112 protein-coding genes and 3 tRNA genes (2 of these 115 only partly in view) are annotated in these 112414 nt (G+C 65.0%); 62 read left to right on the plus strand and 53 right to left on the minus strand.

Going from position 1 to position 112414, the window contains the following annotated elements:
• A protein-coding gene (locus CI41S_RS28925) for a winged helix-turn-helix domain-containing protein (RefSeq protein ID WP_139862656.1) crosses the window boundary here: on the minus strand, positions 1-347 show its 5' end (the start). The gene continues 1393 nt to the left of window position 1, outside the view; the window shows 347 of its 1740 coding nt (coding positions 1-347); its start codon is at positions 345-347; the stop codon falls past the left edge of the window.
• Between the two features lie 107 nt (positions 348-454).
• Here CI41S_RS28925 and CI41S_RS28930 point away from each other — a divergent pair, with 107 nt between their 5' ends.
• The gene (locus tag CI41S_RS28930) at positions 455-925 is read left to right on the plus strand and encodes a YybH family protein (protein ID WP_139862657.1); all 471 of its coding nucleotides are present in this window, start codon (positions 455-457) and stop codon (positions 923-925) included.
• Between the two features lie 50 nt (positions 926-975).
• Here the strand turns inward: CI41S_RS28930 and cax are convergent, their stop codons facing one another.
• The 5 genes from cax to CI41S_RS28955 all read right to left on the minus strand — a co-directional run bounded on the left by cax (position 976) and on the right by CI41S_RS28955 (position 4971).
• On the minus strand, positions 976-2076 hold the full coding sequence (gene cax, locus CI41S_RS28935; RefSeq protein ID WP_139862658.1) for a calcium/proton exchanger: 1101 nt from the start codon (positions 2074-2076) through the stop codon (positions 976-978).
• 81 nt (positions 2077-2157) lie between these two features.
• The gene (locus tag CI41S_RS28940; protein ID WP_139862659.1) at positions 2158-2502 is read right to left on the minus strand and encodes a hypothetical protein; all 345 of its coding nucleotides are present in this window, start codon (positions 2500-2502) and stop codon (positions 2158-2160) included.
• Positions 2503-2623: 121 nt separating this feature from the next.
• Complete coding sequence (locus CI41S_RS28945) at positions 2624-2815, minus strand: hypothetical protein (RefSeq protein ID WP_175607166.1); 192 nt, start codon at positions 2813-2815, stop codon at positions 2624-2626.
• Positions 2816-3034: 219 nt separating this feature from the next.
• On the minus strand, positions 3035-4474 hold the full coding sequence (locus CI41S_RS28950; RefSeq protein WP_139862660.1) for a DUF1254 domain-containing protein: 1440 nt from the start codon (positions 4472-4474) through the stop codon (positions 3035-3037).
• 200 nt (positions 4475-4674) lie between these two features.
• The gene (locus tag CI41S_RS28955) at positions 4675-4971 is read right to left on the minus strand and encodes a hypothetical protein (protein WP_244622293.1); all 297 of its coding nucleotides are present in this window, start codon (positions 4969-4971) and stop codon (positions 4675-4677) included.
• 457 nt (positions 4972-5428) lie between these two features.
• Here CI41S_RS28955 and CI41S_RS28960 point away from each other — a divergent pair, with 457 nt between their 5' ends.
• The gene (locus CI41S_RS28960) at positions 5429-6631 is read left to right on the plus strand and encodes a DUF418 domain-containing protein (protein ID WP_139862661.1); all 1203 of its coding nucleotides are present in this window, start codon (positions 5429-5431) and stop codon (positions 6629-6631) included.
• A 10-nt stretch (positions 6632-6641) separates the two neighbouring features.
• Here the strand turns inward: CI41S_RS28960 and CI41S_RS28965 are convergent, their stop codons facing one another.
• From CI41S_RS28965 to CI41S_RS45205, 6 genes are all read right to left on the minus strand, one after another.
• The gene (locus tag CI41S_RS28965; protein WP_139862662.1) at positions 6642-6995 is read right to left on the minus strand and encodes a DUF2200 domain-containing protein; all 354 of its coding nucleotides are present in this window, start codon (positions 6993-6995) and stop codon (positions 6642-6644) included.
• Between the two features lie 16 nt (positions 6996-7011).
• Positions 7012-7461 carry a GNAT family N-acetyltransferase gene (locus tag CI41S_RS28970; RefSeq protein ID WP_139862663.1) on the minus strand — a complete coding sequence of 150 codons (450 nt, stop codon included), beginning with the start codon at positions 7459-7461 and terminating at the stop codon, positions 7012-7014.
• 69 nt (positions 7462-7530) lie between these two features.
• Positions 7531-9816 carry a TonB-dependent siderophore receptor gene (locus CI41S_RS28975; protein ID WP_139862664.1) on the minus strand — a complete coding sequence of 762 codons (2286 nt, stop codon included), beginning with the start codon at positions 9814-9816 and terminating at the stop codon, positions 7531-7533.
• 231 nt (positions 9817-10047) lie between these two features.
• On the minus strand, positions 10048-10650 hold the full coding sequence (locus tag CI41S_RS28980; protein ID WP_139862665.1) for a tetratricopeptide repeat protein: 603 nt from the start codon (positions 10648-10650) through the stop codon (positions 10048-10050).
• Positions 10647-11354 (minus strand): hypothetical protein, encoded by a 708-nt coding sequence (locus CI41S_RS28985; protein ID WP_139862666.1) that lies wholly within the window; start codon positions 11352-11354, stop codon positions 10647-10649. The genes CI41S_RS28980 and CI41S_RS28985 overlap by 4 nt, the downstream gene beginning before the upstream one ends.
• A gap of 28 nt (positions 11355-11382) precedes the next feature.
• Positions 11383-11928 carry a winged helix-turn-helix domain-containing protein gene (locus tag CI41S_RS45205; RefSeq protein WP_347339274.1) on the minus strand — a complete coding sequence of 182 codons (546 nt, stop codon included), beginning with the start codon at positions 11926-11928 and terminating at the stop codon, positions 11383-11385.
• Here CI41S_RS45205 and CI41S_RS28995 point away from each other — a divergent pair.
• The 10 genes from CI41S_RS28995 to CI41S_RS29040 all read left to right on the plus strand — a co-directional run bounded on the left by CI41S_RS28995 (position 11914) and on the right by CI41S_RS29040 (position 22671).
• Positions 11914-12306 (plus strand): hypothetical protein, encoded by a 393-nt coding sequence (locus CI41S_RS28995; protein WP_139862667.1) that lies wholly within the window; start codon positions 11914-11916, stop codon positions 12304-12306. The two genes, CI41S_RS45205 and CI41S_RS28995, sit on opposite strands and share 15 nt — an antisense overlap.
• A gap of 296 nt (positions 12307-12602) precedes the next feature.
• The gene (gene glyA / locus CI41S_RS29000; RefSeq protein WP_139862668.1) at positions 12603-13904 is read left to right on the plus strand and encodes a serine hydroxymethyltransferase; all 1302 of its coding nucleotides are present in this window, start codon (positions 12603-12605) and stop codon (positions 13902-13904) included.
• A gap of 69 nt (positions 13905-13973) precedes the next feature.
• Positions 13974-14456 (plus strand): transcriptional regulator NrdR, encoded by a 483-nt coding sequence (gene nrdR / locus CI41S_RS29005; protein WP_139483155.1) that lies wholly within the window; start codon positions 13974-13976, stop codon positions 14454-14456.
• Positions 14453-15604, plus strand: a complete 1152-nt coding sequence (gene ribD / locus CI41S_RS29010) for a bifunctional diaminohydroxyphosphoribosylaminopyrimidine deaminase/5-amino-6-(5-phosphoribosylamino)uracil reductase RibD (protein ID WP_139862669.1) — start codon at positions 14453-14455, stop codon at positions 15602-15604. Before nrdR ends, ribD begins: the two co-directional genes overlap by 4 nt.
• Positions 15604-16212 carry a riboflavin synthase gene (locus CI41S_RS29015; protein ID WP_139862670.1) on the plus strand — a complete coding sequence of 203 codons (609 nt, stop codon included), beginning with the start codon at positions 15604-15606 and terminating at the stop codon, positions 16210-16212. Before ribD ends, CI41S_RS29015 begins: the two co-directional genes overlap by 1 nt.
• 244 nt (positions 16213-16456) lie before the next feature.
• The gene (gene ribH / locus CI41S_RS29020) at positions 16457-16948 is read left to right on the plus strand and encodes a 6,7-dimethyl-8-ribityllumazine synthase (RefSeq protein ID WP_139862671.1); all 492 of its coding nucleotides are present in this window, start codon (positions 16457-16459) and stop codon (positions 16946-16948) included.
• A gap of 2 nt (positions 16949-16950) precedes the next feature.
• A complete protein-coding gene (gene nusB / locus CI41S_RS29025) occupies positions 16951-17445 on the plus strand; it encodes a transcription antitermination factor NusB (RefSeq protein ID WP_139483159.1) in 495 nt (164 codons plus the stop codon).
• 144 nt (positions 17446-17589) lie between these two features.
• Positions 17590-18591 carry a thiamine-phosphate kinase gene (thiL, locus tag CI41S_RS29030; RefSeq protein WP_139862672.1) on the plus strand — a complete coding sequence of 334 codons (1002 nt, stop codon included), beginning with the start codon at positions 17590-17592 and terminating at the stop codon, positions 18589-18591.
• Between the two features lie 217 nt (positions 18592-18808).
• Positions 18809-20929: a sodium-translocating pyrophosphatase gene (locus CI41S_RS29035; protein ID WP_139483161.1), complete on the plus strand. Its 2121-nt coding sequence runs from the start codon at positions 18809-18811 to the stop codon at positions 20927-20929.
• Between the two features lie 194 nt (positions 20930-21123).
• Positions 21124-22671 (plus strand): peroxidase family protein, encoded by a 1548-nt coding sequence (locus CI41S_RS29040; RefSeq protein ID WP_139862673.1) that lies wholly within the window; start codon positions 21124-21126, stop codon positions 22669-22671.
• A gap of 110 nt (positions 22672-22781) precedes the next feature.
• On the opposite strand, the gene CI41S_RS29045 is transcribed toward CI41S_RS29040, so the two are convergent.
• Positions 22782-23789 (minus strand): Bug family tripartite tricarboxylate transporter substrate binding protein, encoded by a 1008-nt coding sequence (locus CI41S_RS29045; protein WP_139862674.1) that lies wholly within the window; start codon positions 23787-23789, stop codon positions 22782-22784.
• A 218-nt stretch (positions 23790-24007) separates the two neighbouring features.
• Positions 24008-24364 (minus strand): hypothetical protein, encoded by a 357-nt coding sequence (locus CI41S_RS29050; RefSeq protein ID WP_139483165.1) that lies wholly within the window; start codon positions 24362-24364, stop codon positions 24008-24010.
• A 54-nt stretch (positions 24365-24418) separates the two neighbouring features.
• Here CI41S_RS29050 and makC (CI41S_RS29055) point away from each other — a divergent pair, with 54 nt between their 5' ends.
• From makC (CI41S_RS29055) to makE, 6 genes are read left to right on the plus strand one after another with little or no spacing between them, the layout of a single operon-like run.
• Entirely contained in the window at positions 24419-25177 is a 759-nt protein-coding gene (gene makC / locus CI41S_RS29055) for an alpha-pore-forming tripartite toxin MakABE regulator (RefSeq protein WP_139862675.1), read from the plus strand.
• Positions 25178-25226: 49 nt separating this feature from the next.
• Positions 25227-25619, plus strand: a complete 393-nt coding sequence (gene makC, locus CI41S_RS29060; protein WP_139862676.1) for an alpha-pore-forming tripartite toxin MakABE regulator — start codon at positions 25227-25229, stop codon at positions 25617-25619.
• A gap of 2 nt (positions 25620-25621) precedes the next feature.
• Complete coding sequence (makB, locus tag CI41S_RS43740) at positions 25622-26680, plus strand: alpha-pore-forming cytotoxin subunit MakB (protein WP_172628231.1); 1059 nt, start codon at positions 25622-25624, stop codon at positions 26678-26680.
• Between the two features lie 20 nt (positions 26681-26700).
• Entirely contained in the window at positions 26701-27825 is a 1125-nt protein-coding gene (gene makA / locus CI41S_RS43745; protein ID WP_172628232.1) for an alpha-pore-forming cytotoxin MakA, read from the plus strand.
• Positions 27826-27884: 59 nt separating this feature from the next.
• On the plus strand, positions 27885-28673 hold the full coding sequence (locus tag CI41S_RS29070; protein WP_139862678.1) for a hypothetical protein: 789 nt from the start codon (positions 27885-27887) through the stop codon (positions 28671-28673).
• Positions 28674-28687: 14 nt separating this feature from the next.
• Positions 28688-29743, plus strand: a complete 1056-nt coding sequence (gene makE / locus CI41S_RS29075; protein ID WP_139862679.1) for an alpha-pore-forming cytotoxin subunit MakE — start codon at positions 28688-28690, stop codon at positions 29741-29743.
• A gap of 46 nt (positions 29744-29789) precedes the next feature.
• On the opposite strand, the gene CI41S_RS29080 is transcribed toward makE, so the two are convergent.
• Positions 29790-30140 (minus strand): zinc ribbon domain-containing protein YjdM, encoded by a 351-nt coding sequence (locus CI41S_RS29080; protein WP_139483393.1) that lies wholly within the window; start codon positions 30138-30140, stop codon positions 29790-29792.
• Between the two features lie 110 nt (positions 30141-30250).
• The gene (locus CI41S_RS29085; protein WP_172626892.1) at positions 30251-30727 is read right to left on the minus strand and encodes an outer membrane protein assembly factor BamE; all 477 of its coding nucleotides are present in this window, start codon (positions 30725-30727) and stop codon (positions 30251-30253) included.
• A 136-nt stretch (positions 30728-30863) separates the two neighbouring features.
• Between CI41S_RS29085 and CI41S_RS29090 the strand changes: the two genes are divergently transcribed.
• From CI41S_RS29090 to CI41S_RS29120, 7 genes are all read left to right on the plus strand, one after another.
• The gene (locus tag CI41S_RS29090) at positions 30864-31415 is read left to right on the plus strand and encodes a ubiquinol-cytochrome C chaperone family protein (protein ID WP_139862680.1); all 552 of its coding nucleotides are present in this window, start codon (positions 30864-30866) and stop codon (positions 31413-31415) included.
• Positions 31412-32002, plus strand: coding sequence for a YceD family protein (locus CI41S_RS29095; RefSeq protein WP_139862681.1), 591 nt, complete (start codon positions 31412-31414; stop codon positions 32000-32002). Before CI41S_RS29090 ends, CI41S_RS29095 begins: the two co-directional genes overlap by 4 nt.
• Before the next feature lie 304 nt (positions 32003-32306).
• Complete coding sequence (gene plsX, locus CI41S_RS29100) at positions 32307-33368, plus strand: phosphate acyltransferase PlsX (protein WP_139483174.1); 1062 nt, start codon at positions 32307-32309, stop codon at positions 33366-33368.
• Complete coding sequence (locus tag CI41S_RS29105; protein WP_139862682.1) at positions 33365-34342, plus strand: beta-ketoacyl-ACP synthase III; 978 nt, start codon at positions 33365-33367, stop codon at positions 34340-34342. The genes plsX and CI41S_RS29105 overlap by 4 nt, the downstream gene beginning before the upstream one ends.
• A gap of 130 nt (positions 34343-34472) precedes the next feature.
• Positions 34473-34808 (plus strand): integration host factor subunit alpha, encoded by a 336-nt coding sequence (locus CI41S_RS29110; protein WP_139483176.1) that lies wholly within the window; start codon positions 34473-34475, stop codon positions 34806-34808.
• Positions 34809-34839: 31 nt separating this feature from the next.
• A complete protein-coding gene (locus CI41S_RS29115) occupies positions 34840-35442 on the plus strand; it encodes a MerR family transcriptional regulator (protein ID WP_139862683.1) in 603 nt (200 codons plus the stop codon).
• Between the two features lie 104 nt (positions 35443-35546).
• Positions 35547-35624 (plus strand) — tRNA-Pro (locus CI41S_RS29120).
• Between the two features lie 332 nt (positions 35625-35956).
• On the opposite strand, the gene CI41S_RS29125 is transcribed toward CI41S_RS29120, so the two are convergent.
• The gene (locus CI41S_RS29125; protein ID WP_244622294.1) at positions 35957-36391 is read right to left on the minus strand and encodes a hypothetical protein; all 435 of its coding nucleotides are present in this window, start codon (positions 36389-36391) and stop codon (positions 35957-35959) included.
• Positions 36392-36812: 421 nt separating this feature from the next.
• On the minus strand, positions 36813-37325 hold the full coding sequence (locus tag CI41S_RS29130; protein WP_139483178.1) for a MarR family winged helix-turn-helix transcriptional regulator: 513 nt from the start codon (positions 37323-37325) through the stop codon (positions 36813-36815).
• A gap of 456 nt (positions 37326-37781) precedes the next feature.
• Here CI41S_RS29130 and CI41S_RS29135 point away from each other — a divergent pair, with 456 nt between their 5' ends.
• The 3 genes from CI41S_RS29135 to CI41S_RS29140 all read left to right on the plus strand — a co-directional run bounded on the left by CI41S_RS29135 (position 37782) and on the right by CI41S_RS29140 (position 40960).
• The gene (locus tag CI41S_RS29135; protein ID WP_139483179.1) at positions 37782-39344 is read left to right on the plus strand and encodes a porin; all 1563 of its coding nucleotides are present in this window, start codon (positions 37782-37784) and stop codon (positions 39342-39344) included.
• 350 nt (positions 39345-39694) lie between these two features.
• On the plus strand, positions 39695-39889 hold the full coding sequence (locus CI41S_RS43750) for a hypothetical protein (protein ID WP_172628229.1): 195 nt from the start codon (positions 39695-39697) through the stop codon (positions 39887-39889).
• 162 nt (positions 39890-40051) lie between these two features.
• Positions 40052-40960, plus strand: a complete 909-nt coding sequence (locus tag CI41S_RS29140) for a dihydrodipicolinate synthase family protein (RefSeq protein ID WP_139862684.1) — start codon at positions 40052-40054, stop codon at positions 40958-40960.
• Between the two features lie 24 nt (positions 40961-40984).
• Here CI41S_RS29140 and CI41S_RS45050 read toward each other — a convergent pair whose 3' ends face one another.
• Entirely contained in the window at positions 40985-41113 is a 129-nt protein-coding gene (locus tag CI41S_RS45050; RefSeq protein ID WP_283813142.1) for a hypothetical protein, read from the minus strand.
• 452 nt (positions 41114-41565) lie between these two features.
• Here CI41S_RS45050 and CI41S_RS29145 point away from each other — a divergent pair, with 452 nt between their 5' ends.
• Positions 41566-42534: an SDR family NAD(P)-dependent oxidoreductase gene (locus CI41S_RS29145; RefSeq protein ID WP_139862685.1), complete on the plus strand. Its 969-nt coding sequence runs from the start codon at positions 41566-41568 to the stop codon at positions 42532-42534.
• Between the two features lie 95 nt (positions 42535-42629).
• Here the strand turns inward: CI41S_RS29145 and CI41S_RS29150 are convergent, their stop codons facing one another.
• From CI41S_RS29150 to CI41S_RS29165, 4 genes are all read right to left on the minus strand, one after another.
• Positions 42630-43118 carry a GcrA family cell cycle regulator gene (locus CI41S_RS29150; protein WP_139862686.1) on the minus strand — a complete coding sequence of 163 codons (489 nt, stop codon included), beginning with the start codon at positions 43116-43118 and terminating at the stop codon, positions 42630-42632.
• A 49-nt stretch (positions 43119-43167) separates the two neighbouring features.
• The gene (locus CI41S_RS29155; protein ID WP_016844973.1) at positions 43168-43368 is read right to left on the minus strand and encodes a hypothetical protein; all 201 of its coding nucleotides are present in this window, start codon (positions 43366-43368) and stop codon (positions 43168-43170) included.
• 184 nt (positions 43369-43552) lie between these two features.
• Positions 43553-45376 (minus strand): AMP-binding protein, encoded by a 1824-nt coding sequence (locus tag CI41S_RS29160; protein WP_139862687.1) that lies wholly within the window; start codon positions 45374-45376, stop codon positions 43553-43555.
• 193 nt (positions 45377-45569) lie between these two features.
• Positions 45570-46511, minus strand: a complete 942-nt coding sequence (locus CI41S_RS29165) for an acetamidase/formamidase family protein (protein WP_139862688.1) — start codon at positions 46509-46511, stop codon at positions 45570-45572.
• 66 nt (positions 46512-46577) lie between these two features.
• Here CI41S_RS29165 and CI41S_RS29170 point away from each other — a divergent pair, with 66 nt between their 5' ends.
• From CI41S_RS29170 to CI41S_RS29185, 4 genes are all read left to right on the plus strand, one after another.
• Positions 46578-47372 carry a YdcF family protein gene (locus CI41S_RS29170; protein ID WP_139862689.1) on the plus strand — a complete coding sequence of 265 codons (795 nt, stop codon included), beginning with the start codon at positions 46578-46580 and terminating at the stop codon, positions 47370-47372.
• A gap of 92 nt (positions 47373-47464) precedes the next feature.
• The gene (locus CI41S_RS29175; protein WP_139862690.1) at positions 47465-48250 is read left to right on the plus strand and encodes a DUF169 domain-containing protein; all 786 of its coding nucleotides are present in this window, start codon (positions 47465-47467) and stop codon (positions 48248-48250) included.
• A gap of 77 nt (positions 48251-48327) precedes the next feature.
• Entirely contained in the window at positions 48328-49503 is a 1176-nt protein-coding gene (locus CI41S_RS29180; protein WP_139862691.1) for a saccharopine dehydrogenase family protein, read from the plus strand.
• Positions 49504-49984: 481 nt separating this feature from the next.
• Positions 49985-50614 (plus strand): hypothetical protein, encoded by a 630-nt coding sequence (locus tag CI41S_RS29185; RefSeq protein ID WP_139862692.1) that lies wholly within the window; start codon positions 49985-49987, stop codon positions 50612-50614.
• Between the two features lie 317 nt (positions 50615-50931).
• Here the strand turns inward: CI41S_RS29185 and CI41S_RS29190 are convergent, their stop codons facing one another.
• The gene (locus CI41S_RS29190) at positions 50932-52128 is read right to left on the minus strand and encodes an FAD-dependent oxidoreductase (RefSeq protein WP_139862693.1); all 1197 of its coding nucleotides are present in this window, start codon (positions 52126-52128) and stop codon (positions 50932-50934) included.
• A 123-nt stretch (positions 52129-52251) separates the two neighbouring features.
• Here CI41S_RS29190 and CI41S_RS29195 point away from each other — a divergent pair, with 123 nt between their 5' ends.
• Entirely contained in the window at positions 52252-52746 is a 495-nt protein-coding gene (locus tag CI41S_RS29195) for a MarR family winged helix-turn-helix transcriptional regulator (RefSeq protein WP_139862765.1), read from the plus strand.
• On the opposite strand, the gene CI41S_RS29200 is transcribed toward CI41S_RS29195, so the two are convergent.
• The 4 genes from CI41S_RS29200 to CI41S_RS29215 all read right to left on the minus strand — a co-directional run bounded on the left by CI41S_RS29200 (position 52718) and on the right by CI41S_RS29215 (position 57575).
• The gene (locus CI41S_RS29200; protein ID WP_139862694.1) at positions 52718-53989 is read right to left on the minus strand and encodes an O-antigen ligase family protein; all 1272 of its coding nucleotides are present in this window, start codon (positions 53987-53989) and stop codon (positions 52718-52720) included. The genes CI41S_RS29195 and CI41S_RS29200 overlap by 29 nt on opposite strands.
• 126 nt (positions 53990-54115) lie before the next feature.
• The gene (locus tag CI41S_RS29205) at positions 54116-55654 is read right to left on the minus strand and encodes an undecaprenyl-phosphate glucose phosphotransferase (RefSeq protein ID WP_139862695.1); all 1539 of its coding nucleotides are present in this window, start codon (positions 55652-55654) and stop codon (positions 54116-54118) included.
• A 115-nt stretch (positions 55655-55769) separates the two neighbouring features.
• A complete protein-coding gene (locus CI41S_RS29210) occupies positions 55770-56927 on the minus strand; it encodes a glycosyltransferase family 4 protein (protein ID WP_139483195.1) in 1158 nt (385 codons plus the stop codon).
• Positions 56928-56945: 18 nt separating this feature from the next.
• On the minus strand, positions 56946-57575 hold the full coding sequence (locus CI41S_RS29215; protein ID WP_139862696.1) for a polysaccharide biosynthesis/export family protein: 630 nt from the start codon (positions 57573-57575) through the stop codon (positions 56946-56948).
• A 176-nt stretch (positions 57576-57751) separates the two neighbouring features.
• Here CI41S_RS29215 and CI41S_RS29220 point away from each other — a divergent pair, with 176 nt between their 5' ends.
• Positions 57752-60061 (plus strand): GumC family protein, encoded by a 2310-nt coding sequence (locus tag CI41S_RS29220; RefSeq protein WP_139862697.1) that lies wholly within the window; start codon positions 57752-57754, stop codon positions 60059-60061.
• A 4-nt stretch (positions 60062-60065) separates the two neighbouring features.
• Here CI41S_RS29220 and CI41S_RS29225 read toward each other — a convergent pair whose 3' ends face one another.
• Positions 60066-61403, minus strand: a complete 1338-nt coding sequence (locus CI41S_RS29225) for an MFS transporter (RefSeq protein ID WP_139483198.1) — start codon at positions 61401-61403, stop codon at positions 60066-60068.
• A 224-nt stretch (positions 61404-61627) separates the two neighbouring features.
• Between CI41S_RS29225 and CI41S_RS29230 the strand changes: the two genes are divergently transcribed.
• Positions 61628-62560: a LysR family transcriptional regulator gene (locus CI41S_RS29230; protein WP_139862698.1), complete on the plus strand. Its 933-nt coding sequence runs from the start codon at positions 61628-61630 to the stop codon at positions 62558-62560.
• 4 nt (positions 62561-62564) lie between these two features.
• Here CI41S_RS29230 and CI41S_RS29235 read toward each other — a convergent pair whose 3' ends face one another.
• Both CI41S_RS29235 and CI41S_RS29240 read right to left on the minus strand, forming a co-directional pair.
• A complete protein-coding gene (locus tag CI41S_RS29235) occupies positions 62565-63758 on the minus strand; it encodes a GNAT family N-acetyltransferase (protein WP_139862699.1) in 1194 nt (397 codons plus the stop codon).
• 126 nt (positions 63759-63884) lie between these two features.
• Positions 63885-64706, minus strand: a complete 822-nt coding sequence (locus tag CI41S_RS29240; RefSeq protein WP_139862700.1) for a hypothetical protein — start codon at positions 64704-64706, stop codon at positions 63885-63887.
• A gap of 316 nt (positions 64707-65022) precedes the next feature.
• Here CI41S_RS29240 and CI41S_RS29245 point away from each other — a divergent pair, with 316 nt between their 5' ends.
• Entirely contained in the window at positions 65023-66051 is a 1029-nt protein-coding gene (locus tag CI41S_RS29245; protein WP_139862701.1) for a polysaccharide deacetylase family protein, read from the plus strand.
• Here the strand turns inward: CI41S_RS29245 and CI41S_RS29250 are convergent.
• Positions 66048-66257 carry a DUF2842 domain-containing protein gene (locus CI41S_RS29250; protein WP_139862702.1) on the minus strand — a complete coding sequence of 70 codons (210 nt, stop codon included), beginning with the start codon at positions 66255-66257 and terminating at the stop codon, positions 66048-66050. The genes CI41S_RS29245 and CI41S_RS29250 overlap by 4 nt on opposite strands.
• 95 nt (positions 66258-66352) lie before the next feature.
• On the opposite strand from CI41S_RS29250, the gene CI41S_RS29255 reads away from it, so the two are divergent.
• Positions 66353-67438 (plus strand): COX15/CtaA family protein, encoded by a 1086-nt coding sequence (locus CI41S_RS29255; RefSeq protein ID WP_139862703.1) that lies wholly within the window; start codon positions 66353-66355, stop codon positions 67436-67438.
• A gap of 12 nt (positions 67439-67450) precedes the next feature.
• Here the strand turns inward: CI41S_RS29255 and nadC are convergent, their stop codons facing one another.
• The 8 genes from nadC to CI41S_RS29295 all read right to left on the minus strand — a co-directional run bounded on the left by nadC (position 67451) and on the right by CI41S_RS29295 (position 75339).
• A complete protein-coding gene (gene nadC / locus CI41S_RS29260) occupies positions 67451-68302 on the minus strand; it encodes a carboxylating nicotinate-nucleotide diphosphorylase (RefSeq protein WP_139862704.1) in 852 nt (283 codons plus the stop codon).
• Positions 68299-69849, minus strand: a complete 1551-nt coding sequence (locus CI41S_RS29265) for an L-aspartate oxidase (RefSeq protein ID WP_139862705.1) — start codon at positions 69847-69849, stop codon at positions 68299-68301. Before CI41S_RS29265 ends, nadC begins: the two co-directional genes overlap by 4 nt.
• Positions 69846-70832, minus strand: a complete 987-nt coding sequence (nadA, locus tag CI41S_RS29270; RefSeq protein WP_139862706.1) for a quinolinate synthase NadA — start codon at positions 70830-70832, stop codon at positions 69846-69848. Before nadA ends, CI41S_RS29265 begins: the two co-directional genes overlap by 4 nt.
• Positions 70833-70886: 54 nt before the next feature.
• Positions 70887-71843: an NUDIX hydrolase gene (locus CI41S_RS29275; protein ID WP_172628234.1), complete on the minus strand. Its 957-nt coding sequence runs from the start codon at positions 71841-71843 to the stop codon at positions 70887-70889.
• A gap of 1 nt (position 71844) precedes the next feature.
• Positions 71845-72255 (minus strand): hypothetical protein, encoded by a 411-nt coding sequence (locus CI41S_RS29280; protein WP_244626728.1) that lies wholly within the window; start codon positions 72253-72255, stop codon positions 71845-71847.
• Positions 72256-72387: 132 nt separating this feature from the next.
• A complete protein-coding gene (locus CI41S_RS29285) occupies positions 72388-73668 on the minus strand; it encodes an O-acetylhomoserine aminocarboxypropyltransferase (RefSeq protein ID WP_139862708.1) in 1281 nt (426 codons plus the stop codon).
• A 151-nt stretch (positions 73669-73819) separates the two neighbouring features.
• Positions 73820-74404 carry a CoA-binding protein gene (locus tag CI41S_RS29290; protein ID WP_139862709.1) on the minus strand — a complete coding sequence of 195 codons (585 nt, stop codon included), beginning with the start codon at positions 74402-74404 and terminating at the stop codon, positions 73820-73822.
• 110 nt (positions 74405-74514) lie between these two features.
• Positions 74515-75339 (minus strand): enoyl-CoA hydratase, encoded by an 825-nt coding sequence (locus CI41S_RS29295; protein ID WP_139862710.1) that lies wholly within the window; start codon positions 75337-75339, stop codon positions 74515-74517.
• A 70-nt stretch (positions 75340-75409) separates the two neighbouring features.
• Here CI41S_RS29295 and CI41S_RS29300 point away from each other — a divergent pair, with 70 nt between their 5' ends.
• The 5 genes from CI41S_RS29300 (at position 75410) to CI41S_RS29320 (ending at position 78690) form a co-directional block, all read left to right on the plus strand.
• Positions 75410-75838, plus strand: a complete 429-nt coding sequence (locus CI41S_RS29300) for a PaaI family thioesterase (RefSeq protein WP_139862711.1) — start codon at positions 75410-75412, stop codon at positions 75836-75838.
• A 153-nt stretch (positions 75839-75991) separates the two neighbouring features.
• The gene (gene rplM / locus CI41S_RS29305) at positions 75992-76456 is read left to right on the plus strand and encodes a 50S ribosomal protein L13 (RefSeq protein WP_139483213.1); all 465 of its coding nucleotides are present in this window, start codon (positions 75992-75994) and stop codon (positions 76454-76456) included.
• Positions 76456-76932 (plus strand): 30S ribosomal protein S9, encoded by a 477-nt coding sequence (gene rpsI, locus CI41S_RS29310; protein WP_139862712.1) that lies wholly within the window; start codon positions 76456-76458, stop codon positions 76930-76932. Before rplM ends, rpsI begins: the two co-directional genes overlap by 1 nt.
• Positions 76933-77193: 261 nt before the next feature.
• Positions 77194-78411, plus strand: a complete 1218-nt coding sequence (locus tag CI41S_RS29315) for a GGDEF domain-containing protein (protein WP_139862713.1) — start codon at positions 77194-77196, stop codon at positions 78409-78411.
• Positions 78412-78453: 42 nt separating this feature from the next.
• Complete coding sequence (locus CI41S_RS29320; protein ID WP_139862714.1) at positions 78454-78690, plus strand: hypothetical protein; 237 nt, start codon at positions 78454-78456, stop codon at positions 78688-78690.
• Between the two features lie 69 nt (positions 78691-78759).
• Here CI41S_RS29320 and CI41S_RS29325 read toward each other — a convergent pair whose 3' ends face one another.
• Positions 78760-79899, minus strand: coding sequence for an AI-2E family transporter (locus CI41S_RS29325; protein ID WP_139862715.1), 1140 nt, complete (start codon positions 79897-79899; stop codon positions 78760-78762).
• Between the two features lie 162 nt (positions 79900-80061).
• Here CI41S_RS29325 and CI41S_RS29330 point away from each other — a divergent pair, with 162 nt between their 5' ends.
• From CI41S_RS29330 to CI41S_RS29345, 4 genes are all read left to right on the plus strand, one after another.
• On the plus strand, positions 80062-80898 hold the full coding sequence (locus tag CI41S_RS29330) for a hypothetical protein (protein ID WP_244626729.1): 837 nt from the start codon (positions 80062-80064) through the stop codon (positions 80896-80898).
• A 27-nt stretch (positions 80899-80925) separates the two neighbouring features.
• The gene (locus tag CI41S_RS29335) at positions 80926-81696 is read left to right on the plus strand and encodes a gamma-glutamyl-gamma-aminobutyrate hydrolase family protein (RefSeq protein ID WP_139483219.1); all 771 of its coding nucleotides are present in this window, start codon (positions 80926-80928) and stop codon (positions 81694-81696) included.
• Between the two features lie 327 nt (positions 81697-82023).
• Complete coding sequence (locus tag CI41S_RS29340; RefSeq protein WP_139862716.1) at positions 82024-84336, plus strand: hybrid sensor histidine kinase/response regulator; 2313 nt, start codon at positions 82024-82026, stop codon at positions 84334-84336.
• 88 nt (positions 84337-84424) lie between these two features.
• Positions 84425-85492 carry an extracellular solute-binding protein gene (locus CI41S_RS29345; protein WP_139862717.1) on the plus strand — a complete coding sequence of 356 codons (1068 nt, stop codon included), beginning with the start codon at positions 84425-84427 and terminating at the stop codon, positions 85490-85492.
• A gap of 88 nt (positions 85493-85580) precedes the next feature.
• Here CI41S_RS29345 and CI41S_RS29350 read toward each other — a convergent pair whose 3' ends face one another.
• On the minus strand, positions 85581-86810 hold the full coding sequence (locus tag CI41S_RS29350; RefSeq protein WP_139862718.1) for an ABC transporter substrate-binding protein: 1230 nt from the start codon (positions 86808-86810) through the stop codon (positions 85581-85583).
• Positions 86811-86995: 185 nt separating this feature from the next.
• Positions 86996-87973 carry a GlxA family transcriptional regulator gene (locus CI41S_RS29355; protein ID WP_139862719.1) on the minus strand — a complete coding sequence of 326 codons (978 nt, stop codon included), beginning with the start codon at positions 87971-87973 and terminating at the stop codon, positions 86996-86998.
• Between the two features lie 142 nt (positions 87974-88115).
• Between CI41S_RS29355 and CI41S_RS29360 the strand changes: the two genes are divergently transcribed.
• Positions 88116-88379: a tautomerase family protein gene (locus CI41S_RS29360; protein WP_139483223.1), complete on the plus strand. Its 264-nt coding sequence runs from the start codon at positions 88116-88118 to the stop codon at positions 88377-88379.
• 252 nt (positions 88380-88631) lie between these two features.
• Here the strand turns inward: CI41S_RS29360 and glnA are convergent, their stop codons facing one another.
• The gene (gene glnA, locus CI41S_RS29365) at positions 88632-90041 is read right to left on the minus strand and encodes a type I glutamate--ammonia ligase (RefSeq protein WP_139483224.1); all 1410 of its coding nucleotides are present in this window, start codon (positions 90039-90041) and stop codon (positions 88632-88634) included.
• A gap of 152 nt (positions 90042-90193) precedes the next feature.
• Positions 90194-90532 carry a P-II family nitrogen regulator gene (locus tag CI41S_RS29370; RefSeq protein ID WP_011441447.1) on the minus strand — a complete coding sequence of 113 codons (339 nt, stop codon included), beginning with the start codon at positions 90530-90532 and terminating at the stop codon, positions 90194-90196.
• Between the two features lie 354 nt (positions 90533-90886).
• On the opposite strand from CI41S_RS29370, the gene CI41S_RS29375 reads away from it, so the two are divergent.
• Positions 90887-92386, plus strand: a complete 1500-nt coding sequence (locus tag CI41S_RS29375; protein ID WP_139862720.1) for an NAD(P)H-hydrate dehydratase — start codon at positions 90887-90889, stop codon at positions 92384-92386.
• Positions 92387-92414: 28 nt separating this feature from the next.
• Here the strand turns inward: CI41S_RS29375 and CI41S_RS29380 are convergent, their stop codons facing one another.
• On the minus strand, positions 92415-93500 hold the full coding sequence (locus CI41S_RS29380; RefSeq protein WP_139862721.1) for an enolase C-terminal domain-like protein: 1086 nt from the start codon (positions 93498-93500) through the stop codon (positions 92415-92417).
• A gap of 18 nt (positions 93501-93518) precedes the next feature.
• Positions 93519-94784 carry a multicopper oxidase family protein gene (locus CI41S_RS29385; protein WP_244622296.1) on the minus strand — a complete coding sequence of 422 codons (1266 nt, stop codon included), beginning with the start codon at positions 94782-94784 and terminating at the stop codon, positions 93519-93521.
• Between the two features lie 204 nt (positions 94785-94988).
• Between CI41S_RS29385 and CI41S_RS29390 the strand changes: the two genes are divergently transcribed.
• From CI41S_RS29390 to lon, 5 genes are all read left to right on the plus strand, one after another.
• Positions 94989-95073 (plus strand) — tRNA-Leu (locus CI41S_RS29390).
• A 167-nt stretch (positions 95074-95240) separates the two neighbouring features.
• A complete protein-coding gene (tig, locus tag CI41S_RS29395; protein ID WP_139483228.1) occupies positions 95241-96602 on the plus strand; it encodes a trigger factor in 1362 nt (453 codons plus the stop codon).
• 264 nt (positions 96603-96866) lie between these two features.
• Positions 96867-97502: an ATP-dependent Clp protease proteolytic subunit gene (locus tag CI41S_RS29400; protein WP_139483229.1), complete on the plus strand. Its 636-nt coding sequence runs from the start codon at positions 96867-96869 to the stop codon at positions 97500-97502.
• A gap of 443 nt (positions 97503-97945) precedes the next feature.
• Positions 97946-99220 carry an ATP-dependent Clp protease ATP-binding subunit ClpX gene (gene clpX / locus CI41S_RS29405; RefSeq protein WP_024515407.1) on the plus strand — a complete coding sequence of 425 codons (1275 nt, stop codon included), beginning with the start codon at positions 97946-97948 and terminating at the stop codon, positions 99218-99220.
• Between the two features lie 323 nt (positions 99221-99543).
• Positions 99544-101967 carry an endopeptidase La gene (gene lon / locus CI41S_RS29410; protein ID WP_139483230.1) on the plus strand — a complete coding sequence of 808 codons (2424 nt, stop codon included), beginning with the start codon at positions 99544-99546 and terminating at the stop codon, positions 101965-101967.
• Positions 101968-102027: 60 nt separating this feature from the next.
• Here the strand turns inward: lon and CI41S_RS29415 are convergent, their stop codons facing one another.
• Both CI41S_RS29415 and CI41S_RS29420 read right to left on the minus strand, forming a co-directional pair.
• A complete protein-coding gene (locus CI41S_RS29415; protein WP_210242720.1) occupies positions 102028-103239 on the minus strand; it encodes an MFS transporter in 1212 nt (403 codons plus the stop codon).
• Positions 103240-103252: 13 nt separating this feature from the next.
• On the minus strand, positions 103253-103921 hold the full coding sequence (locus CI41S_RS29420; protein ID WP_139483232.1) for a GntR family transcriptional regulator: 669 nt from the start codon (positions 103919-103921) through the stop codon (positions 103253-103255).
• 175 nt (positions 103922-104096) lie between these two features.
• Between CI41S_RS29420 and CI41S_RS29425 the strand changes: the two genes are divergently transcribed.
• The 5 genes from CI41S_RS29425 to CI41S_RS29445 all read left to right on the plus strand — a co-directional run bounded on the left by CI41S_RS29425 (position 104097) and on the right by CI41S_RS29445 (position 106316).
• Positions 104097-104501 carry a GFA family protein gene (locus tag CI41S_RS29425; RefSeq protein ID WP_139483400.1) on the plus strand — a complete coding sequence of 135 codons (405 nt, stop codon included), beginning with the start codon at positions 104097-104099 and terminating at the stop codon, positions 104499-104501.
• A 55-nt stretch (positions 104502-104556) separates the two neighbouring features.
• A tRNA-Val gene (locus tag CI41S_RS29430) sits at positions 104557-104631 on the plus strand.
• A gap of 185 nt (positions 104632-104816) precedes the next feature.
• Positions 104817-105131 carry a hypothetical protein gene (locus tag CI41S_RS29435; protein ID WP_175607167.1) on the plus strand — a complete coding sequence of 105 codons (315 nt, stop codon included), beginning with the start codon at positions 104817-104819 and terminating at the stop codon, positions 105129-105131.
• A gap of 22 nt (positions 105132-105153) precedes the next feature.
• Positions 105154-105459: a YciI family protein gene (locus tag CI41S_RS29440; RefSeq protein WP_139862723.1), complete on the plus strand. Its 306-nt coding sequence runs from the start codon at positions 105154-105156 to the stop codon at positions 105457-105459.
• Entirely contained in the window at positions 105459-106316 is an 858-nt protein-coding gene (locus CI41S_RS29445; protein ID WP_139862724.1) for a class I SAM-dependent methyltransferase, read from the plus strand. Before CI41S_RS29440 ends, CI41S_RS29445 begins: the two co-directional genes overlap by 1 nt.
• Before the next feature lie 9 nt (positions 106317-106325).
• Here CI41S_RS29445 and CI41S_RS29450 read toward each other — a convergent pair whose 3' ends face one another.
• Both CI41S_RS29450 and CI41S_RS29455 read right to left on the minus strand, forming a co-directional pair.
• The gene (locus CI41S_RS29450; protein WP_139862725.1) at positions 106326-107558 is read right to left on the minus strand and encodes a lytic murein transglycosylase; all 1233 of its coding nucleotides are present in this window, start codon (positions 107556-107558) and stop codon (positions 106326-106328) included.
• Between the two features lie 116 nt (positions 107559-107674).
• Complete coding sequence (locus CI41S_RS29455) at positions 107675-108253, minus strand: MarR family winged helix-turn-helix transcriptional regulator (RefSeq protein ID WP_430642101.1); 579 nt, start codon at positions 108251-108253, stop codon at positions 107675-107677.
• A gap of 53 nt (positions 108254-108306) precedes the next feature.
• On the opposite strand from CI41S_RS29455, the gene CI41S_RS29460 reads away from it, so the two are divergent.
• Both CI41S_RS29460 and CI41S_RS29465 read left to right on the plus strand, forming a co-directional pair.
• Positions 108307-108786, plus strand: a complete 480-nt coding sequence (locus tag CI41S_RS29460) for a carboxymuconolactone decarboxylase family protein (RefSeq protein WP_139862726.1) — start codon at positions 108307-108309, stop codon at positions 108784-108786.
• Positions 108787-108835: 49 nt separating this feature from the next.
• Positions 108836-109342, plus strand: coding sequence for a cupin domain-containing protein (locus tag CI41S_RS29465; protein WP_139483237.1), 507 nt, complete (start codon positions 108836-108838; stop codon positions 109340-109342).
• Positions 109343-109360: 18 nt separating this feature from the next.
• Here CI41S_RS29465 and CI41S_RS29470 read toward each other — a convergent pair whose 3' ends face one another.
• On the minus strand, positions 109361-109786 hold the full coding sequence (locus tag CI41S_RS29470; protein ID WP_139862727.1) for a DUF805 domain-containing protein: 426 nt from the start codon (positions 109784-109786) through the stop codon (positions 109361-109363).
• 284 nt (positions 109787-110070) lie between these two features.
• On the opposite strand from CI41S_RS29470, the gene CI41S_RS29475 reads away from it, so the two are divergent.
• Positions 110071-110961, plus strand: coding sequence for a dihydrodipicolinate synthase family protein (locus CI41S_RS29475; protein ID WP_139483239.1), 891 nt, complete (start codon positions 110071-110073; stop codon positions 110959-110961).
• 24 nt (positions 110962-110985) lie between these two features.
• On the opposite strand, the gene CI41S_RS29480 is transcribed toward CI41S_RS29475, so the two are convergent.
• Positions 110986-112414: the 3' portion of a peptidoglycan DD-metalloendopeptidase family protein gene (locus CI41S_RS29480; protein WP_139862728.1), read on the minus strand. 155 nt of this gene lie beyond the right edge of the window; the window shows 1429 of its 1584 coding nt (coding positions 156-1584); the start codon falls outside the window, past its right edge; the stop codon is at positions 110986-110988.

Below are 112414 nucleotides of genomic sequence, written 5' to 3' on the forward strand. Positions count from 1 at the left end.
ACAGGCACGGCAAGCACATAGCCGCGGCGGGGCAGCGTCTTGATGATGTCCTGAGCCTCATCGTCGAGTGCCTGGCGGATGTCGCTGACGCATCGGCTCAGCGATTCGTCGGTAACTGTGATGCCCTGCCAAACAGCCTGCGCAAATTCGTCTCTGGACACAGGCTCACCGGCGGCGGCAAGCAGCTGGCACAGGACGTCAAAGCTCTTCGGACGAAGGGCGATCCGCCGCCCATCGCGCGTCAACGTCCGGCGTCCGGCGTCGAGGATGAATGGCCCAAAGCGCATCGGCCGCAGAACACCAGGCGCGGGCCGCGCCCGTTCATCTCGGCTTTCAGACCTTTTCATGGTTTTTCAGCATGCCTTTCAGGACTTTAGCTCAGGCACCTGCTCTTTGTTCCTAGCCTACTCTTGCAACGCAACCTTTGAAAGACCAATCGAAAAGGGAGAGCCTCATGCTGCTACATCGCGCCTGTTGCCTCGGTTTTTCCGGAGCGATGCTCTTGTTGACCGCGCAAGCTTTCAGCGCCGACAACCCGGATGTCGCCAAGCTCACGACCGCCAACTCGGCCTTCGACGCTGCCCTGTCGAAACGCGACCTTGCTGCGCTCGACGTCATCTGGGCTCAAGATGACCGCGTCAGCGCTTTTCACCCGTCGAGCAAGGCCACCATCGTCGGCTGGAGCGCCGTCCGTCGGAGCTGGGAAGGCGCCTTCGGAAATTTTCCTGAGATCTCGGTTGAGATGAAGAACCCGCACATTCGCGTCACGGGAAACATGGCGCTGGTCACCGGTACCGAGACCTTTCGCGGCAAGCGTTCGAACGGAGAAGTCGTCGAGTTCCTCGCGCCCACGACCAACGTCTATGAAAAGCTCGGTGAACAATGGGTTCTGGTGCATCATCACGCTGGACGCGCGCCACAATAGGTCTCCGTGAACATGCGTGCGAATCTACCCGCACCGGCGGGCGACGCGCTTCATCCCTGACCCGCCGGCGGGACGACATACAGCGTCAGTGCAAACACGGCGTAGATGAAGATCAGCAGCGCGCCGACGAACCAGGCCGAACGTCCGCTGGTGGTGATGAAGCTCGCCGTCACGGTTGCGATCATCACCATGGTGACGGCGCCTGGCCAGAACTGCAGGTCCATCGGCGTCGGCCCCACGAGGTAGCTGAGCAGCACCAGCGCCGGCGCCACGAACAGCGCGATCTGCGAGGCGCTGCCGAGCGCAATGCTGACGCTCATGTCGAGCCGGTCCTTGCGCGCCGCGGCAAAGGCGACCGCGAATTCGGCGGCGGCGCCGACCAGCGAGACGATGATGAAGCCGACGAAGGCCGGGCTCATCCCGAAGGTTTCCGCGGCCTTCTGCACGGATTCCACAAAAATCTCGCTGACCAGCGCGACCAGCACGGTCACGACCAGGAGCGTGCCGACCGCCAGTCCGATCGGCCAGTGCGCCTCCTTTTCGTCGCCATGCTCGACGCCCGCAAACAATTCCTTGTGGGTCTTGAGCGAGAACAGCAGGCCGAGCGCGTAGGCGGCGATCAGCAGCACCGAGATGCCGATGCTAAGCGTGTGAATGACCCCGCTGTCCTTCGGCAGGTGATCGAGGTCGGCGACTGCCGACGGTGCGAGCAGGGCGACGGTTGCCATCAGCAGCAAGCCGGAGGAAAGCCGCGCGCCGGCGCGGTTATACTCCTGCACGTGGTAGCGCAGGCCGCCGAGCAGCAGGCAGGCGCCGAGCATGAACATCGCGTTGGTGACGATCGCGCCGGCGATCGACGCCTTCACCAGCATGTACTGGCCCGCGCGCAGCGCCGTGATGGCGATGATCAACTCCGTCAGGTTGCCGAGCGTCGCATTGAGCAGCCCGCCCACGGCATCGCCGGTCCTGGCGGCGACCGCCTCGGTGGCGTGGCTGAGCAGGGCCGCCAGCGGCACGATCGCCAGCACGGCGAGCACGAACAGCAAGGTGTGGGAATGCGGGGCGGCCGTCTCGGCCAGCAGCACGATGGGCACGAAGGCCAGCATCCAGAGCAGGGGGGTGTCGCGGATTTCCCTGAGCAGAGTTTGCATGCCGGCCGCCCTTCCCATCGATGCGCGGATGGAAGGTCCGGCCGGACGGCAGGGCCGGCATTGATCTAGCTCAACGCGGATCTAGCCGCGTGGACCGGGCTGCGGTGACGGCGACGCGCCGGGTTGTGGCTGCGGTGAACTGGACGACGAGGGCGGACTGGAAATGGGCTGCTGATCTCCGGCACCGTGCGGAATGCACGTTCCGGCGTTGGCGAGGAGCCGTCTCGCCTGCAGGTCACGGGCCTTGGAATAGTCGCGCCGCTTCGGGATGTTCTCCGCCGCCCAGCGATCCCACGCCTCGAATGCATCGGCGTAGTGCTTGCGCATCTGTTCTTCGGCCGACATGCAATCGGCGAACTTCTCGAACACCAAATCCGTGTTCACGGGCGTCATGCCGCCGACCAGGACCACAAGCATCCATTTCATGGCGATAATGCCTTCGGTATCGCCCCAATGATCGCGGACGGCGACAGCCGCCCGGACGGCGGCAGTCCATCAAGAAAGGCCGCCAATTCGATTGGCAGCCTTCCTGTTCGTTGCCGGATCGTCAGCGCCAGTACCGGTGATGATGCCGCCAGCCATAGTGGTGGCCGCGGTACCAGCCGTAGTGGCGACCGCGGCCCCAGCCGTAGTGATGGCCGCGTCCGCGATGGCCCCATCCGTGCCCATGTCCATGACCGCCGCGAACCTGGATGACAGCGTCATCCTGGGCTGCCGAGGGGGCTGTCAGGGGCGCCATTCCCAACCTCGCGGAAGCGGGGCCGACAAGCGCCAAGATCAGCAACGACACCGCTGCTGTCATCCACCTGATGTATCTCACCGACGAATTCCTCCCGCGCGGGATTGCGCGGGATGCAAAGCCAGCAGCGCGTCATTTGTTCCAATTGGGGTGCCATATAGTTCCGGATATGGCTCTGGCTTGCGAACGGCGCCATCGGCGGCCGGATCAACGCGCCCCCTAGCTGGTTGTCACCTTCCGTACGGGGGGCGGCTTCCAGGTCCCGTTGATGATCGACGGCGACCGCTCATTCGGCCAGTACATGCGCAACATCAAGATGAACTTGCCCGCAGGGGCGGGCAGCCAGTTGCTCTCCTTGTCAGGACCCGGGTTTTCCTTCTGGATGTAGAGATCAACCGAGCCGTCTGGATTGGATTTGAGGTTCTGGCGAGCACTGATCGACTGACGGTTGATTGGATTGGGCACGAAGAAGTAGTTCTCGTCATACATTGTGAGCGACCAGAAGCCGCCGACCGGAGGAAGCTGCCCTTTTGGAAAACGCATGACGTACTTGTTGCTGCCGAAGTAATCCTTGTCGTCGGCGTCCTTCTGCGATGATGGATAGCACGCATCCTGAATTCGATTGGCGCCGAGACCGATTGCCGTGATGAGCGCACGGTTGAGATAGTTGGTGCCATAGATGCCGGCTTCGCTATCGAAAGCCCAGCCGTTCACGTTCCGGATCGCCTTGTTGACCTTGAATTGCAGCATGATCCGGTCGAACGCCACTTGCGGGACCCGCTTGGCGAACGCGACGTCGAATTTGCTCGCATCGAAATCCCTGCCGGGGACCAGCCCAATCTTGGCGAATTTGGCGACCTCGGCCGCGTCGGCGGAGGCTGGCGGATTCTGCTTCATGAGTTGCGCAAGAAGGGTGAAGTAGGCCACGGCGTCCAGACGGTTGACTTGATCGCGAACAGCCGTCTTCATGTCGATTGAAGCATCGACCTTGCCTGATGGGGGCGTATACGACTTGCCGTATGCGCTGAGCGGCACGAGCTTGAACGCGTCCTGCGCGGCGTGCACGGCGGCATAGTCCTCCGGCGTACCGGTGCAGTAGATGCGGCCCAATATCCAGACGATGCTGGTGGGGGATTTGTACTCCTTGACACCTGCGGGAAGCGTTCCCTTCCAGTTCGGTCCAGTAATGGCGTAGGTCTGCGCCTTGGTGCCGGTCGTGCGCTTGCCGGGCACCTGGAAGACGTTGGTCCAGCCATCCAGCATCGGAAAAAGGAAGTAACGGTCCTTCATGTCCGGCATGCTCAAGACCCAGGGCTCGTTCCCCACGTCGATCCAGGCTAACGTGTAGAGGGTATCGGCATTGGGCGCCGTGACATCCCTGAAACTGGCGTCCGGGTACTTGCGGGCCTTGACGAATTGTCCCATCGGCGCGCGTGTGCCTTCCGGGCTCGCGACGTTCGTCATGATCCGACGCGTCATCTCCATCGTCACGAGTGGATATCCGTAGATATACGCATCTTGGGCGAGCCAAAAATCTTCGCCGCCCTCCAACGCCCGAACAACCGGACCGTCAAAATCGGCGCGTGCGGATCGAGACATTCCGAGAGACGAAACCGCGGCACTCAGCACCGCAAGCGCTTGACGACGATCGATCGACATGAAGAGCCCTCCTGACCTCATTCGGACGATAACGAGACGAGTTTAACCTTGGCTTGATTTACATCAATGCCATGTTGCGTCGCTGCAGACGCGCGCCGGCCGTCTGGGTGGGATGGGCCAAAAGGGAGACAGCAACAGTCAATGACCCGGCGGAGACCGCCCGAAGGCCGTCTCTCGCTTGGGACATGAAAAGCTTCCTCTCAGATCTCGACCTGGACGGAAAGATTGGAGCGTACCCAATCCGCTTGCCCGGCCTTCAACCGCTTGGCCTGAAATTCAGTGAAAGCCGGATCGTTACCAATTGATGCCAGGCTGCGCCCGTAAGCCTCGACGCTGTCGAAGCGAGCCACGAACGCGTAGTTGCCGACCTCGCCACCGATCACCGACCAGTAGCTGACGTCGGCCCCGTGTTTTCGCCAAAGCACCGCAGCTTCCTTTGCGAGCCCCAACACGGTCGCAAGATCGCTGCCGGGCCTTGGATGCGAAACGAACTGCATAACGACTGCAGGCATCTTCCCCTCCATAAATAATTAGGTGTCAAAAAATTGCCCGTTGGGGCCATTCAAACACCGGGGAGGGTTTCAAACGGGTCAGCCCCAGGCTTGATCTGGATCAATCCTTTTCCGGCTTCGCGGCAGCGCGTTCCTGGTAGCAGGCACGCTCGGGGGACGGGGCGCAGGGCGGTTTCCTTGCCGCCGGTTGGGCAGGGCGGGGCTGCGCGGGTCGGCTTTCTTCTTTGCGGGCTTCGTGACGCCCGGGCCCTGATCCTGGGCCGGCGCCGGCGGTGAAAAACAGGGGATAGTCAGGGCCAGACAGAGCGCGATGAGGATAACTCCCATCGGTAATCTCTCGGATGAAATATAAGGGTGCAGTCGGCAATCACTGGTTACCCTGCCCAAGCCGACCGCCACCGGCAATTGGAAAATCCTCGGCGCCGGCGGCCGAGATGGTTTGATGATGAGCGCACCAACCTGCGTCCGACCACCCGGCCCGGTGAGGCCATCGGACCGCATCGACAGTATCGACGTGCTCCGCGGCGTCGCGCTGCTTGGCGTGCTCGCCATCAATCTCGTCATGGAATTCCGGGTGTCGATCTTCGAGCAGTTTCTGCCTGCGTGGCAGCAGCACGCAGGGAATCCGCTCGACCGCGCCGTTGTGGCGATCCTGATGCGGGCCGTCGATTTGAAGGCGTTTGCACTGTTCTCGCTGTTGTTCGGCGCCGGGCTTGCCATTCAATTCGAGCATCTCGCGGCGAACCCGCGCCGCGCGCGCCTGCTGTTTCGCCGGCTGATCGTGCTGCTGGTGTTCGGGTTGCTGCATCTGTGCCTGATCTGGAACGGCGACATTCTCACTGAATACGCGCTCGCGGGACTGATCGTCCTGCCGTTTCTGCTCGGTCCGCGCTGGCTCGTGGCAGGCGGCGCGCTGACGTTTCTCGGCGTCTATCTCGCGATGCAGCTATGGCCGCCGCCTGGACTATTCCCCAGCCTCGGCGCGATCGAACTCGATGTGCAGCAGGCGAACCGGATTTATGCAACGGGCGGTTTCGGCGAGGTCCTGAAATTCCGGCTTGGTGAAATCCCCCTGATCATCCCGCTGCACGTCTACATGTTCCCGCGTACGATCGGGCTGTTTCTGCTCGGCGCGTTCGCCTGGCGCAGCGGCGTCCTGCGCAAGCCGCATCAGCGGCTGCTGGTCTCGACCGGGGCTGTCTGCGTCGGCCTCGGCGCGCTGCTTGTGCTTGCCGGCGCCGGCGACATTCTCGCCGCTGCCGGCAGCAGCAGGCTCGCAACGCCCCTTGGCACAATCGTGCTTGCGCTCGGCTACGGCGCAACCATCGTCGCGGCAGCCAACACGGCGCGTGGAAAGGCCTGGCTCGGATGGGCCGCGCCGCTCGGCCGCATGGCCTTCACCAACTACCTTGCCCAATCCGTGATCTTCGGCTGGATTTTCTACGGTTACGGCCTCGGCCTGTTTGGCCGCCTCGGCGCCGCCGCAGCGCTGGCGATCGGTCTCGCCGTCTATGTCGCCCAGGTGATGTTCAGCGCATGGTGGCTGCGCCGCTACCGATACGGTCCGATCGAGTGGTTGTGGCGAACGCTGATGTACGGCGCGTGGCAGCCGATGTCGCTGGCGCCGCTCAAGCCCGCCGCGTAGCGCGTGGGCATCATTCCTTCCGCAAAATCTTGTCCATGGCTTTGCCGCGCGCCAGCTCGTCGATCAGTTTGTCGAGGTAGCGAATTTCGCGCATCGTCGGCTCCTCGATCTCCTCCACCCTGACGCCGCAGACCACGCCCGTGATCAGGGCGCGCGACGGATTGAGGCCGGGGGCCTTGGCGAAGAAGGTCTCGAAATCGGTTTTCTTCTCCAGTTGGGTCTTCAGTTCCTTCGGGCCGTAGCCGGTCAGCCAGGCGATCACCTGATCGACCTCGGCTTTGGTACGTCCCTTCTTCTCGGCCTTCGCCACGTAGAGCGGGTAAACGCTTGCGAAGCTCGTGGTGTAGATCCGGTGTTTCGCCATCAGCTGCTCCGGGAAGTTAAGGCCGGCGTATTTCGAAATAGGTCTTGCCGCCGCGAACAAAGCCCGCTTGCTCGTAGAAGCGCAAGGTGCTCTCTCGCTTCGAGCCGGTCGCCAGCAGGACCTTGTAGCAGTCGGCCTGCCAGGCAAGATCGATCGCATGGGCAAGAACCCGCCGGCCGAGCCCGAGCCGACGATAGTCGGCATGTGTGACGACATTTTCGATCACCGCATAGGACCTGCCGCCGCGCGACAGGTTGGGCACGATCGCGAGCGTGCAGGAGGATACGAGCAGGTCCGCGGCCTGCGCCACGATCACGGTCATGAAGTCCGATGCGAGCAAAGTCGACCAGACGCGCTCGGCCGTCGCCGTGTCCAGCTCGGGATCGTGCGGATGGAGGTGCTGGTAGAGGTTCAGCACCTCAGGCAGATCGTGCTGTGCCGCGGTGCGGACAATCGCTTCCGTCATATGCTCCATCGACCGCCCCCTTCGTGGAGGCGGACTTTAGCAAATCCCGGAGAGATTCGGCGGCTCAGCTCACCATTTGTAGGCGAGGCTCGCGGTGATGCGGCGGCGGTCGCCGTAGTAGCAGGAGCTGATCACCGCGCAGCTCGCGACGTAGATCTTGTCGGTCACGTTGACGACGTTGAGCGCGGCGCGCCAGTGGTTGTCCCATTCGTAGTGCAGAGCGAGATCGCCGAGCACGAAGGAGGGGACCTGCGCGGTGTTGGCCTGATCCGCAAACGACGAGCCGACATAACGTACGCCGCCGCCGAAGCCGAAGCCGCGCAACGGGCCCTCGCTGAACGTGTAGTCGGTCCAGACCGAGGCGAACTCGCGGGGCGTGTTGGTCGGCACGGTGCCGACCAGCGCCGGATTGAGGTCCTGGCTGACGAACAGGTCGTAATTGGTGTAGCTCGCCACCAGCTTGAAGTCCCGGGTGATGTTGGCGACCGCCTCGAGCTCGATGCCGCGCGAGGTGACTTCGCCGTTCTGGACCTGGAACAGCGGGTTGTTCGGATCGGTGGTCAGTGCATTTTTGCGCTTGAGGTCGAAATAGGCGACGCTGAAGCGGGCATTGAGCCCGACCGGCTCGTACTTGATGCCGACCTCGGTCTGCTCCGACGTCTCCGGCAACTGCAGCTGGCCGGCCGCATTGAGGCCGATGATCGGATTGTAGCCGGTCATGTAGGAGACGTAGGGCGCGACGCCGAAGTCGAAATTGTAGATCGCGCCGACGCGGCCAGAGAATTTGCTGTCCTCGCGGCTCTGGTCGGCGCCGATCCGGTTCTGGTTGACGAGATCGACAAAGTCCTGGCGGCCGGACAGTACCACCGTCAGGCGGTCGAGCTTGACCTGGTCCTGCAGATAGACCGCGGCCATGCCCTGGGTGAGATAGGCGTTCTGATACAGCGCGCCGCTGAACGGCGCGTTGACGCCGTAGACCGGGTTGAAAACGTTGAGATTGGTGCCCATGCCAAATCCCTGCCGGTCGTCGACGGCGTAATGCTTGAGATCGACGCCGAACAGCGCGGTGTGCTGCAACGGCCCGGTGTTGAAGCGGTACTCCAGCTGATTGTCGAGGTTGAACTGGTTGGCGACGCCGCGGGCATAGAAATTGCCGCGTGCGATATCGCCCGCCGCCGGCGTCGTGGCCCAGCCGAGGCCATAGAGGCCGGTGTAGTAGACGTCGACATGGCCGAAGCGCGCGTTCTGGCGGAAGTCGATGGCGTCGGTGAGATTCTTCTCGAACTGGTAGCCGAGCGTCTCCTGCTCGCGGCGGAACTGGTCGGCGCTGGGGTCGCCGATGAACAGGCTGGTCGGAATCCGGCCGAACGGCGCGTTGGTGACGGTGCCGACATAGGGCAGGAAGTTCTCCGCCCGCGTGTTGTTGTGCGCCGCCGTGGCGTAGACCGTGAGCTTGGTGTCGACGTCAGGCCGCCAGGTCACCGACGGGGCGAAGAAGAAGTTGTTGTCATAGGTGTAGTCGGTCTGGGTGCCGCCGCCCTGCACCTGGCCGACGAACCGGTACAGCAGCTGCGCGTTGCCGGGCTGCGGGACCGCGCCGCCGATGTCGAACGCGGTATAGGCGTTGCCGAAATTGTTGACGCCGGCCTCGATGTAATGCACCGGCTCGGCCTGCGGCAGCTTGCTCACCGCGTTGACGAGTCCGCCGGGTGCCGAGCCACCGTACAGGATGCCGGACGGACCGCGCAGCACCTCGACGCGCTCGAGGTTGAACGGCTGCAGCTTCCAGCTCGCATAGGAGGTGTAGAACAGCTGCAGGCCGTCTAGGAACAGCGACTCGTTCTGCGCCGGGAAGCCGCGGATCAAGAACCAGTCGTTGCGGAAATCGCTGCCATAGGTGCCGCCGATCACGCCGGGCGTGTAGCGCAGCACCTCGTCGAACTTGCTGACGATCTTCTGGTCGCGGATCTGCTCGGCGCCGATCACGGTGATCGATTGCGGGGTCTGGATGATCGGCGTGCTGGTCTTGGTGCCGCTGGCGCTGATGCGCGCCAGATAGCCGTTCACCGGGCCGGTCGCGGTCTCGCGCGCGCCGCGGCCGCCAGGGCTCGCGACCGGTGGCTGCGCGGCGGTCTGGGTCTGGGTTTGCCGCGGGGTGGCGGCGCGGCGCGAAGCACTGCCGGCGCGCGCGGCCCGTTGCGACGATTGCACCGGTCGCGCCGATTGCCGGCTTGGCGCCTCGACCGTGACGGGTGGCAGTTGCGATTGGGCGAACACCTCGTCCGCACTAATTACGCAAAAAGTCACCGTCGCCGAAACGGCAAACCGCTTCGGCCCCATCCACCTGCACGACATTTATTCCACGCTCCACGAAAAATATTGAGCGAGTCGTTAGCACGGTGATTTCTGGAAACCGGCGCTGCGCGCTTAGAACCTCTTCAAGCTGCGCGCAAAGCTTGCGAGTGTGACCGAGCGACAACGAAATGTCGCTTGCGTGCGCGGCATTGTCGCACGCATCGCGTGAGAGTTTTGAATCGATCCAGTCTTGAATGATTCAAATCACGCGCAGCTTCTTGCTGGAGCGACTCAGCCCTTAGGCACGCCGGCCAGACGCAATCCGGTAATCAACCGGTCGAGCCCGGTGAGATAGACCGGATTGTTGCTGAAGTTGCTGGCTTGCAAGCGCCGAATCGTGAAGCCCGGGTTGATCGAAAGGCCTTCCTGCGCAGCGCGTGTTGCTTCGTCCTCGATCCCGAGCAGGCCGAGCGCCGCCGCCAGCGCAAAGTGGGCCCGCGGCAGGTTGCGATTGGTCTCGATGCTCCGTCGCAGCCAATCGGCGGCTCTGGCATCCTCGGCCAGATAGATCAGCGCTTCGCCCATGAAGTACTTCATGTAGTACGCGTCGACATGATGCGGGCAGAGACGAAGTGCCTCCAGGATGTGGGCTTCGGCCTCGGCCGTCCGGCCGATGAAACACTTGGCGAAGCCGATACAGCCAAGGGCCGACGTCCTGCTGTGATCGAGCGCGATGGCTGTTTCGTAGGCGGCAATGGCCTGGTCGACCCGGTGCGTCAACGCATAGACGCCGCCCAGCACGAAGTGAGCGTGTGCGTTGTTCGGTGTCAAGGACAGCGCCTTGACGACGTTTGCCTCCGCCCGCGACAAGGTCGCGGCCGTGTCATCGGTCAAGAGAGAGAGAAGCACGCATTGACGTCGACGTTGGCCAGACCGGCCAGCGCGACCGTGTAACGATTGTCGATCGCGAGCGCGCGTTCGAAGAAGCCTCGCGCCACCACGGCGGACCGCGGGGTCAGCCCGTCACACAGGCTGGCCATGCCCTGTACGATCAGGTCGCCGGGGCCAGGAAACATCAGGCGCTCGGCGCGCCGTGCTTCATTGAGGACAACCTGGGTGGCGACGAGAGGGGCGAGCCGCCAAGCGATCTCGTCCTGCAGGTCGAAGGGATCAACGACTTGCTTCTCAAAGCGATCGGCCCACACGTGTCTTCCGGTCTCAACATAGGTCAGCTGCACATTCACGCGGAGCCGGTCTCCGCTGCGCTGAAGCGAGCCTTCGAGAACGTAGCGGGCGTTCGCATCCCGGCCAGCCTGCCTGATGTCGATGACCTCGCCGGTGTGCGAATGCGGCTTGCGACGTGCCACGATGAACGTCAAGCCCGTGCGCGACAAATCCGTGATCAGGTTCTCGGTGACGCCGGCCGCAAACGCGGCCTGCTCGGGACCGCCGCCAATGCTGGTCAGCGGCAGCACCAGGATGGATAGGCGCGGCGCGGGTTTGCCGTCGGCTCGCGCCGCCCCCGTAGCGACGTCCTGGTCCGATGCGCCGTCGATCGTTGCGGGCTCGTCAGCGAGCGCGCGCGAGGAGGCTGCCATTTCGTCCGCACCGGCGCGCGGTTCGACTTCATTTCATCGGCGCAACGAAGCGGAAGCCCCGCCGCGGCAAGGTCCTGATCAGCCGCTGCTCATTGCCGGAATCGCCGATCGCGCTCCGCGCGACGTTCAACCTGGTGGTAACAGCCGCGTCGGACACGGCGCGGCCGTTCCAGATCGCGTCGATCAGCTCGTCCTTGGTGACGACCCGATCGCGGTTGCGGATCAGGTAGCTGAGCAGATCGAACACCTGCGGGGCGATCGAAACCAACTCTGCGCCGCGACGCAATTCGCGGGTCCCGGTGTCGAACGCGTAGCCATCGAAATTGTATTGCAAGCGGCGCGCTCCCCTCGGGCGCTTCCGATCCAGCCGTGCCAATGCGTGACGCTGCATGATAAGGCGCCGGTGAGAAAAATGTAAGCCGGAGGTTAAGCGCGTCGCTCCCGCCTTGGCACAATGCATCGGAATCGAACACGCCGTCATTGGGAGCCTGACGTCATGGAATTCCCCGCGCAGGGCCGGGTTGTGGGTGCGCAGCGCGCCGTTGGCCGCGAGGGCGGTGTGCGCATCTGTCACGATCGATCTGCCGCGCTGCTCGTCGCCGCAATCGCGGTGGCTGCGACCGGTCCGGCGTCGGCTCACGACCCGCACAAGCCGGAGCTCAACGCCTGGTTCAAGAGCCTGAAGAACAAGGCCGGCGCACCCTGCTGTGACGGCGGCGACGGCGAGCAGGCGCGGGCCGAGTGGGACATGGGGAAGGCCGGCTACAAGGTCCAGTTGAAGAATCCGCAGCGGCCCGACGAGCCGGGGACCTGGTTCCTGGTGCCTGATACGGTGGTGATCCAGCAACCCAACCTCAGCGGCGCTGCCATGGTTTGGTGGTGGCCGTCCTACGACATCGACGGAACGATGACCCCGCAATGGCGCTGTTTCATTCCGGGGCCGGGGAGCTGAGCGTTCCCGCGAGGTCGGAACAGCGGCTCGCCGGAACTGCCGTGCTGCATCGGCGCGACGTCACCGGGGTGGCCGCCGGCGGCCCCCGATCCCTCGCCTGGGGCTAGACGAGGAGGGGGCCGCCGCCCTCGCAATCCCCGCCATCCCCACCATATCTGGCATAATTGGCAGCGGGGGACCGCAACCGCTTGGCCATTGTGGGCCAATGTGATAACTCTCCCGGGCCAGCTTCGACCGCCACTCGTGACCGTCCGCACCCTCACTTAAGGGCTTGCGGCGGTGGAGATATTTCGCCGATGACCTCTTCGACCAAGACCGCTTCCGCGCCCGATTCCTTCTTCTCGGCCGGCCTTGCCGAGGCCGACCCCGAAATCGCCGCCGCGATCAAGGGCGAACTCGGCCGGCAGAGCCATGAGATCGAGCTGATCGCCTCGGAAAACATCGTCAGCCGCGCGGTGCTGGAAGCGCAGGGCTCGGTGATGACCAACAAGTATGCCGAAGGCTATCCGGGCGCGCGCTATTACGGCGGCTGCGAATGGGTCGACGTCGCCGAGACGCTGGCGATCGAGCGCGCGAAGAAGCTGTTCGGCGCCGGCTTTGCCAATGTGCAGCCGAACTCCGGCAGCCAGATGAACCAGGCGGTGTTTCTGGCGCTGCTGCAGCCCGGCGACACCTTTATGGGCCTCGACCTCGCCGCCGGCGGCCATCTCACCCACGGCTCGCCGGTCAACATGTCCGGCAAGTGGTTCAAGGCCGCGCACTACACCGTGCGCCGCGACGACCAGCTGATCGACATGGACGAGGTTGCCAAGCAGGCCGAGCAGGTCAGGCCGAAGCTGATCATCGCCGGCGGCTCGGCATATTCGCGCGCCTGGGACTTCAAGCGGTTTCGCGAGATCGCCGACTCGGTCGGCGCCTACCTGCTGGTCGACATGGCGCATTTCGCCGGCCTCGTCGCCGGCGGCGTGCATGCCTCGCCGGTGCCGTACGCCCACGTCACCACCACCACGACGCACAAATCGCTGCGCGGCCCGCGCGGCGGCCTGATCCTCACCAATGACGATGCGCTGGCCAAGAAGCTGAACTCGGCGATCTTCCCCGGCCTGCAGGGCGGTCCCCTGATGCATGTGATCGCGGCCAAGGCGGTGGCGTTCGGCGAGGCGCTGCGGCCGGACTTCAAGGTTTATGCGAAGAACGTGGTCGAGAACGCCAAGGCGCTGGCCGAGACGCTGCGCGGCCACGGCCTCGACATCGTCTCGGGCGGCACCGACAACCATCTGATGCTGGTCGACCTCAGGCCGAAGGGGCTGAAGGGCAACGTCTCCGAGAAGGCGCTGGTGCGCGCCGCCATCACCTGCAACAAGAACGGCATCCCGTTCGACCCCGAGAAGCCGTTCGTCACTTCGGGTCTGCGGCTCGGCACCCCGGCGGCGACCACGCGCGGCTTCGGCGTCGCCGAGTTCAAGCAGGTCGGCGGCATGATCGCCGAGGTCTTGAACGCGCTGGCGCAGTCGCCGGACGGCAAGGCGCCGCTGGTCGAGGCCGCGATCAAGGAGCGCGTCAAGGCGCTGACCGATCGCTTCCCGATCTATCAGTAGGGCCGCATGATCCGGAAAAGTCGGCACCGGTTTTCCGAACAGATCATGCGCAAATAAAGGCTGGGTTGGATGCGCTGTCCGAGCTGCAATTCTCTCGATACGCAGGTCAAGGACTCGCGTCCGACCGAGGACTCCGCCGTGATCCGCCGGCGGCGGGTCTGCATCACCTGCAACTTCCGCTTTACGACCTTCGAGCGGGTGCAGCTGCGCGAGCTCACCGTGATCAAGCGCAACGGCCGCCGCGTGCCGTTCGACCGCGACAAGCTGGTGCGCTCGCTGCAGATCTCGCTGCGCAAGCGCCCGGTGGATTCCGAGCGGCTGGAGAAGATGGTATCCACCATCGTGCGCGAGCTCGAAAGCGGCGGCGAGGCGGAAGTCTCGTCGGAGGCGATCGGCGAGATCGTGATGGAGCATCTGCGCCAGCTCGACGACGTCGCCTATGTGCGCTTCGCGTCCGTCTACCGTAATTTCCGCGAGGCCAAGGACTTTGAAGCCGTGCTCGACGAACTGACCGGCGAAGAGGACCCGCGGGTCGCGACGTTGCGAAAATGATCTTCCGGATCCTGGAAGACCAGCTCGCGCAGAAGTCCAAAGAGGCCAAGGCCGCGGACCTGCGCTTCATGCAGCTTGCGCTTGCGCTCGGCCGGCGCGGGCAGGGGCGCACCTGGCCCAATCCGGCGGTCGGCGCCGTCATCGTCAAGGATGGGGTGATCGTCGGCCGCGGCTGGACGCAAGCAGGTGGACGTCCGCATGCGGAGGTCGAGGCCCTGAGGCGCGCCGGTGACGCTGCGCGCGGCGCCACGCTCTACGTCACGCTCGAACCCTGCTCGCATTTCGGCCGTTCGCCGCCTTGTGCCGATGCCGTGGTCGCGGCCGGACTTGCCCGCGTGGTCTCGGCGATCGAGGATCCCAATCCCGAGGTTGCCGGGAAGGGCCACGCCAAGCTGCGCGCCGCCGGCATTGCGGTCGATATCGGGCTGTGCGCGGCGGAGGCCGCGCGCGACCATGCCGGGCATTTCCGCCGCGTCAGGGACAAGCGGCCGCATGTGATGCTGAAACTCGCGGTCTCGTCCGACGACAGGATTGCCGCCGCCGGCTACCGGCCGGTCGCGATCACCGGCGACGTCGCACGGACCCGCGTGCATCTGCTGCGCGCGCAGAGCGATGCCATCCTGATCGGGATCGGCACCGTGCTCGCCGACGATCCGCTGCTGACCTGCCGGCTGCCGGGCATGGCTGATCGTTCGCCGGTGCGGGTGGTGCTGGACCGTGCGCTGCGAACTCCCGGCAGCAGCCGTCTGGTGCATTCCGCGCGCGAGACGCCGCTCTGGGTGCTGACATCAGACATGGCCGAGGCGCCTGCGGCGGTGAAGCTCGGCGCCGCCGGCGCGCAGGTGATCCGCATCACCGCGGCGGCGTCGGGGCCGGGGGTCGATCTGCCCGCCGTGCTGCACGCGCTGGCGGAGCGCGGCATCACGCGGCTGATGGTCGAGGGCGGGGCGCGGGTCGCGGCGTCCTTCGTAGCCGCAGGCCTCGTCGACGAAGCCTGGCTGCTACGCGGGCCCGAGGCCGTCGGCGCCGGCGGTGTTCCCGCGCTGGACGCATTGCCGCTGGCCGCAATCACGCAGTCGCCGGCCTTCCGCCTTCATGCTAGCGAGATGCTCGGCAAGGACAGTCTTTCGATCTACGAGCGGACCTAATGTTTACCGGAATTGTCACCGATGTCGGTGAGATCACCAGCCTGAAGCCGGTGGCGCAGGGGCAGCTGCACCGGATGCGGATTGCCTGCGGCTACGACCAGACCACGATTGCCGACGGCGCCTCGATCGCCTGCAACGGCGTCTGCCTCACCGTGGTCGCCTCCGGCACATCAGGCGGCAAGACCTGGTTCGATGTCGATGCCGCGGCCGAGACGCTCGGCATGACCACGGCCAAGCACTGGGGCGAGGGCGGCAGGCTCAACCTCGAGCGCGCGCTCAAGATCGGCGACGAGCTCGGTGGCCACATCGTGGCCGGCCACGCCGACGGCATCGCCACCATCGTCAAGCGCCATGATCTGCCCGACATGGCGCGGTTCGAGCTCAAAACCAGCCCCGAACTGGCGCGTTTCATCGCGGCAAAGGGGTCGGTGACGCTGGACGGCGTGTCGCTGACCGTGAACACGGTCGACGACGTGACCTTCTCGGTGCTGATCATCCCGCATACACTGCAGGTCACGACCTTGAGCGGCTGGAAGGCCGGCAGCGAGGTCAATATCGAGGTCGATCTGATGGCCCGCTACGCGGCGCGGCTGTCGGAGATGAAGTGACGGCGTAGGCCGTCACGAAGCTGTCGTGAGGCCGTCATTCCGGGGCGATGCGCCAGCATCGAACCCTCAGGTGCGCAATTGCGCACCGAGAATCTCGAGATTCCTGGTTCACGCTTCGCGTGCCCGGAATGACAATGTCCAGCGCATTCGCGCTTGGAATACCGCGCCGCGGCGACTACAAACGTGCGCGTTGACAAACTACATAGGCGTTGTTTGTCCACATGCTGAACATACGGATTGAACAATGGCTGACGCGCGGCGCGCACCCCTGAAGGACCAGACCGACATCGCAGGCGCGCGCGCGCTGATCGTCGAGGCGCGGTTCTATGACGATATCCAGGATGCGCTGCTGGAAGGCGCGCTCGCCGAGCTGAAGGCGGCCGGCGTCACCCACGACATCATCACCGTGCCGGGCGCGCTGGAAATCCCGGCCGCGATCGCAATCGCGATCGATGCGGCGGCGGCGAATGGCAAGCCGTATGACGCGGCGATCGCGCTCGGCTGCGTGGTGCGCGGCGACACCATTCATTTCGAGATCGTGTCGCAGGAATCCTCGCGCGGCCTGATGGACCTCGCGGTGAGCCGCAAGTTCCCGCTCGGCAACGGCATCCTCACGGTCAACACCGAGGCGCAGGCATGGGCGCGGGCGCGCGCCAGTGAACTCAACAAGGGCGGCGACGCCGCGCGCGCGGCGCTCGCGATGCTGCGCATCAAGCGCCGCCTAGCGAAGGCCTGATCATGGCAGACAGCAACAAGCCCGGCAAACCTTTAGAGCGCAAAGCCAACCGGCGCGGCGCCGCGCGGCTCGCCGCCGTGCAGGCGCTGTACCAGATGGACATCGGCGGCGCCGGCATCAACGACATTTTTGCCGAGTTCGAGAGCCACTGGCTCGGCAACGAGGTCGAGGGCGACAAGTATCTGCCGGCGGAAGCCGCGTTCTTCCGCGACGTCGTCTCCGGCGTGGTGCGCGACCAGGCGCGGCTCGATCCGCTGATCGACGACGCGCTGTCGAAAGGCTGGCCGCTGAAGCGGATCGACGCCATCTTGCGCGCCGTGCTGCGCGCCGGCTCCTACGAGCTCGAGCACCGCAAGGACGTGCCCGGCCGCGTCGTGGTGTCGGAATATGTCGACGTCGCCCATGCCTTTGTCGAGAAGGACGAGACCGGCATGGTCAACGCCGTACTCGACCAGATCGCGCGCCAGTTCCGCAGCGACGAGTTCGTGCGGGGATAGGTAAGCGTTGCCTCTCTCCGTAGCCGTCACCCTGAGGTGCGAGCTCTTGCGAGCCTCGAAGGGCGGCGGCGTGGCGTGGAGGCTGCATCCGGGCCGTGCATCCTTCGAGGCTCGCAAGGGCTCGCACCTCAGGATGACGGGACCATGAGTACGGCGAGCAATCCTCCCTCCGGCGAAGACTCCCTCATCGCGCGCTATTTCAGGCCGCTGGCGACCGCTCCGGGTGCGTTCAATCTCGATGACGATGCCGCGGCGCTCAAGGCGGATGGCGAGGATGTCGTGGTCACGACGGATGCGATCGTCGAGGGCGTGCATTTCCTCGCCGGTGATCCGCCCGACACGCTGGCGCGCAAGGCGTTGCGGGTGAACCTTTCCGACCTTGCGGCCAAGGGCGCCACGCCTGCCGGCTTCGTGCTGACGCTGGCGCTGCGCGCCGTGGAGGAGGACTGGCTAAAACCCTTCGCCGCAGGCCTTGGCGAGGATGCCGCCTACTACGGCTGCCCGCTGCTGGGCGGCGATACGGTCTCGACGCCGGGGCCATTGATGATCTCGATCACCGCGTTCGGGCGGGTGCCGCCGGGCAAGATGGTGCACCGCGCCGGGGGCCAGGCCGGCGACCGGATCTTTGTCACCGGGACGATCGGCGATGCCGCGCTCGGCCTCGACGTGCTGCGCGGCGGTCCGGCCGCGGCGGCGCTCGGCAATGACGAGGCAGCCCGGGCCGCGCTGGCCTCCCGCTACCGGGTGCCGACGCCGCGCAATGCGCTGGCGCGTGCGGTGCGCAGCCATGCCAGCGCGGCGATGGATGTCTCCGACGGTCTCGCCGGGGATCTGACCAAGCTCTGCGCGGCATCCGGCGTGGCGGCCGTGATCGACGTGCCGAGCATTCCGCTGTCGCCGGCGGCAGCCTCGCTGGTGTCGCGCAAGGCGGTCGGCATCGAGACCCTGATTGCCGGCGGCGACGACTATGAAATCCTCTGCGCGGTCCCGGGCGACCGCGTGGACGGCTTCCTGCGGGAGGCGAAGCAGGCCGGGGTCGTGGTGACCGCGATCGGCGGGCTGATCGCCGGAACGTCGCCGCCGAGCTTCCTCGACGCCCACGGCCGGGAACTGGCGCTGAAGCGGCTGTCCTACAGCCATTTCTAGAATTCCGCCCGAAGGCCCCGATTTTCCCTCTAAATAGCTGCCGATATCGGCGGTTTCGGCCTCGTGCGGCGTTGCACAGGGGGGACGATTTTGGCAAGGTCGCGCCCGATTTGAGGCGATCCCTTGTGGGCAGGGATGGTCCTCGCAAATAAGCGCCCGCCGCCTCGAGCGGCAAAAAAGGCGCGGGGGTTACATCAAGGATCTGAGGCAACAATCAATGACAGCTTTATGGGTGATCGTGCTCTGCGGGGCGCTTTCCATCGTCTACGCGATCTGGGCGACGCAGTCGGTCCTGGCCGCGGATGCGGGCACGCCGCGCATGCAGGAGATTGCAGGGGCCGTGGCCGAGGGTGCGCAGGCCTATCTGCGCCGCCAATACACCACGATCGGCATGGTCGGTATCGTGATATTCCTGCTGCTGGCCTACTTCCTGGGCGTGCTGGTTGCGATCGGATTCCTGATCGGCGCCGTGCTGTCGGGCGCGGCCGGTTTCATCGGCATGAACGTCTCGGTGCGCGCCAATGTCCGCACCGCGCAGGCGGCGACCACCTCGCTCGCCGGCGGCCTCGAGCTGGCCTTCAAGGCCGGCGCGATCACCGGCCTATTGGTGGCCGGTCTCGCGCTGCTCGGCGTCACCATCTACTTCATGGTGCTGGTCAAGTTCATGGGGCTTGAGGCGAGCAGCCGCACCGTGGTCGACGCCATGGTGGCGCTCGGCTTCGGCGCCTCGCTGATCTCGATCTTCGCCCGTCTCGGCGGCGGCATCTTTACCAAGGGCGCCGACGTCGGCGGCGACCTCGTCGGCAAGGTCGAGGCCGGCATCCCCGAGGACGATCCGCGCAACCCGGCCACCATCGCCGACAACGTCGGCGACAATGTCGGCGACTGCGCCGGCATGGCGGCCGACCTGTTCGAGACCTATGCGGTGACCGCGGTCGCCACCATGGTGCTGGCCGCGATCTTCTTCGCCAAAACCCCGATCCTGGTGAACATGATGACGCTGCCGCTCGCGATCGGCGGCATCTGCATCATCACCTCGATCATCGGCACCTTCTTCGTCAAGCTCGGCGCCAGCCAGTCGATCATGGGCGCGCTGTACAAGGGCCTGATCGCCACCGGCGTGTTGTCGCTGGTCGGCGTCGCGCTCGCGATCCAGTGGCTGATCGGCTTCGGCAAGCTCGACGGCGTCGACTACACCGGCATGGCGCTGTTCTGGTGCGGCGTGGTCGGCCTCGTCGTCACCGGGCTGATCATCTGGATCACCGAGTACTACACCGGCACCGACTATCGTCCGGTGAAGTCGATTGCGGCGGCCTCGGTCACCGGTCACGGCACCAACGTGATCCAGGGCCTCGCGGTCTCGATGGAAGCGACCGCGATGCCCGCGATCGTGATCATCGCCGGCATCCTCGTCACCTACAGCCTGGCCGGCCTGTTCGGCATCGCGATCGCGACCGCCACCATGCTGGCGCTGGCCGGCATGATCGTCGCGCTCGACGCCTTCGGCCCGGTCACCGACAACGCCGGCGGCATCGCCGAGATGGCGGGGCTGCCCAAGGAGGTGCGCAAGTCGACCGACGCGCTCGATGCGGTCGGCAACACCACCAAAGCGGTGACCAAGGGCTACGCGATCGGCTCCGCCGGTCTCGGCGCGCTGGTGCTGTTTGCGGCCTATAACCAGGACCTCAAATTCTTCATCAGCGACTCCAACGCCCACGCCTATTTCAAGGGCGTCAATCCGGACTTCTCGCTCAACAACCCCTACGTGGTTGTCGGCCTGCTGTTCGGCGGTCTGTTGCCGTATCTGTTCGGCGCGATGGGCATGACCGCGGTCGGCCGCGCCGCCGGCGCAATCGTCGAGGAGGTGCGCCGTCAGTTCCGCGAGAAGCCCGGCATCATGCAGGGCACCGACAAGCCGGACTACGGCAAGGCGGTTGACCTGCTGACCCGGGCGGCGATCAAGGAGATGATCATCCCGTCGCTGCTGCCGGTGCTGTCGCCGATCGTGGTCTACTTCCTGATCTATGCGATCGCAGGCGGCGGCGCGGCCGGCAAGTCGGCGGCGTTCTCCGCAGTCGGCGCCATGCTGCTCGGCGTCATCGTCACCGGCCTGTTCGTCGCGATCTCGATGACCTCGGGCGGCGGCGCTTGGGACAACGCCAAGAAGTACATCGAGGACGGTCATTATGGCGGCAAGGGCTCCGACGCCCACAAGTCCGCGGTGACCGGCGACACCGTCGGCGATCCCTACAAGGACACGGCGGGTCCCGCGGTGAACCCGATGATCAAGATCACCAACATCGTGGCGCTGCTGCTGCTCGCAATCCTCGCGCACTGATCCTGTCTTAAAGCGAGACAGAAGAAGGCCCCGCGGCGTGGCCGCGGGGCTTTTTCTTTGGGCCGCGATTTGTCGTGGCCTGTCGCGTTATGTCGCAGCCGAATGTGGGGTCAATTACAGATTGTGGGATAAATAGAACGTAACTCCGCGGGTGATCAGCGCGATCATTATTTTTTGCCCCCACGGAGGTGTGCATGACACAGATTGCGAATATCAACCCAAAGCATGGCAGAGCAGGGCGTCAACCGACCAAGGCCGCACTGAAGCCGTTCAAGGACAACGCCGATCCGGGCCTGTTCGGCCGGATGTTCGATCTTCCGGCGTTTGCGCCGTCGGAAGCATCGTTGCACGCGCTGGCCGACGCGATGCGCGACGCCCAGCCCAACAACCCGGCCGACGACAATCCCAACGTCCCGTCCGGCTTCACCTATCTCGGCCAGTTCGTCGATCACGACATCACGCTCGACCTGACCTCGCTGGCCGAGAAGCAGGAAGATCCGCATGCGACGACGAATTTCCGCACGCCGCGGCTCGATCTCGACAGCGTCTACGGCCTCGGACCAGACGGCAGTCCGCAGCTCTACGCGCGCAATCCCAACAACGTCTCGCAGCCGAGTCCGAAGCTGTTGCTCGGCAAGACCGCGGCGACGCCGCGCGCCGCGGGCGATCTTCCCAACGACCTGACGCGCAACTCGCAGGGCCGCGCGCTGATCGGCGATCATCGCAACGACGAAAACCTGCTGGTGGCGCAGACCCACCTCGCATTCCTCAAATTCCACAACAAGGTGGTCGACCGGCTGGCCGGCGGCGCCAATCCGCCGGCGCCGGACAAGCTGTTCAGCGAGGCGCGCAAGCAGGTCACCTGGCACTATCAGTGGATGGTGCTGCACGACTTCGTCGAGCGCATCACCGAGCAAGGGATCGTGGCGAAGATCCTGCACGAGGGGCGCAAGTTCTACCGCTTCCAGAAAGTGCCCTACATGCCGGTCGAGTTCTCGGCGGCGGCCTACCGGCTCGGCCACAGCATGGTGCGCGAAGCCTACAGCCACAACCGCGTGTTCACGCCCGGCGGCCTGACGCCCGCAACATTGAAGCTGGAGTTCGCTTTCTCAGGCCTCTCCGGAATCATTCTCGGCCAGGATGCCGCGACGCTGCCGGCTTCGCCCGGCGTCCCGCCCAACGTCGCCACGCTGCCGACCGACTGGATCATCGACTGGAGCCGGTTCTACGAATTCGATCCGCCGATCGCGCCGACGCCGAACTTCCTGTTCAACCATTCGCGCAAGATCGATCCGTTCCTGATCCCGCAACTGCACGATCTGCCGGGCGGCGGCGGCAGCCTGCCGTTCCGCAATCTGCAGCGCGGCGTCAATCTCGGTCTGCCGTCGGGTCAGGATGTCGCGCAGGCGATGGGAATTGCGGCGCTGACGCCGGCCGAGATCGCGACGGGGAGCGATGGCGTGGTGGCTGCGGCGCACGGCTTCGACAAGAAGACACCGCTTTGGTATTACATCCTGAAGGAAGCGGCGGTGAAGAAGGGCGGCCAACGGCTTGGCCCGCTCGGCGCGCGGATCGTGGCCGAGGTCTTCGTCGGCCTGGTTGCCGGCGACAGCCAGTCCTATCTCAGCGATCCCAACTGGAAGCCGACCTTGCCGGCGAAGACGCCGGGCACCTTCCTGATGAGCGATCTGTTGCGCTTCGTCGGCGATATAAGCCCGATCGACAACGTCACGACGGGTTAGCAGCCTTGATGGCTTGCAATCTCTGACAAACCCGCGGCGCGAGCCGCGGGTTTTTGCTCTTCATTGGATCGTCTCCTGCCGATCGACGGCGCCGCAAACGACGCTGCGCGTCACTTCACCTCCATCTGCAGGCCTTCCTTCTCGATGATGGCGGCGAACTTCTTGGTCTCGGCGTCGACGAAATCGGCGAACTGCTGCGGCGAGCCGTAGTCGGCGCGCGCGCCCATGCTGGCGATGTTCTTCTTGACGTCGTCGCGGTCCAGCATCGCCTTGACCTGGCGGTTCAACTCGTCGAGCACCGCCGCCGGCGCGGTCTTCGGCAAAAACACGCCGAACCAGCTCGATACGTCGAACTTGGCAAGCTCGGGCGCGCCCTCGCGCATGGTCGGCAGATTGGGCGCGGAGTCGCTGCGTTCGGGTGTGGTGACGCAGAGGCCGTTGAGCTTGCCGTCCTGTACCTGTGGCAGCGACGGGTAGAGATTGTCGAACAGGATCTGGATGTCGCCCGCGAGCCCGGCCTGCAGCGCGGGACCGGCGCCGCGGAACGGCACATGCGTCATCTTCAGCCCGGTGAGCTGCAAGAACCAGGCGCCGGTGAGGTGAGGGCTCTGCCCGGTGCCGGACGAGCCGTAAGTTAGCTTGTCGGGATTCTTCTTCAGATAGGCGATCAGTTCGGGGATCGACTTGATGCCGGTCGACGGATGCGCCGAGACGATGTTCGGGATCCGGATCATGTTGGTGACCGGCTGCAGCTGGTCGGCCTTGTAGGTCAGGTTCTTGAAGATGCTGAAGGCGATCGCGTTCGGCCCGGGATTGCCGATCAGGATGGTGTGGCCGTCGCCCTTGGCGCGCGCGACCTCCGAGGTGCCGATGGTGCCGCCGGCACCGGAGCGGTTCTCGACGATGACAGACTGGCCCCAAATCGGTTGCAGATGCGCCGCAAGCAGCCGCCCCATCACGTCGGTCGAGCCGCCGGCGGCGGCCGGCACGATGATCCGCACCGTCTCGGCCGGCCGCCAATCGCCGGCTCCAAGGCTCGCGCGCGGGACGATCGCTGCCGCCGACAATGCGGCTGCGCCTGACAATACCGTACGGCGGGAAAATCTCTTGCTGGTCACGTGTTTACCCCCTTCTCAGGTCTTGGTTTTGGGGGCGACCGTAGGGGACCGCCTGCGGTCAGGGCAAGCGACAACTTGGCGCATCATCGAGCCAGGTTCCGGCCCAATGCAGTGCTCGGCCCGGATGCGATGCGCGTCAGGCTGCGGGCGCCCCACGACAACGTCGCGGGTCGCCGGCAGTCTCGGTCATTTCAGGCCGCGACGTCGCGCGGCGCCGCTCACACCAGCGCGTCCGCGTTCTTGGCAAATTCCTCGTCAGTGGTGAACGGAATCTCCGTGACCTTGACGACCGCGTTCTTGTTGCTGCCGATGATCACGATCTCCTTGAGGAAGGAGCCCGGGAATGAGCCCGAGACCTTGTACGGCTTGGTGCCCTGGCCGAGCGGGCCGGTCCATCCCATCACCTTGATGGCCAGACCGCCGACCCACTGCTCGTCGCGAACGAGCTGGATGCCGGAGGTGTAGTTCGGGGCCTGTCCTTCGACGGTGACGGAGAAGAAGCCCGGCGCGCCGAGGCCGGTCCAGACGTAAACGGCTTTTGCGGTGTCGAAAGGTTCCGGTCCATAGAATCCCATGACGTAACTCCTGCTGAATGAAGGCTGACGAGAGCCGTTGAAGAGCCGATTGGCATGATCGGGCTCATGGCGAGCGTAGCACGTGCATCGCAATCAGCGTGTGAAGATATTGCAAGCAACTATAAATTGATTAGAGCGATCGCTCGGTCGACGCATGACAATCGTGCGAAGGAGCTGCGCGACTCTTGTTTTTGCTATCGCCGTGTTTCTTTTCGTTTCCAGGTCGAGTGTGCATGCGAAGCCGATGACCAACTTTTCGTGTTGAACAAGAATCGTTCTTGCGTTCCGCGTCCGTGCGTGCATACTACCTCAGGCTGTAACAACCTACAGAAGCATTTTATCAAAATAAAGCCTTTAAGTGCTGCCGCGCCGCGCGATCGGCGCAGCCGCTTGCGACACCTTGCATTTTTGGATCGGACAGCGATGGGAACAGTCGACGCACTGATCGTTGTTGATACCGAGGGCGCGCTCTCCAGCGGATCGGCCGTCGATAATTCCTTTCTGGTCGACAACAACGGCTATCTCGGCTCGTGGAACGAGGGAACGCCGACGCTCAACACGGTGGTGCAGGACGGCCAGGTCGCGAACTGGAGCGTCACTCCCGTCAGCGCCACGGGCCAGGTGTCGATCACCGGCTTCTCCGGTCAAATGATCTCCACATCGGTCTGCAAGCCGGCTCCGCAAGTGGGCAACCCGGATGTGTGGTCCGGCCGGATCGAATCCCACGGTCAATTCGCGTCCTTCTCCTACACGATCGCCCTGTCGATCGGTGGAAGGCCAATGACACTCAACTCATTCATCAAGGTCGTCTAACGCAGGGAGCAGCAGCGTGAGTGCAGATAAAAGAGATGCAGCAGCCGCATTGAGTCAAGTCGATGTGTTGATCGTGGCGGATGTCGAAGGCGCGCTCGCCTCCGGCAACCTTCAGGACAACGTCTATATGATCGACACCAACAAACATGCGGGTTCGGGCAGCGAAGGGCAGGCGGAGCTCTACACCGCGGTCAAGGACGGTCAGGTCCTCAACTGGAGCGTGGTCGGGGTGTCGCCATCCAGCGACGTGAACATCACCCAGTTCACCGGCCAGATGATCAACGACAAGATTTGCGTTCCGCAGGCGGTATCCACGCCCGACGGCACCTATTGGTCCGGTCGGGTCGAAGCCCAGGGCTTCAAGGGCAACCAGCAATATTCCTGCGTGCTGACCATGGACGGCAAACCCATGACCTTCGATCCATTCCTGAAGATATCCTGACCATGCTGAGCCCATCGATCAACGTCGCCAACAGCCTGCTGGCCCAGGCGTTCAACGAAGTACTGCGGCTCGACAGCTATTCGATCAGCGCGGGCGGCACGACCATCGGCGTGCTGGCAAAGGACCCCGAATGGCTGGCGCCGGTGCGCAATCAGGTCGGCATGCTGGGGCAGGCCGGTGCGCAATGGATCGAGGACAAGCCCTCGATCTGGGGATCGGTCCTGACGCAGTTCTCCGACTATGGCAGCGCCTTCGCCGGCGTGGCCGATGCCAAGGCCACCACGAGCGAGCAGTGGATCAAGTTGCTGAAGGAGGTTCTGCTCAGCCAGCTCAACAAGTCGATCGACGCCACGAACGTCGCGGCGACTGGGCTGCAAAGCCACTATCAGGCCTTCAAGAACATCCAGCCGTTGCTGGAGGGCAGCATCAATGCGGGATGGGCCGAGCTGCACAACGAAGAGCAGCAGATGGTCAAGATCGCCACGCAGCTCACGCGGCTGGAGGATCTGGTCGGCTCGCTGCAGGATTCCATCACCGCGGGCGACCTCAGCACCGGCCAGAGCGTGGTCACGACCACGGTGAAGACGCTCTACAACGTCGCCACCGGGGTCGGCGAATCTTTCTCGTTCCTCGGCATGGCCGCCGCCGCCTTCACCGTCGGCAAGTTCTATTACGACATCATCACCAAGACCGCCGCGGTCGGCGAAACCTTGCAGCAGATCGCCAAGCTCCAGATCGACGCGAGCCAGGAGGCGCAGGCAGCCGCCGGCACCAAGCTCGTGCTGCGGCTGCTCTACAATCTCGAATTGTCGTTCGGACGCATCGTCGACGTGATGCCGCAGATCGCAACGATGTGGAGCACCGAGCGCGACAAGGTGCAGCAGGCGATCCAGGCGCTGCAGGCCGGCGCCGATCCGGCGACCTATTTCGACATCTTCACCATCCCGATCGCGAACGCGAACTGGCAGGCGATCAGAAAGTTCGCAATCGCAATACCGGCGACCAAGACCACCGTCGGGCCGCCGGTGACGCTGGACCCACAGAACCCGATCGCAACCTAGCACCGCGCAGGAGAGAGATCATGATGGCAGTAGCAAAACTGAAAGCAAAGGCAGCGCCGAAAATGGCGGCGACCACCACGCTCGAGACCCAAACCCAATCGGCCTTCGTGATGTTGTCATTGATCACCCAGGCATGTCACGGCATCGTGAATACGGTGTTCGTGGCGCCGTCGCCCAAGCCGAGTTGGTTCGACGACCTCAACAGCAAGCTCGACGTCGCCAAGACGCACGCGCAGGACTGGATCGACAATATCGGACCCAGCGTCACCGGCGGCGTTCCGGTGCAGGTCATCAACTACGGCACGACCTATTCGGCCATCACCGGCACGATCCAGTCGATCGTTAACGCACACCCTGACGCTCAAGGCGCCGACAACCCCTACGTCAAGCAGGTCCATGAGCTGGTCGGCGCGCTGGAGCAGTCGGTGCAGGTCATCGTCACCAATGCCAACACCACGCAGACGCTGATGAAGAACTGGGGCGACCTGATGCAGGCGTCGCACGACGCCCTGACTTCGGGCGCGGTCAGCATCCAGAAGGCGGAAGCGGATCTGAGCGCCGACATCAGCAAGATGAACGAAGCGATCAAGGTGCTCAACGACACCATTCATAACGAGAACATCGCGATCGCCGCGTCCGCCGGCGGCATCGCCATTGGCTTGCTTCTGCTGGTGGTGGGTATCGCGCTCGCGCCTGAAACCGGCGGCGCCAGCCTCCTTGTCGCCGGCACCGGCGGCTTGCTGGTCGTCGGCGGCGCCGTGACGTGGGGCGTCATGCAGAGCAAGATCAACAAGCAGTTCGACGAGATCGCCAAGGACCAGAACGAGCTCGACGACGACAAGCGCCAGATGGTCGCCCTGCAGGGGCTGGGCTCCGCCTCGAGCCAGGCGATCACGTACATCACCGACGCCAGCAACGCGTTGTCCGACTTCCGCACCAGCTGGACCGTGTTCCAGGGCGAACTGCAGGGCGTGCTGGCAAAGCTCGAATCGGCTGAAGCCGCGCTCAGCACCATCGTGGCGGGTGCTTTCACCACCGCTGCGGCCTCGGAATGGGCCGATGCGACGTCGTTTGCGCAGGGGCTGGCCAACGCCCCGGTTTCATATCCGGCCAAGCAATTGGCGATGGACGGCAAGGCCGCTTGATCATCTCGCGGGCGCCGCCGGTTGTCGGCGGTGCCCGCTCCGTTTGAGAGGAGCTCATCATGTCGAACGGCAAGCCATCGGACGAACCTGATATGGGCGGCTTGGGCCGGCTGATTTCAACCAGCAAGGCAACCTTCGAGGCACTCGCTGCGATTACTGACGACTGCCATGGTTTGCTCAACGCGCCGCTGTTCCCACCGTCGCCAAAACCCGGCTGGTTCGACGACCTCGACAGCGCGCTCGATTCCGCCAAGGCGCGGGCGCAGAGCTGGATCGACGATATTGGGCCTAATGTTACCGGCGAAATTCTGGTGCTGGTCGTCAACCACGGCACGGCGTTTTCAGCGATCTCTGCACAGGTCGGCTCGATTGCGGCTGATCATCCGGATGCGCGGGGCGCAGGCGATCCCTTCGTTCAAACCGGGCTCGAACTCTCCGGTTCGCTGGATCAGTCATTGCACGCAACCGTGGCCCGCCTCGAAACGAGGCTCGCAACGATCACGGCATGGAGCGAGACCATGCAGGCCCGCGATGCTGCGCTGCGCGCCGCGGCGGACGAATCGCCTGACGCAAAAGCCGCGGCGGCGCCTGCGCTCGCGGCTGCCGCACAGGTGCTGGGATCGACCGACGATGCGCTCAAGCTGCTGCGTGAGCTCATCGTCGCCTGGCGCGAGCTTGGGGACGCGATGCGCGATGCAGTGGCGGAGCTTCGGGCCGGCAAGGTCACGCTGGGCACGTTCGCGGCCGACACTTTCAGCGCGGCGGCGCAGGCCGAATGGGGCGTCGCCACGCAGTTCGCGCAGAAGCTCGCGACTGCTCCGTTCGGAAGCCCCGGCAGGGCCGCGTAACAGAGGGAGTCGATATGCCTTTCAGCGGTGCGGCGACGAATGCGCAGATCGACGCGAGCATGGGCGCGATCGTGCTGCTCAACTCGTCCTGCCAGGCGGTGATCGAAGCCGAGATCGCGGAGGTCGCTTCCCCCTGGTACGATCAGCTCGACCAGGAGCTCGGCGCCGCCGAGAACCTGGTGGTCGGTTGGCGCCGCAGCGGCGTGCTGTATTTCCAGACCGACATCCTCGATACGATTGCCGCCGCCGGGCAGGCGTTCGTCGCGGCAGCGCCAAACATCGGCGCTCTGTTTGCCGCGCTCGAGCAACATTTTTCGGCCGGCGGCAAGGCCGAACTGATTACCGCGATGCAGGCGCTCGAGCCGCCGGTCCAGGCTATGATCGGACAGATCGCGGCCTATCTCGGCAAGCTCCAGACGTTCGAGCAGGCGATGCTAGAGGCCGACCAGGCGATGCGCACCACAGTCGGGCAGGTGCAGGCCCAGGAGGAGAAGATTCAGGGCGAGATCGACGCGATCAACAACCAGATCAAGCTGCTCAACGCGCAAATCCAGACCGACCGCGACGCGATCGCAAAGGCGAAAGCCGCGCGCACGAGCGGCATCATCGAAACCATCTTCGGTATCCTGTTCGCGCCGGTGACCGGCGGCGCGTCGCTGATCCTGGCCGGTATCGGCGTGGCCTCGATCGCCGACGCCGAGGGCCAGATCAACAGCATGCAATCGGAGATATCAGGCTATCAGCAGAAAATTGCTGGCGATCAGTCGACGCTCGGCGACGATCAAAGGATCGTCGCAACGCTGGGCGCGCTCACCATGAGCACCGGCCTCGTGCTGAGCGATATGGCGATGATCGAGAACGCGCTTGATTCGCTGCGGACCAGCTGGACCGCTTTCGACGGCGAGCTCGACGGCGTGATCGCCAAGCTGCAGGCCGCGACGTCGGCGGCCGACCTCATCGTCAGTCAGGCCTGGTACACCGCCGCCTGCACCGAGTGGAATCTGATTGTCAGCCACGTCGCCGACCTTACCGGCCGGCAGATCGACACCAGCCGGGTGCGAATTGGCTAGTGCTGCGGACCGCGCTTTGAAGCTCCGGTGCCGGAAAGCGGCAACGCTACGCCTTCTTCACGAACTCCGACTTCAGGTTCATCGCGCCGATGCCGTCAATCTTGCAGGCGATGTTGTGTCCGTCGCTCCCCTCGGTGAGGCGAATGTTCCTGACCTTGGTGCCGCCTTTGACGACCGATGACGAGCCCTTGACCTTGAGGTCCTTGATCACGATGACGCTGTCGCCGTCCGCCAGCGGGTTGCCGTGCGCATCGCGCACGCCCGCCTCCTGCGCGACCTCGCCGGCCGCGGCCGCCTGGGCGCTCCACTCATGGGCGCATTCCGGGCAAACCCAGAGAGCGCCGTCCTGATAGGCATGCTCGGAATTGCATTTCGGGCAGTTCATTGACGCGTCCATCGTCGACATGATCCTCGTCGTGACCGGGCGCACCGTAGGGTCGTGTGCAGGTAAAGCAAGGCGAACCCTCCGCGCGCGGTCGGGCGCCCGGCACTTTTCCGGGTGATGCCCTAGTTGAAGCTGAGCAGCTTGAACAGCGGCGTCAGGTACGACATCTCCTGACCCGACGTCGGCGTGGTGCGGCTGACGAAGTCGAAGATCTTGCCGTCCTTCAGGCCGTAATTGGCGAGCCGCCGGACCTGGCGATTTTTGTCGAAATAGACCGCGATCACGCGCTGGTCGACCACCTGCTGGTTCATGAAGGCGACCGGGCGGGAGGTCCGTTGCGAGATGTAATAAAACACCTCGCCGTCGAGCGTGGCGACGGTCGACGGCGTGCCGAGCACGATCAGCACCTGGTCCTGGCTGGCGCCGATCGGAATCTGCTCCAGCGCGCCCTGCGGCAGGATATAGCCCTTCTGGAATTGCTCGCCGCTGCAGCCGGCAAGGGCGGCGCAGACGAGGCCCGCGGCGGCCACCGCGCGGAAGCGCGAGAACAGGCTGCGCGCGGACGCGGCGCGAAAATGTCTTGGAGTGGTCTGGCTCATCGGCGGAACTGATCCGTCCCCTTGCATCGGGCGAGGCGTTGACGTACCGGGCAGCTCAATGGATTGCAATATTGCCGAGGCCCAACGGACCGCCCCCTCAACAGGCGACCTTTGGGGCCCGCAGCCGGAACCCATCATGCTTTGGCCGTTCAATCACTTCAGGAAACCCCGGCAGCCCGCGCGCAGCACCATTGAGACCATCTATGGCATGATCGTGACGCAGGCGCGAGAACCGTTGTTTTACCGTGACTTGGGCGTCCCGGACACGGTTAACGGCCGTTTTGACCTGCTTCTGATGCACCTCTGGCTGGTGCTGCGGCGGCTCAAATCGGCGGAAGCCGGGCCGGACCTGTCGCAGGCGCTGTTCGATCATTTCTGCACCGACATGGACGACAATCTCCGGGAAATGGGCGTCGGCGACCTCACGGTGCCCAAGCGCATGCAGGCCTTCGGCGAGGCATTTTACGGCCGGACGGCGGCCTATGACCTGGCGCTGACCGACAGCGAGGAGGCCTTGGCCCAATCGTTCTGCAAGAACATCCTCAATGGCCAGGACATCGAGAAGGCGCGCGAATTGGCTGCCTATGCCCGGGCGGCGATGGCGGCGCTGGCGCGCGCCGACCTCGCGGCGCTCGGCGCCGGCACGTGGCGCTTCCCCGCGCCACTGACTGCGGGGACGGCGGCATGAGCGGCGGCAGCGGGCGGCAGGGTGCACCGCGCGACCGCGATCCCTGGCGGGTGCTGGTCAATGTCGCCCAGATCCCCGAGACCGGGCTGCATCGCGAGATCGAGGCCGACGAGGCGGCGCGCAAGGCGATGGCCGAGGTCGCCGAGCTGCGCGAGGTGGTCTCCGCGCATGCGGCGTTCGACATCATGCCGAGGCGCGACGGCAGCTACCACGTCACCGGCCGGGTGCAGGGGCGGGTCGGGCAGACCTGCGTGGTGACGCTCGATCCGATCGAGAACGCCATCGACGAAGAGATCGACGTGATCTTCGCGCCGCCGGAGCAGATTCCGCAAATGGCCGACCTGGTCGACGAGGCCGAGGACAGCGACGAGGAGACGCCGGACCCGCCGGAGCCGATCGAGGGCGGCTTCATCGACATCGGCCGGCTCGCCACCGACGCGCTGTTTCTCGGCATCGACCCCTATCCGCGCAAGCCGGACGCCGTCTTTGAACGGATGGTTGAAGCGCCTGATCCGGAAGATCATCCCTTTGCCGCGCTGAAAGCGCTGCAGGAAAAGGGCGGCGGCAAGAAGCCGAAGGGTGGTTAGCGGCGACTTTTGAGGGGATGGCTTGCCTGCGCCGCCGCGCGAAGGGTGTCGGCCATCACTTCAAAAATATCGCACAAAATATTGAAATGTCGGATGTTTCCGCTATATTGTGAGGCATTTCGTAGCGCGTCCGCGGCTCGGGCCTGTGTGGTCCAAAAGGTTGTGTCGGACCGCGGACACGCTATTGTCGCCGCCCGGCCGGGACGCGACTTGGCGTTTGGCCGCGCGCCGCCAGCAGCGGTGACTTCAAGCTCGCGGTCTCGTCCGAACGGGACTGCGGGGAGAGCAGGTTTCCGGGACGTTCATGCCTCATAAGGTTCGAATCGCGCTTGACGCCATGGGGGGCGATGTCGGCGCATCGGTCGTCATTCCCGGCGCCGCGATCTCGTTGAGCCGTCATCCCGACAGCGAATTCCTGCTGTTCGGCGACCAGGCCAGGATCGAACCCGAACTTGCGCGGCACCCGGCGTTGAAGGCGGTGTCGAAGGTGGTCCACACCGACGTCGCCGTTAAGAATGACGACAAGCCGAGCCAGGCGCTGCGGCGGACCCGCAGGGCATCCTCGATGTGGATGGCGATCGATGCGGTGAAACATGGCGAGGCGGATGTCGCGGTATCCGCCGGCAACACGGGCGCGCTGATGGCGATGGGCCGGCTCAATTTGCGGACGCTGCCGGGGGTCGACCGCCCGGCGCTCGCCGCGGTGTGGCCGACGCTGCGCGGCGATTCCGTCGTGCTGGACCTCGGCGCCACCATCGGTGGCGATGCCCGCCACCTGACGACGCTCGCCGTGATGGGCAGCGCCATGGCGAGCGTGCTGTTCAACCTCGAACGGCCGACCGTCGGCCTGCTCAATATCGGGGAGGAGGAGGTCAAGGGCCATGAGGAGATCCGCGAGGCGGCCGGCATGCTGCGGGCGATGAATTCGCGGCAGTTCGACTATATCGGCTTTGTCGAGGGCGACGGCATCGGCAAGGGCGCGGCCGACGTGATCGTATCGGAGGGATTCTGCGGCAATATCGCGCTGAAGACCGCCGAGGGAACCGCGCGGCAGATGTTCAGCTTCCTGCGCGAGGCAATGTCCTCGAGCCTGCTGGCGCGGATCGGCTATTTGTTCGCCCGCGGCGCGTTCCGGAAGCTGCGCGACAAGCTCGACCCCAACAAGTCGAACGGCGGCGTGCTGCTCGGCCTGCAGGGCGTGGTGGTCAAGAGCCATGGCGGCACCAACGCGGAAGGCTTTGCCTATGCCGTGGATGTTGGCTATGAGATGGCCCACTACGATCTCCTCACCAAGATCAATCAGATGCTCAATCGTGACGGCAGCGCGCTGGTGCAGGCGCAGACCGCGCCGGAGGATGTCTCGTGACTGCTATACGTTCGGTAGTGCTCGGCTGCGGCTCATATTTGCCGGAGCGGGTTTTGACCAATGCCGAACTGGCTGCTCGAATCGACACGTCGGATGACTGGATCGTGCAGCGCACCGGCATCCGCGAGCGCCACATCGCGGCCGACGATGAGTTCACCTCGCATCTGGCGATCAAGGCGGCGCAGGCCGCGCTCGCCGATGCCGGGATCGACGCCCAGTCGATCGACCTGATCGTGCTGGCGACCTCGACGCCCGACAACACCTTTCCCGCCACCGCGGTCGCGGTCCAGCACGCCCTCGGCATCAACCACGGCGTCGCCTTCGACCTGCAGGCGGTGTGCTCCGGCTTCGTGTTCGCGCTGACCACCGCCGACAATTTCCTGCGCGCCGGCACCCACAAGCGGGCGCTGGTGATCGGCGCGGAAACCTTCTCGCGGATCCTCGACTGGAACGACCGCGGCACCTGCGTGCTGTTCGGCGACGGCGCCGGCGCCGTGGTGCTGGAGGCGCAGCCGCATGCCGGCACCACCGCCGATCGCGGCGTGCTGACCACGCATCTGCGCTCCGACGGACGCCACAAGGCAAAGCTGTTCGTCGACGGCGGTCCCGGCTCGACCAAGACGGTCGGGCATCTCCGGATGGAGGGGCGCGAGGTGTTCAAGCATGCGGTCGGCATGATCACCGACGTGATCGTCGACGCCTTCAATGCCACCGGGTTCACCGCCGAGGACATCACCTGGTTCATTCCGCACCAGGCCAACAAGCGAATCATCGACGCGTCCGCGCATAAGCTGCATATTGCGCCGCAGAAGGTGGTGCTGACGGTCGACAAGCACGGCAACACCTCGGCCGCCTCGATTCCGCTCGCGCTAGCCGTTGCGGTGAAGGACGGCCGCGTCAAGAAGGGCGATCTCGTGCTGTTCGAGGCGATGGGCGGCGGGTTTACCTGGGGTTCGGCGCTCGTGCGCTGGTGACCGACGCCTGGAAAGTTACTGACGATTTGCCGGTATCTTTCATCGCCGGCATGCTGGTCGCTGTTGACCATTGCGCGCTAAGCTTTTAATTTCAGTCAAGAAATTGTTCGCCGAGAGTGCGGGGCAGGCGATGACCACGGGAACCGGAAAAACAGTTACGCGCGTCGATCTATGTGAGGCGGTCTACCAGAAGGTGGGGCTGTCGCGCACCGAATCGTCGGCGTTCGTCGAGCTTGTGCTGAAGGAGATCACCGATTGCCTGGAAAAGGGCGAAACGGTGAAGCTGTCCTCCTTCGGCTCCTTCATGGTGCGCAAGAAGGGACAGCGCATCGGGCGCAACCCGAAGACCGGCACCGAGGTGCCGATCTCGCCGCGCCGGGTGATGGTGTTCAAGCCGTCGGCGATCCTGAAGCAGCGGATCAACGGCCATGTGGCCGCCAATGGCGACGGCAGCAAGGCCGAGTGACCATTTGAACTAAGGCGAGAGGAGCGGGCATTTGGACAAGGCGCCGGATGCGTTCCGTACGATCAGCGAAGTTGCTGACGAGCTCGATATTCCCCAGCATGTGCTGAGATTCTGGGAGACGCGCTTCGCGCAGATCAAGCCGATGAAGCGCAGCGGCGGACGCCGCTATTACCGTCCCGACGATGTCGATCTGCTCAAGGGCATCCGCCGGCTGCTGTACGGCGAGGGCTACACCATCCGCGGCGTGCAGCGGATCCTGAAGGAGCACGGCATCAAATCGGTGCAGGGAATCGCCGACCAGACCGCGGCGATCTCGTTCGGCGCGGTCGAGGAGGCGGTCGGCCACAGCATGGCCGAGGCCGACGATGCCGACCTCAACGACGGCATCGATCTCGACAGCGAGGAGGGCGACGGCGACGAGGGCGGCATCGACTACCGCTTTGTCGATCCCGACGAGGACCCGATCCTGTCGACCTACAAGGCGCGCGCCCAGCCGGCCAAGGCGGCGGACAAGGCGCCGGCGGCGGCCGCCCGGGCCGGCGTTCCGGCCGCCGATCGCGAGCGCCTCGAGCGCGTGCTGCAGGAACTGGTCGCCTGCCGCCAGATGATCGACGCGGCGTTGAAGGACGGCTGACAGCGAAGGACAACTGATCCTTGGGGGAACCGGCCCCCGATTGACACCATTAAGGCCTGTCCCCGCCTTGCGCGAAGGCAGGATCGCAGCTAATGGAACGGCATCGGAGCGTGGCGCAGCCCGGTTAGCGCACTAGTCTGGGAGACTAGGGGTCGGAGGTTCAAATCCTCTCGCTCCGACCAAAAACTCTTTACGCGACGCGGATTGGAATCAGAGGTCGCACATCACGACCGCTGGTCCGCGATATCCCTTTGCCTCCGGGCAACGGACATGGCTCGGCGTGGACCTGACGCGAGGTCATTAACGGGGTCTGGCCCGTTCCGGGGTCGCCGCGCAGGTTACCCCTTGCAACACAAAAGCCCCGCCGAGGCGGGGGGCAATATGTTGAACGACTTAACAGAACTAGCAGGCCCGCCGCGCCGGAATAGCGCAGCCATTCAGCATAAACGGGATCATCCCACGATCGCAGAAATCGACGGATGCGCTGAGCACGAAGCGCGGCCCAGCCGAAATATCACTGGCTCAATGTGTCGGTCGCGATCTTTTTCTTGAGTGCCTCGCAGGTATCCCTGACCTCGGTGGTCATCAACGAGACGGCCTCGATCTTCAGGAAAAAACGCTTGCCCTGATCGCGGTAACCTGCAGCGAACTCCTTGATTTCTGCGATCATGTCATGGACGCCCGCCACCATTGCCTCGCAGTTCTTGGCGGCCAACTGCAGCTCCGTTCCAAGGGCCTCAATCTCTTTCACCGCCGCTTCGTATTCGCGCACGACCGCCTCGGCCGAGAGCTTGCCCACCTCGTTGACGCCGTTGCGGTGCTCGACGTAGTCCGGCATCGGCGAGAGAGGCCGAATGTTGCTGCGAGGTCGAGGCGAACTCAAAGGATCGATTTCGCCAGCCAACTGTTCCAACGGGGCACGGGCGAGAACTTCCGCACTAACACTCATGCAAACGCTCCATAAGTTGTTACGGCGAATGCAGTTTATCAATGTCAAAGGATTTGTCTCGCTTTTCAACAGATTTGAAGTAAGTTCATTTGTGCGCTGCAGCACGGCGGAATTCCGTATTTGCGCAGGTTGATGAACACACGCCGCCGGCGGGCCGCGCGGGTGGGTCCAAAAAACTCCGGCAAGGACCGTCGTCAAATTCGTCGGCGTTGCCGGCAGAGGCAATTTGAGTTTGGGTCAGCCTTGTTCTCCGATCACACGATTTCTTCGCGGTGCAATACGCGGGGAGGGCGCCGTGAAGAAAACAGATGTCGCACTCGCTGAGGAACGGCGGGATCGCCGTTGATTTGCGAGGCTGCGTCCGCGCGGCGGATCGAGGTAACGGCGCAATACTTGCGGCTGCAAACGTCCCTTCGCCGCGTCAGAGCCTACTTTGCAGCGCCGCCTGCAGGCAGGCCTTTTCGAGACGGTTGTTGAGCTCGGCGAGCTTGGTCGTGAAGTCGGCCAGCTCACGCTCGCTGAACTCCTCGAACACGGTTTTCCGAAATGCCTGATGTTGCTCGGCGAGACCGGCGAGATGCTTTCGGGTCTTGTCGGTGAGCGACAGGTTGACCACCCGCGCGTCGGCCGGGGAGGGCGTGCGGCGCAGCAGCTCCTTCTGTTCCAAAAGCTTGGACTGGGTGGTCACGAACGACGGATCGACGTGAAGCAGTTTCGACACCACGTTGATCGGCACGCCGTCATCCTTGGCGAGATCCGAGACGGCGATCAGAATCATCCATTGCGGACCACTGACGCCGAGCGCCTTGCCCCACAACTGGCGGACCCGTTCCAGATGCGAGTTGATCGATGAGATCTCGAGCGTGAAGCGCTTGATGATGTCGAGATTTTCGATGGCGCGCTGACGCGTCGTCTCCTTCCTTGTCACTGACACTGCTTCCCCTCTTCCTCAGGCGCGGGACCAGCTTTGCGCTGATTTGATTCTTGTTACCTGCGCGAATGGTGCGATTGTGCTCGCAACTGAGCCACGAACGCAAGTGACCGTAAAGCTATTATGATGGTCATATGACAGTTGGGTTTTTTCGGATGTGACAGGTTTTCCCCGTAGCTGCAAAGGGCTAGCGGGGGTGGCGTTGCCCGCGGGACACAGTGTGACCGCATTCGTATAGCTGACTTTATAAACTATTTTGATTAGGGAATTGGCCAATGCATATTGAACCCCGGCGGTAGGGGAATCTCGATCGTCCCGTTGCGTTGATCGTTCAAGTCCGTCGCGCTCCCTGGGGTTGATCAGGGGCGCGGGGTTTGGGGAAGCGATTTTCGATATGCGGGAGATCTCGGGGCGCTCGCGGCCCGGACTCTCCGCATATGAGCAACTTGGAGGTTTAATATGAAATTGGTGAAGAGCCTTATCCTGGGCTCGGCGGCTGCTCTCGTAGCGGTCGGCGGAGCGCAGGCGGCTGATCTTCCCGTCAAGGCCAAAGCGGTCGAGTACGTGAAGGTTTGCTCCCTGTACGGTCCCGGCTTCTACTACATCCCGGGCACCGACACCTGTATCAAGCTCGGCGGCTACCTGCGTATGGACATGGTCGTCAACGCGAACAGCGTTGCTGGCCCGAACTACAACGGCCCCGGCGGTGCCAACAACCGTTTCACGAACGGCTACACCTGGCGTTCGCGTGAAGACCTGAACATCGATACGCGCACCGCGACCGAGTACGGCGTGGTCCGCACCTACTTCGATGCGGTGTTCACCTGGACCACCGACAACTACGCTGTGAACGGCGCGGCTCCGGGCTCGACCATCTACTCGGCGCTCGGTGGCGGCGGCACGGTTGCCCCGGCTTCGGCCCCGAACAACGCCGGTGCCGGCAACGGTTCCTACGGCACGGTCGGCGTCTACTTCGCCTTCATCCAGTTCGCCGGCTTCACCATGGGCAAGGCGATCTCGCAGTTCAGCGCGCCCTGGACCAACTATCCGGGCAACAACTTCGACGGTCTCGTCGGCGGCGGCGGCACGGTCACTGGCGTCAACCAGTTCACCTACACCGCGCAGTTCGGCAACGGCGTGTCGCTGGCCCTGTCGGCCCAGGATCAGACCCAGTACTTCCAGGCTGGCGTCAACAACCTGAGCGCCGGTGGTGCTTACGGCGCCAGCGACTATGCCGGCACGATCTCGCCGGACTTCGTTGCTGCGCTCAAGATCGATCAGGCTTGGGGTGTCTTCCAGGCGTCGGTCGCTGCGCATGACAACCACGCTGCCTACTACGGCTCGACCGAGTTGACCGGCCATCCGGACGACAAGTGGGGCTGGGCTGGTCAGCTGGCTCTGTCGATCAAGAACATCCCGACCGGACCTGGCGACACGATCAACGTCCAGGGCGTGTATACGGATGGTGCGACCCGTTACAACATCCAGGACCTGGCCAGCCAGGCTGGCGCGATCGCGATCTACAGCGGTTCGAGCCTGCCGGGTGCCTATGGCAGCGTCGGCTTCGGTACCGCTCCGGACACCGTGTTCGTGGCTGGCGGACAGCAGCAGACGGTCAAGACCTGGGGTATGCGCGGTGCGTACACCCACAACTGGGATCCCTACTGGAACACCAGCATCTACGGTGCTTATGCCGGTATCATGTACAACGATACGGCTAAGACCCTCATCTGCGGCGTCGGTGGCGCCGTCGGTGGTACGTTCCGCGCGGCCTTCGCTGGCGGCGCTGGCGTGACCAACTGCAACCCCGACTACAACATCGGTCAGATTGGTATCATCACCCGCTGGACCCCGGTCAAGAACCTGACCTTCTCGGCGGACGTGACCTACACCATGCTCGATCAGAAGTACGCAGGCACGATCACCACTTCTGCTGGCGCCATCGGCAAGCCGAGCGCGACCTACCAGCTGAAGGACCAGGATACCGTGATGCTGCTCCTGCGCGCTCAGCGCAACTGGTAACACCCGGTTGATCTGATCACGATGCAACAGAAACCCCGGCAGGCAACTGTCGGGGTTTTTCTCTGGTGGTTTTTCTCTGGTGAAGACGTGTTGCGAATGCTGCTGTGACAAACGTGCTTCACGCCGATCACGAAGACGTGCCATGCGATTCATTCGCGGCAAACTTATTTACTTACCTGATCTACTAAACTATATAGGGATTGGCCAAACATTGAACACTGGCTTCTTAGCTTCATGCTAAGCCTCCCAAACCTCCGGCAATGCCCTGCCGGAGGTTTTTGATTCCAGCCTTGGCGTTCTCACGGCAACGATCGCCGCTCGTCGCGCCGCCGATTCGATGCCGTCAAGATTTGACGGAATCGATCCGCAATGCACTCTCGCCATCGATGGGACGCTTCAGGAACAGCCGTCTGGCTCGCATGAGCAGCGGCCACTACTGCTTGATACGGGATCTCGGGCCGGTGAAGGGCGGCAAGGGACTGCGGCACCATGAGGTGATCCTCGACATCTCCTGGCGCGGCCTGCTCAGGTTCTTCATTCGCTAGACTCGTGCGGCACTTCGTCCCGCGTCATGTCCGCATCACCGGCCAGCTCCTCCAGTGCGACGACTGGACGCCGCGGCGGCAATCGCTACGCTTGGTCCGCCGAGCGCGATCACCGCCGCCAAGAGCGGGATCCGATCGGCGGGAAACAGCGAGGGCAAGCCGATGAAGACACGTCCGACCGGCGTGATACCGCCGATGACCACGCCGTTCCGGAGCGACGGCGAGATCGATTTCAAGCTGGTGGCGCCGCAGGTCGACTGGCTGCTCGGCGCGGGCAGCCACGGCCTGGCGGCCGGCGGCTCGACCGGCGAGGGCCACGCGCTCGACCACGAGGAATATCGCGACCTGATCGCGGCGACGGTCGAGGCGGCAAGGGGCCGCGCACCTGTGATCGCCGGCATCATCGTCGACTCCACGCGCGACGCGGTCAGGCGCGGCAGGCTGGTGCGCGACATGGATGTCGCGGCGCTGCAGGTGACGCCGGTGCATTATCTGTTCAAGCCCGACGACGAGGCGATGGTCGGCCATTTCCGCCGCATCGCCGACGAGACCGGCATGCCCATCATCATCTACAACGTGGTGCCGTGGTCCTATCTGTCGCCGGCGCTGCTGACGCGGATCATGACCGAGGTGCCGCTGGTGATCGGCGTCAAGCAGAGCGCGGGTGACCTGAAGCTGTTCGCCGACCTCATGATGATGGCGCCCGACAAACTGATCTTCAGCGCGGTCGATGCCTTGATGTATCCGTCCTATACGCTCGGCGCGCACGGCTCGATCGCGGCAATTCTCACCGCTGCACCGCACGCGTCGGTGGCGCTGTGGGACGCCGTGAAGGCGGGCGATCATGCACGTGCGCTCGACCTGCACAAGAAGCTGCTGACATTGTGGAACGCCGTGATCGCCGACAATCTGCCGGCCTGCACGCGCTATGCCCAGACCCTGCAGGGCTTGCCGCAAACTTTTCCGCGGGCGCCGATGCCGGAGGCTTCGGCGGTGCAACAGACGGCGATCAGAAAGGCGTTGGAGGGGATGGGCGCGCTTGCCGGCAAGCGCGTCGAGGCGGCCGAATAGCTCGCTCAAGCTTTGCGGTTGGGATTAGATTCCGAGGACCCAAACGCAGACGACGACACCGAAAACCGCCAGCCCGCTGATGGTCCAACCGGCGGCATAGGCCGCGCTCGAGGTGTCGGGTTGATCGACCATCGTGTCATGCCAGTGGGTCATTCCAACCTCCCTGGAAGAAAACGCTCCCTGTCGGGTAGGTCTCGGCCGCAGGGAGAAGGTTCAACCACGGGACGCGATTTAAGTTCCGCGGCCTGGCGCTGCGGCGGGAACGGCTTAGCAGCTGCTGACCTGCCGGCCTAACGGCGGTGGATCACGACTCTGGCCTTCACCGGCCGAGCGGCTGTGGTCAAAATTCCGTCAGTGATCGTCATCAGCATGGAAGCGACCATCCTATTCAGGACCTGCATGGGTCATCGTCTCCGATTGTCGATACCGCTTTGTTCGCGGCGCGGAATGTGTTCGTTACGCAGCCATCGGCTCACACGCGCGTGAGGCGCGGGCGGCGTTGCTGGCCGACAAATCGGTGATGTAGAGTGCAGCGCGAAACGGTTGGGACCGCGATCCGCGCGCCGACCGATACAAAGAAAAAGCAGGGACGAAACGGATCTCACATGAAGGATTTTGCCGGAAAGATTGCCGTCATCACCGGTGGCGGCACAGGGATGGGACGCGAGCTGGCGCGACAGCTGGTTGCCGAAGGCTGCAACGTCGCGATGTGCGACGTCTCGGCGGAAGCGATGGCCGAGACCAAGCGGCTGTGCGAGGTCGAGCGGCTGCCGCAGGGCCTGCGCATCACCACCCATATCGCCGACGTCTCGATCGAGGATCACTACAAGCGGTTTCGCGACGAGCTGATGGAGCAGCAGGCGACCGACAAGATCCATCTGCTGTTCAACAATGCCGGCATCGGCGGCGGCGGCAGCATGTTCATCAACACGCGCGAGCAGTGGGAGCGCACCTTCAACATCTGTTGGGGCGGCGTCTATCTCGGCGTCCGCACCTTCCTGCCGCTGCTGGTAAGGGCCGACGAGGCGCATATGGTCAACACCTCGAGCGTCAACGGCTTCTGGGCTTCGGTCGGCATCGGCGTGTCGCACACCGCCTACAGCGCCGCGAAATTCGCGGTGAAGGGATTCACCGAGGCGCTGATCAACGACCTTCGTCTCAACGCGCCGCACGTCAAATGCTCGGTCGTGATGCCCGGCCACATCGGCACGTCGATCGTCTCCAACTCGCGCAAGGTGCAGCTCGGCACCGAGTCCGATCAACTATCCGCCGACGAGTTGACGCAGGCCCGGCAGCGCCTGAAGGGGCAGGGCGTCGACGTCGCAAAGCTGTCGGATGCCGACATCCAGAAGCTCGCGCTCGACCGCGCCCGGATCTTCCACGACGAGGCGCCGACCACGGCGGCGGCCGCCGCCAAGATCATTCTCGACGGCGTCAAGGCCGACCGCTGGCGCATCCTGGTCGGCGACGATGCGCACCTGCTCGACGAGCGCGTGCGCAAGACGCCGGAGCAGGCCTACACGCCGGAGTTCTATCAGAGCATCGTCGCCGAGACCGGCTGGAAGGTCGGCTGACTACAGCTTCGGTTCTGAATGGATCAGAACCGAAGCTCGTCCTTGCTCTGACGCGTTTTCTTCACGCGAACCGGTGTCCACTTCGCTTGAAAACGCTATCCGCGGGCCGCGCGGTGGCGCGAGCCGACCTGGTAGGCGAGGCGGTAGTGCCCTGAGCAATAGGGCATGCCGCCGAGCGGGGTGTTGCCGCAGAAGCAAAAATCCTCGGCGCCGGGCGTGCTGATCGGCCAGCGGCAGTGCTGCTCGCTCAGCTCGAGCAGCGAGCAATGGTTGGCGCTGACGATCGGCGCGTCGTCCGGCTCCTGGTCGTAGACCGCGTGCCGGATCTGGAACGGTTGCTTCGCCGTCGACTTCTGCGCGGGGTGAGAAGATCGCTTCCTCCGCGCGCGCCGCTCCTCCGGCGATGTGCGGGTGAGGTTCAGCCGCGACAGCTTGCCGATTACGGCATTGCGGCTGACGCCGATATTGACGGCGATGTCGCGGCAGGAGAGGCCGGCGGCAAAATAGCTCTTGAGCTGGTCGATGCGCTCCGGCGTCCAAGTGGGCTGAAGAGTGGGTTGAAGGATTTGTTGGTTGGCAATCATCTGACGGTTCCACGTTCTGTGTGTTGAACCGCCGCGCCGGCACGCCCCCTCAGGGCGTGCGGCCGTTGTCGCGGATTGCAAGCAACCCGTCCTTGATGGCGAGCCGAATGCCTTCCTCGATCAATGTCCGTGCGACGCCCGGGACGCTCGTGCCGTGGGTGCCCTGCCGCACCAGCTTCTCGAGATAACCAATGGTCGAGAGCGCCAGCGTGACCGGGACGCGGTCGGTTTCGGCCTTTTCCGTAGCCATGAGGAGACGCTTAACTCTGAACTCTGTTACTGAAAAGTATCTATTTAGACTCTATTTAGGAATATGACGGTCCGTCAAGCCGGGCTTTTGCGGGGTGAACAGGCGCGCGCCAGCGCACGCCGGGGCTTGGTCCCGGCGTGACGACAGCGTTGACGCTGACGGATTATCCAGTCGGATGAATGCGTTAGGCGCGCAACTCAACCTTGACCGGAAACTTCTTGAGCAGCCGCTCCGCGGTTTCGGCCTTGTCGGGCGGCGCCGTCACACTGAGATACAGGCCGCGCGAGGGGTCGGTGATGGCTTCCACGCTGACCTCGCTGAGGCCTTCCAGTTTCAAGAGCTCACGCGCGGCCTCGCCGGCGGCGATCTCGCGCAGCTTTGGCTTGAAGATCTTGCCGACCGGCGTGACCGGCATCTCCGCAATCACCGACACCACGCGCGGCCGCGCCGGCGGCTCCAGGATGTTCTCCTGCACGAAGGCGGCGAGCGCCTGCGAATCGATCTGGGCGCCGGGCTGCGCCGAGACGAACAACATCGGCACCTCGCCGGCATAGGCGTCGGGGCGGCCGACCGCGGCGGCGAGCGCGACGCCCGGGAACTGCAGCGCCGCGTCCTCGATCGCGCGCGGGTCGATGTTGTGGCCGCCGCGGATGATGACGTCCTTGGCGCGCCCCAGGATGTAGACGAAGCCGTCGGCATCGATCCGGCAGATGTCGCCGGTGCGCAGCCAGCCGTCGCGGAACGCTTCCTCGGTCTGCTTCCTGTCGACGTAGCCGGCGAACACCTGCGGCCCTCGGGTGAGCAACTCGCCGACCGGCGAGGGCCACGGTCCGGTGTGCAGCTTGCCGCCTTCGAGGATCGCGAGTTCGACCAGCGGATTGCGGGTGCCGACGCTTTCCGCGCGCGGCTTCACGCCGTGCACGTCATGGGTGATGGCGCCAGCGAGCTCGGTCATGCCGTAGAGCTGCTGGATGCAGGCGCCGCCCCAGGTCGCGAGGTAACGCCGCTCGATCTCCGGCGGGCAGATCGAAGCCCCGGTGGCGGTGACACGCAGGCAGGAGATGTCGCTGTCGGCGACCGGGATATCAGCCAGCGCGCCGAGCGTGGTCGGCACGTTGCCGGCGATGTTGATGCGATGCTTCTCGATGATCCGCCAGAAATTGGTGATCAGTGCGGGATCGCGCGCACCGGCGGGGCCCGGAATGAACATCGTCGTACCCGCGGCGAGGCAATTGGCCGTGGTGCAGAACAGGCCGCCGACATGGAACAGCGGCAGCGTGATCATCGCGCGCTCGCCGCGCTGGAAATCCAGCGCCATGCGCGAGGAGACGGTGGAGGCGACCATCGCGCGGTTGGTGAGCCGCGCCACCTTGGGATGGCCGGTGGTGCCGCCGGTCGGCAGCATCACCGCGACGCGGTCGGCCTCGCTCGTGTCCGTCGACTTGCCATAGTGGTCGCGCCAAGCCGGATCCGGCCGCAGCACCTCGCCGTCGAACGAGATGGTGCCGTCGAGCGGCACGACCACGATCCCCTTGAGCGAAGGCACCTCGCGCTGCAGGCCCTCGACCTTCTCATACAGCCCGCCCGGCATGCCCGGCGGCGGCGCCAGCAGCAGCTTTGCGTTAATCGCATTGAGCTGGGCGACGATGGCCTCGCGGGTGAACAGCAAATTGAGCGGTTCGGCGATGCCGCAGGCCGCCGCGCCGAAGATCGCGACCACCGTCGCGGGACACGCAGGCAACAGAATCGCCACCGGATCGTCCTTGCCGATGCCGCGGCCGCGAAAGTAGGTCTCGGCCGCCTTGACGCAGCCCATCAGATGATCGTTCGAGAGTACGACCGGATTCGGATCTAGCGGCGCGCGCAGGTAAATCACGCCCTCGGCGTCCGGCGCGCCCTGCGGGCCGCGGGCAATCAGATCGAGGATGCGCGGGCAGGCGGCGAGCGTCGCCTGCATCTCCGCATCACGCGTGGCCTCGTCGGCCGGCGAAAGCCTGTCCTTCAGCATGTTCCGTCCCCGTCGCTTTGTGTTCGTTGGGACGGAGTGTATCGAGCCGGTCGCGCGGAACAAGTGCGGCGAGTCACCACCCCGTCATTCCGGGGCGATGCGCAGCATCGAACCCGGAATCTCGAGGTTGGCTTGCACGTTTGCCAATCCCGAGATTCCGGGTTCTCACTTCGCGAGCCCCGGAATGACAGCCTTAGCCGTGCACCACCGACTTCGCGATCATGCAGTGAATGCCCTTGGAGCCGTTCACCGTCTGCGTCACGCGGAGGTCGGCGGCGAGGCTGCACAGCGTGTAGGCGTCCTCGCGGGACAGATTGCGCTTCTCGCCGAGCAGCACGATCATGTCGCGCAGCGCCCGCACCACACACTGGTCGAGATCGGGATCCATCGCCATGGTCATGTAATGGTCCGCGGTCTCGGCGCGCGGGTAGGCAAGCTTGAGATCGTTGCGCAGGGTCAGGCGAAAGCGGCCGGTCAGCGCGGTCTCGATCGCGGTGACGCAGACCTCGCCGTCGCCCTGCACGCCATGGCCGTCGCCGCAGGAGAACAGAGCGCCCGGCACGAACACCGGCAGATACAGCTTGGCGCCGGCGCCCAGCTCCTTGTTGTCGAGGTTGCCGCCCATCGCGCGCGGGATCAGCGAGGAGATGCGGCCCCAGGCCGGTGGCGGCGACACGCCCATCACCCCGAAGAACGGCTTGAGCGGCAGATCGAGCCCCCAGGGCATGCGGCCGACCATCCGCGCGCGATCGAGCGGGATGTTGAGGATGCGCATGTCGTGGAAATCGTCGGGCAGGGTGCCGGACAGCGGCTTGATCAGATTGTAGCCCCAGTCCTGGCGCAACTGCACATCGAGAATATCGACCTCGAGCACGTCGCCGGGTTCGGCGCCGCTGACCGCAATCGGGCCGGTCAGGATGTGGCCGGGGACCATGCGTTCGTTCTTCGCATGAATGTCGTCGAGTTCGGGCGGCACGTGAAACTTGCTGCGGTCGGGCACCACATCGGCACCGCCGCTGACGGTTTCAATCGTGACCTCGTCGCCGCTCGCGATGGTCAGCACCGGCTTCAGCTTGGCTTCAAAAAAGCCCCAATGGCAGGTTTCGGGACTGGACTTCAGGTGATGATGGGGCATGTGACGTCTTTCGATTGCTGCGACGACAGCGTATGACGTGACGGCAGAACTTCCCAGAGGCTTCCCTTGTTTTTTGTGCTCTCCAAGACGCTCGGCATCATGCTGCTGCCGATCAACTTCCTGATCGGTATCGGCGTCATCGGCGCCGTCCTGCTGCTGACGCGGTTCGCTCGGCTCGGCCGCTTGCTGATGGTGGCGTCGCTGCTGCTGCTCGCGATCTGCGGCTTCTCGCCGCTCGGCAATGTCCTGATGTACGGGCTGGAGCAGCGCTTTCCGCCGTGGGATGCCTCGCGCGGCGCACCCGACGGCATCATCGTGCTCGGCGGCTCGATCGACGCCGACATCTCGGCCGCCCATGGCATGCCGGTGGTGCGCGCCGCGCCCGATCGCGTCATCGCGGCGGTGGCGCTGGCGCGCAAATATCCGAATGCGCGGCTCGTGTTCACCGGCGGCAGCGCCAATCTGATCGCGACCGACGCGCGCGAGGCCGACTATGCCGCCGAGACCTTCGAGAGCCTCGGCATTGCCAAATCGCGGCTGATCATCGAGCGCAATTCGCGCAACACGGTGGAGAACGCCACCTTCTCCAAGGCGCTGGTCGATCCCAAGCCGGGCGAGCGCTGGCTGCTGGTGACCTCGGCCTATCACATGCCGCGCGCGGTCGGGCTGTTCCGCAAGGCGGGATTCAAGGTCGAGGCCTATCCGGTCGACTGGCGCGTCGGCAATGTGTTCGACTTCGCCAACCTCGCGATCGAAGGCCTGGCGCGCACCGAGCTCGGCATGCGCGAATGGATCGGGCTCGTAGCCTATCATCTGGCCGGCAAGACCGACGATCTGCTGCCCGGTCCAGCGACGCCATAGAGCGCGCCACAGGCTTGTCGCATCAGCCGCGCAATCCGGCTAACATCGAAGCAACAGGCGGCGTCAAGCCGCCGATCACGGGAGTTTTCGCCATGCAACAGCAGACACCGCCGGAACAGTTCGACCTCGGTGCCATCGTCGCCGATCTGAACAGCCTGTTGCGGCTGAAGACCACGGTGATCGGCATCAAGATGTTTTCCCGTGTCGAGGACATGGAAGCGATCCCGAAAATTCGCCGCCCGTCAGCCGTGCACACCACCGACCAGATCGTCAGCATGGCGTCGCGGCTCGGCTGGACCGTCGGCATCACCGGCGATGATCTGGTCGGCGCGCAGTGCCGCGCGGTGATCGGGCTCGCGCCGCAGGACGAGAAATGGCTTGCCGGCGAAAATTATGTCGGGGTCTGGCACGGCACCGCGGAGGACGCGCGCAAGCGCCAGGAGGCGCTCGATGTCGTGCCTTACGGCCAGTACCAGGCGATGGCGGTGAGCCCGCTCACCTCCGGCCGGATCAATCCGCCCGATATCTGCCTCGTCTATGCGACGCCGGGACAGATGATCATCCTGATCAACGGGCTTCAATACACCGGCTACAAGAAGTTCGAGTGGGGCGTCGTCGGCGAAACCGCCTGCGCGGATTCCTGGGGGCGCGCGCTGAAGACCGGCGAGCCGAGCCTGTCGCTGCCGTGCTTTGCCGAGCGCCGCTATGGCGGCGTGCCCGACGAGGAGATGCTGATGGCGCTGCCGCCGGCCTATCTCGTCAAGGCGATCGCGGGCATGAAGCAACTCGCCAAGAACGGCCTGCGCTATCCGATCGCGCCTTACGGCATCCAGGCCGACGTGCGCGCCGGCATGGGCGTGTCGTACGGCAAGAAATAGCGAGTTAAATAGCGGATTGCGCTGTCGCGTCCGCGGTGACAAAAGGGCGCCAGTTCGCCCCGCAGGGAACCTGATCTATGGCCTCGCCGCAACTCGACATCGTCGTCTATGGCGCCACCGGCTTCACCGGCCAGCTCGTCGCCGAATATCTCGCCGCGCATTATCGCGACGGCAGCCTGAAATGGGCGATGGCCGGGCGCAGCAAGGACAAGCTCGCCGCGGTCCGCGACGCGATCGGCGCGCCCGCCGATACGCCGCTGATCGTTGCCGATTCAAGCGACGCTGCCGCGTTGAAGGCGATGGTCGCGCAAACCAAGTCGGTGATCTCGACGGTCGGCCCGTATCAGCTCTACGGCAATGAGCTGATCGCGGCCTGCGTCGAGACCGGAACGGACTATTTCGATCTCTGCGGCGAGCCGGTCTGGATGCGGCAGATGATCGACAAGCATGAAGCCGCGGCGAAGGCGAGCGGCGCGCGCATCGTGTTCTCCTGCGGCTTCGACTCGGTTCCGTTCGAGCTCGGCACCTTGTTCGTGCAGGACGAGGCCACGCGCGTGTTCGGCGCGCCGGCACCGCGCGTGAAGGGCCGCGTGCGCGACATGCGCGGGACGCTGTCCGGAGGCACTGCGGCGAGCGCCAAGGCGACGTTCGATGCAGTTGCAAAAGATCTCAGCCTCATCGCCATCCTGAACAACCCGTTCGCGCTGACGCCGGGCTTTGACGGTCCGAAGCAGCCGCGCGGCAGCAAGCCGGCCTACGAGGAGGACCTGCAATCCTGGGCGGCGCCGTTCATGATGGCGCTGATCAACACCCGCAACGTCCACCGCTCCAACATGCTGATGGGCTTTCCCTACGGCAAGGAGTTCGTCTACGACGAGATGGTGCTGACCGGCCCCGGCGAGAAGGGTGAAGCCAACGCCAGGAAGGTGATGGCGCTCAATACCGAGAAGACCGGCCCGGGCGCGCCGAAGCCGGGCGAGGGGCCGTCGAAGGAAGAGCGCGAGAACGGCCGCTACGACCTGCTCTATCTCGCCATCGCGCCGGATGGCCGCGCGGTCCGCGCCGGCATCAAGGGCGACCGCGATCCCGGCTACGGCTCGACCTCGAAGATGATTTCCGAATGCGCGATCTGCCTGTTGCGCGACACGCCGGACGTGGCCGCCGGCTTCTGGACCCCGGGCGCCGCCATGCAGCACAAGCTGATCAAGCGGCTGGTCGATCACGCCGGGCTGACGTTCCAGGTCGAGAAGTAGGTCGCTTTACCTCGCCCGGCCAAAACCCGAAAAACAACCCCATGCAAAGTAGCCGGTGGCGGCCGGCGCTCGCTCGACAAGGCGGCTCGACAAGGCGGCTTGACACGTCGGGCAACTCGGGGGTAATATTCCAATATTCCGAAATCTATCAGCGCGCCGTGGGTGCCGGGACGAACCCGGGCAAATCTTCCGTCGTCGCCCGGCTTGCCCGCTTTCGCAAGAGCGAAACACCGACAGCAGTTAATTCAACAGTCGAAGCCCTGATAAACAGCTTCCCTAAGAACTCTGCATTTGGCGGGAGCTGCGCGGAAATAGGCTGCATAAGTCAAGCGCTCAATGCGGGGGTAAATCCAAACGGAGGTTCCATCGCTACTGCCGCAATCAAAAGGTTGGGAAGCACGGTGCAAGGAGCATCAATTGAGCCATGCATCACCTGCTCTCAAGCGTTGCGGTATTTCAACATAAGGTTTGTACAATAACCATGACAGTCTACGACAGTCTCTCAATTGTCGATCAATTTGAGGAACGCACCGATAACCGAACGGCTGTGAAGCGCGCGTGCGACGTCATGTTGCGCTACTTGATGGAATTGAAACGCCCTTTACCCGACGTTGCCGCGCAATCTGTTAAGATTGCGCGCGAATATTGCGCTGGGTCGAGGGGAATTCAGAGCCTTCATGATGAAGATAAGCGGATTTCCAACTTCTTGAGGAATGCTAGTGCTCGTTCGAATGGAACCGTCTCGGTTGTTCGAGCAACAGGAGCGCTCGTAAGGCTCTTGCAGGAGCCGACATGGGGAGGGGGTGCCTCTGAGGCTCTCTCGAATTTTCTGAATTGGGTAGACGAATTTGAACAGGATCACACCATGTTTAAGCGTTTGTTGGAAGGTGCATTTCCTATCCCAGTTCCGTTGGTCTTTTTCGATGTCGTAGATCCGCGACCGTCGTGCAAATGGACGTTGACGAAATACAACGATCACGAAGCATCCTTGTTGCCTCTGGAGCTACAAGACAAATTCTTCATTGATCGGTTAACAGATGGGGAGCGAAGCGACGTTGAAGCCTTTAAGAAACTACTTGTCGATCTAGAGAATGAGTTTGAGCCGATCTAAGTCCGACTACGGATTACGGTGACAGCGGATTACGGTGACAGTGCACTTAACTGCCCGTTGGCGATTAGTGCACTGTCACCGAAATCTCCGGTCAAGCCGGGGGACGACAGCGAGTATGCGGCGATCTGCCTGCCCATCTAGCGGAGCTAACGCCTTCTGGTTCACGTCCTCGCGTTTGCCACCGAGGCTCCCCAAAACTCCGCTGTCATCGCCTGGCCTTGACCGGGCGATCCGATACTCCAGAGACGGTTGAGCTTGAGCCGAGAGGCCTCGGCGTACTTCATGCCCCCGCCTTCGCGGGGGCATGACAGCAACGCCTACGCCGCGCGTGGATTGTACGCGTACATGAAATCCATGGCTTTCGACGAGACCGGCAGCAACAGCTTCAGCATGTGATCGCGCAGCCAGGCCCCGGTCGGGCTGAACTCGCGCTTGCTGTTGCCGTTGCGGCGGGCGAGCGCCACGATCTTCTCGGCGCGCGGGCGCCGCTCGTGCTCGAAGGCCTGGAAGGTCTGGCCGAGCTCCTGGCCTTCGCGCATCAAGGCGCCGAGCCGCATCGCGTCCTCCAGCGCCAGCGACGCGCCCTGGCCGGCATGCGGGCTGGTGGCATGCGCGGCGTCGCCGATCAGCAGCGTGCGCTTGCGCGACCAGGTCGGCAGCGTCGCGACGTCGAGCGTGTCGGTGACCACGATGTTCTCGGCTGCCTCGATGATCGCCGGGATCGGATCGTGCCAGCCGGCGTGGAAATCGCGCAGGTGCTGCTTGATCGCGTCCTGGCTCTGCAGGCGGTAGGCCGCCGCGGTCATGCCGTGCGACGGCTGCGTGCTCCACCACATCGCGCCGGCTTCGGGATCGGGGCTGCACAGGGCGTAGCCGAAGAAGCCGCTTTGTCCGAACGTGGTCTCGACCCGCTGACCGATCGGCAGGCTTTCGATCAGCGCGCGCGGCACGAAGCCGCCGAATCCGATCAGCCCGGTATCGAACGGCGTCGGGCCGTCAGGGATCACGTGCCGGCGCACCACCGAATGGACCCCGTCGGCGCCGATCACGAAATCGCCCTCCGCGGTCGTGCCGTCGGCGAAATAGGCGATCACCGGCTGATCGCCGCGATCCTCGATCTTGACCAGGCGCTTCTCGAAATACACCGAGACGTTCGAGCACCAGGCCTTGTCGACCAGCGTTTCGTTCAACGTCGCGCGGCACATGTTGACCGCGGGCTGGCCGAAGCGCTGCTGCATGTTGCGGTTGAGCGAGCCGAGCTTCTTGCCGGCTTGCGAATAGAAGTCGAACGATTCGGCGATCGAGCCGCGACGGATCAGCTCGTCGGCGAGCCCGAGCTCCGCCAGCACGTGCATGCCGTTCGGCGCGATCTGCAGCCCGCCGCCGCTCCCGGTGGAGTAGGGCCAGGCCTCGTGGATTTCGGCCTCGATGCCGGCGCGCTTCAAGAACATTGCGGCCACGGGACCTGCGATACCGGCGCCGATGATCAGAGCTTTACGGGGACGTCGGGTCATGCCTTGCTCCATGCGTCGATGTGAGTTAGGAAAGATCAGTTGCTAATCTTCTTAGTAACTAAGATATCAATCTCGTAAGGTAGAGGATCGGGCTTGTCAAGAGCGGACTCGCGTGCGGTGCTGATGCAGGAACTCGAAGAGGCGATGCGGCGGTCGTCGGCGCAGGGCGTGATGTATGGCCAAGCCGTTGCGAACATGGCCGGAATTTCCAATTCCGACATGGAATGCATGGACATCCTGTACCTCGAGGGGCGCGTCACCGCGGGCCGTCTTGCCGAGGTCACGGGACTGACCACCGGCGCCATTACCGGCGTGGTCGACCGTCTGGAGAAGGCCGGCTACGTGCGCCGCGAGCGCGACGAGAGCGACCGGCGCAAGGTCTTCATCTCGGTGGTGGAGGAAAAGGCCGCCGAGATCGGCAAGTTCTACGTGCCGATGCAGGAGGCGATGTCGCGGCTGTGGAGCACCTATACCGACGACGAGCTGCGCCTGCTGCTGCGCTTTGCCAATGACGGCTACAAGGGCGTGCTGGAGGCGACCGAGGCGCTGAAGGTCGTGATCGACACGCCGCCGGAGCAGCGCGCCAGCCTCAAGATGCCGCCGAAGCGTCGGCGCTGAGGGCCGCCGCCGACGTCGCGCGATAGCGCTCGGCCGCCGCGTACATGCCCCACATCGTGCCCAGGATCATCCAGAAGTGCCGCCAGTGGTCGGTATCGATGATGAAGCTCTCGGCGACGGTGCCGAGAAACGCCGAGAACACCGCCAGATAGGAGCGCTGCCACGGCACCCGCATGAAGACATAGCGGAAGCCGACGATCACGCTGACGAACACCAGCGCCGGATAGCAAACCCCGGAGATCCAGCCGCCCGACATGAAGGCGTTGAGGAAGGAGTTGTGGGTGTCCTCGGGGAAGTAGGTGTGGAATTGCAGCGGCCCGATGCCGAACGGCATTTCCAGCGCCATCTGCGCGCCGAGGATGTGGCGGCCGAACCGGCCGAAGCGGCCTTCGTCATAGCTCTGGTCGAAGCTCGCGCGCTGCTTGAACATATCCGCGACCGTGCCGATCGAGAGCAGCACCGCAACCAGCGCGACCGCGAGGATCACCGCGACCAGCGTCATCACGATGATGCGCGAGCGCTGCGCCTGCGAGCGGCTGGTCAGCACCATCAGCGCCAGCATGAACACCGACGTCAGTACCAGGCCGCCCCAGGCGGCGCGGGAGAACGACAGCAGGACCGCGAGCGAGATGATCCCGAAGGCGATGGCGTTGCGGAACGCCTTGCCGAAACGGTCCGAGACCACGCTCTGCAGCGCGAACAGCGCCGGCAGCACGAGAAACGCGCCGAGCACGTTCGGATCCTTGAAGGTGCCGCGGGCGCGGTCATACAGCGTCAGCAGGTCGTAGCCGCCGGGCACCAGACGGAAGTAACCGGCGATGCCGGCGAGCGACGCGATCATCGCGCCGACCAGCAATCCGCGGCGCAGCATGTCGAGCCGCGCCTCGGTATCTTCCGACATCACCATGGCGAAGAAGATCACGGTGACGGCCATGTACCAGGAGGTGAAAACCCAGGTCACGACCTCCGGCTTGTCGAGGAACGGCACCGCGCCGATGCTGTAACCGACATTGAGCACGATCAGCGCAAACAGCAGCGGCATGAAGACCAGCCGCATCCGCAGCCCGGTGGCGAAGAACAGCAGGCTCGCGGTCAGCGTGACGAGCTCATAGGGGCTCGGCTCGATGAACACGATGGCGCCGGACGCGCCGGCCAGCCAGACCAGCGCCCGCTGCAGCGCCAGCACGCCGGGGGACGCCGCGATCGGCGAATAGGACGTTCCGGCTGTCGCCGCATAGGCCATCGGATACTCACGCAACGCTACAACAAGATGCACTCACGCCCGTCATTGCGAGCGCAGCGAAGCAATCCATATATCCCCGTGCTGCGACATGGATTGCTTCGCTGCGCTCGCAATGACGGCAGTTAGTCAGTACGCGTTCTCGTTCTTGGTCAGCAGCGAGAACGGGGTCTTGAACAAAATGTAGAGGTCGAACAGCACCGACCAGTTCTCGATGTAATAGAGATCGAACTCGACGCGCTTCTGGATCTTCTCGTCGGTGTCGACCTCGCCGCGCCAGCCGTTGACCTGGGCCCAGCCGGTGATGCCGGGCTTGACGCGGTGGCGCGCGAAGTAGCCGTCGACGGCCTCGTCGAACAGGCGGTTCTGCAGCTTGCCCTGCACCGCGTGCGGACGCGGACCGATCAAAGAGAGATTGCCCTTCAGCACGACGTTGAACAGCTGCGGCAGCTCGTCGAGCGAGCTCTTGCGGATGAAACGGCCCACACGTGTCACGCGCGGGTCGTTCTTGGTCACGACCTTGGAGGCGGTGGGGTCGGCCTGATGGTGATGCAGGGAGCGGAACTTGTAGACGTCGATCCGCTCATTGTTGAAGCCGAAGCGCTTCTGCCGGAACAGCACGGGGCCCGGGCTGTCGAACTTGACCGCGAGCGCGACCAATCCCATCACCGGCAATGCCGCGAGCAGGATCAGGCCGCCGACAATGCGGTCGAACAGCCATTTCATCACCAGATCCCAGTCGGTGATCGGCGCCTCGAACATGTCGAGCGTCGGCACCTTGCCGAGGTAGGAGTAGGAGCGGGGGCGGAAGCGCAGCTTGTTGGTGTGCGCCGAGAGGCGGATGTCGACCGGCAGCACCCACAGCTTCTTCAGCATTTCCAGGATGCGGATCTCCGCCGAGATCGGCAGCGCGAACAGCACGAGGTCGACCCGGGTGCGGCGGGCGAATTCGACGATGTCGTCGACCTTGCCGAGTTTCGGCGAGCCGGCGCAGGTGTCCATGGCGCGGCCGTCGTTGCGATCGTCGAACACGCCGAGCACGTGGATGTCGGTGTCGTCCTCGGCGTTCAACGCCTCGATCAACTGCTCGCCGTTCTGGTCGGCGCCGACGATGATGGTGCGGCGGTCGAGCCGGCCGTCATGCGCCCAGGCGCGCACCATCGAGCGCAGCACGAGGCGTTCGGCGATCAATACCGCCAGGCCGGCGAAGAAGTAGGACGACAACCAGACCCGCGACACCTCGCCGCCGAGCTTGGCGAGGAACGATGCGCCGATGAACAGCAGGAAGACGAAGGTCCAAGACGAGATCATCCGCGTCATCTGGCGGAGCTGGCCGCGGAAGATCTGCACCTGGTAGATGTCGGCGGCCTGGAAACAGATCACCGCGGCAAGCGACATGACCAGGATCGCCGCGATGTATCCCCAGTAGAAGCCGGCCTGCGGCATCACGTAAGCGAGATAGAGGGCGACGCCGACCAGGCTGAGCAGCACGAAGTCGGCGACCCGGACCACGCCGGCGATCACGACCGGCGAGTAGGCGCTGCGGACTTTCTGGTTGGTGACGGCGAGTGCGGCCGCCGACAGGCGCCGGCGTCGTTCGACTTGCGGCTGAGCGGCCGTTGCCGACGCAGCGGCATCCAGCATCGAGCGTGCGTTAAGCGGTTCCACGTGTCCACGTCCATTCCTGCGCATGCACATGGGCATGCGGGAGCAGCGGCGAAATTCCCCCGGACGTGACTTAAGGGGACAAATCGGAAGAAACGGTTACGTCTGCAAGGAATGGTTAATGTTTGGCAAAGGCGTCGCGGTAGCCGGCCAGCACGCCCTCGACCATCGCGCTCTGCGAGAAATGTTCGGAAATCCGCTCGCGCAATTTTTGCGCTCGCGCCGCGGTCGCCGCCGGATCGTCGAGCGCCGCCTTGATCGCATCCGCCATCGCGCCGACATTGCTGGGCGCGAACAGCGCGTCGGTGTGGGTGTCGAAGATTTCCGGGATGCCGCCGACATTGGCGGCGATCATCGGAACCCCGGCCGCCGCGGCCTCGATCACCACATAGGGCATCGAATCGCCGCGCGAGGGCACCACCAGCAGGCTGCCCTTGGAGAAGCCGTAGCGCGCCTTGACGTGGCCGATGAAGCGGACGGCATCGCCGAGCGCGAGCCGCTTGACCTGCGCCTTGAGCCGCTCGGTCTCCTCGCCGTCGCCGCCCAGGGTCAGCGTCACCGGCTTGCCCTCGGCGCGCAGCTTTGCGACCGCATCGATCAGGAGGTCGGCGCCCTTGATGTGCCTGAACTCGCCGACATAGACCACGTCGGTGGCGTCGTCGGCCTTGGCGACAGGCTCGAATTCCTCCGCGGTGACGCCGTTGAAGACGCAGTGCACCACCCCCGCGCTGGGCACGCCGACGGTGCGCTGGTAGGTGTTGCGGGCAAACGCGCTCTCGAACAGGAACAGGTCCGTGCTGTTCATCAGCGTACGTTCGAGCTGGCCGTAGAACCTGCCCTTCAGCGTATCGAGCGGGTAATGCAGCGAGCCGCCATGCGGCGTGTAGACCCGAACGACCTGCTTCGAACGCCGCCGCAGCCGGACATAGGCGCCGGCCTTGGCGCCGTGACCGTGCACGACGTCGGGCTTCAGTTTTCGGATCAGGCCGGAGATGCGCGCCCAGATCGCGGCATCGGCCAGCCGCGGCTCGCGCTGGATCGGCACGCGGCGCACGCCGAGCTTCAGACGGGGCTCGATCTCGGCAAGCGCCGCCTCGGCCCGCGCGCCGCCGGTCAGGCTGTCGGCGACGATGCCGACATGGTGGCCGCGCGCGATCTGGCCGTTGGCGACGTCGAGAATGTGACGGAAGATGCCGCCGACCGGCGCGCGGACGACGTGCAGGATGCGGAGCGGCGGTTCCTGGGTCTGCTCTTGGGCAATCGATTCTTGGGCCATCGATTCTTGGGCCATCGATCAGAACCAGCGTTCGCTGACGAACACGGTGTCGCCGGGGCCGATCGGCGTGCCGAGCGGAACCACGAAGCGGCCCGACCCCGATGCGTCGGTGTGGGTGAGGGTGACGGCATCGCGCTTGGCGCGCGGCGAGAAGCCGCCGGCGATGGCGACCGCGCTCTCCACCGTCATGTTGGGAACGTAGGGATATTGGCCGGGCGCCTGGACTTCGCCGAGAATGAAGAACGGACGATAGGCCTCGATCTCGACCGCCACCGACGGCTCACGGATATAGCCGTTGCGCAGCTTGGCGGTGATCTCGCTCGCGAGCCCGGCCGGCGTGCGGCCGCGCGCGGGCACCGAGCCGATCAAGGGCAGCGTGATCGCGCCCGTAGCATCGAGCACGTAGGTGTTGGTGAGGCCTTCCTGGCCGTAGATCACGACGCGGAGCTTGTCGCCGGGGCCGAGATGGTAGCCATCGCCGGCCGGGCCGGGCTCGGCATAGGCGGCAGCCATCGGGGCGGGCCCGGCATAGGCCATGGAATCAAGGCCAGGGGCCGGGCCGACGGCGACCGGCGCAGTGCGCCCCATGCAGCCCGACAATACGAGCGCGGCAATCAGGCAAACGGTGGGAGTGCGCAAACCGCGCATATGAGGAATCCCGCAAGAAATTTCGGCTCCGATTAACCGCGCTCATGGTTAACAAAGCGTGAGGGAATTGCTCCCCGGGGCTGGACCCCGGAGCGCCCGATTAACCCAGCAGCAACCTTAATGGACTGTAATCGCCTCCGTTGAGGCCGAGTCGCGGCGTCCGCGGGAGTTGTGTGATGCGTTTTGCATTTTGGCGTATTGGCAAGGAGAAGGCCGTCGTGCAGCGGGCGTTGCCGAAATCTGCGCCCGTTGCCGGCGAGCCCATTGCAAGGCCGGCTTCAACTGAAGCCGCCGCCAAGCCGGCGCGCGCATCCGAGGCCGGCGATCTCGATCTGCATGTGCTTGGCAGCGCACTGGCGCGCAGGCGCGCCTGGATCATCATTCCCACCGTGCTGGTGTTCGCGGTGTCGCTCGCCGCCGTCAACGTCGTGACCCCGCGCTACAAGTCGGAAGCGCGCATCCTGGTCGACAATCGCGAGAACGCCTTCCTGCGGCCGAACGGCGAGCGCGACCTCGAGCGCACGTCGCTCGATGCGGAAGCCGTGACCAGCCAGGTGCAACTGTTGCTGTCGCGCGATCTCGCCCGCCAGATCATCAAGCAGAACAAGCTCGCCGAGCGCCCGGAGTTCGACCCGGTGCTGCGCGGCTTCTCGCCGCTGAAGTCGGTGCTCGCGCTGTTCGGCATCGGCCGCGACCCGTTCACGCTGACGCCGGAAGAGCGGGTGCTCGATTCCTACTACGAGCGCTTCCAGGCCTTTGCGGTCGACAAGTCGCGCGTCATCGTCGTCGAATTCCAGTCGGAGGATCCCGATCTCGCCGAGCGCGTCGCCAACTCGATCGCCGACGGCTATCTCGTGCTGCAGCAGGCGGCGCGGCAAGATCAGGCCAAGTCGGCCAGCACCTGGCTGCTCGGCGAGATCGACAAGCTGCGCGGCAAGGTCGCGGATGCGGATTCGCGGGTCGAGGAATTCCGCTCGAAGTCGAGCCTGTTCGTCGGCAACAACAACATCCCGCTGTCGAACCAGCAGATGGGCGAGCTCAACACGCAGCTCAACAATGCGCGCGTGCTGATGGCGGACAGCGAGACCAAGGCGCGGCTGATCCGCGAGATGCTGCAGAGCGGCAAGCCGATCGAGGCGTCCGAAGTGCTCAACTCGGACACGATCAGGCGCTTTGCCGAGCTGCGCGCCGCGGTGCGCGCGCAGCTCGCCGAGCAGTCGTCGACGCTGCTCGACAATCATCCGCGCATCAAGGAATTGAAGGCCCAGGTCGCCGATTACGACCGGCAGCTGCGTGACGAGGCCGGCAAGATCTCGCGTTCGCTCGACAACGACGCCCGCCTGGCGCGCGATCGGGTCGGTGAGTTGCAGAAGAGCCTCGACCAGTCCAAGAAGCAGGCTTCCTCGAGCAACAGCCAGGACGTGCAGCTGCGCGCGCTGGAGCGTGAAGCGAAGGCGCAGCGCGACCTGCTGGAAGCCTACCTCGCCAAATATCGCGAGGCGACGGCGCGCGAAAACATCGAGGCCGCGCCGACCGACGGCCGCATCATCTCGCGCGCCACGGTCTCCAACACGCCGGCCTATCCGAAGAAGCTGCCGATCGTGCTGATCGCGACCATCGCGACGCTGCTGCTGTCCTCCGGCATCATCATCACCGGCGAACTGCTGCGGATGTCGGCACCGGGGGCCGCGGTCACCCGCGCGGTCGCGGCGACGGTCAAGCGCCGCGAGCCGGCGATCGATCCGGTGTTGGAGCCGGTGATCGAGACGCCGGAGCCGAAGTTTTCGCGTGAGCCCGACCTGACCATGGCGCCCGAATTGCCGCCGGAGCCCGCTGCGGCGCCGGCACGCGCGGTCGGCGAGCCGCCGGCGGTGCCCGCGGCGCTGGCCGGCGAAATCGACGAGGTCGCAAGCCGTCTGGTCGAAGCCGGGCCCGCCGCGCACAAGGTCACCATCCTCGGCACCGCGGCCGCCGAAAGCGTCACGTCGACGGCGCTGGCGCTGGCGCGGCTGATGGGGCAGCAGGCCAAGGTCGTGGTGGTCGATCTCGTCGCGTCGTCGCCGACGCTGACGGCGGCCTCGGTCGATCCGGCGGCGCCGGGACTCGCCGAGCTGATGCAGGGCGAGGCGACCTTCGCGCAGATCATCACCAAGGACCGGCAGTCGCGCGTCCAACTCGTCAGTGCCGGGCGGCCTGGGTTCGATCGCGCCCATCTGCAATCGCCGCGGCTGACGCTCGCGATCGACGCGCTGCTCCGGGTCTACGACCACGTGCTGCTCGACGCCGGCTCGGCGGTCGACCTACCGGCCGAATTGCTGACCGCGCAGGCGCAGGCCGTCGTGGTGCCCGACGCGGCGATGGCGCAGGATGCGCGCCGGCTGATGGTCGATCAGCTCAAGGCCGTCGGCTTCGCCCACGTCACGATGCTGAGCAAGCCGTGCCAGCCGTCGGAGCCGATGCCGGGGCCCCGGGTGGTGGCGGCTTAGACCGTCAGTGCGCCAGCACCGGCTGCCGCGCGGACCGTTCGAGGACCGGATCGATCCGCAGCCGGATCGTGACCAGCGCGCCGATCAATCCGATCACGGCGAGCAGCAACAGGCCTGCGGTGAAGCCGCCGGTCAAATCCTTCAGATAGCCCATCGCGAACGGACCGGCGAAGCCGGAGAGATTGCCGAGCGAGTTGATCGCGGCGATGCCGGCCGCAGCCGAGGCGCCGGTCAGAATGCTGGCGGGCATCGGCCAGAACATCGGCGGCACCGATGACACGCCGATCTGGGCGAGGCAGAGCAGGGCAACGATCAGCACCGGGCTCGACACCAGCCCGGCAAGGCCGATGCCGACCGCAGCGAGCGTCAGCGCCGCGGCGACATGATAGCGCCGCTCGCCGGTCTGGTCGGAATGGCGGCCGAGCAGCACCATGCCGATGGCGCCGAAGATGAAGGGCAAGGCCGCGATCAGGCCGGTCTGGGTGTCGGTGACGCCGAACGCCTTGATGATGGTCGGCAGGAAGAACGCGACGCCGTAGCTCGCGGCATTGAGGCAGAAATACACCAGCGCGCAGGCAAGGACGCGCGAATCGGTGAGCGACTGCAGCACCGAAATGTGCTCCACGGCCTCGGTCTGCTGGCGCTCGAAGTCGAGCGTGGTCTGGATCCACTTGATCTCGTCCGGCCGCAGCCAGTGCGCCTGGCGCGGGAAGTCAGGCAGCAGGATCAGCACGGCGAAGCCGACCAAAACCGACGGCAGCGCCTCCAGGACAAACAGCCACTGCCAACCGTGCAGGCCGAGCCCCGACAGATTGAGCAGCAGTCCAGAGATCGGCGACCCGATGATGCTCGAGATCGGGATCGCGAGCATGAACAGGCTGATGACGCGGGCGCGATAGACGCTGGGGAACCAGAGCGTCAGATAGAAGATGATGCCGGGGAAGAAGCCGGCCTCGCAGGCGCCGAGCAGCAGCCGCAGGAAGTAGAAGATCCATTCGTTGGACAGGCCGGTCGCCGCCGACATCGACGGGATGAAGGCGAATGCCGCCGAGACGATGCCCCAGCTGATCATGATGCGGGCGATCCAGCGCCGCGCGCCAAAGCGCTCCAAGAGGATGTTGGAGGGCACCTCGAAGAAGAAGTAGCCGATGAAGAACAGGCCGGCGCCGAGTCCGTAGGCCGCTTCGCTGAGGCCAAGCGCGGCATTCATGTGCAACTTGGCGAAGCCGACATTGACGCGATCGAGATAGGCCACGAAATAGCAGAGGATCAGGAACGGGATCAGCCGCCGCATCATTTTCCCGATCGCGCGCTTCTCGACATTGTCGGTCATCGCTTCCATCCCTTTCTGATTGTCGGTTCGACGCGCTGACGCCGCTGTCAAATGCGGCGCATTGGTGTACCAGCAGCGGCCCGTCGACTTGCCCTTGCAAGTGTTCCGGTCATTGTTGTGTAATCGATGGGCGCGTGACTAATGGCATTTGGGAATGGAGCCACGGCGAAACTGTCATGATGCGTCGCGGCATGAATGCGGGAACCTTGCCGGGGCGAGCAGGTGACGGAGTCGTGATCAAGAATCTCAAACTGCGCCAATTGCGCCTGCTGGTCGCGCTGGATGCCGAGCGCAAGCTGCAGCTGGCCGCGGAACGCCTCAACATTACCCAGTCTGCGGCCTCGAAGATGCTGGCCGAGATCGAGGCGCTGGCGCGGGTTCCGCTGTTCGAACGCACCGCGCGCGGTGTCGAGCCGACGGACTATGGCGCGATCCTGATCCGCGGCGGCAAAAGCGTGCTGGCCGATCTCGATCAGGTCACCGACGAATTCGCGGGCTACAAGTCCGGCGAGCTCGGGACGGTGTCCGTCGGCACGGTCGCCAAGCCGAGCATCGACCTCGTCGTCGACGTCATTCAATATCTCGGCGAGAAGCTCAACCGGGTGAACATCTCGCTCGATGTTTCGACCAGTCCGCCGCTGATCGCACGCCTGCGTGCGCTCGAGCTCGATTTCGTGGTGGCCAGGATTCCCGCCGGCGTCGATCCCGGGCAGTTCGAGTATCACGAGATCGGCGCCGAGGAGGCGGCGCTGCTGGTTCGCGCCGAGCACCCGCTGGCGCTACGCAACAGCGTCGATCTCGCCGACATGGTCGAGCAGCAGTGGATCTGCCAGCCGCGGGAATCCTTCATGCGGCAAGGGGTCGAGCGGCTGTTCCTCAGTCGCGGCCTGACGCCGCCGCGCCGGGTCATCAACACCGAGTCGTTTCTTGCTTCGGTTGGGATCGCGGCCGGGATCGATGCGATCGTGCCGGTCCCGATGCTGATGTTCGACCTGGTCGACCGGCAGCGCTTCAAGATGCTGCAGATCGGCGATCAGCTCATGCTGGAGAGCTACGGGCTGATCAAGCTCCGCGCCCGCGCGCTGTCGCCGGCGGCTGCCCTGGTGTTCGACGCGATGAAGCGGCTCGGCGATCCGAACGGCCGCACCGGGTCTGATACGGGCTAAGGGTTCAGCGGAACATGCTGCGCAGATTCTGCGCGATCTCGAGCAGGGCCGGGTTGTGCTTCACCGCGCGCTTGGCGCGGTTGATGCCGGAGAGCACGCTGACCGCCGGCCGGCCGCGCAGGCTGAGCGGGATGAAGCTGTCGAAGATCGCCTCGTCGTCCTTGCAGAACAGCCGCTTGTACTCGTCCGATCCGATGCCGAGGTCGAGCGCGCGATAGTTCTCGCCGGCATGGCGATCGATGATGTCGCGCATCAGGATCAGGCCGGGGCTGTATTTCGAATTGCCCGACATCGTGTAGGTGTTGAACATCATCGAGAAGCGATGGCCGTCGGCGACGCCGGCGAAGATCGCGATCACCTCCTCGTCGCATTCCAGCGCATGGATGTCGATGGCGTATCCCTTGCCGTCGGCGCGCGGCGCGAGGCAGGCGGCGCGGATGAACTGCTCGACGCCGGGCTCGGCGAACACGTTGGGCAGCTTCTGCTCGGCCATGCGCTGCGGCTTGACGCGGAAGAACCAGTCGAGCAGGCGGCAGACGTCGGCGCTCTCGGTCGCGACGTGATAGCGATAGCCGGGCAGCGCCTGCAGCTTGCGCTCCTTGCCCTTGAGGCGGCGGCGGAACGAATTGCTGACCAGCGTCGCCGGCGCCGCGCCCGGCTCGATCGTCAGCAGCGGGCAATCATTGACCGAAGGCTGGTGCGGCAGCAGGGACAGCGGGTTCGGCAGGTCCTGCCAGCGCAGCGGTTGCTGATGCAGCGCCAGCGCATCGAGGCGGGACCGCTCCGCGATCAAGCCGATCAGGGCTGCGAGGTCGGCTTCGGTCGCGTTGGCGGCGAAGTCCTTGTCGTAAAGCCCCATGTTGAAGGTCGCATGCTTGCCGCCCATGAAGCTCGCGCAGTGCGCGCCGAGGCGCTGCTCGATCGCGAGCGGCAGCAGCAGCAGCGGCCGGCGCTCGCTGTCGTGGGCCACAACGATGAAGGGCCGCGCGCCCTCGCGCTCGCCGACCTGGCGCTGCCAGGCAGCGAGGAAGTCGAAGCGCTGATAGGGGGTGTAGGAGTGCTGCGGCGTCTCGAGGCCGCGCCAGACCGCTTCGGCCGCAGTGAGATCATGGAAGATGTCGACACCGGCGATGCGGATCGCATTCGACCATGTCCGCGTGGTTGCCGTCTGGCCTTCGATTGCCGCAGCCATGGTCATCTCGAAACCCGAATTGTTATAGGTATTAATATACAGTCCTCGGCTGAGGCCGACCTTCGCAGGGAAATGTCAACAAAGAGTAAGAACATATGCCGTGGGGGACCCATGGCAGCCTACGTAAACATTTCAATAGCTTAGCGCCATGAGAAGGTATCTTGTGCCGGCCGAATTAGGCACATGATTGCATCCCCTCTTGCCGATTTCTGGGGAACATCCGGAGACCGTTTCCAAGGCATCAAGGTTCGCGTTGGTGTTTGCTGCTTGCGCGCAGTCGACCCGTTGCCGCGAGCCAACGATTTGATCTTTCGAGAAGTGGTAGGCCCGGCGGGAGCTTCCGCCGTTGCACGAAAGCGGGGGGTTGCAGGCTCTCTGGTCGGTCGGGACGATGTCCCACTTTCGTGCCCTACTTAGCAACGAAGACTCAAGGAGGTCGTTCAGTCCGCGTTCTGCCGCCTGTTCTAGAAATTCGTTCGGATTTGTCACGCCTTGCATTTGTAAGACGGCTCGCTGTTCCTCCTCTGTCAGCTTTTCAAGCGCTAAAACTACGTATCCTCCGTGGCTGTTGAAGTACGGCTGAAAGGTTGCGAGGTCGGTCGAGCCCAGCCAGTCACTTTCGCGGCAGGAGATACGAAGTTGTTTTGGCTGCACATCAAACAATTTTTGAACGACGGCATCGATCGTGCTCTGGTCACCGCGTCCTGCTCGACGCTCATCGAGCGCATCGATGAACAAAGTTGTCGCAGCTGGCAAGGTAGGAATGTTCAAGAAATCGCGCGTCGTAACTCGCATGCCATTCTTGGCTGCGGTTTCGATAAACAGGTGAGTTTTCCCGGCGCCGGGCGCGCCCAATAGCACTATGTTGGGCGTCTCAGCGTATTCAGAAAACAGCCGTCTTTGATTTGGCTCGGCAGGTTGCGGGACTAGTTGCCGAACAATCCGATCAATCATTCAAGATGCCTTGGCTCGTTTGCAAGAGGCAATTGTAGATTGAGTCGGCGGGGTCCTTGCAAATTTAGATTGGATGAAGGCAATGGTGATGCGCGATGCACATACGAATGTCGCGGTGCGTCCCTCGACAGGGAGGCTGTAATCTTATTCTGGGGAAAATTCCGGGGATAACCAGAGTGCGAGGCAAATAGCTCCGCGTTTTCAGCCCCTTAAAGAGGCTCTTAATAGAGTAATAACAATGCGTTGGCGGTGCGCGGGGAACCGCGGGGGACGTGCGACCGTGGCGTCGGATAGCGGGTTTTTGCGGCGGGCCCGAATGGAGCTCGCGTATTTCAGCGGCGCCTTCAGCTGGACGCCGCGCGACGTCGGCGGCGCCGGCGTGATCCTGCGTTTCGAACGGGTCCGCCCGCCGCGCCGGGCCCGGTTCCAGCCGCTGAAATCCCGGGAGATCACGCCGCAATTCCTGCACTGGACGATCCAGGCGCTGAAGCGCTGGAATTACGACATCGTCGGCATCGACGAGGCGTGCCGCCGCGCGGTGACGCTGCCGGAGAAGCGGCGCTTTGCCTGCCTGACCTTCGATGGCGCCTCCAAGGATCTCATCACGCATGCCTATCCGGTGCTCGCCGGCCACGGCGTTCCCTTCACGGTGTATCTGCCGACGGCGTTTCCCGACGGCGTCGGCGAGGCCTGGTGGCTGGCGCTCGAAGACGTGATCGCGCGCGAGAGCCGCATCGGCCTGATGATCGACGGCGGCGAGCGGCACTTCGAGGTCTCGAGCCTGTCGGACAAATACCAGCTGTTCGATTTCCTCTACGACTGGATGCGCCGGCTATCGCCGTCCGACCGGTCGCTTGCCATCAACGATCTCGGCAGGCGCTATGCGGTCGATCTCGCGCAGCTATCGCGCAATATGTCGCTGGATTGGTCGGATCTGGCGAAGCTGGCGGCGGACCGCAACGCGTCGTTCGGTTGCGCCACCGTGAACTATCCGGCGCTGTCGACCCTGAAGGACGCCGATGCGCGGCGCGAGATGGCGATGGGGAAGGCGGTGGCGGAGAGCGCGCTGCGGCGGCAGGTCAGCCATTTCGCCTTTCCGTTCGGCGATCGCGACGCCTTTCGTCGCGCACATGTGCTGATGGCGGAGGAGACCGGCTTTGCCAGCGCGGTCTCGACGATGCCGGGCATCGTCGGGGCGCAGGGCCGCACCAATCTCTACGCGCTGCCGCGCATCGCCTGGGACGGACGCCAGCGCTCGCTGCGGATGATGCGGGTGCTGCTGTCGGGCATGATGTTCGCGCCGGTGCAGCCGACGCGCCACACGCGCGAGCTGAGCATCCTCTAGGTCGGGTCGGGCCGCGACATCCACGAGACGATCGGCATCGCCGGCAGCACCCAGCCGAGCCCCGCCACCACGTAGAAGATCGCCTGCAGCAGCCCCGAATTGGCCAGCCACGGCGTCTGCGCCACCGTCATGCCGAGCAGCGACCACACCACGACGAGGATCAGCAGGAAGATGGTTCCGAGCAGTTTGCGGGTGCGTATGGCCATGGCTCTATTGTGGGTAACTCGTGATCTCTGCGGCGCTTGCGCCGCTTGCGGGGCGGACTATAAGGGGCGCGAAAATCCAATCAAGTCAGGGCGAAATGGCCGGTATTTCCGCAAAGACGTCGCAGCTCCGTGCGGTCCGGGTCTGGCTGTTGGCCGTCGCCGCCCTGATCGCGCTGATGGTGCTGGTCGGCGGCGCCACACGCCTCACCGAGTCCGGCCTGTCGATCGTCGAATGGAAGCCGGTGACCGGCACGCTGCCGCCGCTGACCGCGGCGCAATGGACGCAGGCCTTCGAGGGCTACAAGGCCATCCCGCAATATCGCGAGCTCAACGCCGGCATGACGCTCGACGAGTTCAAGACGATCTTCTGGTGGGAGTGGAGCCACCGGCTGCTGGGCCGCTTCATCGGCGTCGCTTACCTATTGCCGTTCCTGTACTTCCTGTGGCGCGGCGCGGTCAGCGGCGAACTTGGCCGGCGGCTGTGGTTCATCTTCGGGCTCGGTGCGCTGCAGGGCGCGGTCGGCTGGTGGATGGTGGCGTCCGGCCTGACCCAGCGCGTCGAGGTCTCGCAGTATCGGCTGGCGACGCACTTGGTGCTGGCACTGCTGATCTTCGCAGCGATCGTCTGGACGCTGCGGCGGCTGACCGAGCGTCCGCCGCTGATCGCGCCGGTCAGGTTGAAGATCACCAGCGCGGTGCTGCTGATCCTCACTTTCGTGCAGCTGTATTTCGGCGCGCTGGTCGCAGGGCTGCGCGCCGGCAAGGTCTTCAACACCTGGCCCGAGATCGATGGCGCGTTGATTCCGTCGGCCGACCGTCTCTGGTTCGAGACGCCGTGGTGGCGCAATCTGTTCGACAACACGCTGACGGTGCAGTTCGAGCACCGCATGACCGCGTACCTCTTGTTCGCGCTGGCGATCCTGCACGCAATCGATGCGGTGCGCGCGCGCGCCGGAGGCGGCGTGATTGCGGGCGCCTGGTGGCTGGTCGCGGCCATTACGCTGCAGGCGACGCTCGGCGTCCTGACGCTGCTGCATCAGGTGCCGATCGATCTGGCGCTGACGCATCAGGCGGTCGCGATCGTCGTGCTGACGCTTGCGGTACTGCAGGCCGAGCGGTTCGCCGCGCGGCGGACCGAACGGGATCAGCCGAACCTCGTTCCGGTCGGCCAGCCCGGCTGATCCTTCAGGTCTTCACGACAGATAGTCGAGCCCAATATCGAGCGCGGCGGAGCTGTGGGTCACCCAGCCGACCGAAATCAAATCGACGCCGGTGGCCGCAATCGCCGGCGCTGTCGCCGCGGTGATGCGGCCGGAAGCCTCGGTGATCGCCTTGCCGCGGGCCATCGTCACGGCCTGCGCCATCTGCTCGATCGTCATGTTGTCGAGCAGCACCGCATCGACGCCGAGCGCCAACGCCTGCTCTAGCTGGGCGATTGTGTCGACCTCGACCTCGATCTTGACGAGGTGACCGGCATTGGCCTTGGCGCGTTCGATCGCGGTGCGGATGCCGCCGGCGAGTGCGATGTGGTTGTCCTTGATCAGCACGGCATCGTCGAGCCCAAAGCGGTGATTGCCGCCGCCGCCGGCGCGGACCGCGTATTTTTCCAGGGCGCGCAATCCCGGCGTGGTCTTGCGGGTGCAGACGATCTGCGCACGCGTGCCGGACACGGCTTTCACGAGTGTCGCGGTCGCGGTGGCGACGCCGCTGAGGTGGCAGAGGAAGTTGAGCGCGGTCCGCTCCGCGGTCAGCAGGCTGCGGGCCGGACCGTCGATGATCGCGATCACCTGATCTGATTCGACCGCGCTGCCGTCGGGCCGCTCGGCGCGCAGCTCGATGGCCGGCGAGACCATCTGAAACGCCGAGCGCGCAACGTCGAGCCCGGCGACGACGCCGGGTTGCCGTGCCCGCATCACCAGCCGGGCCTGCTGGCCGGCCGGCACGATGGCGTCGGCCGTGATGTCTCCGGCGCGGCCGAGGTCTTCGCGCAGCGCGGTCTGCACGACCGGCTCGTACATCAGCGGCAACAGCGGATTGAGGGTCATGACAGGGCACTCCTGACGAATGGATTGGACTCGACGATGGCGCGCGCAGCGGCGAGCGCTTCTGTGCGGGTAAGGGACGACGGCACGGCCGAGGATGCGGTGTCCGGAAAGTCGGTGCGGAAATGTCCGCCACGGCTTTCCTCGCGCCTGACGGCGGCGACCGCGATCATCAGTCCGACCAGGGCCGCGTCAGACGCCGCGCCCGGGCCGCGCGCAAACGGATAAAGGCTGAGGATGACACGCTCGATCCCATCACGGTCGCGCAGCACGCCGAGCCCCTGGGTCAGGATCGGGCGCACCGCTGAGGGATCGGCAGCGGGCGGCGCAGCTTCCTCGCGCAACATCGCACGTGGACCCGCGCTCACCCCCTCGATGCTCTCGGCGACCCACCGCGCGCAAACGATCGCTTCCATCAGCGAGTTGCTGGCGAGCCGGTTGGCGCCGTGCAGTCCGGTGCGCGCGGCTTCGCCGCAGGCCCACAGGCCCTGCACGCTGCTGCGGCCTGTGCCGTCAACCGCGATGCCGCCCATGTGATAGTGCACTGCGGGGCGGATCGGGATCGGATCATGCGCCGGATCGATGCCCGCCATCTTGCAAAACGCGCTGATCACGGGATAGCGCTGCGCAAAATCGGCGCCCGGATGCTGGCGCGCATCGAGGAAGGTGCGGTGGCCGGCGGCGCGGTGGCGCCACACCGCGCGCGCGACGATGTCGCGCGGCGCGAGCTCGGCGCCGGGTTGGTCGGCCATGAAGCGCTGCCCGGCCTCGTCGATCAGCAGCGCGCCGTCGCCGCGGATCGCCTCGGTCAGCAGCGGCATCGGCCGCGACGGCCCGTCGAAGGCGGTCGGGTGAAACTGGACGAATTCGAGATCGGCGAGCGTTGCGCCGGCGTGTGCAGCGAGCGCGAGCCCCTGGCCAAAGCAGCCGCCCGGATTGGTGCTGTCGGCGAACAGCCCGCCGATGCCGCCGGTCGCGATCACGACGCGGTTGGTCGCGATCGTCAGTGGGCCGCGATCGTTTGCCGCCAGCACGCCCTTGATCGTATTGTCCTCGACCAGTAGCCGCCGCGCCTCGACGCCTTCCAGCAGCGTGATCGACGGCGTGCGCCGGACAGCCGCGATCAGCGCGCGCATGATCTCGCGTCCCGTGCCGTCGCCGGTCGCGTGCACGATGCGGTTGCGGCTGTGCGCGGCTTCTAGGCCGAGCCGCCAGCTGCCATCCGCACGCCGGTCGAAGCCGACGCCGAGCTTGGCCAAAGTTTCGACGGCCGCGGGCGCGGCGTGAACGATCCGGCTCGCGGCGGCCTCGTCGCACAGGCCGGCGCCGGCCGCGAGCGTGTCGGCGAGATGCAGGGCAGGGCTGTCGTCGGCGCCGACCGCGGCGGAAAATCCGCCCTGCGCCCACATGCTGGACGCCTCGGCGCCGAGCGGCGATTTCGACAGCAGCACGACCGGTTCGGGGGCGAGCTCGAGCGCGGTCATCAGCCCGGCGGCGCCGCCGCCGATGATGACCGGGCGGCCGGTCAGATCGGAGATGTCGGTGCTCATATCGCCAGCATCCTTTCCACGCTCTTGCGCGCGCGCTCGGCGATCTCAGGATCGATCGTGACCTCGTGCTGATTGGTCTCCAGCGCGTGACGGATGTTCTTCAGCGTGATCCGCTTCATGTGCGGGCAGAGATTGCAGGGGCGGACGAAGTCGACATCGGGATTACGGGCCGCGATGTTGTCGCTCATCGAGCATTCCGTCAGCAGCACGACGCGCGGCGGCCGCTTGGTTTCGACGAACGACTGCATCGCGGCCGTCGACCCCGCAAAGTCCGCTTCGGCCACCACCTCAGGCGGGCATTCCGGATGTGCCAGGACGGTGACGTCGGGGTAATTTTCGCGCAACTGGCGCACGTCGTCCGCGGTGAACAGCTCATGCACCTCGCAATGGCCCTTCCAGGCGATGATCTTCTTGCTGGTCTGCTTGGCGATGTTCTGCGCCAGATACTCATCCGGCAGCATGATGACGCGCTCGGCGTCGAGCGATTCCACCACCTTCAGAGCGTTGCCTGAGGTGCAGCAGATGTCGGACTCCGCCTTCACCGCGGTAGAGGTGTTGACATACGCGACCACAGGCGCGTCGGGATAGCGCGCGCGCATCAGCCGCACGTCGGCTGCCGTAATGGAGTCCGCCAGCGAGCAGCCGGCCCTGAGGTCGGGGATCAGCACGGTCTTGGCCGGATTGAGCAGCTTTGCGGTCTCGGCCATGAAATGCACACCCGCGAGCACGATGACGTCGGCATCGACCTTGGTGGCTTCGCGCGCCAGCAAGAGGCTGTCGCCGACGATGTCGGCGACGCCGTGGAAGATCTCCGGCGTCTGGTAATTATGCGCCAGCACCACCGCGTTGCGGCGGCGTTTCAGCGCGAGGATCGCATCGACATCCTCGGCGAAGGTGGCCCATTCGAAGGGCGGGATCACGCGCTTGACGCGCTCATACAGCGGCGCGGTGCGCTCGAGCAGTTCGGCGTTGGGACTGGCCATTTATACTCTCCGTGAGCATAAGATGGCTTATACTTATCCTGAGCATAAGGTCTGTCAAGTGCGCGACAGCGGAAGCTTGGTGCCGGTAATGGCCCGTTCCGCCAGAATGCCATGGCGGAAGCGGAACAGCTTGGCGGGACGGCCGACGGTATCCGCGGCCATTGCGCCAGTCTCTTCAACGAGTTCCTGCTGCTCCATGAGGCGGCGGAAGTTCTGCTTGTGGAGCAGCCGGCCTGCGAGCGCCTCAACACTGCGTTGCAGTTGCAGCAGGGTGAACTCGGCCGGCATCAGCTCGAACACGACCGGACGGTATTTGATTTTGGCGCGCAACCGGGCGAGCCCGGTGGCAAGGATGCGGCGATGATCCGCGGTCATCGGCTTGCCCGGCACGACGGCGGTGTCGCGGCCATGGGCGCGTCCGGCCTCCGGGATCAGGCCGGCCTCATAGAGCAGCTCGTAGCGTTGCAGCACCAGCTCCTCGTTCCAGTCGCGCTCATCGAGGCCGAAGGTGATGGCGCAGCGCTGCCAGCGCTCGCGCTGCAACGGCGGCGTCGGTGCCGACTTCGCCCACGCCTTCAGTTTCGGCGTGATCAACTTTGCAATGAAGGGCGGCGCGCCGGCACGGTGGTCCTCCCAGGGGAAATAATCGTACCAGCCGGACCAGTGCGCCTCAAAACTCTCGCCGACCTGGTCCTCACGCGTGAGGCCGAGATAGCTGATGGAGACGCTGTGCGGCCCCTTGACGTCGCCGGAGCGGCCGCGGTCGGCGAAGGTGTACAACTGCTCGACATAGCCGAGCGGGTGGCCGGTCTGGGTCTCGACCCAGGCCCTGAGCGCGGTCTGCAGCGAGCGGTGGCTGAATTCGAACGGCCCGCTCGGCAGCGCGGCGCCGCCGGCGATGGTCATGATCTTCGGCGTGCCCTCGGTGACGGCGACCAGCACGGCGACGAGGTCGGCGGTGATGGCGTTCCCCGAAGCGGATGTCGTGGTCTTTTGCGGCGAACGGGCCACGCTAGCAGTAGCCGTAGACGCCGCAGGCGTAGGGCAGGCGGTCCCAGTAGTCCACATAGGCGCCGCCGTAGTAGGGGCCGAGATAGCTGTAGGAGCGGGAGTTGCCGTAGTAGCCGGGCAGCGACGACGATCCCGGCAACAGCGGCTCACCCGGCACGTAGGGGATGTAGGGCTCCGAGTTCAGCGGCACCACCACGACCTCGGGCTCGACCACCACGAGCTGGCGGCCGCGGCGCACATAGGTCGGCGGCGCGATCGTGGTGCGGTAGGCGTAGTTCCGGCGCGGCAGGCCGGCCGGCAACTGGCGTGCGGCCTTGACGGTGGCCTGCCTGGTGGCGACGGGGGCGTCGGTGGCGTCAGCAGGCGGGATCGCAAACAGCGCGATCGCGAGCGGCAATATCCAGCGCAGCATCAATGGTCTCCCGAATCATCCGGAGCCTATCACTGCCACTTTATGCCGGAATGAGCGTTAACGAGAGCCTTGTCCTTTCGACTGACCTCGCCGGAGCGATGCGGCGCACCGCTCCGGAACTTATGGTGCGGTTCAGGCGCGCAGCGCCTGGTCGAGGTCCGCAATCAGGTCTTCCTTGTCCTCGATGCCGATCGAGACCCGCACCACGTCGGGCGCCGCGCCGGACCTGACCTTGGCCTCGTCGTCGAGCTGGCTGTGGGTGGTGGAGGCCGGGTGGATCACCAGCGAGCGGGTGTCGCCGACATTGGCGAGATGCGAGAACAGTTTCAGGTTCGACACCAGATTGACGCCGGCGTCATAGCCGCCCTTGAGGCTGAAGGTGAACACCGCGCCGGCGCCCTTCGGCGAATATTTGCGCTGCAAATTGTTGTAGCGGTCGCCGGGCAGGCCGGCATAGTTCACCGCCGAGACCGCCGGGTGCGAGGAGAGGAATTCCGCGACCGCCTTGGCATTGTCGCAGTGCTTCTGCATGCGCAGCGGCAGCGTCTCGATGCCGGTCAGGATCATGAACGCATTGAACGGCGACAGCGCCGGGCCGAGGTCGCGCAGGCCGAGCACGCGGCAGGCGATCGCGAAGGCGAAATTGCCGAACGTCTCCTGGATTCGGATGCCGTGATATTCCGGGCGCGGCTCGCTCAGCATCGGGTACTTGTTGTCCTTCGCCCAGTCGAAGGTGCCGGCATCGACGATGATGCCGCCGAGCGAGTTGCCGTGGCCGCCGAGGAATTTCGTTGCCGAGTGCACGACGATGTCGGCACCGTGGTCGATCGGCTTGATCAGATAGGGCGAGGCCAGCGTGTTGTCGACGATCAGCGGCACTCCGGCCTTGCGCGCCACCGCCGCGATCGCTTCGATGTCGGTGATGCTGCCGGCGGGATTGGCGATCGACTCGATGAAGATCGCCTTGGTGTGCGGCGTCACCGCGCGCTCAAAGCTTGCGGCGTCGTCCGGATCGGCCCAGGCCACGTTCCAGCCGAACGCCTTGAAGGCGTGGGTGAACTGGTTGATCGATCCGCCATAGAGTTTGCGCGCGGCAAGCACCTCGTCGCCGGGCCGCATCAGCTGCTGCAGCACGACCACCTGCGCCGCGTGGCCGGAGGCCACCGCGAGCGCCGCGGTGCCGCCCTCGAGCGCGGCGACGCGCTCTTCCAGCACCGCATTGGTCGGGTTGCCGATCCGGGTGTAGATGTTGCCGAACGCCTGCAGGCCGAACAGCGAGGCGGCATGGTCGGCATCGTTGAACACGAATGACGTGGTCTGATAGATCGGCGTCGCCCGCGCGCCGGTGGTGGGGTCAGGCTGCGCGCCCGCGTGCACGGCGAGGGTGGAAAATCCCGGAAGGCGATCGGTCATTATCTGGCGTCCTGTTGTGGCCTGGTCGAAAATGCGCGGCATGCTGATGGCAGCACACGCCGCCGTCAAGGCAGCTCGGCGGCGGCTCCTCGGGTTTGAAGTGAGGTGCTGCACCTGATCGCGGGATCGAAACGATTGTTCCGCGGTGGCCTCAGGTCGTCTCGGTTTTGTTTTTCGCGGCGCGGTCGGATGCGGCAGTCTGGCCGCCGCCGAAGCTCGTGCGATTGAGCGACAGCCGCATGCCCTGGGTCGGAATCGGCGCGCGCTTGGAGCTCAGCGTGCGCGAATTGACGCCCATCCAGGAGATCTCCGACGACAGCCGGCCATACTCGATCTTCGGGCAGCGGTTCATCACGACCTTGAGCCCGGCGGCCTCCGCCTTCTCGGCGGCCGCGTCATCGCGCGCGCCGAGCTGCATCCAGATCACCTTCGGCGGTGGCGACAGCTTCAGCGCCTCCTCGACCACGGGCATGATGTGGCTCGAATTGCGGAAGATGTCGATCATGTCGATCGGATGACCGATGTCGGCGAGCGAAGCGACGAACGGCTTGCCCATCAGCGTCTTGCCGACATGGCCGGGATTGACCGGGATCATGTCGTAGCCGCGCTGCGCCAGGTATTTGAACGCAAAATAGCTCGGCCGCACATTGACCGGCGAGGCGCCGACCATCGCGATCGACTTCACGCCGTTGAGGATGCTGCGGATGTAATTGTCGTCGTAGGCGTCGTGGTTCATTACATATCCAATCTGTCATTCCGGGGCGATGCGCAGCATCGAACCCGGAATCTCGAGATTCCGGGTTCTCGCTTTGCGAGCCCCGGAATGACGACGCATAGATTGCGTCGTCACTTATCCTGCCATTTCGGCTCGCGCTTTTCGATGAAGGCGCCGATGCCTTCCTCGGCGTCGCGCGCCATCATGTTCTCGGTCATCACCTCCGCCGCAAGGCGATAGGCATCCGCGAGGCTCATCTCGGCCTGGCGATAGAACGCCTCCTTGCCGAGCTTCACCGTGTAGGCCGATTTCAACGCGACTTGCTGCGCCAGCGCGATCGCGGCGTCGCGTTCGGTGCCTGCTGTTACCACGCGGTTGATCAGGCCGATATCTTTCGCGGTTGCCGCCGAGATCGGCTCGCCGGTGAGCAGCATCTCCATCGCCTGCTTGCGCGGCACGTTGCGCGACAGCGCCACCATCGGCGTCGAGCAGAACAGCCCGATGTCGACGCCCGGTGTCGCAAAGCTCGCGGCCTCCGAGGCGACCGCGAGGTCGCAGCTCGCGACCAGCTGGCACCCGGCCGCGGTCGCAATGCCCTGCACGGACGCTACCACCGGCTTCGGCAGATGCACGATCGCCTGCATCATCGCGCTGCAGGCGTTCATGATCTGCGCAAAGTAGGCGCGGCCGCGATCGGCGTCGCTGCGGCGCGCGGTGAGCTCCTTCAGATCATGGCCGGCGGAGTAGGCCGGGCCGTTGGCGGCGAGCACGACGGCGCGAATGCTCTTGTCGTCGCGGATCGCGTTCAGCGCCGCGTGCAACTCGGCAATCATGCCTTCGGAGAGGCTGTTGCGGGCCGCCGGGCGATTGAGCGTCAGGATGGCGATACTGCCGACGGTCTCACGCAGCAGGATCGGGGCGTGCGGCACTTCTGCGCGGGCAGCTTGGGTGGTCATGGCGAAATTCCATTATGGTGTCGATGACAATTTAATGTAACAGGCAGGCAGAGGCGAGGGCAGGAACGGCATGGCGATAGCGAAAATGGGCGCGGCTGAGGTGGAGGAGTTCCTGCGCAAGGAATTTCCGCAGGCGTTCAGCAGCGACGATATCAGGATCGAAAGCGCCGACGGCGAGACGGCGCTGCTGCGCCAGCGTTTCAGCGAGCGCATGCTGCGGCCGGGCGGAACGGTGTCCGGGCCGACCCTGATGGGGCTCGCAGATTTCGCCATGTATGTGGTGCTGCTGTCGGCGATCGGGCCGGTCGGCCTCGCCGTGACCACCAATCTCAACATCAATTTCCTGCGGAAGGGCCAGCCGGGGCAGGACGTGCTCGCGGTTGCGAAGCTGCTCAAGCTCGGCAAGCGGCTCGCGGTCGGCGAGGTCAACCTGCTGTCCGGCAGTTCGCCCGACCCGATCGCCCATGTGACCGCGACCTATTCCATTCCAAATATTTGAGCTTTTCGCTGGTATTATTACACCATATTTATAAGCTGCTGTTTCTATTGATATAATTTGCGCGCACCGGCGTTGACTGGCGCGCGCGGCTTCTCTAGAAAGCCGCCCAGTTCGGCGCATACGGCGCCGATTTCCTTTTTCACGGATTTCACCATGAGCACGTTCTCGGCCAAGCCCGCCGAAGTGACGAAGAAGTGGGTCGTGATCGACGCCAAGGGTTTGGTCGTCGGCCGTCTCGCCACCCTCGTTGCGATGCGCCTGCGCGGCAAACACCTGCCCACCTACACCCCGCATGTCGATTGCGGTGACAACGTCATCATCGTCAACGCCGCCCATGTGGTGCTGACCGGTCGCAAGCGCGAGCAGAAGACCTACTACAAGCACACCGGCTTCATCGGTGGCATCAAGGAGCGCACCGCCAAGCAGATCCTCGAGGGTCGCTTCCCCGAGCGCGTCGTCGAGAAGGCGATCGAGCGCATGATCCCGCGCGGTCCGCTCGGCCGCATGCAGATGGGCAATCTGCGGGTCTATCCCGGCGCCGAGCATCCGCATGAAGCGCAGAGCCCCGAGAAGATCGATATCGCTTCCCTGAATCGCAAGAACACGAGGGCCGCATAATGTCCGATACGTTGCAGTCCCTCGACCAGCTCGCGCAGGTCAAGCCGGCGGCTCCCGAAGCGCCGAAATACGTCAAGAAGGTCGACAAGTACAACCGCGCTTACGCCACCGGCAAGCGCAAGGACGCGGTCGCCCGCGTCTGGGTCAAGCCCGGTTCGGGCAAGATCTCGGTCAACACCCGCGAGTTCGAAGTCTACTTCGCCCGCCCGGTGCTGCGCATGATGATCCAGCAGCCGCTGGTCGCTGCTGCCCGCAACGGCCAGTACGACGTGATCTGCACCGTCGCCGGCGGCGGTCTGTCCGGCCAGGCCGGTGCTGTCCGTCACGGCATCTCGAAGGCGCTGACCAACTTCGAGCCGGAGCTGCGCGGCGTGCTCAAGAAGGGCGGCTTCCTGACTCGCGACTCTCGCGCGGTCGAGCGCAAGAAGTACGGCAAGGCGAAGGCCCGCAAGTCCTTCCAGTTCTCGAAGCGCTAATTCGAGACTTAAAATTTGCGGCAATCGCCGCACGCATAGAATTGAAGAGGGCGCCGAGAGGCGCCCTTTTTGCTGCGCTGCGTGTCGATGTTTCTGTGCCGCTCTTAGATGTGAATTAACGCAGTTTTTCGCGAAAACTTGCGTATGCGTGCAAACGAAATTGGAACTCGGCCGCCCTAGCGTGGCAACCAGCAGAAGCGCAGCATCACCAATTTCAATTGCGCCTGCGAACGTTACATCACCCAGGGCTGGGGGCTGTTCATGTCGTTTGACACATCGACACTTTATTTGTTCGCGACCATGGTCGCGGGCATGCTCGGCGCTATGCTGCTGATGTTCGGCAGGCAGGAGAGCATTCCCGCGCTGAAATGGTGGGGCACTGCCTATCTGCTCGGCGCAGGGGCGGTCGCGATCTGGACGCTGGGCGGCTCCTCGCTCGGCGTGCACATCGTGCTCGCCCTCAATGCGGTCGGCTTTGCCGCCTGCGGCCTGGTCTGGAATGCGGCGCGGATTTTCCATGGCCGCAAGCCCAACCTGGCGGGTCTCGTGCTCGGCCCGATCGTCTGGGTCGCCACCATGACGATGGTGGAGAGTCCCGCAATGCGCATGACGATCGGCGCCGGCATCGTCGCGGTCTATGCGGCGCTCACCGCCACCGAACTGTTCAGCGAGCGCCGCCGCGCGATGCAGAAGCGCTGGCTTGCGATCGCGGTGCCGGTGCTGCATGGCGGCGCCTTGATGCTGCCGATCCTGGTCGGCGACCTCCTGCGCCCGCACGATGTGAATTTCGTCTCGAGCTTCTGGGTCACGCTGTTCTCGATCGAGCTCGTGCTGTACGCGATCGGCACGGTGTTCGTGATCTTCATGATGGTGTCGGACCGCGCGGTGGCCGTGCACAAGACCGCGGCGTCGATCGATCCGCTCAGCGGCATGCTCAACCGCCGCGGTTTCACCGAGGCCTGCACGCGCGTGATCGAGCGCGAGGCCAATGCCGGCCGGCCGGTCACCGTGATGATCTTCGACATCGATCACTTCAAGTCGATCAACGACCGCTTCGGTCATCCCGCCGGCGACGAGGTGCTCAAGCTGTTCTCCGCCGTCGTGGTCAACAACCTCAGGATCAGCGACCTGTCGGGCCGCATCGGCGGCGAGGAGTTCGCGGCGCTGCTGCCGTGCTCGCTCGAGGAGGGCGTGCTGGTCGCCGAGCGCGTGCGCGAGGCCTTCGAGTGCAGCAACATCACCTGCGAAGAAGGCGCGGTCGACACCACGGTCAGCATCGGCGTCGCCGGCGGCCCCGCCGGCACCGAGCTCGAGGTGCTGCTGGCCTCCGCCGACACCGCGCTCTACCAGGCCAAGCGCGGCGGCCGTAACCGCGTCGAGGCCGCCGAAGAGCTGCCGCTGTCGCTGGAGAACTGGCGGCGCAAGACCGCGGGCCTGCCGGCCACCGCGCGGCAGAAGCCGGCGCCGGTGCGGGCCTGAGCGGTAACGTCCGGTTAACCATTCGATCCCATGCTTTTGGGCATGGAGTCGATCCGCACCCGCAATCCGCAGGCTGCTCTGATGTCGCTCGAAGCGGCGGCGGCTTCGGCGCGCGGCGGTTTCGCCTGCCTGTTCGCGAACTCCGACGAGTACGAGACCGCGTTGATCGCCGAACGCCGCGCGCAGGGCCGCTACGCGCCGCCCCAGCGCCGCTGGCCGGTCGTGATGCTGATCGGCGTCATGCTGATCGTCGCAGGCATGGTGCTGCTGCTCGCTTGAACCTATTTTTGTCTTGACGCGTTTTCTTCACGCGAACCGGTATCCACTTCGCTCGAAAACGCTCTGATCTCACGCGGCTTTGGCAGGCGCGCTATTCTCCGCCTTGAAATGGTCGATCATCACCTTGGCGATCGCGATCAGCGGCAGCGCCAGCGCCAGCCCCCAGACGCCGAACACGACGCCGAGCAGGATCTGGAACGCGAACAGCGTCGCCGGCGGGATGTCGAGCGCCTGGCGCTGGATGATCGGCGTCAGCACGTAGCTTTCCAGCGCGTGCACGCCGAGGAACAGCACGAAGGCGGAGACCGCCGCGATCCAGCCCGTCGCGAGGCTCGCCAGCACCACGATCAGCCCGCCGAGGATCGCCCCGACGGTCGGGATGAAGGCGAGCAGTCCGGCCTGGATGCCGAGGATGAACGAGCTCGGGATGCCGATGATCGCAAGCCCGATCCAGGTGACCAGGAATACCGCCACCATCGTGATGATCTGCGCGATCAGCCAGCGCTCCAGCGTCTCGCCGATGCGGTCGACGATGGCGGTGGCCTCGCGGCGGTATTTTGCCGGCGCGATGAACAGCAGCCCGGCGCGGTAGACGCTCGGCTGGGCGGCGAAGGCGAGCCCCAGGAACAGCACGATGAAGAAGTTGCCGACCACGCTGACGGTGCCGAGCAGCACCTTCAGCGTCTGGCCGATGATCGCCCCGCCGCTCGAGGCAAGCGCGCTGGCGCCGGGCAGGCCGTGGCTCTGCGAGGTGGCGGGCGCCGTCGTCGTTGCCGCGCCGGCGCCTTCCTGTTTCGCCTCATTGGTCACGTTGCTGAAATCGAAGTAGCTGGTGTCGACGCCATGCTGCTCGAGGAAGTCCTTGACGCTGCCGAGCTGCGACTTGATCGTGTTGGTCAGCACCGTGGCCTGCTGCGCGATGGTGGTGCCGCCGAGGAACACGATGCCGGACAACAGCCCGGCCAGCGCCAGGCAGACGATCGCAAGCCGCAGCGGGTGGGGCAGCCCGGTCAGGCGGCCCAGCAGGGTGGTCATGGCGTTCAGCCCGACGCCGAGCAGCATGCCGGCGAAGAGCAGGAACAGCGTCGCGGCGAAATGCCAGGTGAACATCAGAAGCGCCGCGAACAGCACGATCCCGGTGCCGCCGACGGCGATCGCCCACGCCATGTCGTTGCGCGCCCGCAGGCGATTGTCAGCCGAGTCTGTCACGGGTGATTCCCTTCCGCGCCGGTGTCCTCGCCACTTTGTCGCGAAACCGCCGCGGGGATCAAGCTGCGACCGCACGGCGGTTTGACGCTGGCGTCCCGATTGTGCCAAGCGAGGCAAAAGATCGATCGGGCGGACGCGCTCGGGGAACGGCGAGGGCGGGGCATGGTTTTGAAATGGGTCGGGCCGCTCGCGCTGCTCGCGGCGCTTGTGATCGGCGACCAGATCCGGATCAACCGGCCAGGCCACAAATACCGGCTGTCGGTCGAGGTCGAGACGCCGGACGGCATCAAATCCAACTCCGGCGTGCTCGCGGTGCATCCCGACCGCGGCTACAGCCGCGGTGGCCACACCCGCACCGCGGGCGATGCGGTCTATGTCGATCTCGGCGGCGGCAAGAATTTGGTCGCGCTGCTCGCCCATCTCGACAAGGCGATCGATCTCGACGACATCAACTACGTCGCGCTGCGCGCCTACGGCGCGGCCCGCGGCGACCGCGTCTCGTTCAGCGCGATGAGCAGTCAGACCGGCGTGGTCCCGGTGACGGGCAAGCTGATCCCGGTGCTGATGACGTTCGCCGACCCGGCCGACCCCGGCAGCGCGCGTGCCGTTTTGCCCGACGACAGCGAGGCCGCACTCGGCCCAGGGGTACCGGCTGCACGGGCTCACCGCCGAAGTGGTGCCGAACGGCTACTGGCCGCTCGATTTCGGCGGCAGGCTCGGCGAACCCGTCACCCGCGCCATCAAGGCCCGGCTGCCCTGGCTCGGCGGCGACAGTGCGCCCGCCGCCGCCGCGCTCCGTGCGGCTGGCCTGCCCGGCGTCGAGAGCATCGATGCCGGGGCCGCCTTCGCCCGAAAGTGACCGCTTTTGGCGCCGCTAGGGCCGATCCGGGTCATCGGCACCGGTGCTGTGCAGGGCTGCAAGGTGGGCTTTGCACAGATAGGCAGTTGATCCGGCGGGAACTCGAAGGCATGATCGTCTTTGCAGCGTCGCAAACTTAGAAGAATCATTGCGCGAGACTTGAGATAATGAGACGGCCCGTGGTCGGCGTGATCGGAAACGCCCATCGCATCGAAAATCGTTTCACAGTCCAGATGGTCGGGGAGCGCAACCTTCGCGCGGTTGCCGAGGTGTCGGGCGCCGTCCCGCTGATGTTCGCAGGCAGTCCTGAAATTACCGACGTCGGGGCCTTGCTCGACGTGGTCGACGGCGTGGTGCTGACGGGGGCGCGCGCCAACGTTCATCCGACCCGTTTCAACACCGAGCCCTGCGCGGCCCACGAACCCTACGATCTGCACCGCGACGACGTCGCGCTGGCGCTGTCGGAGGCCTGCGTCGCGCGCGGCGTGCCGATCTTCGGCATCTGCCGCGGCCTGCAGGAGATGAACGTCGCGTTCGGCGGCTCACTGCATCCCGAAATCCGCGAGCTTCCCGGCCGCATGAACCATCGCATGCCGCGGCTGGAGAACGGCGAGATCCATCCCGATCCCACGGTGATCTTCGCCGACCGCCACGACGTCGCGCTGACACCGGGCGGCGCCTTCGCCAAGATCCTGGGGCGCGAGTCGATCCGGGTCAATTCGCTGCACGGGCAGGGCATCCTGGTGCCGGGCGATCGCGTCGTGATCGAGGGCATCGCCGAGGACGGCACCATCGAGGCGATCCGCATCGCCGACGCGCCCGGTTTTGCGCTCGGCGTGCAGTGGCACGCCGAATACGACCCGCAGCGCAACCCGATCAACCGCGCCCTGTTCGAGGCTTTTGGCGACGCACTGCGCGAGCGGCGGCGGGCGGCGTAGGGCGCATCTGGCGATCCATTTGCGGTGTCATCACCCGCGCATGCGGGTGATCCAGTATTCCAGAGGCAGCAGCACTTGAGCCGAGAAGCCGCGGCGTACTGGATCGCCCGGTCGAGCCGGGCGATGACAGGTGAGGACGCGGTCGTAGACCGCCGAAATGCATCTCCGTAATTCTACGGATACGAAATTGGCGGATCGCCGGGCCGGACTCGGCTAAGCAACACCGGAGCAGCCCACCGGATATTGCCCGGCGCCGACGATCCTTTCCGAATTCCTGTTTCCCTTTTTTCCGTTTCCGGTGCGGCTGATCACGATGAGTTGGTCGGGATGAATTTGTCGGGCCGTCTGGCGCTCGGGGTGACGCTCCCGGTCGTCGCGATCCTGCTTGCGCTGGGGCTTATCCACGGCGCCTCCTGGTCGGGCCTTGGGCTCGCCGTGGGCGCAATTGCGGTGGTGCTGATGATTGCCGAGATCATTGCCAGATCGCTCTCGAAGCCGCTCGCCCAGGCGGTGGAGGGGCTGTCGCGTGGCGAGCCGGCAACGGTGTCCACTGCCAGCGGTCATGAGATCGCTCGCCTTACCGCGGCGCTTGCCGATCTGTCGGCGCAATTGGGCTCGCGGCAGAACCTGCTGGAAACGACGGTCGAGAGCATCCGTGACCTGGTGGTGATTGCCGATGAGACCGGTGCGGTCGTGGTCGTCAACGCCGCCGCGCGACAGCTGTTCGGCATCGATGCCGGCTTCAACAGCCTAACCGGCGTGCGCAGCTTCGAGTGCTATTACGCCGACGGCGTGACGCCGATGCCAATTGCGGAGTCGCCGCTGGTGCGGGCGCTGCGCGGCGAGGATATCGAGGCTCTCGAGCTGGTGGTGAAGCCGCGGTCCGGCGCCCCCGAAGTCTGCCTCGTCGCCAACTCCCGGCCGTTGCGCGACGACGCCGGGAATCTGCGCGGTGCGGTCTCGGTGCTGCATGACGTCACGGCGCGGCGGCAGGCGCATGCGGCGCTGGTCGAGAGCGAGCAGATGGCGCAGGCGATCATCCGGACCGCGCTCGATGCCTTCGTCCAGACCGACCAGGACGGCATCGTGCTGGACTGGAGCCCGCAGGCCGAGGCGCTGACCGGCTGGACCAGATCGGAGGCCGTCGGCTGCAAGGTGGTGGAACTGGTGGTCCCGGAAGAGCTGCGCGTCGCGCACCGGCAGCGCATCACCCGTTTCCTGCAGGAGACCGCGGCCGGCGGCATGGGCATGCGCTATGAATCGCCGTCGGTGCACCGCGACGGCCATTTGTTCTATGTCGAGGTGTCGCTCAACGCGCTCAAGCGCGGCGATGGTTACGTCGTCAACGCCTTCGTCAGGGACATCACCCAGCGGCGCGTCGCCGCCGAGCAGTTGATCCAGGCCCAGAAGACGGAATCGCTGGGGCGGCTGACCGGCGGCATCGCGCACGACTTCAACAATATGCTGACCGTGATCACCGGCACGATCGAGCTGCTCGCCGACGGCGTCAAGGACAACCCGCAGCTTGCCGCGATCGCCAAGCTGATCAGCGATGCCGCCGATCGCGGCGCGCAGCTGACATCGAGTCTGCTGGCGTTCTCGCGCAAGCAGCCGCTGCAGCCCGCCGAGACCGACGTCAACGAGCTGATCGGCGAGGTGGTGCGGCTATTGTCGCAGACGCTGGGCTCGCAGATCGAGATCAGGACCGAGCTCCGCCGCGACGCCTGGCTGGCGTTCGTCGACCGCAGCCAGCTTTCGGCGGCGCTGGTCAATCTCGGCATCAATGCGCGCGATGCGATGCCGGAGGGCGGCACTCTGACGTTTGCGACCCGCAACATCCAGCTTGGGATTCCCGAGGCGGTGACGCGCGGCGTCGAGCGCGCCGGCGATCATCTCGTGATCGAGGTGACCGACACCGGCGTCGGAATCTCGCCGTCGCATCTGGAGAAGATCTTCGATCCGTTCTTCTCCACCAAAGAGGTCGGGCAGGGCACCGGGCTCGGGCTCAGCATGGTGTTCGGCTTCGTCAAGCAGAGCGGCGGCGGCATCGAGGTCCGGAGCGAGGAGGGGCGCGGCACGATCTTCCGGATCTATCTGCCGAAGGCCGACGGCGTCGCGCCGCGTGCGGACGAGGAGGACGAAGCGCCGGTCCGCGGCGGCACCGAGACCATCCTGTGCGTCGAGGACGACGCCCGGATCCGCGAATATGTCACCGGACAACTTGAAAGCCTCGGCTACAAGGTGCTGGTGGCGGCCAACGCCGACGAGGCGCTGGCGATCGTCCGCCGCGGCACCGCGTTCGACCTCTTGTTCACCGACATCGTGATGCCCGGCAGCATGAACGGCCGGCAGCTCGCGGAGACGCTGATGGCAGGGCGCCCGGCAATGCGGGTGCTGTTCACCTCGGGCTACAGCGACGGCGCCTTGCCAACGCAGCAGGGGCGCAGTGGTCACGGCATTCCGCTGCTGACCAAACCCTATCGGCGCAGCGAGTTGGCGCGAATGCTGCGGCGCTGCCTCGATCTGCAGGTCGACTTTCAGGGCGACCCGGTTCCGCAGCCTTACTCCGTGCTGCCCGATCTCGAACGCTTCTTGCGCGAGAACCCTCCGGACAAGACCGATCCGCGGTCTGCAGGATAGGTATCGCTTCGCTCGACCCATCCGACTATCATCACTTCCGTAACAATGGCGTGGCCGGTCAACGGCCCGACCCCCGGGGAGTGTGCAGATGCAGGACCGCAAATGGTCGAGGCGCGATTTGATCAAGGCGACGGCGGCGACCGCGGCCGGCATGGTGTTCGCCGAACCGCTGAGGGCGGCGGCGCCACCGGCCGAGGCGGTGACGCCGGAATTGATCGCGGCGGCGACCAAGGAGGGCAAGGTCTCGTTCTACACCGCGCTCGAACTGAACACCGCCGAGCGGCTGGCGCGCAGCTTTGAGCAGAAATATCTCGGGATCAGCGTCCGCGTCGAGCGCTCGGGCGCCGAGCGGATCTTTCAGCGCATCGCACAGGAGCAGGGCAGCGGCATCAACGCCGTCGACGTCGCCAACTCCACCGACCCCGCGCATTATCTCGACTGGAAGAAGAACGATTGGCTCGCGGCCTACGTGCCGGAAGATGTCGCCAAGAATTTTCCGGCCGACCAGATCGATCCGGATGGCACCTCGGCGACGTCCTGCGCCTGGTTCGAGGTGATCGGCTACAACACCGATCAGGTGAAACGCGAAGAGGCGCCGAAGAGCTTTGCCGACCTGCTCGACCCGAAATGGCGCGGCAAGATCGTCAAGGGTCATCCGGGCTATTCCGGCGCGATCATGACCGCGACCTTCGTCTTGGCGCGCGATCTCGGCTGGCCCTATCTGGAAAAGCTGGCGCAGCAGCGGGTGATGCAGGTGCAGTCGGCAGCCGATCCGCCGAAGAAGATCCTGCTCGGCGAACGCGCCATCATGGCCGACGGCAATGACTACAATTTGGTGCTGGCCAAGGACCAGGGCAAGCCGGTCGAAGTGGTCTATCCAACCGAAGGGGCGCCGCTGATCATCGTGCCGAGCGGCATCTTCAAGAGCGCGCCGAACCCGAACGCGGCAAAACTGTTCCAGAGCTTCTTCTTCAGCGCCGCGACCCAGCAGATGCTGGCCGACGAATTCGCCCACCGCTCGTTCCACGCCCAGGTGAAGGAGAAGGCCGAACATGTGCCACTGAACAAGCTGAAGATGCTCAAGGCCGATCCGGCCCAGGTGCAGGCGCAGAGCGAGGAGATCAAGGCAAGATACGCCAAGCTGTTCCGGGTGTAGGTTCGTCGGGGTCCGGAAGGGTGGATATCGCTTCCGCCTTCGCTCTTCGAGCTACGGCGGACAAGTCGCTCCACCATCCTGCGGTTCGCTAGCCTCCTACTTCCGCGCTGAGCATGGGCCCGAACAGCTCCCATTTCTCGCCCTTGAGTCGTCTGAGCTGCATCTGCTTGATCGGCGCGAAATCGATCGGGCTGGTGTTCATCGTGATTCCGGGCAGCAGGTTGCTGGTCCGGAAGGCCTTCAGGCTGGCGGCCTGTTTCATCACGTTGGCACGCGTGAGATCGTCGCCACACTGCTTGAGCACCTGAACCAGCGTTTGAGCGGCGTTGTAACCCGTCATCACCAGGCTGTCGGCCCGATTGCCTTCGGGGAAATATTTGGAGAGAAACTCGTCGAACGCCTTCATCCCGGGGTCGTCCTTCCATTGCGGATCGAGCGCATCCATCATGTAGGCCACCGAGATGATGCCCTGTGCGTTCTCAAAACCGGCAGGCTGGATCACGGCGCCGAGCGAGGAGGCCACCGAGTTGAGGATGTGTAACGGTTTCCAGCCGATCTCGGCCGCCTTCTTGATGGCCTGCGCGGCGAACTTCGGTGTGGCAATGTCGACGAATACATCGGCGTTCATCGATTTCATCTTGACGATGTGCGTGTCGATCGTCGGCTCGGCCACCTCGTACGCATCCTCGATGACGATCATCGACGCCGCCTTGTCGCCGAGGCCGTCCTTCAGGCCCTTGAGATAGTCTTTTCCATAATCGTCGTTCTGATAGAGGACGGCGATCCTGCCGCCCGGCTTTTCCTTCAGGATGTGCTTGGCGTAGATCCGTCCCTCGCTCTGATAACTGGGCTGCCAGCCCATGGTCCACGGAAAGTTCTGCGGATCGTTCCACTTCGTGGCGCCGGTCTGAATGAACAGCTGCGGTACTTTCTTCACGTTCATGTATTTCTGAATCGCGCCGTTGGATGCCGTGCCGAGCGCTGCGAAGATCAGCAAGACCTCGTCGCCTTCAACCAGCTTGCGTGCCTGTTCGACCGTTTTCGGCGGACTGTAGCCGTCGTCGTACGAGATGAAATTGATCTTGCGGCCATTGATGCCGCCCTCGGCGTTGATCTTGCGGAAATAAGCCGCCTGAGCCCGGCCGCTGGTGCCATAGGCGGATGCCGGCCCGCTGTAGGGCATGATGTTGCCGATCTTGATTTCAGTATCGGTTGCGCCGGTGTCGTATTTCTTCTGGGCAAATGCGCTGCCAGCACAGACAGCGAGAATGGTGATGGCGGTCGAAAGCGCCGCTATTCGTCGAGCGACGAAAGACATCTCGTTTCTCCCCATGCAAAATGAATGTGTCTGTTTTTACCGCGCGCCGCTTTTCCGGTCGTTGCCGCGAGTGAACACCCGACTCCCGGCATTGTCGATTCAGAACGTCACCTTGCGTGCTGGTTCGCGCCACTTCGTGGGGTTTTGTCAGCGTTGCTGACCGTAGTCTTCCGGCCTTCCCGCGATCAGGCAGCGCGCATCGATCGCTGCGCGCGATAGGCCTGCGGCGAGGTCAGCGTCAGCTTGCGAAAGGCTTTGCGAAAGCTGCTCTCGTCCTCATAGCCGGTGGCGCGGGCGATCGCCTTGATCGGCTGCGTGGTCGTCTCTAGCAGCGTGCGGGCATGCTCGACGCGGCGGCGCGTGATGAAGGCTTGCGGCGGCTCGTGGGTCAGCTCGCGGAAGCGGCGGTTCAGCGTGCGTTCGCTGAGGCCCAGTGCATGGGCGAGACGGCGGACCGTGATCGGCGTCTTGCCGGTGCGGCGCACCAGCATGTCCGCCTTCATCAGCAGCGGATCCTGGGCGAGCATGTAGTCGAGCGGCATGAAGATCGCCTGGGTGCGCTGCGCGGTGTCGATCACGGCATAATCGGCGCAGACCTTGGCGACCTCCGGGCCTTCGACCAGCTCGATCAGCCGCAGCAGCAGATCGACCCACGACATCGGGCCGGCCGCGCAGACCAGGCGATCGGCCTGGGTGATGACGGCGTCGCCGGCGAGATCGACCTTGGGATGGCGGCGGCGGAGCTCGCTCTGCAGCCACCAGGTGATGGTGGCGCGGCGGCCGTCGAGCAGCCCGGCATTGGCGAGCAGCAACACGCCGCTGCAGAAGGCGCCGATCAGCCGGCCGCCGGCGTGCTGACGGCGCAGCCAGGCGCCGGCGCGGTCGTACTGCGGTTGCAGGCGCTGGGCCGCAGCGTGATCGATCAGGCTGCCGGGCACGATGATCGCGTCATAGGTCGCGCGTGTACCGATCGCGCCGTCGACCGGGAGCAGCATGCCGCCGCCGGCGCGCACCGGCTTGCCGTCGAGCGACAGCGTCCGCCAGCTAAACGGCGCCGCGCTGCCGCGCAGCGTCATCACATGGTTGGAAAGGGCGAGGATGTCGGCAATGCCGGCCACCGCCGACTGCATGCAGCCTTCCAGTGCGAGGATCGCGAGCTTCATGGCACCTCCGGGCGCGGACACTAGCCGATCAACGCCGCCGGCCGCTGGCAGATATTGCCCGATCTCTGTCCGATCGGCCACTGCTGTGTATTCAGCCCGTTCGGCACACTCGCCGCGCTGTTTCAACCAACGGAGCGACCCAATGCCTTACGTCACCATTTCCACCGTCCGCGGCATCCTCGATCTCGCGCAGAAGCGGGCGCTGCACGAGCGCATCACCGACCTGATGGTCGAGGTCGAGGGGCAGGGCAATCCCGATTTCCGCAAGACGGTCTGGGTCAAGATCGAGGAGGGCGAGCCGGCGAGCTGGTCGCTGGGCGGCATGATCCCGACGCCGGACCTGATCGCAGGCACCTTTGGCGCGATCGACGAGAGTGGCCGGCGGATCGCAAAGGCGAAGGAGTAGTTCGCAGGACAGGTGGAGCGCAGCGTACCGATCCTACGGATCAGGGCCGCTCACTCGCCGCGTCATTGCGAGCCAACGGGTCGCGCGAACGCGCGTCCGATGACAGGCTCCGCGAAGCAATCCATCTCACCGCTTGCGGAGACTTGGATTGCGTCGTCGCTGCGCTCTTCGCAATGACGGGAGACATTTGTGCCCAAAAACAAAAGGCGCTTCCGTCGGAAGCGCCTTTCGCATTGCTGAGAGCCGTAAAGCTTACAGCGAGTAGTACATCTCGAACTCGACCGGGTGCGGGGTCATCTCGAAGCGGGCGACCTCGGTCATCTTCAGCTCGATATAGGCGTCGATGAAGTCGTCATCGAACACGCCGCCGTTCTTGAGGAAGGCGCGGTCCTTGTCGAGGTTCTCCAGCGCCTCGCGCAGCGAGCCGCAGACGGTCGGGATCTGCTTCAGCTCCTCCTTCGGCAGATCGTAGAGGTCCTTGTCCATCGCCGGACCCGGATCGATCTTGTTCTTGATGCCGTCGAGGCCGGCCATCAGCATCGCGGCGAAGCCGAGATAGGGATTGGCCATCGGGTCGGGGAAACGCACCTCGACGCGCTTGGCCTTCGGGTTCGCGGTGTAGGGGATGCGGCACGAGGCCGAGCGGTTGCGCGCCGAGTAGGCGAGCAGCACCGGCGCCTCATAGCCCGGCACCAGACGCTTGTAGGAGTTGGTCGACGGGTTGGTGAAGGCGTTGATCGCCTTGGCGTGCTTGATGATGCCGCCGATGTAGTGCAGGCAGGTCTCCGACAGGTCGGCATATTTGTTGCCGGCGAAGGTCGGCTTGCCTTCCTTCCAGATCGACTGGTGGACGTGCATGCCCGAGCCGTTGTCGCCATAGACCGGCTTCGGCATGAAGGTGGCGGTCTTGCCGTAGATGTGCGCGACCTGGTGGATGCAGTACTTGTAGATCTGCATCTGGTCGGCCATCAGCGTCAGCGTGTCGAACTTCATGCCGAGTTCGTGCTGGGCGGAGGCGACCTCGTGATGGTGCTTCTCGACCTTGACGCCCATCTTGGCCATCGCCCCTAACATTTCCGAGCGCATGTCCTGCACCGAGTCCTGCGGCGGCACCGGGAAGTAGCCGGCCTTGGTGCGGATGCGGTGGCCGAGATTGCCGCCTTCATATTCGGTGGCGGAGTTGATCGGCAGCTCGGAGGAATCGAGGCGGAAGCCGGTGTTGTAGGGGTCGGCCGAATAGCGCACGTCGTCGAACACGAAGAACTCGGCCTCGGGGCCGACGAACACGGTGTCGCCCACGCCCATCGACTTCACCATCGCCTCGGCCTTCTTGGCGATGCCGCGGGGGTCGCGGTTGTAGGGCTCGCCGGTGGTCGGCTCGAGCACGTCGCAGGTGATGACCATGGTGGTCTCGGCGAAGAACGGGTCGATCGTCGCGGTGACTGGGTCGGGCATCAGGCACATGTCGGATTCGTTGATCGCCTTCCAGCCGGCGATCGAGGAGCCGTCGAACATCTGGCCTTCGGCAAAGGTGTCCTCTTCGATCATGCCGACGTCGAAGGTCACGTGCTGCCATTTGCCGCGCGGATCGGTGAAGCGCAGGTCGACGTATTTGACGTCGTTGTCCTTGATCATTTTCAGGACGTCTTTGGCGGTCTTCATGAATACCCCTTATGGATGAGCGGGTCGGTTTTGCGGCGGTGGGCGAGGTTATTCCCGCTTGTGGCGAGTTGGCGTGACGGCTCAAACGAAATCAGGCTGCCGAAGCAGCCTTTGTTCTCTTTTGGCGTCAGAAAATCCGGATAGCACCGCCCTCAAATAGCGTCCAGCCCGGATTCGCCGGTCCGGATGCGGATCGCTTCCTCGATGTTGGAGACGAAGATCTTGCCGTCGCCGATGCGCCCGGTCTGGGCGGCGCGGCGGATCGCGTCGATCGCCTTCTCGACCAGGTCGTCGCCGATCACGATCTCGATCTTCACCTTGGGCAGGAAGTCGACGATGTATTCCGCACCGCGATAGAGTTCGGCGTGTCCCTTCTGCCGGCCAAAACCCTTGGCCTCGGTGACGGTGATGCCCTGCAGTCCGACTTCCTGGAGCGCCTCTTTCACCTCGTCGAGCTTGAAGGGCTTGATGATGGCTTCAATCTTCTTCACTGAGCGCCTCCCGGGCATTGCAGATAACAAGTCGTGTTTTGATGCGCGTGGGGCGCAGTCTCGTGGGTTCTTAAGGCTTCCGGCGGCTGGCCGGAAGCACGCATAATGGCCGCAACAGCCGCTGCTGTGTGCGGCTTCCTCAAAAGCAGGGTCTATGCCAAGTTGTGATGGTCCCCGAATTTGGAATGTTATCAGCCTTTTAACAGGCAGTCGGCTGATATCGAACCAGATGGCTATGATATCCAAGCCTAACGAATAGGCAAATAGATCAATCCGTATGCAATCAGACCTTAGAAACTCCGGGAACAGCGCGGGAGTTGCCTCTCGAAAAGGCGAAGCGATTGAGGATTCGGCATGGACGTCCTGACCACCACCGAGATGGAACGCGCCGACCGGCTGACCATCGCGGCCGGCACGCCGGGCTTCGCGCTGATGATGAGCGCCGGGCAGGCGGTCGCCGAGGCGGCGATGGACCTGGTCGAGGAGGGGCCGATCGTCGTGGTCGCCGGCCGCGGCAACAATGGCGGTGACGGCTTTGTCGCCGCCGCTGAACTCGCCGCGCGCGGCCGTGAGGTCTCGGTCGTCCTGCTCTGCGAGCGCGACAGCCTGCAGGGCGACGCCGCGCTGGCGGCGAAGGGCTGGAAGTATCCGGTGCTGCCGTTCAACCCGCAGGCGCTCGGCAAGCCGGCGCTGATCATCGACGCGCTGTTCGGCGCCGGCCTCAACCGTCCGGTGAAGGGCGACCCGCTGGAGATGATCGCGGCGATCAACGCCAACGGTGCGCCGGTGCTCGCGGTCGATCTGCCGAGCGGCATCAACGGCACCACGGGCGCGGTGATGGGTGCCTCGGTGCAGGCGACCGAGACAGTAACGTTCTTCCGCAAGAAGCCCGCGCATCTGTTGCTGCCCGGGCGGATGCAATGCGGGCGGGTCCGCGTCGCCGACATCGGCATCGATCTGACCGTACTCGACGAGATCAAGCCGCTGACCGCGGAGAACGTGCCGCAGGCCTGGCGCTGGTCGTTCCCGGTGCCGCGGATCGACGGCCACAAATACGCACGCGGTCATGCCGTCGTGGTGTCGGGCGACATCGCCTCCACCGGCGCGGCGCGCCTTGCGGCGCGCGGCGCGCTGCGTGCCGGCGCGGGCCTCGTGACGCTGGCCTCGCCGCGCGATGCGCTCGCGGTCAACGCCGCGGCGCTGACCGCGGTGATGGTGCGCGCGGTCGACAACCCGATCCAGTTCGCCGAGATGCTCGGCGACAAGCGCTTCAATGCATGTGCAATCGGTCCCGGCATGGGCGTCAATGCGCGCACCCGCGACTTCGTCCACACCGCGCTGGCGGCGCAGCGGCATCTGGTGCTCGACGCCGACGCGCTGACCAGCTTTGCCGCCGCGCCGGACCGGCTGTTCGAGGCGATCAAGGCGTCCGACGGCCAGCAAATCGTGCTGACGCCGCATGAGGGCGAGTTTCCGCGGCTGTTCAGCGACATCTCCAACAAGCATCCGGGCCGCTCGAAGCTGGAGCGCGTGCGCGCCGCGGCCGAACGCTCCGGCGCTGTGGTGCTGTTGAAGGGTGCCGATTCGGTGGTGGCCTCGCCCGACGGCCGCGCCACCATTGCCGGCAACGCGCCGCCCTGGCTCGCGACCGCCGGCGCCGGCGACGTGCTCGCAGGCATCATCGCGGGTTTTCTGGCGCAAGGCGTCGCGGCGTTCGAGGCCGCCAGCATTGGCGTGTGGATGCACGGCGAAGCCGCCAGCGAGGCTGGCCCCGGCCTGATCGCCGAAGATCTCACCGAAGTGCTGCCCGCCGTGTTCCGCCGCCTCTATGACGAGTTCGGGATTGAGTACTGAGTCCCCTAGCAGTGGTTGAGGATCGATCTCAGCCCACCAGATACTTCGCGACCGCCGGCTCGTTCCATTCGATGCCGAGGCCGGGGCCGCGGGCGGTGACGGCGCCGTCGACGATCTCCGTGGGCTTCGTCAGGATCGCGCCGGCAAAGTCGAGGAATTCGAGCCAGTGGGCGGTCGGCGTCACCGCGAGCAGGTGTGCGCTGACCTCCGCGAACAGATGGCTCGACATTGGGATCGACGCGGCGTCGGCTTGGCCGGCGACCTGCAGCCAGCCGCTGACGCCGCCGACCTTCATCACGTCGGGCATGATGAAGTCGGACGCGCCGGCGGCGATCGCCTCGGCAAAGCCACGCGGGAACCACCAGTTCTCGCCGGCCTGGATCGGCGTCGGTGAGGTCTCGCGCACCTTGGCGTGACCGGAGAGGCTCTCCTGCGGCACCGGCTCCTCGATCCAATGCAGATCGTAGGGCGCAAGGCGCGCGATGCGGCGGGTGGCTTCGGCCGGATCGAGCGACTGGTTGAAGTCGAGCATCAGCGCGATATCGGGTCCGAGCAGGGCACGCACGCCCTTGACGACGCGCTCATCATTGGAGGCATCGCCGTCGCCGCCCTTGATCTTGATGCCCTTGAATCCCTGGTCGAGGGAGCGGCGCAGCGCACGCTCGTCGGCTACGGGATCGACCACGCCGTAGCTGTCATAGGCCTTGATCGGTTTTGCGGTACCGCCGAGCAGTTCGACCAGCGGCCGGCCGGCGAGCTGGCCGAGCACGTCCCAATACGCCATGTCGAGGCCGGACACCGCCATGCCGACCAGCCCCTGCCAGCCGAGCAGGCGAAATTTGGCATCCATCGCCCGCATCAGATCGAACGGCGCGACCGGCTTGCCGACGAGCTCGCGCCCGATCTCCTCGATCAGATAGCAAAGCGGTTGAAGCGTCAGTCTGCTGTAGGCGAACAGATAGGTGCGGCCGGTCACGCCCTGATCGGTCTCGACATCGATCAGGACCAGCGGACCGGAATCGATCGTGGCGAACGCGGTCTTCACCGGGCGCTTGAGCGGCACCACGACGCTTCGCGCGCGAACTGCGCGGATCGCTGCAACTGTCTGGCTCATGAGCGTTTCCTGTTGTCGTTATTGGACACTGTACCATCGCAGCAGCCGCGGCGCGGCCCAATCGGTCGCGACCTGCTCGATCAGATAGCGCCCGGGATATTCGGCGAGGAAGGCGACGCGCTGGGTCTGGCCGGGCTCGATCGCAAGCGTGTCGAGCCAGAACGGCTTCCAGCCGTCGTCGAGCCGGTCGAGCAGGCGGAAGTGATGGCCGTGCAGATGGAAAACGGTGGCAACCGTTGCGCGGTTGGCCAGGGCCAGCACGACGGGGCGTCCGGCCTTGGCCTGAAAGGCTGGCGCGGAAGATGGCTTGAACTCGGCCGGCTGAACCCAGTCGGCCGGCGCGCCGAGCGCGAGGTCGAACCGGGCGGCGGCCTTCAGGTCGAGCTGGGCCGGCAGGTCGTTGCCCGGCAGCGGCGGCGCCGGGGGAAACGGCGCGGGGCGCAGCGGCGGCTCGCCGGAGACCGTCAGCTTGCCGACCGGCCGGGCCTGCTTGCCGTCATGGAGCAGGATCAGAAAGCTGGTTCCGGCCGGGCCGACCGCGTCGACGAACACGTCGGTGCGGCTTCCCGGCGCCAGGACCAGCGCACCGTTGCGGGCCGGGAACGGCTCGGCGGGCTGGCCGTCGATCGCCATCACCCTGGTGTCGATGTTCTCCAGCTTGACCGCCAGCACGCTGCGTTGGCTGCCGTTGATAAACCGGAGTCTGAGGCGGGCGTTGGCCGGAGCCGAGAGTTCGAACGAGGATTTGCCGTTAAACGTATGAATCGGCGTGGTATCTTTCGGGTCGCTACCAGGCGGAACCGGCGTTCCATCGGCGCGCAGGCGCCACTCCTCGATCAGGACGATCTCGTCACGATCAAGCGCGACCGGCGAGTTGCCGGTCACGATCAGGGCGCGCGGCCGGGCCTGCAGGCTGCCATCGCCGAGCAGGCAGGGCTCGCACAGGAAGGTTCCGGCATGGCGAAGCGGGAGCTGGAAGGTATCCTTTGCCCCCGGGACGATCGGGGCGCGCGAGATCAGCGGCTGTGCGGCCGGCACTCCGTCGAGCCCGCGGCAATCGAGCGTGGCGCCGACCGCGAGCTCGTTGCCGAAGCTGACCTCGAGGGTCTCGCCGCGCTTGAAGCGGAGCTCGCCGCCGGCAAGCGAGACGACCGGCGTCTCGGGGCCGCCGGGGCGAAGCGCAAGGCGGTCGGCCTTGGCTTGCAAGGCGACCGCGGTCCGCCCTTGCGCCGAGCCTGTGGCCGGCCAGACCGGACAAAGCGCCGCGGCGCCGATGGCGGTCATCAGCTCGCGTCGGGTGAGGGTAAAATCAGGGCTTGATACGGGACTTGCCATCGGGCCGATGCGGACCATTTTCAGTTAAGCCTGTCCAGTCGCGATCAGTCGCAGCGCAGCTTGCATAACGGCCATTTTTTTGCTGCGAACCGGTGGGCGCATGCTATAAGCCCGGCCGCCCGCGGCATCGCGGCCGGAGTGGATGCTTTTCACGCGGGCGTGGCGGAACTGGTAGACGCGCTGGATTTAGGTTCCAGTGACGAAAGTTGTGGGGGTTCGAGTCCCTCCGCCCGCACCAAGCGCTTACAGCGTTTGCATGACGATTCCTTGGAGAACCTTGAGCCTCACGCGGGCCGCGGGTTCACCGAACCACCGGCGTCAGGCTTGAACAGGCCGCGCGTCGACTTGATTGAACACTGCGACGGTCCGCAAGGCCCGTGGCGAAAGCGGAAGAAGATTGACACCATGCAGGTCACCGAGACCCTCAACGAGGGACTGAAGCACGAATTCAAGATCAGCGTTCCGGCATCCGATCTCGATGCCAAGGCGGGCGCCAAGCTGGTCGACCTCAAGGACAAGGTCCGTCTCAACGGCTTCCGTCCCGGCAAGGTGCCGGTCGCGCATCTGAAGAAGATCTACGGCCGCTCGGTGATGGCCGAGACCATCGACCAGACCATCAGCGACACCAACAAGCAGATCTTCACCGACCGCGGCTTCCGCCTTGCCGGCGAGCCGAAGATCACGATGCCGACCGAGAAGGCCGAGGTCGAGGATCTGCTGTCGGGCAAGACCGACCTGACCTACACGGTCGCGATCGAGGTGGTGCCGCCGATCACGCTCGCCGACTTCAAGACCTTCTCGGTCGAGAAGCCGGTGGTCGAGGTCTCCGATGCCGATGTCGATGACGGCATCAAGCGCGTCGCCGAAGGCGGCCGTCCGTACAATGCCAAGGCCGAGGGCGCCAAGGCGGAGCAGGGCGACCGCGTCACCATCAACTTCAAGGGCACCATCAACGGCGAGGCCTTCGAGGGCGGCACCGGTGAGGGCATCCAGGTCGTGATCGGCGCCGGCCAGTTCATCCCCGGCTTCGAGGAGCAGCTGATCGGTATCGGCACCGGCGAGACCAAGACGCTGAAGGTCTCGTTCCCGAAGAACTATCTCAACGACAAGCTCGCCGGCCAGCCGGCGGAGTTCGAGACCACCGCGACGCTGATCGAGGCGCCCGGCGAGACCAAGATCGACGACGAATTCGCCAAGACGCTTGGCCTCGAGTCGCTCGACAAGCTGAAGGAACTGATGCGCGAGCGTCTGAAGGCCGAGTTCGCCGGCGCCACCCGCCAGCGCGTCAAGCGCGCGCTGCTCGACCGTCTCGACGAGAGCCACAAGTTCGAGGCGCCGCCGTCGCTGGTCGACGAAGAGTTCAACCTGATGTGGAACTCGATCAAGGCCGAGATGGATTCGTCCAACAAGACCTTCGCCGACGAGAACACCACCGAGGAGGCCGCCAAGGAGGAATACCGGGCGATCGCCGACCGCCGCGTCCGCCTCGGCCTCGTGCTGTCGGAGATCGGCGAGAAGAACAAGATCACCGTGACCGACGACGAGATCTCGCGCGCCGTGATCGAGCGCGCCCGCCAGATGCCGGGCCGCGAGAAGGAGGTCTGGGACTACTACCGCAGCAACGCCCAGGCGCTGGCCCAGCTGCGCGCCCCGATCTACGAGGACAAGGTGGTCGACTTCATCCTGGAGCTCGCCAACGTGACCGAGAAGAAGGTCACCAAGGAAGAGCTGTTCAAGGATGAAGACGCTGAGAAAACTGCCGCCTAATCGCGGCACCTCGCGTTAATGATGTACCGAGAAAGCCGGCCTGCGACGGATTGCCGTCGCTAGGCGGGGCGGGTCGAATCAGCTTGAAGTTCGACCCGAACTCCCGACCTGCCCGGGTGGCTAGTGCCGGTCTTGTCGGCCGGAAATTGGCCTATATCTGGGTTAAGCCTCAAGGTAAGCCTTAAGGCAAATTCGCCTAAGACCAAGCCTTGAGACCAAGTCGTTCAGACGTCCTGCATCACCCCTAACCCCAGGGTCCTTCCAATGCGCGATCCCGTTGAAACCTACATGAACCTCGTCCCGATGGTCGTCGAGCAGACCAATCGCGGTGAACGCGCCTACGACATCTTCTCGCGCCTGTTGAAGGAGCGCATCATCTTCGTGACCGGCCCGGTGGAAGACGGCATGTCGACGCTGATCGTCGCCCAGCTGCTGTTCCTCGAGGCCGAGAATCCGAAGAAGGAAATCTCGATGTACATCAACTCGCCGGGCGGCGTGGTGACGTCGGGCCTTGCGATCTATGACACGATGCAGTTCATCCGTCCGCCGGTGTCGACGCTGTGCACCGGCCAGGCGGCCTCGATGGGCTCGCTGCTGCTCGCGGCCGGCGAGAAGGACATGCGCTTCACGCTGCCGAATTCCCGCATCATGGTGCATCAGCCCTCCGGCGGCTTCCAGGGCCAGGCCACCGACATCATGCTGCACGCCCAGGAAATCCTGAATCTCAAGAAGCGCCTCAACGAGATCTACGTGAAGCACACCGGCCAGACCTACAAGGCGATCGAGGACGCGCTCGAGCGCGACAAGTTCCTCACCGCCGACGATGCCAAGGCGTTCGGCCTGGTCGACAAGGTGATCGACAAGCGTCCCGACGACCCGGCAAGCGCGAAGGCCGCTTGAGTCAGGGCAGGCATCCCGGGGCGTCGGTGTGATCTTCACATTGACGCCTCACATAACCGGCAAACACGCCGGCGGACCCGCCCGCAAGTGCACGGGCATGGGCAGAAAGTTCCGCTTTCGTGCTCGTTTGCCGGCGTGGCAATCCCGCAACGTTCCGTGGATTTCGACGCGTATTCCACGTGCGATCGTTGAAAATCACGGTATTGTCACGGTCTTGAGCTGGCCCCCCGATTAGCGAATTCTTGATAGTCGGGTGCCAGCATGGTTGGCTGTGACGCATCGGCTATGATCGCGGGGGATTCGAATAAACCGTGATTCGCACGGTCAGTATTGCGTAGGGTCTTTTTTGGTACGGAATTTGCTCTATCTACCCAAAAGCTCCGGTTTGGTGCCGGATTGGGTCGATCTGGCAAACGAGATCGAACGGCGGACGGAGATAATGGATGAGTAAGGTCGGCACGAGCGACTCCAAGAACACGCTATACTGCTCGTTCTGCGGCAAGAGCCAGCATGAAGTTCGCAAGCTGATTGCCGGACCGACTGTCTTCATTTGCGACGAATGCGTCGAACTCTGCATGGACATCATCCGTGAGGAGAACAAGTCCTCGCTGGTGAAGTCGCGCGACGGCATCCCGACGCCGAAGGAAATTTGCAAGGTGCTGGACGACTACGTGATCGGCCAGAGCCATGCCAAGAAGGTGCTGTCGGTTGCTGTGCACAACCACTACAAGCGCCTTAACCATCAGACCAAGCACAACGACGTCGAGCTCGCGAAGTCGAACATCCTGCTGATCGGTCCGACCGGCTCGGGCAAGACGCTGCTGGCGCAGACGCTGGCGCGCATTCTCGATGTGCCGTTTACCATGGCCGACGCGACGACGCTGACCGAGGCCGGCTACGTCGGCGAGGACGTCGAGAACATCATCCTGAAGCTGCTGCAGGCGGCCGACTACAACGTCGAGCGCGCGCAGCGCGGCATCGTCTACATCGACGAAATCGACAAGATCAGCCGCAAGTCGGACAATCCTTCGATCACCCGCGACGTGTCGGGCGAGGGCGTCCAGCAGGCGCTGCTGAAGATCATGGAAGGCACGGTGGCGTCGGTGCCCCCGCAGGGCGGCCGCAAGCATCCGCAGCAGGAGTTCCTGCAGGTGGATACCACCAACATCCTGTTCATCTGCGGCGGCGCCTTCTCGGGCCTCGAGAAGATCATCTCCGCGCGCGGCCGTTCGACCTCGATCGGCTTCGCGGCGCAGGTGCTCGCGCCGGAGGATCGCCGCACCGGCGAGATCTTCCGCCACGTCGAGCCCGAGGATCTCCTGAAGTACGGCCTGATCCCGGAATTCGTCGGCCGTCTGCCGGTGGTTGCGACGCTGGAAGACCTCGACGAGGCCTCGCTGAAGAAGATCCTGACCGATCCGAAGAACGCGCTGGTCAAGCAGTACCAGCGCCTGTTCGAGATGGAGAACATCGAGCTGACCTTCGCCGACGAGGCGCTTGGCGCGGTCGCCCGCAAGGCGATCGAGCGCAAGACCGGCGCCCGCGGCCTGCGGTCGATCCTGGAGAGCATCCTGCTCGAGACCATGTTCGACCTCCCGGGGCTCGAAGGCGTCGAGGAAGTCGTGATCTCGCGCGAGGTGGTCGAGGGAACGGCGCGTCCGCTTTACATCTACGCGGATCGTTCCGACCGTGCGGTCGAGAGCAGCGCCAGCGCCTGAGCGCGCGCGCCAAAGCCTTGCCAAAAATGCACGGCTGCCGGTCGTTCCGGCAGCCGCTGTCATGTCGCCGCGCCGCTAGTTTCGCGCAGCAGCAAATGCTTGTTTAGCCCTGAATTTCCGGGCACTTCTCAGACTTGACTCCCCTGTGCCCGATAGCCACCTAATGCTATCGGTGACGGGCCTCATGTGTTGAGATTCGTCGCTTCACGAGACGGAAAAAGAGCGGCCCAAGACGCCTTACTTATTCCGGATCATCAAGGCACCTTGTGGCGGTTGCGCGAGCGCGGGCTGCGTGCAAGGGGGCAAAACAAGAGGATTAGGCCATGACGACTTCCAAACCCCGGCCAACGATTATCCACGGCGAAAGCCATTCCTATCCGGTGCTGCCGCTCCGCGACATCGTCGTCTTCCCGCACATGATCGTGCCTCTGTTCGTCGGCCGCGAGAAATCGATCCGCGCGCTCGAAGAGGTGATGAAGAACGACGCGCTGATCATGCTCGCGACGCAGAAGAACGCGTCCGATGACGATCCGGCACCCGACTCGATTTACGAGACCGGTACACTTGCCAGCGTCCTGCAGCTGTTGAAGCTGCCCGATGGCACCGTGAAGGTGCTGGTCGAAGGGCTCGAGCGTGCGCGCGTCCAGAGCTATTCCGACCGCAGCGAGTATTACGAAGCGACCGCGGTCGCGCTCGAAGACACCGACGCCAACTCGGTTGAAGCCGAGGCGCTGGCGCGTTCGGTCGTGTCCGACTTCGAAAACTATGTGAAGCTGAACAAGAAGATCTCCGCCGAGGTCGTCGGCGTTGTTCAGGCGATCACCGATTTCGCCAAGCTCGGCGACACCGTCGCCTCGCACCTAGCCGTGAAGATCGCCGACCGGCAGGGCATCCTGGAGACGTTGTCCGTCACGCAGCGCCTGGAGAAGGTGCTCGGCCTGATGGAGAGCGAGATCTCGGTGCTGCAGGTCGAGAAGCGCATCCGCTCGCGCGTCAAGCGCCAGATGGAGAAGACCCAGCGCGAATATTACCTGAACGAGCAGATGAAGGCGATCCAGAAGGAGCTCGGCGACGACGAAGGTCGCGACGAGCTGGCCGATCTGGAGGAGAAGATCTCCAAGACCAAGCTTTCCAAGGAAGCGCGCGAGAAGGCCCAGCACGAACTCAAGAAGCTGCGCCAGATGTCGCCGATGTCCGCGGAAGCGACCGTTGTGCGCAACTATCTGGATTGGCTGCTGTCGATTCCGTGGGGCAAGAAGTCCAAGGTCAAGAAGGACCTCGAGGCCGCGCAGGCGGTGCTGGACTCTGATCACTACGGGCTCGAGAAGGTCAAGGACCGCATCGTCGAGTATCTCGCGGTGCAGTCGCGCGCCAACAAGCTGACCGGACCGATCCTGTGCCTGGTCGGACCTCCCGGCGTCGGCAAGACCTCGCTCGGCAAGTCGATCGCGAAGGCGACCGGCCGCGAGTTCGTGCGCGTGTCGCTCGGCGGCGTGCGTGACGAGGCCGAGATCCGCGGTCACCGCCGCACCTATATCGGCTCGATGCCCGGCAAGATCATCCAGTCGATGCGCAAGGCGAAGACCTCGAATCCGCTGTTCCTGCTGGACGAGATCGACAAGATGGGCGCCGATTTCCGCGGCGATCCGTCGTCGGCGCTGCTCGAGGTTTTGGACCCCGAGCAGAACTCGACGTTCAACGACCACTACCTCGAGGTCGACTACGACCTGTCCAACGTGATGTTCATCACGACCGCGAATACGCTGAATATTCCGGGCCCGCTGATGGACCGCATGGAGATCATCCGGATCGCCGGCTACACCGAGAACGAGAAGGTCGAGATCGCGCGCAAGCACCTGATCCCGTCCGCGCTCTCCAAGCACGGTCTGGACTCCAAGGAATGGTCGATCGACGACGCGGCCTTGCTGCTGATGATCCGCCGCTACACCCGCGAAGCGGGCGTGCGCAACCTGGAGCGTGAGCTTTCGACACTCGCCCGCAAGGCGGTGAAGGAGCTGATGATCTCCAAGAAGAAGTCGGTGAAGGTGACCGAGGCGAACATCGAGGAGTTCCTCGGTGTGCCGAAGTACCGCTTCGGCGAGATCGACAGCGAAGATCAGGTCGGCATCGTCACGGGGCTTGCCTGGACCGATGTCGGCGGCGAGCTGCTGACCATCGAAGGCGTCATGATGCCCGGCAAGGGCAAGATGACCGTCACGGGCAATCTGCGCGACGTGATGAAGGAGTCGATCTCGGCGGCGGCGTCCTACGTCCGCTCGCGCGCGATCAACTACGGCATCGAGCCGCCGATGTTCGATCGCCGCGACATCCACGTGCACGTGCCGGAGGGCGCAACGCCGAAGGACGGTCCGTCCGCAGGCGTGGCGATGGCCACTGCGATTATCTCGGTCATGACCGGCATTCCGGTCCGCCACGATGTCGCGATGACCGGCGAGATCACGCTGCGTGGTCGTGTGCTGCCGATCGGCGGTCTGAAGGAGAAGCTGCTGGCTGCCGCACGCGGTGGCATCAAGACGGTGCTGATCCCCGAGGACAACGCCAAGGATCTCACCGAGATCTCCGATGCGATCAAGGGCGGCATGGACATCATCCCGGTCTCGCGGCTGGACGAGGTCGTCGCCAAGGCGCTGACCCGCGTGCCGACGCCGATCGTCTGGGAAGAGGAGACCAAGGTCGACGTCAAGCCCGACGCTTCGGATGAAGCCAGCGGCCTGACGGCGCACTGAGCGAGCTCTTTCGACAAGCAATCAAACGGCGCCTTCGGGCGCCGTTTTCGTTTCACGCGGCTAGCGCTTCCCTTCGACCATCCAATTGCCGATTGCGCCGAGCGCCATCAGCACGCTGGTGCCGAGGAACACCGCTGGCATGCCGATATGGCCGCCGACGAATCCGCCGGCGAGCGGGCCGATCACCTGGCCGGCATATTGCGCCGACACCGAATAGCCGAGCATGCTGCCGGTGACCGCATCCGGCACGTTGTGCCTGATCACGCTGGCGATGCAGGGCAGCAGGCCGCCGAGCGCCAGGCCCATCAGGAAGCGCAGCAGGATCAATTGCCAGCCGCTGGTCACGAAGGCTTGCGGGATCAAGAGCACCGCCGAGACTGCGAGGCAGATGATGATGATGCGCCAGTGGCCGACGCGATCGGCGAGCTTGCCGAGATGCGATGACGACAGCAGGCTGCCGAACGCCGCCGCCGACATCACGAGGCCGGCGACGAACGTCACCTGCGGCGCTTCCACCAATTGCGCGACATAGACCGTGATGATCGGCTCGATCGACATGTTGGCGATCATCAGCAGCAGGCCTGTTACCCACATCGCGATCAGCGGCCGCTTGTCGGGGACCAGCGCCCAGCCGCCGCGCGCTTTGCTGCCGCGCGCCGTCTTCGGCCGTGGTCCCTCGCGGAGCAGGAAGGTGGTGGCGAGGAAAGTGATGAAGATGACGCCGCCGATCAGGAAGAAGCTGGCGCGGATACCGATCAAAGGCGGCAGGATGCCGCCGACCAGAGGCCCGACCAGGCTGCCGGCCGTGATGCCGGCGGACAAGACGCCGATCGCCCAGCCCGAGCGCGCCTTCGGCGTCTGCGCCGCGACCAGCACGGTCGAGCCCGAGGCGTAGCCACCGAGCAGGCCGGTCAGGAGCCGCAGCCCGACTAGCTCATAGACATTGTGCGCCATGCCCATCAGCGACATCGCGATCGCCATGCCGAGACTGGCGCGGATCAGCATCAGCTTGCGGCCGTAACGGTCGGCGAGCCGTCCCCACAGCGGCGCGGTCAGCGCGGCCGAGAAAAAGGTGGCACCGTAAGCTATGCCCGACCACTGAACGATGGCGGCGTGATCCGACACGCCGAGTTGCTCGACATAGAGCGGCAGGAACGGCAGCAGCAGCGTCATGCCGACAATGGTGGTGAAGGAGCCGACCACGCAGACGATCAGGTTGCGTTTCCACGGGCCGGCCTCGAGCGCCGCCTCGCGGTCGATCTCAATGTTCACGTGAGCATCCATGTCAGCGCAGCCCGATCACGGCGAAGCCGCGCGCCTTGAGGCCGCGGCGGTCCTCGTTCAGCGAGCGCAGCAGGCGGTCGCGGGTGTCGCGGATATGATCGGCCGCCTCGCGCGCCGCGGCGTCCGGATCGTTCGCCTTGATGAATGAGAGGATGCGCCGGTGCTCGGCCCAGGCCTGCTCGCGCGACGGCTCGGTCCACACCTCCAGCCAGCGCGCCCGCGACAGCCTTGTCATGGCGCCAGCGATCGCCTTGACGATGAACGGATTGCCGGAGAGGCGCGCGATCTCGACATGGAAATCGGTGCCAACGCGGTGCCATTCCTCGCGCGGCGCGCCCGACTGGCAGGCGTCGAGCATCGCCTCGATCGCGGCGATATCGGCCTCACCGGCGCGCGCGCAGGCGAGACGGACCGCAGTCGTCTCCAACGGCAGGCGGAATTCGGCCAGTGCCTCGAGTTCGCCGAGATCGATCGGCGCCACGATCCAGTTGCGGCCGTCGCGGCGCACCAGCTCTTCGCCCTCGAGGCGCACCAATGCGGCCCGGATCGGCGTGCGCGATCCCTCGAAGCGGCTCTCCAGCCAGCGCTCGGTCAGCCGTTCGCCCGGGCCGAGGTCGAGCGAAAGGATCATCTCGCGCAGCTGGTCGTGGATCTGGAGCATCTGGGACATGCGCGGGCCTGCGGAAAACAGTGAAATCTCGGATTCTACCCGGATATCCCGAATTGGTATCCCAGACAATCCCATTTCGGGATACCAGGGATGGCCGTTCGCGGTAACCGGCGGCGTGGAACGGGCCGGCGAGGACACCATTTTCCCGGAGCGGAGACAGGAGGAGGGACACGCGATGCAGATCGACGGGCAGTGCCACTGCGGCGCCGTGACCTATCAGGCCGAGATCGATCCCGAACGCGTATCGATCTGCCATTGCACGGACTGCCAGACCCTGACCGGCTCGCCCTATCGGGTCACGGTGATCTGCGCCGGCGAGCAGGTCCGGCTGACCGGACGGGCGCCAAAGGTCTACGGCAAGCGCGGCGACAACGGCCAAATCCGCTTCCAGCATTTTTGCGGCGAGTGCGGCTCACCGCTGTTCACCAGCGGCGAGGTCGGCGGGCCCGACGATTGGGGCATCCGCTGGGGCAGCATCCGCCAGCGCGAGCAGCTATCCCCGAAGCGGCAAATCTGGTGCCGCTCGGCCGCGCCGTGGATCAACGATCTCGCGGGGGTGCCGGGGCGCCCGGCCGATTGAGCCGGCCACCTTGCGCGGCGGGGGCGGGCGAGGCTAAAGAGGCGCGACAAGGCAGGGGCGGTTAGCTCAGCGGTAGAGCACTGGTTTTACACACCATTGGTCGGGAGTTCGATCCTCTCACCGCCCACCAGCCTTCGCCCTGCGGGCTACGGCTCGGCAGGCCAGCCTTCGCCGGAACAATTGCCACTTGCTCTATCGCGGGCGAGGGTTGTCGCAGCGAAGCTCGAAGAGCGTAGGCGGACTTTCTCCTTGTCCGACTCTCGTCATTGTTTTCGCGCAGATGATATGATCGTTGCACAACCGGGAACTTGATCCATGCGCATCATCGCCGTCGCCTTCCTTTTGTCCCTGATCGCCGGACCTGTCTTGGCGCAGGACCACATCCAGCAGTATCGCGAAGAGGAAAAGGAGAAGACGCAGGCGCAGAAGGCCGAAGAGCAGCGCGCCCAGCGCGCCTACCAGCGTTCGCTCGGAAATGTGCCGGACCAGAAGCAGGCCGATCCATGGGGCATTGCGCGCACCGACAGCGCGGCAAAAAATCCGCCCAAGGCCGAGGCCAGGTCGGAGGCCAAGTCCGCGGCGAAGACGGCCGCGCCGAAGCACGCAAAGCCCGCCAACGCCGCCAATTGACCTCGCGCTCCGGGCCAGCTCGATGAAGTACTACGTCTGCAGGTTGACCGGTCCGCGTCCGACCTTTCCGCAGGACATCACGCCGCAGGAAGCCGCGATCATGCAGGCGCATGTCGCCTATTGCGGCGAGCTGCTGCGCGCCGGCAAGGCGCTGGTGTTCGGCCCCGTGGCCGATCCCGCCGGCCTCTGGGGCCTTGGCGTGCTGCAACTGCCCGACGATGCCGATCCGCAGGACATCGTCGCCAACGATCCCGTCACCAAGGCCAATGCCGGGTTCACCTACCAGGTGATGCCGATGCTGCGCGCCGCGACCAAAGAGACCTGCTGATGGATACGTCCCAGGGCCACGAGCACAACGCCGACCAGATCGCCTATTGGAACGGCCCCGGCGGCGAGCGCTGGGCGAAGCGGCAGGCCGCGCAGGACATCGTGCTCAAGCCGGTGCTCGATCTCCTGGTCGACCGCGCAGCGCCGCAAGCCGGCGAGCGCGTCGTCGATGTCGGCTGCGGCAGCGGGGCCTCGAGCTTTGCGCTCGCGGCGAAGGTCGCGCCAGACGGCCGGGTGTTCGGCGTCGACGTCTCCGAGCCGATGCTGACGCGGGCGCGGCAGAGCGTGCCGTCCGGATTGCCGGTCGAATTCGCGCTCGCCGATGCCACCGTGTATCCGTTCGCGCCGGAAAGTTTTGACCTGCTGGCCTCGCGCTTCGGCGTGATGTTCTTCGCCGATCCGGTGTTGTCGTTCGCCAATCTGCACAAGGCGATGCGAAAGAGCGGGCGGCTCGCCTTCGTCTGCTGGCAGGAGCCGCGCGAAAATCCGTTCTTCATGGCGCCGCTGCAGGCGGTCTATCAGCATGTGCCGAAAATGCCGCCGGTCGGCCCCGAGGATCCTGGTCCGTTCGCCTTCGCCTCAGAAGCGCGGGTGACGCGGATCCTGAGCGAAGCCGGATTCTCGCGCATCGCCATGGAGCCGTGCCGGGTCGAGCTCGATATCGCGACCGGGCGCGGCATCGATGCGGCGGTGCAGAGCGCGCTCGAGATCGGTCCAGCCAGCCGTGCGCTGGACGGGCACCCCGACGACGTCCGCGCCGCCGCCACCGCATCGATACGCGAGGCGCTGACGCCGTTTGCGAAGGGTGACGCCGTGCTGCTGCCGGGCGCGATCTGGATCGTGACCGCGCGGGCGTGACGCCGCGCCTCAGCCGCCCTGCCTGAGCCGCGCCAGCACTTTCAATCCGCCATAGCCGTCGGCGGGCAAGAGGCCCGCCTTGGTCTGAAAGTCCTTGATCGCCTTCATGGTGTCGTTGCCGACGCGGCCGTCGGTGCCGCCGGTGTCGAAGCCGGCCTTGGTGAGACGCGTCTGCATCTCCTGCACTTCGGCGAGCGTCAGCGCGCGTTCCGAGCCGGGGAACGGCTGGATGAAGGGCGGTGCGCCGAGGCAGCGATCGCCGAGATGGCAGATCGCCAGCGCATAGTTCATCGACGGGTTGTAGCTCTTCACCGAATAGAAGTTCGGCCCGAGCAGGAAGGCGGGGCCGCCCGCCACGGGAATCCAGAGCTGCGCCGAGGCATTTGGCTGCGGGAACGGCTGGCCGTCGGCCCTGACGACGCCGGCGCTCGCCCAGGCCGCATAGCTGCGGCTGCCGCTGCCGCCACCGGAGGCGCGCACCTCGTAGCCCCAGTGCTCGCCGCGATGCCACTTGCCGCGGTTGATCAGGTACTTTGCGGTCGAGCCCAGCGCGTCGTCGGGCCGGCCGAACGGCGATACCTTGCCGTCGCCGTCATAGTCGAAGCCGACATTGAGCCAGACCTCCGGCATCCATTGCGAATGGCCCATCGCGCCGGCCCAGGAGCCGTTCATCTCGTCGGGCGTGCTCCAGCCGCGCTGCACGATCTTCATCGCGTTGATCAGCTCGGTCTCCCAATAGGCCTTGCGCCGCGGCTCGTTCCAGGCGAGCGCGGCGAGCGAGGGAAACACCGGCGTCATGTGGTTCTGCTGCACCAAGGGATCGCCATAGGCGGACTCAACGCCCCACAGCGCGAGCAGCGTGCCGCGCTCGACGCCGAAGTCGCGCTCGATCCGCGCGAACAGCGCCTCGTTCTTCTTCAGCGCCTCGCGGCCATGGATCACGCGCCAGTCGGAGACGCGGCGGTTGATGTACTGCCAGATCTGCTCGTGGAATTCCGGCTGGTTGCGCATCTGCCGGAACACGCTCATGTCGGGCTCGACCCGTCCCATGCAGCGATTCCAGGTCGCGTCCGAGATGCCCTTCGCGGCCGCGCGGGCGCGAAAATTCTCGCGCCATTGATCGAAGCCGGGCGGCGTGGCCGCCAGCGCCCCAAACGGATCGGCCAGCATGGCGCCGGCCGCAAGGCCCGCCTTCAGCACGGCGCGGCGGGTGGGGGACTTTGGAGAATCAGGCTGTTTCATATGGCCAGCTTAATGGCGCCGATGGGGTGAGCCAAAAGCCACGACGCCGCAGAATCACTATTTGAGCATGACCTTGTCGGAAAACCGGTACCGGCTTTTCCGGGTCATGCTCTAGTCTAGCTATCCTGCAAATCTGTGGCGATTTTTGACAGCCATTGCCGGACCACGCGCTCGCTTTTGGCATCCAGGCTGGCCGCCAGCCGCCGCTCCTGGGCCTTGGCGATCTGCCGGCATTTTTCCAAGAGCGTGGTTCCATGGCTGGTCAGCGTCCACTGCAGCACCCGGCCGTGGACCGGGTGCGGCGTCTTGCGGATCGCGCCGTCGCGCTCGAGGTTCTTGATGATCACGCTGACGGTCTGCGGCGTCAGGATCGCAACCCGCGCCAGATCAGCGCCTGACAGCCCCGGATAGGCCTTCAGCATGGTCAGCACCACGAATTGCGGCGAGGTAACGCCGAGGCGCGCCAGCGCGCGCTCCATCGACAGCCGCGAGGCGCCATGCGCCTGGCGCAGCAGATAGGCGAGGTAGCCCTGTTCGCCGCGCTTGCCCTCGCCGGGCGGCGGCACGGAGACGGCGAGCATGGTTTCCGCGCTCGGTGCCGGTGCCGCTGCGGCCTTGCCGGCCGCTTTCCCTCGTTTGCGCATTGCCGCCATGCCGCCCGCTGCTGCCCTTGCCGATGCCTGCGTCTTGCCCATCATATCAGTGCTCTGATAATATCTCAGAACACTGATAACATGAGGCCGCCCCGATGTCACATGCGCGCAAGGAATACATCGATTTCGAGAAGCTCGCCCCCGACGTGTTCGCCGCGGTGCGTGCGCTCGGACAGTTCGCGGCCAAGGCCGGCCTCGACAAGCAGCTGCTCGAACTGGTCAAGCTGCGCGCCTCGCAGATCAACGGCTGCGCGTTCTGCGTGCAGTATCACATCCTGCAGGGCGAGAGCCTCGGCGTGCCCACCGACAAGCTGAACCTCGTCGTGGTGTGGCGCGAGGCGCCGCAATTCTCGGCCCGCGAGCGCGCGGCGCTGGCCTGGACCGAGGCGCTGACGACGCTGCCGAACGGCGTCAGCGACGAGATTTATGCGGAGGTCTCTGCGCAATTCTCCGAGCAGGAGCTGACCTATCTCACCTCGGCGATCGCCTCGATCAACGTCTGGAACCGGTTCGGCGCCGCCTATCGCTGGACGCCGCCGCCGCGCCGGCAGCAGGCGGACGCAGCCGCGTCGTAAGGTCGGCGCGCGAAATGGATTGAACAACGGGAAACAGGGAGAACCACCAATGACCTCGATGGCAGCGACAATGACGGCTCCTTTCGCACAGCCGCCGCGCTCGGTGGCGCTGGCCGTGATCGCGGGCCTCGCCTGCGCGTTTGCGATCGGCAAGGCGGTGCCGGTCTCGATGGACACCATCTCCTCGGCGATCGCGCCGCTGTGCGCGAGCGCGAATGCGGCGTCGCCGCTCGACAAGGTCGAGGTCATCACCTCGCACGCGCTGCCCAACGTGGCGGGCAAGCGCGTCACGGTGGTGCGCGTTTTCTATGGGCCCGGCGGCTTTACCCCGCCGCATCGCCATTCCGGTTCGGTGACTGCCTACATCACCAAGGGCGAGATCCGCTCCCAGCTCGGCGGCGGGCCGGTCGAGACCTTCAAGGTCGGCCAGTCCTTCTTCGAACCGCCGGGCTCGACCCACGTGATCTCCGCCAATGCGAGCGCCACGGAGCCGGCGGAGCTGATCGCCGTGTTTGTGGCCGACGAGGGCGCGCAGCTGACGACGATGCTCGAATGATCTGTTCGTGATCGGGGGCTAAATACCTGCGCGCGCCAGCGGGTCGACGCCGAACCGGTTGTCGCCCCGCGATCCCGGCAGCACGCCCAGCGTCGCGACGATCGCGAGATAGAGCACCCAGTACTTGACGTGCAGCGCGCTGGCGAGGTGAGGAACGCCGAGGATCGTCAGCGCCCACCAGCCGGAGACGTTGAGGTCATGCAGCCGCTTCACCAGAATGGCGACGATCGGCCACAATGAGGCGATCAGCAGGAGGTGGAGGACGGAGATGTCGTGACCCGGCGGCGGCCGGGTGTCGTAGTAGCGCGGCGCGGAGTCGAACTTGAGCCCGATACGCACGACCAGCATGTCGACCAGAATGAGACCGAACAGCCCGAGGCCGAACTCCTGGCGGCTGATGCGACCTTTTGGCGAGAGGAAGTACCAGGTGAAGGTTGAGAGCATGCAGTTGGTTCCGCCCGAGCTGGCATCTGCGATACACCAGCGTCTATTAACGGGGATGGAATCGGTTCCGCAATCAACTACCTTGCCGGCGTCCTTGCCGTGACATTCCGCCGCGACGGATTGCCGCCATGACGCGCGGGAGGCGCCCACAGGGCGCGGTGCGGCGAGAAGCGGCTGGTACACCGAGATTGATCGAAACTGGATCACCTCGAACCGGGTCGACCGCGCTATGAGTTTTGTTCAGAAGCCCACCGACGCATGCGCCGCTGCAGAGGAATAGACCGATGACCAATCTGAAGGGACTATCCGCATTTCCCATCACGCCGTCGGATCGCGATGGACGGGTCGACGTCGGCGCGCTCCGGGCGCTGGTCGAACCGTTGCTTGCCGCGAAAGTGGATTCGATCGGGCTGCTCGGAAGCACCGGCTCCTATCCGTATCTGTCTCGCGACGAGCGGCGGCGTGCGGTTCAGGCGACGGTTCGCCTGGCGGAAGGGACCACGCCGATATTGGTCGGCATCGGTTCGCTCCGCACCGACGACACCGTGAGGTTGGCCCAGGAGGCGCGCGATGCTGGCGCGGCCGCGGGGCTGCTGGCGGCCGTCTCCTACACGCCGCTCACCGATGATGAGGTGTTCAATCATTTCCAGACGGTGGCGCGCGAAAGCGGGTTGCCGATTTGCATCTATGACAATCCAGGCACCACGCATTTTCGTTTCACGCCGGCGCTGATCGGTCGGTTGAGCCGCGTCGATGGCATCGTGGCGGTGAAGAGCCCTGCGCTCGATGCGGCTACCGTACCAGGCCATCTCGCGGAATTGCGCGCGGCCACAACGGCCGGCTTCTCGCTCGGCTACAGCGCCGACTGGAATTGCACTGCAGCGCTGCTGGCCGGCTGCGACACCTGGTACAGCGTGCTCGCGGGAGTTTTCCCCGGGATCTGCCTCGAGATCGTTCGTGCCGCGACCAGCGGCAATGCCGCAGAGGCGCGACGGCTCGACGCGCGCCTGCAGCCGGTCTGGGAGCTGTTCAAGACGTTCTCGAGCATTCGCGTGGCCTACGCGATGGCCAATCTCAGAGGCATCCACGCGCAGCCTCCACTCCCGGTCATGCCGCTGTCTGCCGAAGGCCAGCAGCGCGTGAAGGAGGTCCTGGCCGCAATGCAGCTCGACTGACGGTGTGACAACAGCGCGGCCGCGCTAATTGCCGCCGCCTTCCTGGGTGTCGATGTTGCGCATGACGTCGTCGGGCAAAGCGTGCGCCACGGCGGCCGCTGCCGGCGGCTCCGGCCCGATCTCACGGCCGCGGCCGCGGATCAGCCGCTCATAGGCCGACACCAGTGTGATGTAGGGATTGACCCAGATCCAGCCGTCGCGGGTGAACACCTGCACGTCGAAATGCAGGTGCCGCGAGGTGCCGTTGGGATGGTCGAGATAATTCGAGACTACGCCGATCTTCTCGCCCTCGGCGACGCGGCGGCCGTTGAGCAGGCCGTCGCCATCCATCACCGTCGGATTCATGTGCATGTAGCGGAAGCGGATGTGCTCGGTGCGGGTATTGACCTGCAGCGTCGCGGCCTGCTGCTGTTGTGAGCGGATCACGATGCTGTCGCGCACCGCGACCACCGCCTGCTGCCTGGGGTCGCAGCCATCCTTGCTGTCGACGGGACACGCGCCGGGGCGGACATCCTGGCCCTGATGGCCGTAGCCGCTGGCGCATTGCCCGACCTCAAAGCTGCGCGCCTCGCAGAAATTGTCCTGCCAGGGATATTCGTCGACCGGCGCACCGGCCTTGCGCTTGGCGAAGGATTGCGAATGCGCAAAGGCCGGCGCCTGCTCGAGCGGAAAGCGGATCTGCGAATAGACCGTGACGTCGGCATGCCCGCCCTGTTTGCGCGCGCCGCTGCCCGCGATGATGTCGCCGCTCGGGCGATAGGTGAAATCGGATGAGGCCGCTGCCGGCCGCTCCGCGACGTCGGAGGTGATGTCGTTGCGCGGCCGCGACGGTTGTCCGCCGGTGACGCGCAGCGCCTTCAGAAAGCGTTCGGCGACGGGGTAGGCCTCGCGGCAGGCCAGCCGCTTCGGCCGCGGCACGCTGTCGAGGCATTGGATCGACACCACATAGGGAATGCCGAAACGGGTGAAGGCGTAGCGGACATAGCCTTCGCGGATGAAGCGGCGCAGGTCCGGAAACGTGCCGGCCAGCGCCTTGACCGGCTCGCCCTTGCCGGCGAGGCGGTCGGCAAGGTCGTAGACCAGCACCGAGCCCGAGATCTGCACCTCGACCGGCTTTGCGAAGGTCCGTGGCGGCATGCCGTCGCCGGCGCCCGGCTCGAGCGAGAACACGGCATCGTAGCCGGAGCCGCCGGCATGGAAGACATCGGCCGGGCGGAAGTCGGCCTGATAGCGCGCCACCGACAGGCTCGCCGGCGCGCCGTCCTGCCGCGCTTCGAGATAGTTTGCGGTATCGAACGGCAACAGCACGGGGATCGGGCTACGCGCGATCCCGGGGAAGATTTGCGATGTCACCGCATTGAGCTGCACCAAGGCGGGGAGCGAACGCGGATCGGAGGCGGGGACGCGGCGCTGGCTCGCGAAGGTGAAGCCCGGGGCTATGGCCGGGCGGGCG

Source organism: Bradyrhizobium ivorense (genome assembly GCF_900696085.1).
Lineage (GTDB): Bacteria > Pseudomonadota > Alphaproteobacteria > Rhizobiales > Xanthobacteraceae > Bradyrhizobium > Bradyrhizobium ivorense.

Bases quoted from the DNA above. Each gene is read 5' to 3' on its own strand.
- CI41S_RS28960 (WP_139862661.1), top strand. From the start codon at position 5,429: ATGATGAGCGCACCAACCTGCGTCCGACCACCCGGCCCGGTGAGGCCA.
- CI41S_RS29420 (WP_139483232.1), bottom strand. From the start codon at position 103,921: ATGTCCCAGATGCTCCAGATCCACGACCAGCTGCGCGAGATGATCCTT.
- CI41S_RS29160 (WP_139862687.1), bottom strand. From the start codon at position 45,376: ATGCTGAAGGACAGGCTTTCGCCGGCCGACGAGGCCACGCGTGATGCG.
- lon (WP_139483230.1), top strand. From the start codon at position 99,544: ATGACGACTTCCAAACCCCGGCCAACGATTATCCACGGCGAAAGCCAT.
- CI41S_RS28975 (WP_139862664.1), bottom strand. From the start codon at position 9,816: ATGTCGTGCAGGTGGATGGGGCCGAAGCGGTTTGCCGTTTCGGCGACG.
- CI41S_RS29345 (WP_139862717.1), top strand. From the start codon at position 84,425: ATGCAGGACCGCAAATGGTCGAGGCGCGATTTGATCAAGGCGACGGCG.
- CI41S_RS29235 (WP_139862699.1), bottom strand. From the start codon at position 63,758: ATGACCATGGCTGCGGCAATCGAAGGCCAGACGGCAACCACGCGGACA.
- CI41S_RS29295 (WP_139862710.1), bottom strand. From the start codon at position 75,339: ATGACCACCCAAGCTGCCCGCGCAGAAGTGCCGCACGCCCCGATCCTG.
- nusB (WP_139483159.1), top strand. From the start codon at position 16,951: ATGGCAGACAGCAACAAGCCCGGCAAACCTTTAGAGCGCAAAGCCAAC.
- CI41S_RS29155 (WP_016844973.1), bottom strand. From the start codon at position 43,368: ATGGCTACGGAAAAGGCCGAAACCGACCGCGTCCCGGTCACGCTGGCG.
- CI41S_RS29195 (WP_139862765.1), top strand. From the start codon at position 52,252: ATGCAGGAACTCGAAGAGGCGATGCGGCGGTCGTCGGCGCAGGGCGTG.
- CI41S_RS29285 (WP_139862708.1), bottom strand. From the start codon at position 73,668: ATGACCGATCGCCTTCCGGGATTTTCCACCCTCGCCGTGCACGCGGGC.
- nrdR (WP_139483155.1), top strand. From the start codon at position 13,974: ATGCGCTGTCCGAGCTGCAATTCTCTCGATACGCAGGTCAAGGACTCG.
- CI41S_RS29070 (WP_139862678.1), top strand. From the start codon at position 27,885: ATGTCGAACGGCAAGCCATCGGACGAACCTGATATGGGCGGCTTGGGC.
- CI41S_RS28945 (WP_175607166.1), bottom strand. From the start codon at position 2,815: ATGGCGCCCCTGACAGCCCCCTCGGCAGCCCAGGATGACGCTGTCATC.
- CI41S_RS29425 (WP_139483400.1), top strand. From the start codon at position 104,097: ATGCAGATCGACGGGCAGTGCCACTGCGGCGCCGTGACCTATCAGGCC.
- clpX (WP_024515407.1), top strand. From the start codon at position 97,946: ATGAGTAAGGTCGGCACGAGCGACTCCAAGAACACGCTATACTGCTCG.
- CI41S_RS28930 (WP_139862657.1), top strand. From the start codon at position 455: ATGCTGCTACATCGCGCCTGTTGCCTCGGTTTTTCCGGAGCGATGCTC.
- CI41S_RS29340 (WP_139862716.1), top strand. From the start codon at position 82,024: ATGAATTTGTCGGGCCGTCTGGCGCTCGGGGTGACGCTCCCGGTCGTC.
- CI41S_RS29210 (WP_139483195.1), bottom strand. From the start codon at position 56,927: ATGGCCCAAGAATCGATTGCCCAAGAGCAGACCCAGGAACCGCCGCTC.
- CI41S_RS29135 (WP_139483179.1), top strand. From the start codon at position 37,782: ATGAAATTGGTGAAGAGCCTTATCCTGGGCTCGGCGGCTGCTCTCGTA.
- CI41S_RS29320 (WP_139862714.1), top strand. From the start codon at position 78,454: ATGGAGTCGATCCGCACCCGCAATCCGCAGGCTGCTCTGATGTCGCTC.
- plsX (WP_139483174.1), top strand. From the start codon at position 32,307: ATGCCTCATAAGGTTCGAATCGCGCTTGACGCCATGGGGGGCGATGTC.
- CI41S_RS29015 (WP_139862670.1), top strand. From the start codon at position 15,604: ATGTTTACCGGAATTGTCACCGATGTCGGTGAGATCACCAGCCTGAAG.
- CI41S_RS29050 (WP_139483165.1), bottom strand. From the start codon at position 24,364: ATGGGATTCTATGGACCGGAACCTTTCGACACCGCAAAAGCCGTTTAC.
- CI41S_RS29435 (WP_175607167.1), top strand. From the start codon at position 104,817: ATGCGCATCATCGCCGTCGCCTTCCTTTTGTCCCTGATCGCCGGACCT.
- CI41S_RS29145 (WP_139862685.1), top strand. From the start codon at position 41,566: ATGAAGGATTTTGCCGGAAAGATTGCCGTCATCACCGGTGGCGGCACA.
- makE (WP_139862679.1), top strand. From the start codon at position 28,688: ATGCCTTTCAGCGGTGCGGCGACGAATGCGCAGATCGACGCGAGCATG.
- cax (WP_139862658.1), bottom strand. From the start codon at position 2,076: ATGCAAACTCTGCTCAGGGAAATCCGCGACACCCCCCTGCTCTGGATG.
- CI41S_RS29375 (WP_139862720.1), top strand. From the start codon at position 90,887: ATGGACGTCCTGACCACCACCGAGATGGAACGCGCCGACCGGCTGACC.
- CI41S_RS29445 (WP_139862724.1), top strand. From the start codon at position 105,459: ATGGATACGTCCCAGGGCCACGAGCACAACGCCGACCAGATCGCCTAT.
- CI41S_RS29225 (WP_139483198.1), bottom strand. From the start codon at position 61,403: ATGGAAGCGATGACCGACAATGTCGAGAAGCGCGCGATCGGGAAAATG.
- CI41S_RS29090 (WP_139862680.1), top strand. From the start codon at position 30,864: ATGCTTTGGCCGTTCAATCACTTCAGGAAACCCCGGCAGCCCGCGCGC.
- ribD (WP_139862669.1), top strand. From the start codon at position 14,453: ATGATCTTCCGGATCCTGGAAGACCAGCTCGCGCAGAAGTCCAAAGAG.
- CI41S_RS29360 (WP_139483223.1), top strand. From the start codon at position 88,116: ATGCCTTACGTCACCATTTCCACCGTCCGCGGCATCCTCGATCTCGCG.
- CI41S_RS29380 (WP_139862721.1), bottom strand. From the start codon at position 93,500: ATGAGCCAGACAGTTGCAGCGATCCGCGCAGTTCGCGCGCGAAGCGTC.
- CI41S_RS29140 (WP_139862684.1), top strand. From the start codon at position 40,052: ATGAAGACACGTCCGACCGGCGTGATACCGCCGATGACCACGCCGTTC.
- CI41S_RS29355 (WP_139862719.1), bottom strand. From the start codon at position 87,973: ATGAAGCTCGCGATCCTCGCACTGGAAGGCTGCATGCAGTCGGCGGTG.
- CI41S_RS29300 (WP_139862711.1), top strand. From the start codon at position 75,410: ATGGCGATAGCGAAAATGGGCGCGGCTGAGGTGGAGGAGTTCCTGCGC.
- thiL (WP_139862672.1), top strand. From the start codon at position 17,590: ATGAGTACGGCGAGCAATCCTCCCTCCGGCGAAGACTCCCTCATCGCG.
- CI41S_RS45050 (WP_283813142.1), bottom strand. From the start codon at position 41,113: ATGACCCACTGGCATGACACGATGGTCGATCAACCCGACACCTCGAGC.
- CI41S_RS29215 (WP_139862696.1), bottom strand. From the start codon at position 57,575: ATGCGCGGTTTGCGCACTCCCACCGTTTGCCTGATTGCCGCGCTCGTA.
- CI41S_RS29185 (WP_139862692.1), top strand. From the start codon at position 49,985: ATGACAGTCTACGACAGTCTCTCAATTGTCGATCAATTTGAGGAACGC.
- CI41S_RS28955 (WP_244622293.1), bottom strand. From the start codon at position 4,971: ATGCAGTTCGTTTCGCATCCAAGGCCCGGCAGCGATCTTGCGACCGTG.
- CI41S_RS29330 (WP_244626729.1), top strand. From the start codon at position 80,062: ATGGTTTTGAAATGGGTCGGGCCGCTCGCGCTGCTCGCGGCGCTTGTG.
- CI41S_RS29385 (WP_244622296.1), bottom strand. From the start codon at position 94,784: ATGACCGCCATCGGCGCCGCGGCGCTTTGTCCGGTCTGGCCGGCCACA.
- CI41S_RS29110 (WP_139483176.1), top strand. From the start codon at position 34,473: ATGACCACGGGAACCGGAAAAACAGTTACGCGCGTCGATCTATGTGAG.
- CI41S_RS29255 (WP_139862703.1), top strand. From the start codon at position 66,353: ATGGCCGGTATTTCCGCAAAGACGTCGCAGCTCCGTGCGGTCCGGGTC.
- makB (WP_172628231.1), top strand. From the start codon at position 25,622: ATGCTGAGCCCATCGATCAACGTCGCCAACAGCCTGCTGGCCCAGGCG.
- CI41S_RS29350 (WP_139862718.1), bottom strand. From the start codon at position 86,810: ATGTCTTTCGTCGCTCGACGAATAGCGGCGCTTTCGACCGCCATCACC.
- tig (WP_139483228.1), top strand. From the start codon at position 95,241: ATGCAGGTCACCGAGACCCTCAACGAGGGACTGAAGCACGAATTCAAG.
- CI41S_RS29150 (WP_139862686.1), bottom strand. From the start codon at position 43,118: ATGATTGCCAACCAACAAATCCTTCAACCCACTCTTCAGCCCACTTGG.
- makC (WP_139862675.1), top strand. From the start codon at position 24,419: ATGATCGGGCTCATGGCGAGCGTAGCACGTGCATCGCAATCAGCGTGT.
- CI41S_RS29265 (WP_139862705.1), bottom strand. From the start codon at position 69,849: ATGAGCACCGACATCTCCGATCTGACCGGCCGCCCGGTCATCATCGGC.
- rpsI (WP_139862712.1), top strand. From the start codon at position 76,456: ATGTCCGATACGTTGCAGTCCCTCGACCAGCTCGCGCAGGTCAAGCCG.
- makA (WP_172628232.1), top strand. From the start codon at position 26,701: ATGATGGCAGTAGCAAAACTGAAAGCAAAGGCAGCGCCGAAAATGGCG.
- CI41S_RS29125 (WP_244622294.1), bottom strand. From the start codon at position 36,391: ATGAGTGTTAGTGCGGAAGTTCTCGCCCGTGCCCCGTTGGAACAGTTG.
- CI41S_RS29240 (WP_139862700.1), bottom strand. From the start codon at position 64,706: ATGATTGATCGGATTGTTCGGCAACTAGTCCCGCAACCTGCCGAGCCA.
- CI41S_RS29475 (WP_139483239.1), top strand. From the start codon at position 110,071: ATGACCAATCTGAAGGGACTATCCGCATTTCCCATCACGCCGTCGGAT.
- CI41S_RS29280 (WP_244626728.1), bottom strand. From the start codon at position 72,255: ATGCTGCGCTGGATATTGCCGCTCGCGATCGCGCTGTTTGCGATCCCG.
- nadA (WP_139862706.1), bottom strand. From the start codon at position 70,832: ATGGCCAGTCCCAACGCCGAACTGCTCGAGCGCACCGCGCCGCTGTAT.
- CI41S_RS29460 (WP_139862726.1), top strand. From the start codon at position 108,307: ATGTCACATGCGCGCAAGGAATACATCGATTTCGAGAAGCTCGCCCCC.
- CI41S_RS29165 (WP_139862688.1), bottom strand. From the start codon at position 46,511: ATGCCCCATCATCACCTGAAGTCCAGTCCCGAAACCTGCCATTGGGGC.
- CI41S_RS28940 (WP_139862659.1), bottom strand. From the start codon at position 2,502: ATGAAATGGATGCTTGTGGTCCTGGTCGGCGGCATGACGCCCGTGAAC.
- CI41S_RS29440 (WP_139862723.1), top strand. From the start codon at position 105,154: ATGAAGTACTACGTCTGCAGGTTGACCGGTCCGCGTCCGACCTTTCCG.
- rplM (WP_139483213.1), top strand. From the start codon at position 75,992: ATGAGCACGTTCTCGGCCAAGCCCGCCGAAGTGACGAAGAAGTGGGTC.
- CI41S_RS29290 (WP_139862709.1), bottom strand. From the start codon at position 74,404: ATGAACCACGACGCCTACGACGACAATTACATCCGCAGCATCCTCAAC.
- CI41S_RS29190 (WP_139862693.1), bottom strand. From the start codon at position 52,128: ATGACCCGACGTCCCCGTAAAGCTCTGATCATCGGCGCCGGTATCGCA.
- CI41S_RS29400 (WP_139483229.1), top strand. From the start codon at position 96,867: ATGCGCGATCCCGTTGAAACCTACATGAACCTCGTCCCGATGGTCGTC.
- CI41S_RS28970 (WP_139862663.1), bottom strand. From the start codon at position 7,461: ATGACGGAAGCGATTGTCCGCACCGCGGCACAGCACGATCTGCCTGAG.
- glyA (WP_139862668.1), top strand. From the start codon at position 12,603: ATGACCTCTTCGACCAAGACCGCTTCCGCGCCCGATTCCTTCTTCTCG.
- CI41S_RS29245 (WP_139862701.1), top strand. From the start codon at position 65,023: ATGGAGCTCGCGTATTTCAGCGGCGCCTTCAGCTGGACGCCGCGCGAC.
- nadC (WP_139862704.1), bottom strand. From the start codon at position 68,302: ATGACCCTCAATCCGCTGTTGCCGCTGATGTACGAGCCGGTCGTGCAG.
- CI41S_RS29175 (WP_139862690.1), top strand. From the start codon at position 47,465: ATGCAACAGCAGACACCGCCGGAACAGTTCGACCTCGGTGCCATCGTC.
- CI41S_RS29095 (WP_139862681.1), top strand. From the start codon at position 31,412: ATGAGCGGCGGCAGCGGGCGGCAGGGTGCACCGCGCGACCGCGATCCC.
- CI41S_RS28965 (WP_139862662.1), bottom strand. From the start codon at position 6,995: ATGGCGAAACACCGGATCTACACCACGAGCTTCGCAAGCGTTTACCCG.
- CI41S_RS28985 (WP_139862666.1), bottom strand. From the start codon at position 11,354: ATGGCAGCCTCCTCGCGCGCGCTCGCTGACGAGCCCGCAACGATCGAC.
- CI41S_RS29200 (WP_139862694.1), bottom strand. From the start codon at position 53,989: ATGGCCTATGCGGCGACAGCCGGAACGTCCTATTCGCCGATCGCGGCG.
- glnA (WP_139483224.1), bottom strand. From the start codon at position 90,041: ATGAAGACCGCCAAAGACGTCCTGAAAATGATCAAGGACAACGACGTC.
- CI41S_RS29180 (WP_139862691.1), top strand. From the start codon at position 48,328: ATGGCCTCGCCGCAACTCGACATCGTCGTCTATGGCGCCACCGGCTTC.
- CI41S_RS29220 (WP_139862697.1), top strand. From the start codon at position 57,752: ATGCGTTTTGCATTTTGGCGTATTGGCAAGGAGAAGGCCGTCGTGCAG.
- CI41S_RS29455 (WP_430642101.1), bottom strand. From the start codon at position 108,253: ATGGGCAAGACGCAGGCATCGGCAAGGGCAGCAGCGGGCGGCATGGCG.
- CI41S_RS29450 (WP_139862725.1), bottom strand. From the start codon at position 107,558: ATGAAACAGCCTGATTCTCCAAAGTCCCCCACCCGCCGCGCCGTGCTG.
- CI41S_RS29040 (WP_139862673.1), top strand. From the start codon at position 21,124: ATGACACAGATTGCGAATATCAACCCAAAGCATGGCAGAGCAGGGCGT.
- CI41S_RS29465 (WP_139483237.1), top strand. From the start codon at position 108,836: ATGACCTCGATGGCAGCGACAATGACGGCTCCTTTCGCACAGCCGCCG.
- CI41S_RS28950 (WP_139862660.1), bottom strand. From the start codon at position 4,474: ATGTCGATCGATCGTCGTCAAGCGCTTGCGGTGCTGAGTGCCGCGGTT.
- ribH (WP_139862671.1), top strand. From the start codon at position 16,457: ATGGCTGACGCGCGGCGCGCACCCCTGAAGGACCAGACCGACATCGCA.
- CI41S_RS29250 (WP_139862702.1), bottom strand. From the start codon at position 66,257: ATGGCCATACGCACCCGCAAACTGCTCGGAACCATCTTCCTGCTGATC.
- CI41S_RS29080 (WP_139483393.1), bottom strand. From the start codon at position 30,140: ATGGACGCGTCAATGAACTGCCCGAAATGCAATTCCGAGCATGCCTAT.
- CI41S_RS29335 (WP_139483219.1), top strand. From the start codon at position 80,926: ATGAGACGGCCCGTGGTCGGCGTGATCGGAAACGCCCATCGCATCGAA.
- CI41S_RS29035 (WP_139483161.1), top strand. From the start codon at position 18,809: ATGACAGCTTTATGGGTGATCGTGCTCTGCGGGGCGCTTTCCATCGTC.
- CI41S_RS29315 (WP_139862713.1), top strand. From the start codon at position 77,194: ATGTCGTTTGACACATCGACACTTTATTTGTTCGCGACCATGGTCGCG.
- CI41S_RS29085 (WP_172626892.1), bottom strand. From the start codon at position 30,727: ATGAGCCAGACCACTCCAAGACATTTTCGCGCCGCGTCCGCGCGCAGC.
- CI41S_RS29470 (WP_139862727.1), bottom strand. From the start codon at position 109,786: ATGCTCTCAACCTTCACCTGGTACTTCCTCTCGCCAAAAGGTCGCATC.